At 37.8% G+C, this 115,343-nt stretch carries 137 protein-coding genes, 1 tRNA gene and 1 other annotated feature (1 of these 139 running past the window's edge); of the genes, 15 read left to right on the top strand and 123 right to left on the bottom strand.

All coding sequences use genetic code 11. The annotated features are described in order from the left end of the window. Both OSO01_RS09825 and OSO01_RS09820 read left to right on the top strand, forming a co-directional pair. Positions 1–238: the 3' portion of a ribonuclease HI family protein gene (locus OSO01_RS09825; RefSeq protein WP_307725843.1), read on the top strand. 143 nt of this gene lie to the left of the window's left edge; only the last 238 of its 381 coding nucleotides appear in the window; the start codon falls outside the window, past its left edge; its stop codon occupies positions 236–238. 36 nt (positions 239–274) lie between these two features. Continuing rightward, positions 275–817 carry a shikimate kinase gene (locus tag OSO01_RS09820; RefSeq protein ID WP_147210262.1) on the top strand — a complete coding sequence of 181 codons (543 nt, stop codon included), beginning with the start codon at positions 275–277 and terminating at the stop codon, positions 815–817. Positions 818–893: 76 nt separating this feature from the next. Here the strand turns inward: OSO01_RS09820 and OSO01_RS09815 are convergent, their stop codons facing one another. From OSO01_RS09815 to clpP, 6 genes are all read right to left on the bottom strand, one after another. Then, positions 894–1,688 (bottom strand): HAD-IIA family hydrolase, encoded by a 795-nt coding sequence (locus tag OSO01_RS09815; protein ID WP_147210261.1) that lies wholly within the window; start codon positions 1,686–1,688, stop codon positions 894–896. Between the two features lie 329 nt (positions 1,689–2,017). Next, the gene (locus OSO01_RS09810; RefSeq protein ID WP_147210260.1) at positions 2,018–3,727 is read right to left on the bottom strand and encodes an ABC transporter permease; all 1,710 of its coding nucleotides are present in this window, start codon (positions 3,725–3,727) and stop codon (positions 2,018–2,020) included. Beyond that, positions 3,724–4,845, bottom strand: a complete 1,122-nt coding sequence (locus OSO01_RS09805; protein ID WP_147210259.1) for an ABC transporter ATP-binding protein — start codon at positions 4,843–4,845, stop codon at positions 3,724–3,726. The genes OSO01_RS09810 and OSO01_RS09805 overlap by 4 nt, the downstream gene beginning before the upstream one ends. A 12-nt stretch (positions 4,846–4,857) precedes the next feature. Next, positions 4,858–5,901, bottom strand: a complete 1,044-nt coding sequence (locus OSO01_RS09800; RefSeq protein WP_147210258.1) for an ABC transporter substrate-binding protein — start codon at positions 5,899–5,901, stop codon at positions 4,858–4,860. A 301-nt stretch (positions 5,902–6,202) separates the two neighbouring features. Further along, positions 6,203–6,769, bottom strand: coding sequence for a glycerol-3-phosphate responsive antiterminator (locus tag OSO01_RS09795; RefSeq protein ID WP_147210257.1), 567 nt, complete (start codon positions 6,767–6,769; stop codon positions 6,203–6,205). 604 nt (positions 6,770–7,373) lie between these two features. After that, entirely contained in the window at positions 7,374–7,958 is a 585-nt protein-coding gene (gene clpP, locus OSO01_RS09790) for an ATP-dependent Clp endopeptidase proteolytic subunit ClpP (protein ID WP_077601969.1), read from the bottom strand. Between the two features lie 237 nt (positions 7,959–8,195). Between clpP and OSO01_RS09785 the strand changes: the two genes are divergently transcribed. The 4 genes from OSO01_RS09785 to OSO01_RS09770 all read left to right on the top strand — a co-directional run bounded on the left by OSO01_RS09785 (position 8,196) and on the right by OSO01_RS09770 (position 9,484). Continuing rightward, positions 8,196–8,271: transfer RNA gene (locus tag OSO01_RS09785), tRNA-Arg, on the top strand. Between the two features lie 255 nt (positions 8,272–8,526). Then, positions 8,527–8,925 carry a hypothetical protein gene (locus tag OSO01_RS09780; RefSeq protein WP_147210256.1) on the top strand — a complete coding sequence of 133 codons (399 nt, stop codon included), beginning with the start codon at positions 8,527–8,529 and terminating at the stop codon, positions 8,923–8,925. 85 nt (positions 8,926–9,010) lie between these two features. Beyond that, positions 9,011–9,196 (top strand): helix-turn-helix domain-containing protein, encoded by a 186-nt coding sequence (locus tag OSO01_RS09775; protein WP_147210255.1) that lies wholly within the window; start codon positions 9,011–9,013, stop codon positions 9,194–9,196. Positions 9,197–9,274: 78 nt separating this feature from the next. After that, the gene (locus tag OSO01_RS09770) at positions 9,275–9,484 is read left to right on the top strand and encodes a hypothetical protein (RefSeq protein WP_147210254.1); all 210 of its coding nucleotides are present in this window, start codon (positions 9,275–9,277) and stop codon (positions 9,482–9,484) included. Between the two features lie 305 nt (positions 9,485–9,789). Here OSO01_RS09770 and OSO01_RS23925 read toward each other — a convergent pair whose 3' ends face one another. The 59 genes from OSO01_RS23925 to OSO01_RS09520 all read right to left on the bottom strand — a co-directional run bounded on the left by OSO01_RS23925 (position 9,790) and on the right by OSO01_RS09520 (position 45,050). Then, complete coding sequence (locus tag OSO01_RS23925; protein ID WP_147210253.1) at positions 9,790–10,854, bottom strand: N-acetylmuramoyl-L-alanine amidase; 1,065 nt, start codon at positions 10,852–10,854, stop codon at positions 9,790–9,792. 45 nt (positions 10,855–10,899) lie between these two features. Next, positions 10,900–11,142, bottom strand: a complete 243-nt coding sequence (locus OSO01_RS09760; RefSeq protein ID WP_186813622.1) for a phage holin — start codon at positions 11,140–11,142, stop codon at positions 10,900–10,902. Positions 11,143–11,156: 14 nt separating this feature from the next. Continuing rightward, the gene (locus OSO01_RS09755) at positions 11,157–11,444 is read right to left on the bottom strand and encodes a hemolysin XhlA family protein (protein WP_186813621.1); all 288 of its coding nucleotides are present in this window, start codon (positions 11,442–11,444) and stop codon (positions 11,157–11,159) included. Between the two features lie 39 nt (positions 11,445–11,483). Then, positions 11,484–11,612, bottom strand: a complete 129-nt coding sequence (locus OSO01_RS23920; RefSeq protein WP_281289839.1) for a hypothetical protein — start codon at positions 11,610–11,612, stop codon at positions 11,484–11,486. 43 nt (positions 11,613–11,655) lie between these two features. Continuing rightward, the gene (locus tag OSO01_RS09750) at positions 11,656–11,952 is read right to left on the bottom strand and encodes a hypothetical protein (RefSeq protein WP_147210250.1); all 297 of its coding nucleotides are present in this window, start codon (positions 11,950–11,952) and stop codon (positions 11,656–11,658) included. A gap of 93 nt (positions 11,953–12,045) precedes the next feature. Beyond that, positions 12,046–12,303, bottom strand: coding sequence for a hypothetical protein (locus OSO01_RS09745; RefSeq protein WP_147210249.1), 258 nt, complete (start codon positions 12,301–12,303; stop codon positions 12,046–12,048). A gap of 116 nt (positions 12,304–12,419) precedes the next feature. After that, complete coding sequence (locus OSO01_RS23345) at positions 12,420–12,596, bottom strand: hypothetical protein (RefSeq protein ID WP_186813620.1); 177 nt, start codon at positions 12,594–12,596, stop codon at positions 12,420–12,422. Between the two features lie 4 nt (positions 12,597–12,600). Next, positions 12,601–14,742: a phage tail protein gene (locus tag OSO01_RS09740; RefSeq protein WP_186813619.1), complete on the bottom strand. Its 2,142-nt coding sequence runs from the start codon at positions 14,740–14,742 to the stop codon at positions 12,601–12,603. Positions 14,743–14,986: 244 nt separating this feature from the next. After that, entirely contained in the window at positions 14,987–16,705 is a 1,719-nt protein-coding gene (locus OSO01_RS09735) for a phosphodiester glycosidase family protein (RefSeq protein WP_147210247.1), read from the bottom strand. A 9-nt stretch (positions 16,706–16,714) separates the two neighbouring features. Continuing rightward, a complete protein-coding gene (locus tag OSO01_RS09730; protein ID WP_186813618.1) occupies positions 16,715–17,557 on the bottom strand; it encodes a phage tail domain-containing protein in 843 nt (280 codons plus the stop codon). A 13-nt stretch (positions 17,558–17,570) separates the two neighbouring features. Continuing rightward, positions 17,571–22,085, bottom strand: a complete 4,515-nt coding sequence (locus OSO01_RS09725; protein WP_147210245.1) for a tape measure protein — start codon at positions 22,083–22,085, stop codon at positions 17,571–17,573. Then, positions 22,086–22,670, bottom strand: coding sequence for a Gp15 family bacteriophage protein (locus OSO01_RS09720; RefSeq protein ID WP_147210244.1), 585 nt, complete (start codon positions 22,668–22,670; stop codon positions 22,086–22,088). An 8-nt stretch (positions 22,671–22,678) separates the two neighbouring features. Then, positions 22,679–23,152 carry a hypothetical protein gene (locus OSO01_RS09715; protein ID WP_147210243.1) on the bottom strand — a complete coding sequence of 158 codons (474 nt, stop codon included), beginning with the start codon at positions 23,150–23,152 and terminating at the stop codon, positions 22,679–22,681. 105 nt (positions 23,153–23,257) lie between these two features. Then, a complete protein-coding gene (locus OSO01_RS09710) occupies positions 23,258–23,740 on the bottom strand; it encodes a phage tail tube protein (protein WP_147210242.1) in 483 nt (160 codons plus the stop codon). Further along, the gene (locus tag OSO01_RS09705; RefSeq protein WP_147210241.1) at positions 23,733–24,143 is read right to left on the bottom strand and encodes a phage tail terminator protein; all 411 of its coding nucleotides are present in this window, start codon (positions 24,141–24,143) and stop codon (positions 23,733–23,735) included. The genes OSO01_RS09710 and OSO01_RS09705 overlap by 8 nt, the downstream gene beginning before the upstream one ends. After that, on the bottom strand, positions 24,144–24,467 hold the full coding sequence (locus OSO01_RS09700) for a minor capsid protein (protein WP_147210240.1): 324 nt from the start codon (positions 24,465–24,467) through the stop codon (positions 24,144–24,146). Beyond that, positions 24,467–24,808, bottom strand: coding sequence for a putative minor capsid protein (locus tag OSO01_RS09695; protein WP_147210239.1), 342 nt, complete (start codon positions 24,806–24,808; stop codon positions 24,467–24,469). Before OSO01_RS09695 ends, OSO01_RS09700 begins: the two co-directional genes overlap by 1 nt. Continuing rightward, positions 24,802–25,200, bottom strand: a complete 399-nt coding sequence (locus OSO01_RS09690; RefSeq protein ID WP_147210238.1) for a head-tail connector protein — start codon at positions 25,198–25,200, stop codon at positions 24,802–24,804. Before OSO01_RS09690 ends, OSO01_RS09695 begins: the two co-directional genes overlap by 7 nt. Before the next feature lie 2 nt (positions 25,201–25,202). After that, positions 25,203–25,670: a phage tail protein gene (locus OSO01_RS23340; protein WP_246145110.1), complete on the bottom strand. Its 468-nt coding sequence runs from the start codon at positions 25,668–25,670 to the stop codon at positions 25,203–25,205. Positions 25,671–25,778: 108 nt separating this feature from the next. Then, complete coding sequence (locus OSO01_RS09680) at positions 25,779–26,678, bottom strand: phage capsid protein (protein WP_222595723.1); 900 nt, start codon at positions 26,676–26,678, stop codon at positions 25,779–25,781. 8 nt (positions 26,679–26,686) lie between these two features. Next, the gene (locus tag OSO01_RS09675; RefSeq protein WP_147210237.1) at positions 26,687–27,256 is read right to left on the bottom strand and encodes a phage scaffolding protein; all 570 of its coding nucleotides are present in this window, start codon (positions 27,254–27,256) and stop codon (positions 26,687–26,689) included. 135 nt (positions 27,257–27,391) lie between these two features. Beyond that, entirely contained in the window at positions 27,392–27,589 is a 198-nt protein-coding gene (locus tag OSO01_RS09670) for a hypothetical protein (protein ID WP_147210236.1), read from the bottom strand. Positions 27,590–27,662: 73 nt separating this feature from the next. After that, positions 27,663–27,863: a hypothetical protein gene (locus OSO01_RS09665; RefSeq protein WP_147210235.1), complete on the bottom strand. Its 201-nt coding sequence runs from the start codon at positions 27,861–27,863 to the stop codon at positions 27,663–27,665. A 13-nt stretch (positions 27,864–27,876) separates the two neighbouring features. Further along, the gene (locus tag OSO01_RS09660) at positions 27,877–29,058 is read right to left on the bottom strand and encodes a phage minor capsid protein (protein WP_147210234.1); all 1,182 of its coding nucleotides are present in this window, start codon (positions 29,056–29,058) and stop codon (positions 27,877–27,879) included. Then, complete coding sequence (locus OSO01_RS23335) at positions 29,052–29,219, bottom strand: hypothetical protein (protein ID WP_186813617.1); 168 nt, start codon at positions 29,217–29,219, stop codon at positions 29,052–29,054. The genes OSO01_RS09660 and OSO01_RS23335 overlap by 7 nt, the downstream gene beginning before the upstream one ends. Before the next feature lie 4 nt (positions 29,220–29,223). Then, positions 29,224–30,765, bottom strand: a complete 1,542-nt coding sequence (locus OSO01_RS09655; RefSeq protein WP_186813616.1) for a phage portal protein — start codon at positions 30,763–30,765, stop codon at positions 29,224–29,226. Positions 30,766–30,776: 11 nt separating this feature from the next. Next, on the bottom strand, positions 30,777–32,120 hold the full coding sequence (locus OSO01_RS09650) for a PBSX family phage terminase large subunit (protein WP_147210233.1): 1,344 nt from the start codon (positions 32,118–32,120) through the stop codon (positions 30,777–30,779). Continuing rightward, positions 32,113–32,616: a terminase small subunit gene (locus OSO01_RS09645; RefSeq protein ID WP_147210232.1), complete on the bottom strand. Its 504-nt coding sequence runs from the start codon at positions 32,614–32,616 to the stop codon at positions 32,113–32,115. Before OSO01_RS09645 ends, OSO01_RS09650 begins: the two co-directional genes overlap by 8 nt. A gap of 159 nt (positions 32,617–32,775) precedes the next feature. Then, positions 32,776–33,258: a sigma factor-like helix-turn-helix DNA-binding protein gene (locus OSO01_RS09640; protein WP_246145108.1), complete on the bottom strand. Its 483-nt coding sequence runs from the start codon at positions 33,256–33,258 to the stop codon at positions 32,776–32,778. 91 nt (positions 33,259–33,349) lie between these two features. Continuing rightward, the gene (locus tag OSO01_RS23330; protein ID WP_157037110.1) at positions 33,350–33,493 is read right to left on the bottom strand and encodes a hypothetical protein; all 144 of its coding nucleotides are present in this window, start codon (positions 33,491–33,493) and stop codon (positions 33,350–33,352) included. Between the two features lie 5 nt (positions 33,494–33,498). Next, positions 33,499–33,666 (bottom strand): DUF3954 domain-containing protein, encoded by a 168-nt coding sequence (locus OSO01_RS09635; protein WP_147210231.1) that lies wholly within the window; start codon positions 33,664–33,666, stop codon positions 33,499–33,501. A gap of 12 nt (positions 33,667–33,678) precedes the next feature. Continuing rightward, a complete protein-coding gene (locus OSO01_RS09630; protein ID WP_147210230.1) occupies positions 33,679–33,864 on the bottom strand; it encodes a hypothetical protein in 186 nt (61 codons plus the stop codon). Then, complete coding sequence (locus OSO01_RS09625; protein WP_147210229.1) at positions 33,861–34,301, bottom strand: DUF1064 domain-containing protein; 441 nt, start codon at positions 34,299–34,301, stop codon at positions 33,861–33,863. Before OSO01_RS09625 ends, OSO01_RS09630 begins: the two co-directional genes overlap by 4 nt. A gap of 135 nt (positions 34,302–34,436) precedes the next feature. Beyond that, positions 34,437–34,622 carry a Fur-regulated basic protein FbpA gene (locus tag OSO01_RS09620; protein ID WP_246145107.1) on the bottom strand — a complete coding sequence of 62 codons (186 nt, stop codon included), beginning with the start codon at positions 34,620–34,622 and terminating at the stop codon, positions 34,437–34,439. Continuing rightward, positions 34,622–35,131, bottom strand: coding sequence for a dUTP diphosphatase (locus OSO01_RS09615; protein WP_246145117.1), 510 nt, complete (start codon positions 35,129–35,131; stop codon positions 34,622–34,624). The genes OSO01_RS09620 and OSO01_RS09615 overlap by 1 nt, the downstream gene beginning before the upstream one ends. 326 nt (positions 35,132–35,457) lie before the next feature. Next, positions 35,458–35,760: a hypothetical protein gene (locus OSO01_RS09610; protein WP_147210228.1), complete on the bottom strand. Its 303-nt coding sequence runs from the start codon at positions 35,758–35,760 to the stop codon at positions 35,458–35,460. Positions 35,761–35,903: 143 nt separating this feature from the next. After that, positions 35,904–36,047, bottom strand: coding sequence for a hypothetical protein (locus OSO01_RS23325; RefSeq protein ID WP_186813615.1), 144 nt, complete (start codon positions 36,045–36,047; stop codon positions 35,904–35,906). Beyond that, positions 36,047–36,406, bottom strand: coding sequence for a hypothetical protein (locus OSO01_RS09605; RefSeq protein ID WP_147210227.1), 360 nt, complete (start codon positions 36,404–36,406; stop codon positions 36,047–36,049). Before OSO01_RS09605 ends, OSO01_RS23325 begins: the two co-directional genes overlap by 1 nt. Further along, positions 36,406–36,582, bottom strand: a complete 177-nt coding sequence (locus OSO01_RS23320; protein ID WP_186813614.1) for a hypothetical protein — start codon at positions 36,580–36,582, stop codon at positions 36,406–36,408. The genes OSO01_RS09605 and OSO01_RS23320 overlap by 1 nt, the downstream gene beginning before the upstream one ends. A 6-nt stretch (positions 36,583–36,588) precedes the next feature. Beyond that, positions 36,589–36,777, bottom strand: a complete 189-nt coding sequence (locus OSO01_RS09600) for a hypothetical protein (RefSeq protein WP_147210226.1) — start codon at positions 36,775–36,777, stop codon at positions 36,589–36,591. A gap of 53 nt (positions 36,778–36,830) precedes the next feature. Continuing rightward, on the bottom strand, positions 36,831–37,061 hold the full coding sequence (locus OSO01_RS09595) for a hypothetical protein (RefSeq protein WP_147210225.1): 231 nt from the start codon (positions 37,059–37,061) through the stop codon (positions 36,831–36,833). An 82-nt stretch (positions 37,062–37,143) separates the two neighbouring features. After that, positions 37,144–37,443: a hypothetical protein gene (locus OSO01_RS09590; RefSeq protein WP_147210224.1), complete on the bottom strand. Its 300-nt coding sequence runs from the start codon at positions 37,441–37,443 to the stop codon at positions 37,144–37,146. Between the two features lie 12 nt (positions 37,444–37,455). Further along, positions 37,456–37,728 (bottom strand): hypothetical protein, encoded by a 273-nt coding sequence (locus OSO01_RS09585; RefSeq protein WP_147210223.1) that lies wholly within the window; start codon positions 37,726–37,728, stop codon positions 37,456–37,458. Beyond that, on the bottom strand, positions 37,728–37,886 hold the full coding sequence (locus tag OSO01_RS23315) for a hypothetical protein (RefSeq protein ID WP_186813613.1): 159 nt from the start codon (positions 37,884–37,886) through the stop codon (positions 37,728–37,730). The genes OSO01_RS09585 and OSO01_RS23315 overlap by 1 nt, the downstream gene beginning before the upstream one ends. Continuing rightward, entirely contained in the window at positions 37,883–38,071 is a 189-nt protein-coding gene (locus tag OSO01_RS09580) for a hypothetical protein (RefSeq protein ID WP_147210222.1), read from the bottom strand. Before OSO01_RS09580 ends, OSO01_RS23315 begins: the two co-directional genes overlap by 4 nt. A gap of 11 nt (positions 38,072–38,082) precedes the next feature. Continuing rightward, positions 38,083–38,856: an ATP-binding protein gene (locus OSO01_RS09575; protein WP_147210221.1), complete on the bottom strand. Its 774-nt coding sequence runs from the start codon at positions 38,854–38,856 to the stop codon at positions 38,083–38,085. 9 nt (positions 38,857–38,865) lie between these two features. Beyond that, positions 38,866–39,720: a phage replication protein O gene (locus tag OSO01_RS09570; RefSeq protein ID WP_147210220.1), complete on the bottom strand. Its 855-nt coding sequence runs from the start codon at positions 39,718–39,720 to the stop codon at positions 38,866–38,868. Positions 39,721–39,746: 26 nt separating this feature from the next. Then, a complete protein-coding gene (locus OSO01_RS09565; protein ID WP_186813612.1) occupies positions 39,747–40,241 on the bottom strand; it encodes an HNH endonuclease in 495 nt (164 codons plus the stop codon). Positions 40,242–40,263: 22 nt separating this feature from the next. Then, complete coding sequence (locus OSO01_RS09560) at positions 40,264–40,872, bottom strand: hypothetical protein (RefSeq protein WP_147210218.1); 609 nt, start codon at positions 40,870–40,872, stop codon at positions 40,264–40,266. Between the two features lie 161 nt (positions 40,873–41,033). Next, complete coding sequence (locus OSO01_RS09555; protein WP_147210217.1) at positions 41,034–41,363, bottom strand: HNH endonuclease; 330 nt, start codon at positions 41,361–41,363, stop codon at positions 41,034–41,036. A 24-nt stretch (positions 41,364–41,387) separates the two neighbouring features. Beyond that, positions 41,388–42,026 (bottom strand): ERF family protein, encoded by a 639-nt coding sequence (locus OSO01_RS09550; protein ID WP_147210216.1) that lies wholly within the window; start codon positions 42,024–42,026, stop codon positions 41,388–41,390. Further along, positions 42,023–42,577, bottom strand: coding sequence for a host-nuclease inhibitor Gam family protein (locus tag OSO01_RS09545; RefSeq protein ID WP_147210215.1), 555 nt, complete (start codon positions 42,575–42,577; stop codon positions 42,023–42,025). Before OSO01_RS09545 ends, OSO01_RS09550 begins: the two co-directional genes overlap by 4 nt. Beyond that, positions 42,574–42,813 (bottom strand): hypothetical protein, encoded by a 240-nt coding sequence (locus tag OSO01_RS09540; RefSeq protein WP_147210214.1) that lies wholly within the window; start codon positions 42,811–42,813, stop codon positions 42,574–42,576. Before OSO01_RS09540 ends, OSO01_RS09545 begins: the two co-directional genes overlap by 4 nt. 84 nt (positions 42,814–42,897) lie before the next feature. After that, positions 42,898–43,038 carry a hypothetical protein gene (locus OSO01_RS23310; protein WP_186813611.1) on the bottom strand — a complete coding sequence of 47 codons (141 nt, stop codon included), beginning with the start codon at positions 43,036–43,038 and terminating at the stop codon, positions 42,898–42,900. Position 43,039: 1 nt separating this feature from the next. Further along, positions 43,040–43,210, bottom strand: coding sequence for a hypothetical protein (locus tag OSO01_RS23305; RefSeq protein ID WP_186813610.1), 171 nt, complete (start codon positions 43,208–43,210; stop codon positions 43,040–43,042). A gap of 98 nt (positions 43,211–43,308) precedes the next feature. Next, positions 43,309–43,563: a hypothetical protein gene (locus tag OSO01_RS09535; RefSeq protein ID WP_147210213.1), complete on the bottom strand. Its 255-nt coding sequence runs from the start codon at positions 43,561–43,563 to the stop codon at positions 43,309–43,311. Beyond that, complete coding sequence (locus OSO01_RS09530; RefSeq protein ID WP_147210212.1) at positions 43,560–43,832, bottom strand: helix-turn-helix domain-containing protein; 273 nt, start codon at positions 43,830–43,832, stop codon at positions 43,560–43,562. The genes OSO01_RS09535 and OSO01_RS09530 overlap by 4 nt, the downstream gene beginning before the upstream one ends. Before the next feature lie 112 nt (positions 43,833–43,944). Continuing rightward, positions 43,945–44,235 (bottom strand): helix-turn-helix domain-containing protein, encoded by a 291-nt coding sequence (locus tag OSO01_RS09525; protein ID WP_147210211.1) that lies wholly within the window; start codon positions 44,233–44,235, stop codon positions 43,945–43,947. Between the two features lie 14 nt (positions 44,236–44,249). Beyond that, positions 44,250–45,050: a phage regulatory protein/antirepressor Ant gene (locus OSO01_RS09520; RefSeq protein WP_147210210.1), complete on the bottom strand. Its 801-nt coding sequence runs from the start codon at positions 45,048–45,050 to the stop codon at positions 44,250–44,252. A 70-nt stretch (positions 45,051–45,120) separates the two neighbouring features. Between OSO01_RS09520 and OSO01_RS09515 the strand changes: the two genes are divergently transcribed. Next, the gene (locus OSO01_RS09515; protein ID WP_147210209.1) at positions 45,121–45,600 is read left to right on the top strand and encodes a hypothetical protein; all 480 of its coding nucleotides are present in this window, start codon (positions 45,121–45,123) and stop codon (positions 45,598–45,600) included. Positions 45,601–45,709: 109 nt separating this feature from the next. Here the strand turns inward: OSO01_RS09515 and OSO01_RS09510 are convergent, their stop codons facing one another. After that, positions 45,710–45,937: a helix-turn-helix transcriptional regulator gene (locus OSO01_RS09510; RefSeq protein WP_147210208.1), complete on the bottom strand. Its 228-nt coding sequence runs from the start codon at positions 45,935–45,937 to the stop codon at positions 45,710–45,712. Positions 45,938–46,095: 158 nt separating this feature from the next. On the opposite strand from OSO01_RS09510, the gene OSO01_RS09505 reads away from it, so the two are divergent. From OSO01_RS09505 to OSO01_RS09495, 3 genes are all read left to right on the top strand, one after another. Further along, positions 46,096–46,452, top strand: a complete 357-nt coding sequence (locus OSO01_RS09505) for a helix-turn-helix domain-containing protein (protein ID WP_147210207.1) — start codon at positions 46,096–46,098, stop codon at positions 46,450–46,452. A gap of 543 nt (positions 46,453–46,995) precedes the next feature. Continuing rightward, complete coding sequence (locus OSO01_RS09500; RefSeq protein WP_147210206.1) at positions 46,996–48,180, top strand: hypothetical protein; 1,185 nt, start codon at positions 46,996–46,998, stop codon at positions 48,178–48,180. A gap of 65 nt (positions 48,181–48,245) precedes the next feature. Further along, complete coding sequence (locus OSO01_RS09495) at positions 48,246–49,415, top strand: site-specific integrase (protein ID WP_147210205.1); 1,170 nt, start codon at positions 48,246–48,248, stop codon at positions 49,413–49,415. A gap of 253 nt (positions 49,416–49,668) precedes the next feature. Here the strand turns inward: OSO01_RS09495 and OSO01_RS09490 are convergent, their stop codons facing one another. The 16 genes from OSO01_RS09490 to hprK all read right to left on the bottom strand — a co-directional run bounded on the left by OSO01_RS09490 (position 49,669) and on the right by hprK (position 66,662). Continuing rightward, positions 49,669–49,926, bottom strand: a complete 258-nt coding sequence (locus OSO01_RS09490) for an HPr family phosphocarrier protein (protein WP_147210204.1) — start codon at positions 49,924–49,926, stop codon at positions 49,669–49,671. A gap of 126 nt (positions 49,927–50,052) precedes the next feature. Beyond that, positions 50,053–51,003 (bottom strand): DNA-binding protein WhiA, encoded by a 951-nt coding sequence (gene whiA / locus OSO01_RS09485; RefSeq protein ID WP_147210203.1) that lies wholly within the window; start codon positions 51,001–51,003, stop codon positions 50,053–50,055. A gap of 60 nt (positions 51,004–51,063) precedes the next feature. Further along, positions 51,064–52,014, bottom strand: coding sequence for a gluconeogenesis morphogenetic factor MgfK (mgfK, locus tag OSO01_RS09480; RefSeq protein WP_147210202.1), 951 nt, complete (start codon positions 52,012–52,014; stop codon positions 51,064–51,066). Next, a complete protein-coding gene (gene rapZ / locus OSO01_RS09475) occupies positions 52,011–52,898 on the bottom strand; it encodes an RNase adapter RapZ (protein ID WP_147210201.1) in 888 nt (295 codons plus the stop codon). Before rapZ ends, mgfK begins: the two co-directional genes overlap by 4 nt. Before the next feature lie 711 nt (positions 52,899–53,609). Further along, positions 53,610–54,542, bottom strand: coding sequence for a thioredoxin-disulfide reductase (gene trxB / locus OSO01_RS09470; protein WP_147210200.1), 933 nt, complete (start codon positions 54,540–54,542; stop codon positions 53,610–53,612). Positions 54,543–54,670: 128 nt separating this feature from the next. Beyond that, a complete protein-coding gene (locus OSO01_RS09465) occupies positions 54,671–55,678 on the bottom strand; it encodes a tetratricopeptide repeat protein (RefSeq protein WP_147210199.1) in 1,008 nt (335 codons plus the stop codon). Between the two features lie 307 nt (positions 55,679–55,985). Beyond that, positions 55,986–57,647 carry a glycerol-3-phosphate dehydrogenase/oxidase gene (locus OSO01_RS09460; RefSeq protein WP_147210198.1) on the bottom strand — a complete coding sequence of 554 codons (1,662 nt, stop codon included), beginning with the start codon at positions 57,645–57,647 and terminating at the stop codon, positions 55,986–55,988. A 352-nt stretch (positions 57,648–57,999) separates the two neighbouring features. Next, positions 58,000–58,608, bottom strand: coding sequence for a dihydroxyacetone kinase subunit DhaL (dhaL, locus tag OSO01_RS09455; protein ID WP_307725841.1), 609 nt, complete (start codon positions 58,606–58,608; stop codon positions 58,000–58,002). 194 nt (positions 58,609–58,802) lie between these two features. Continuing rightward, positions 58,803–59,801, bottom strand: a complete 999-nt coding sequence (gene dhaK / locus OSO01_RS09450; protein ID WP_147210197.1) for a dihydroxyacetone kinase subunit DhaK — start codon at positions 59,799–59,801, stop codon at positions 58,803–58,805. 149 nt (positions 59,802–59,950) lie between these two features. After that, on the bottom strand, positions 59,951–61,450 hold the full coding sequence (gene glpK / locus OSO01_RS09445; protein WP_147210196.1) for a glycerol kinase GlpK: 1,500 nt from the start codon (positions 61,448–61,450) through the stop codon (positions 59,951–59,953). A 488-nt stretch (positions 61,451–61,938) separates the two neighbouring features. Continuing rightward, the gene (locus OSO01_RS09440; RefSeq protein WP_147210195.1) at positions 61,939–62,487 is read right to left on the bottom strand and encodes a glycerol-3-phosphate responsive antiterminator; all 549 of its coding nucleotides are present in this window, start codon (positions 62,485–62,487) and stop codon (positions 61,939–61,941) included. Positions 62,488–62,502: 15 nt separating this feature from the next. Beyond that, a complete protein-coding gene (locus OSO01_RS09435; protein ID WP_147210194.1) occupies positions 62,503–63,024 on the bottom strand; it encodes an acyltransferase in 522 nt (173 codons plus the stop codon). A 2-nt stretch (positions 63,025–63,026) separates the two neighbouring features. Then, positions 63,027–63,662 carry a pyrophosphatase PpaX gene (gene ppaX / locus OSO01_RS09430; RefSeq protein WP_147210193.1) on the bottom strand — a complete coding sequence of 212 codons (636 nt, stop codon included), beginning with the start codon at positions 63,660–63,662 and terminating at the stop codon, positions 63,027–63,029. Then, the gene (locus OSO01_RS09425; protein ID WP_147210192.1) at positions 63,637–64,584 is read right to left on the bottom strand and encodes a nucleoside recognition domain-containing protein; all 948 of its coding nucleotides are present in this window, start codon (positions 64,582–64,584) and stop codon (positions 63,637–63,639) included. The genes ppaX and OSO01_RS09425 overlap by 26 nt, the downstream gene beginning before the upstream one ends. A 255-nt stretch (positions 64,585–64,839) precedes the next feature. Continuing rightward, positions 64,840–65,709: a prolipoprotein diacylglyceryl transferase gene (gene lgt / locus OSO01_RS09420; protein ID WP_147210191.1), complete on the bottom strand. Its 870-nt coding sequence runs from the start codon at positions 65,707–65,709 to the stop codon at positions 64,840–64,842. 14 nt (positions 65,710–65,723) lie between these two features. After that, the gene (hprK, locus tag OSO01_RS09415; RefSeq protein ID WP_077601956.1) at positions 65,724–66,662 is read right to left on the bottom strand and encodes an HPr(Ser) kinase/phosphatase; all 939 of its coding nucleotides are present in this window, start codon (positions 66,660–66,662) and stop codon (positions 65,724–65,726) included. 303 nt (positions 66,663–66,965) lie between these two features. After that, positions 66,966–67,218: a binding site (T-box leader), on the top strand. Positions 67,219–67,286: 68 nt separating this feature from the next. Here hprK and argS point away from each other — a divergent pair. Beyond that, positions 67,287–68,975 carry an arginine--tRNA ligase gene (gene argS, locus OSO01_RS09410; protein WP_147210190.1) on the top strand — a complete coding sequence of 563 codons (1,689 nt, stop codon included), beginning with the start codon at positions 67,287–67,289 and terminating at the stop codon, positions 68,973–68,975. 194 nt (positions 68,976–69,169) lie between these two features. Beyond that, entirely contained in the window at positions 69,170–69,943 is a 774-nt protein-coding gene (locus tag OSO01_RS09405) for a MerR family transcriptional regulator (protein ID WP_147210189.1), read from the top strand. An 83-nt stretch (positions 69,944–70,026) separates the two neighbouring features. Here OSO01_RS09405 and OSO01_RS09400 read toward each other — a convergent pair whose 3' ends face one another. The 36 genes from OSO01_RS09400 to OSO01_RS09230 all read right to left on the bottom strand — a co-directional run bounded on the left by OSO01_RS09400 (position 70,027) and on the right by OSO01_RS09230 (position 106,508). Next, positions 70,027–70,515 carry a MepB family protein gene (locus OSO01_RS09400; RefSeq protein WP_147210188.1) on the bottom strand — a complete coding sequence of 163 codons (489 nt, stop codon included), beginning with the start codon at positions 70,513–70,515 and terminating at the stop codon, positions 70,027–70,029. An 88-nt stretch (positions 70,516–70,603) separates the two neighbouring features. Further along, positions 70,604–71,119 carry a GyrI-like domain-containing protein gene (locus tag OSO01_RS09395; RefSeq protein WP_147210187.1) on the bottom strand — a complete coding sequence of 172 codons (516 nt, stop codon included), beginning with the start codon at positions 71,117–71,119 and terminating at the stop codon, positions 70,604–70,606. A gap of 81 nt (positions 71,120–71,200) precedes the next feature. After that, on the bottom strand, positions 71,201–72,136 hold the full coding sequence (locus tag OSO01_RS09390) for a helix-turn-helix transcriptional regulator (protein ID WP_147210186.1): 936 nt from the start codon (positions 72,134–72,136) through the stop codon (positions 71,201–71,203). An 87-nt stretch (positions 72,137–72,223) separates the two neighbouring features. After that, positions 72,224–72,577 (bottom strand): phage holin family protein, encoded by a 354-nt coding sequence (locus OSO01_RS09385; protein WP_077601948.1) that lies wholly within the window; start codon positions 72,575–72,577, stop codon positions 72,224–72,226. Beyond that, positions 72,577–72,768, bottom strand: coding sequence for a PspC domain-containing protein (locus OSO01_RS09380; RefSeq protein WP_147210185.1), 192 nt, complete (start codon positions 72,766–72,768; stop codon positions 72,577–72,579). Before OSO01_RS09380 ends, OSO01_RS09385 begins: the two co-directional genes overlap by 1 nt. A 136-nt stretch (positions 72,769–72,904) precedes the next feature. Beyond that, a complete protein-coding gene (bshB2, locus tag OSO01_RS09375; RefSeq protein WP_147210184.1) occupies positions 72,905–73,588 on the bottom strand; it encodes a bacillithiol biosynthesis deacetylase BshB2 in 684 nt (227 codons plus the stop codon). A gap of 52 nt (positions 73,589–73,640) precedes the next feature. Continuing rightward, the gene (locus OSO01_RS09370) at positions 73,641–73,991 is read right to left on the bottom strand and encodes a YojF family protein (RefSeq protein WP_147210183.1); all 351 of its coding nucleotides are present in this window, start codon (positions 73,989–73,991) and stop codon (positions 73,641–73,643) included. A 269-nt stretch (positions 73,992–74,260) separates the two neighbouring features. After that, complete coding sequence (uvrA, locus tag OSO01_RS09365; RefSeq protein WP_147210182.1) at positions 74,261–77,134, bottom strand: excinuclease ABC subunit UvrA; 2,874 nt, start codon at positions 77,132–77,134, stop codon at positions 74,261–74,263. Positions 77,135–77,141: 7 nt separating this feature from the next. Beyond that, positions 77,142–79,124 (bottom strand): excinuclease ABC subunit UvrB, encoded by a 1,983-nt coding sequence (gene uvrB / locus OSO01_RS09360; protein ID WP_147210181.1) that lies wholly within the window; start codon positions 79,122–79,124, stop codon positions 77,142–77,144. Between the two features lie 382 nt (positions 79,125–79,506). Beyond that, positions 79,507–80,706 carry a serine protease family protein gene (locus OSO01_RS09355; RefSeq protein WP_246145116.1) on the bottom strand — a complete coding sequence of 400 codons (1,200 nt, stop codon included), beginning with the start codon at positions 80,704–80,706 and terminating at the stop codon, positions 79,507–79,509. A 108-nt stretch (positions 80,707–80,814) separates the two neighbouring features. Further along, complete coding sequence (locus OSO01_RS09350; protein WP_147210179.1) at positions 80,815–82,287, bottom strand: S41 family peptidase; 1,473 nt, start codon at positions 82,285–82,287, stop codon at positions 80,815–80,817. A 518-nt stretch (positions 82,288–82,805) separates the two neighbouring features. Then, complete coding sequence (locus tag OSO01_RS09345) at positions 82,806–84,392, bottom strand: murein hydrolase activator EnvC family protein (protein WP_147210178.1); 1,587 nt, start codon at positions 84,390–84,392, stop codon at positions 82,806–82,808. A 250-nt stretch (positions 84,393–84,642) separates the two neighbouring features. Continuing rightward, complete coding sequence (gene ftsX, locus OSO01_RS09340; protein ID WP_147210177.1) at positions 84,643–85,536, bottom strand: permease-like cell division protein FtsX; 894 nt, start codon at positions 85,534–85,536, stop codon at positions 84,643–84,645. After that, a complete protein-coding gene (ftsE, locus tag OSO01_RS09335; RefSeq protein WP_147210176.1) occupies positions 85,526–86,212 on the bottom strand; it encodes a cell division ATP-binding protein FtsE in 687 nt (228 codons plus the stop codon). Before ftsE ends, ftsX begins: the two co-directional genes overlap by 11 nt. Positions 86,213–86,979: 767 nt before the next feature. After that, positions 86,980–87,291, bottom strand: coding sequence for a c-type cytochrome (locus OSO01_RS09330; RefSeq protein WP_147210175.1), 312 nt, complete (start codon positions 87,289–87,291; stop codon positions 86,980–86,982). A 98-nt stretch (positions 87,292–87,389) separates the two neighbouring features. Further along, positions 87,390–88,488, bottom strand: a protein-coding gene (prfB, locus tag OSO01_RS09325; protein WP_147210174.1) for a peptide chain release factor 2 whose coding sequence is annotated in 2 segments (ribosomal slippage) — positions 87,390–88,424 and positions 88,426–88,488 — 1,098 coding nt in all. Because the reading frame shifts where the segments join, the coding sequence is not laid out codon by codon here. A gap of 232 nt (positions 88,489–88,720) precedes the next feature. Next, the gene (gene secA / locus OSO01_RS09320; RefSeq protein WP_147210173.1) at positions 88,721–91,240 is read right to left on the bottom strand and encodes a preprotein translocase subunit SecA; all 2,520 of its coding nucleotides are present in this window, start codon (positions 91,238–91,240) and stop codon (positions 88,721–88,723) included. Positions 91,241–91,594: 354 nt separating this feature from the next. Next, positions 91,595–91,747 carry a hypothetical protein gene (locus OSO01_RS23300; RefSeq protein ID WP_156984888.1) on the bottom strand — a complete coding sequence of 51 codons (153 nt, stop codon included), beginning with the start codon at positions 91,745–91,747 and terminating at the stop codon, positions 91,595–91,597. A gap of 356 nt (positions 91,748–92,103) precedes the next feature. Then, on the bottom strand, positions 92,104–92,661 hold the full coding sequence (hpf, locus tag OSO01_RS09315) for a ribosome hibernation-promoting factor, HPF/YfiA family (protein ID WP_147210172.1): 558 nt from the start codon (positions 92,659–92,661) through the stop codon (positions 92,104–92,106). A gap of 278 nt (positions 92,662–92,939) precedes the next feature. Continuing rightward, positions 92,940–93,293 (bottom strand): flagellar protein FliT, encoded by a 354-nt coding sequence (gene fliT, locus OSO01_RS09310; protein ID WP_147210171.1) that lies wholly within the window; start codon positions 93,291–93,293, stop codon positions 92,940–92,942. Continuing rightward, a complete protein-coding gene (fliS, locus tag OSO01_RS09305; RefSeq protein WP_147210170.1) occupies positions 93,293–93,694 on the bottom strand; it encodes a flagellar export chaperone FliS in 402 nt (133 codons plus the stop codon). The genes fliT and fliS overlap by 1 nt, the downstream gene beginning before the upstream one ends. Before the next feature lie 20 nt (positions 93,695–93,714). Beyond that, positions 93,715–95,190 (bottom strand): flagellar filament capping protein FliD, encoded by a 1,476-nt coding sequence (fliD, locus tag OSO01_RS09300; protein WP_147210169.1) that lies wholly within the window; start codon positions 95,188–95,190, stop codon positions 93,715–93,717. Positions 95,191–95,202: 12 nt separating this feature from the next. Then, complete coding sequence (flaG, locus tag OSO01_RS09295) at positions 95,203–95,562, bottom strand: flagellar protein FlaG (RefSeq protein ID WP_147210168.1); 360 nt, start codon at positions 95,560–95,562, stop codon at positions 95,203–95,205. Positions 95,563–95,717: 155 nt separating this feature from the next. Further along, complete coding sequence (gene csrA, locus OSO01_RS09290) at positions 95,718–95,942, bottom strand: carbon storage regulator CsrA (RefSeq protein ID WP_147210167.1); 225 nt, start codon at positions 95,940–95,942, stop codon at positions 95,718–95,720. Continuing rightward, positions 95,942–96,388: a flagellar assembly protein FliW gene (gene fliW, locus OSO01_RS09285; protein WP_147210166.1), complete on the bottom strand. Its 447-nt coding sequence runs from the start codon at positions 96,386–96,388 to the stop codon at positions 95,942–95,944. Before fliW ends, csrA begins: the two co-directional genes overlap by 1 nt. A 12-nt stretch (positions 96,389–96,400) precedes the next feature. Beyond that, positions 96,401–96,964, bottom strand: coding sequence for a DUF6470 family protein (locus OSO01_RS09280; RefSeq protein ID WP_147210165.1), 564 nt, complete (start codon positions 96,962–96,964; stop codon positions 96,401–96,403). A 142-nt stretch (positions 96,965–97,106) separates the two neighbouring features. Then, positions 97,107–97,988 carry a flagellar hook-associated protein FlgL gene (gene flgL, locus OSO01_RS09275; protein WP_147210164.1) on the bottom strand — a complete coding sequence of 294 codons (882 nt, stop codon included), beginning with the start codon at positions 97,986–97,988 and terminating at the stop codon, positions 97,107–97,109. Positions 97,989–97,997: 9 nt separating this feature from the next. Next, positions 97,998–99,470 carry a flagellar hook-associated protein FlgK gene (gene flgK / locus OSO01_RS09270; protein WP_147210163.1) on the bottom strand — a complete coding sequence of 491 codons (1,473 nt, stop codon included), beginning with the start codon at positions 99,468–99,470 and terminating at the stop codon, positions 97,998–98,000. A 19-nt stretch (positions 99,471–99,489) separates the two neighbouring features. Beyond that, positions 99,490–99,972: a flagellar protein FlgN gene (locus OSO01_RS09265; RefSeq protein WP_186813609.1), complete on the bottom strand. Its 483-nt coding sequence runs from the start codon at positions 99,970–99,972 to the stop codon at positions 99,490–99,492. A gap of 27 nt (positions 99,973–99,999) precedes the next feature. Then, entirely contained in the window at positions 100,000–100,263 is a 264-nt protein-coding gene (gene flgM / locus OSO01_RS09260; protein ID WP_147210161.1) for a flagellar biosynthesis anti-sigma factor FlgM, read from the bottom strand. Positions 100,264–100,340: 77 nt separating this feature from the next. Continuing rightward, positions 100,341–100,763, bottom strand: coding sequence for a TIGR03826 family flagellar region protein (locus OSO01_RS09255; protein WP_147210160.1), 423 nt, complete (start codon positions 100,761–100,763; stop codon positions 100,341–100,343). 242 nt (positions 100,764–101,005) lie between these two features. Continuing rightward, the gene (locus OSO01_RS09250; RefSeq protein ID WP_147210159.1) at positions 101,006–101,683 is read right to left on the bottom strand and encodes a ComF family protein; all 678 of its coding nucleotides are present in this window, start codon (positions 101,681–101,683) and stop codon (positions 101,006–101,008) included. After that, complete coding sequence (locus tag OSO01_RS09245; protein ID WP_147210347.1) at positions 101,680–103,089, bottom strand: ATP-dependent helicase ComFA; 1,410 nt, start codon at positions 103,087–103,089, stop codon at positions 101,680–101,682. The genes OSO01_RS09250 and OSO01_RS09245 overlap by 4 nt, the downstream gene beginning before the upstream one ends. 107 nt (positions 103,090–103,196) lie before the next feature. Next, positions 103,197–104,039 carry a DegV family protein gene (locus tag OSO01_RS09240; protein ID WP_147210158.1) on the bottom strand — a complete coding sequence of 281 codons (843 nt, stop codon included), beginning with the start codon at positions 104,037–104,039 and terminating at the stop codon, positions 103,197–103,199. A 280-nt stretch (positions 104,040–104,319) separates the two neighbouring features. Next, the gene (locus tag OSO01_RS09235) at positions 104,320–105,015 is read right to left on the bottom strand and encodes a response regulator (RefSeq protein WP_077601921.1); all 696 of its coding nucleotides are present in this window, start codon (positions 105,013–105,015) and stop codon (positions 104,320–104,322) included. Between the two features lie 359 nt (positions 105,016–105,374). Then, the gene (locus OSO01_RS09230; protein WP_147210157.1) at positions 105,375–106,508 is read right to left on the bottom strand and encodes a sensor histidine kinase; all 1,134 of its coding nucleotides are present in this window, start codon (positions 106,506–106,508) and stop codon (positions 105,375–105,377) included. A 456-nt stretch (positions 106,509–106,964) separates the two neighbouring features. On the opposite strand from OSO01_RS09230, the gene OSO01_RS09225 reads away from it, so the two are divergent. Then, positions 106,965–107,615, top strand: a complete 651-nt coding sequence (locus OSO01_RS09225; protein WP_147210156.1) for a YigZ family protein — start codon at positions 106,965–106,967, stop codon at positions 107,613–107,615. Positions 107,616–107,734: 119 nt separating this feature from the next. Here OSO01_RS09225 and OSO01_RS23295 read toward each other — a convergent pair whose 3' ends face one another. Beyond that, on the bottom strand, positions 107,735–107,890 hold the full coding sequence (locus tag OSO01_RS23295) for a hypothetical protein (RefSeq protein ID WP_186813608.1): 156 nt from the start codon (positions 107,888–107,890) through the stop codon (positions 107,735–107,737). A 388-nt stretch (positions 107,891–108,278) separates the two neighbouring features. Here OSO01_RS23295 and OSO01_RS09220 point away from each other — a divergent pair, with 388 nt between their 5' ends. Next, a complete protein-coding gene (locus OSO01_RS09220; RefSeq protein WP_147210155.1) occupies positions 108,279–109,223 on the top strand; it encodes an LCP family glycopolymer transferase in 945 nt (314 codons plus the stop codon). Between the two features lie 314 nt (positions 109,224–109,537). Beyond that, positions 109,538–111,532 (top strand): penicillin-binding transpeptidase domain-containing protein, encoded by a 1,995-nt coding sequence (locus tag OSO01_RS09215; protein WP_147210154.1) that lies wholly within the window; start codon positions 109,538–109,540, stop codon positions 111,530–111,532. A gap of 116 nt (positions 111,533–111,648) precedes the next feature. On the opposite strand, the gene OSO01_RS09210 is transcribed toward OSO01_RS09215, so the two are convergent. The 4 genes from OSO01_RS09210 to OSO01_RS09195 form a co-directional block, all read right to left on the bottom strand. Continuing rightward, positions 111,649–112,101 (bottom strand): IDEAL domain-containing protein, encoded by a 453-nt coding sequence (locus OSO01_RS09210; protein WP_147210153.1) that lies wholly within the window; start codon positions 112,099–112,101, stop codon positions 111,649–111,651. Positions 112,102–112,206: 105 nt separating this feature from the next. Then, entirely contained in the window at positions 112,207–112,575 is a 369-nt protein-coding gene (locus OSO01_RS09205) for a DUF779 domain-containing protein (RefSeq protein ID WP_147210152.1), read from the bottom strand. Between the two features lie 127 nt (positions 112,576–112,702). Further along, positions 112,703–114,223 (bottom strand): aldehyde dehydrogenase, encoded by a 1,521-nt coding sequence (adh, locus tag OSO01_RS09200; protein ID WP_147210151.1) that lies wholly within the window; start codon positions 114,221–114,223, stop codon positions 112,703–112,705. 370 nt (positions 114,224–114,593) lie between these two features. Next, entirely contained in the window at positions 114,594–114,776 is a 183-nt protein-coding gene (locus tag OSO01_RS09195; RefSeq protein ID WP_077601913.1) for a cold-shock protein, read from the bottom strand. Positions 114,777–115,343: the final 567 nt, after the last annotated feature.

Raw genomic sequence — 115,343 nt, 5'->3', positions numbered from 1 at the left:
AGCATTAAAAATCTGCAAAGCAAATTTTCCTGGAGAAATCCTATCTTTCCGGACAGACTCTAAAGTAGCAGCAGAAGTAATTGATAAAGGCCGAACAAAGAACAAACAATTTCTTCCTTTACTTGAAGTTATCCAGTCTGAAGCAGCAGAATTTCCTTTTTTATTTATTAAATGGATACCTGAAAAAGAAAACAGCAAAGCAGATCAATTAGCAAGAGCAGCAATCTATCAGCAATAATGCTTATATATACACAGGGTACGGGAGGAAATAAAAATGAATAAAATACCGTTAAAAGAACAAAGTATTGTATTAATCGGTTTTATGGGGGTTGGAAAAACAACGATTGGTCAGGCGGTTGCTCAAAAGTTATATCGTGACTTTATCGATATTGATGAAGTAATTGAACGCAGATTCCAGATGCCTCCAAAAGATATTTTTGCTAAGTATGGGGAAGCTGTCTTTCGCCAGCATGAAAAAGAGATCATTTCTGAAATGTGCCATAAAAAATTAAAGGTAATTTCCTTAGGCGGCGGGGCATTTCTACAAAAAGAAATTCAGGATATCTGTCTTGCAACCACTACTATTTTCTTCCTCGACTTAACCTGGGACAAATGGAAGGACCGGATTGGGTTACTGATAGACAGCCGCCCTGTTTTGCAAGGAAAAAATATGGATGAAATTAAACAGCTTTTTGATGATCGGCAGCCAATTTATGAGCAGCATCATTCACGTGTATTAACAGATGACCAGGAAGTAGAAGAAGTAGCTGATTATATCGTAGATTCTTTAAAATTAGCCTGGGAGCTTTATGCTTGATTGGAAAATCAAGAAAAAGCATATCTATTTACAGGTAAGTAGTTAACCTTAGTAGATATGCTTTTTTTTGCTTTAATCAGACAACTGCATCTGTTTTCATGTTTAAGATATCCTTCACACTGTTTAATGTGTAATGAGGCTTATAAGGTGTCGTTTCCACCATGCATTTATCTGTTATACCTGTCAAAACCAAAATAGAATTCATACCATAATCATTTCCCATTTTCACATCTGTTTCCAATCTATCCCCTACCATAAAACATCTTTCTGACGGAAGTTTTAAAATATCTTCTACAATAAATTTAGCTGCTAATAAAGAAGGCTTGCCAAGTATAATTTCTATTTTTTCTCCGGTTGCTCCTTCCATTGCTCCAATCATTGCCCCGCAATCTGGTATCTGGCCTCCGCGCATTGGACAAGTGCGATCCGGATTAGTAGCTACCACGACTGCCCCATTCCTCCATGCCTGAAAAGCACGATTTAATTTATCATAACTGAATTTTCTATCCCAGCCCAGCACAACATATTTTACTTCTTCCGGTTTATCAGATACCTCAATACCCTGTTTTTTTATTTCATTAATTAGTGGCTGTTCTCCGATAACCATGACCTTTTCTGTTTGCTGTAATTGAGATTTTAAATATCTGGCTGTCAGTATATTAGAATTAATGACATTTTCATTTGTTACTTCAACTCCAAGTTTATTTAATTTGTTTACATAGGTCTCTGTTGTTTCAATCGACTTATTTGTCAGAAAAACAACTTCATCTCCTCTTTCACGTAAAGCCTTAATCGTCTCGCTTGCCCCTTCAATAATTTTCTCTTCTAAATAAATCGTACCGTCTAAATCAAAAATGTATCCCCGTTTCACCCTGTTGTCCTCCTTGTTGTTTTATAATTGCTTGGTGTATTTATTACCATCGCCAATCTGTAAAGTTTCAGGCAATAAGAACTTCAGGAACAAGCTCTTATTATCTTTTTATGAAGAGAGAGGGCTTTCACAACCTGTATATGTCTATTATTCTCTCTGACTCATAAACAACTATATAACTGAATATTCAGTAAAATAAAAATTGTATAATGCCTTTTCTTTATAAAAATTGACACTTGGCAAGCTATAAATAGCTTTTAAGAGTCTGCTATATTTTTTATCCGGGGTTTATTTCTAAAGATTAAAACCCCGGACAAAGCATTTAAAACTTAACTCTTTTTCTCACTTCTATTTGTAAGTTTTTCTGCAATCAGCTGGAATATAACTACTATGACAACAAGAACAATTGACATCGCTGCCGCGGAATAGTATTCTGCCCGCATTACATTTTGAAAGATTGCCAGACTCATTGGGGCCCAGCTTGCCGGCGCCATCAGAATTGATATACTTGTCTCTTTAATAACAGTTACAAAAACTAATATCGATCCTGCCGCGATACCAGGAAGCATCAATGGTCCAACAACTGTCAATAAAGCGGTGAAGGTAGAGGCACCTAGATTTATGGCTGCTTCCTCAATATCAGCTTTAATGGATTTCATCGTACTCATCGTAGACCGGACCATATATGGCAATCTTCGCATTGCATACGCGACAATTAAAATAAATGCTGTTCCTGTAAGCTGTAAAGGTGCTGTATTAAATGTCTGAATCAACGCAATACCAACAGCAATTCCTGGAACAATCAACGGTACTGTCGTTACAAAATCAAGCGCTGTTGATTTATGTCTTACAACAAAGTAAGCTACTGCCGCTGATACGACAACACTTATTACCAGAGCCCCCAGCGCCAGCACAATACTGTTTTGAATGTTCCCAAGGGAGGATGTGAAAATAGTCTGGTAATGAGATAACGTGTAACCGCTTGGCAGAAGATCCTTTCCCCAAGTAGTTGCAATCGACTGTAAAAATACAGTAAGTACGGATAATAGTGGAACGATAATAACGAAAGCTGAAAATACGAACAAAGGAACAGTCAGCATTTTATTATCGCTGAGTTTGACTTGTTTTGGTTTTCCAGATACAGAACCGTAATTCATATTTTTAGTGAAATAGTTTTGCAGCCAGTAAGCAAGTCCCGCAATAGCAATCATGACAACAGTCAAGATTGCGGCACCTCCCCAGTTAAAGAATCCGGAAATTTCTCTGTATGCTTCTACAACAATCAGGTTTAAATCACTTGGCGCCAGAATAATCGGTGTTCCAAAATCAGAAAAGCTGACCGCAAAGATAACCAGTGCTGTAGAAAGCATTCCTGGTATTACCAGAGGCATAGTTACCGTTGAAAAAGTAAGCCAGCTCTTTGCTCCCATATTTCTGGATGCTTCCTCAAGAGATATATCACTTACTTTAAATGCGGCAACCATTGGCCATAATGCATAAGGGAAAAAGAAAAATATTTGTACAATTGCTATACCTGTCATCGAATATGGATCAATAAAAAGCCCTTCTCCGCCCAAATACTGATAGATTTGTGTAACCCATCCGGATCTTCCGAACATAATGATAAAAGAATATCCAGAAATAAAAGTCGGTACAACTAATGGGATGGTGCATAATGCGCTGATTGTTTTCTTAAAAGGCATCTTCGTTCTTGCAATCCCATAAGCAATCGGAATACAAATTAACATAACCACGAGTGATACCGTTATTGCCAAATACAAACTATTCTTCAAGGAAGTAAAATAAGTTGTATTTTGAAAAATAGCAGTAAAGTTATCTAAAGTAGCATTTTTAAACTGATTGATGGTCGTTTGCAGCGTGTCCACGCTTATTAATGAACCAAATATATTGATAGGCTCATTCGTAAAACTCACCAGGAAGATAGATAGTAAAGGAATAATTAAGAATAATAGAAAGAAAGCATAGACAAGTATTTTTAATATCCCAAGACCGTTAAAATTATCTTTTAATTTCTTCATAACAGCAAAACCCTTTCAGGATCTACAATAACTTTGATTTCTGATCCTTTTGCAAAAATCTTATCTCCTGATTCAAATACAGTATCCACCAGCAGGTTATGCTCCCCAACTTTAATATCATACCTTACAGTCGACCCCAAATAGGTTGCTACTTCTACTGTACCTTCAAAATAATTGTCCCTCGTACTTTCGTTTTTATCCTTTACAATTAAATTCTCAGGTCTGATTACAAGCTGTACATCTTCAAGCTCTGTATCCATTGAAGACTGAATTTCATAATCACCGACTCTTACATAGGTCAGATTTTTTTCCTTTTTTATTACTTTTCCAGGAAGTATATTAGAAGTACCGACAAAATCTGCAATAAAAGGTGTTTTCGGATTACTATACAAATCTGTAGGTGTTCCAATTTGGAGAATTTCTCCGCCGCTCATTACAGCAACGCGATCCGCCATACTCATTGCTTCTTCCTGATCATGCGTTACAAAAATCGTTGTAATCTTCAATTCCTGTTGAATTCTTCTAATTGTATTTCTCATAGTATGTCTCAACTTTTGATCCAGGTTGGACAGAGGTTCATCCATCAATAGAACCTGAGGCTCCATCACAAGCGCCCTGGCTAATGCAACCCGCTGCTGCTGCCCGCCCGAGAGCTCACCTGTCAGCTTTTTAGCATGATCCTGCAGCTCAACATACTCTATAATACTATTTACTTTTTCCTCAATATCTTTTGGATATTTGACTATTTTACTATTGAGCATTCGGATATATACTCCGATTTTTTTAAACATATTACTATCTCTTAAACGCTTGATATTCAAGCTGTACGCAATATTATCAAAAACATTCATATGCGGAAACAGCGCATAACTTTGGAATACCATTCCGCAGTTTCTTTGATGGGGAGAAATTTTATTTACTATCTTTTCGCCAATTTTTATCTCTCCGCTTGTAGGTGTTTCAAATCCGGCAATACAACGCATGGTTGTTGTTTTCCCGCATCCAGAGGGGCCAAGAAGGGCAAAAAATTCGCCCTCTTGGATATCTAATTCAATATTCTTAAGCACGTCTGTTCCAGAAAAATTCTTTGTAAGCTGCTTTACAACAACAGAGCCCATAAAACCATCCCTTTACTGTATATTCGTATTCCATTCGCTTCTGATTCGGTCATAGTTCTCATTTACCCAATCAATGTCCAGGTCAATTGCATGCTCCTGCACAGTTTCTAAAGAAATCGGTGTTTGTGATTCAACATCCGGATTAATTGGTATATGATTCCATGAAGCTAAAATCTCCTGTGCTTCATCACTCAGCATAAAGTCCATAAATTGCTTGCCGCCATCCGGGTTAGGACCATCTTTAACCAATGTAACCGGGTTTACTAATACTGGCGTTTCTTCAGGGACAATAAAATCAACGTCTTCTCCGTTTTCTTTTAGCTCATATGCCATAAAATCAAAACCGATTGCTATTTCAGCTTCTCCCATAGCGACCCCTTTTGTCGGGCTGGAGCCTGAATCCGGAATAGAATTCGCGTAATCCGTCAGCTTTTGGAAATATTCCCAGCCTTCTTCTTCTCCATGCTGCATCATGTAGCTTAGTACCATCAATGTTGATGTACCAGAAGCGGCAGGGTTTGGAAATTGAATTTTGCCTTCCCATTTAGGATCTAATAAATCTTCCCATGTTTTTGGTGCTTCCTCTTCAGAAACCAATTCTGTATTGTAAGCAAAACCAAGTACAAAAATCTCTGTACCTACATAATAATCATCCTGGTGTTTCATTTTGATACCGTTTTCAGTAACTTCCCAATCCTCTGCTGCTTCCGGAATATATTGCGTAATAATATCCTTATCTACAGCTGTTTCAAAAGGCAGAATCCCTCCTCCGCCATACCAGACATCAGCCTGTGGATTACCTTGCTCGGCTATCATTTGATTCACAAGTACATTTGTTCCTGCATAATTAACGTTTACCGGGGTCCCATGTACTTCTTCAAATTTAGCAGCTAATTCATTCGTTAAATCAGGTGTTTCAGGGGAATAAAGTGTAATTGCTCCTCCGCTGCCGGAATCACCGTCTCCTCCAGTATCATCACCAGCACAAGCTGCAAGTAAACTAATTAAAACAATAAATAATCCCCCTATAACTAATTGCCCTTTTTTACCTCTCATACCTTTCTCCTCCTTTTTGTTTGAAATAACCCAAAAAAATAGGAGATGATAAGAAATTGGACACACCTCTCCTCCGAAAGGTAATTATCCAACTCTATCTTCTCCTATTTCTATATAGAGTTATTTAATTATTGACACAAGTATAGCAAACGCTTTCAATATTGTAAAGAAAAAATCACAATTTTGTGAACAAATATTTACAAAACTAGTCTAAGACCGCGAAAATCAGCAGTTTTATTCTCTTTTTCAACCAAAAGACTCTATGGTTTATCTATCTGCAGAGTCTTTTGGTTAGTTTATATCAAATATCAATATTCCACAATTTAGGATCACTTGAAGAAATAGCTAAAGCTCCTGCCTCTAATCCTTCCAGGATCTCCTTTTCTTTGCTGATCAATCCTCCAGCTATAATCGGGAGTTTCGTTGTCCTTGTTAATTCGTCTATGACGCTTGGCATAAGTCCAGGTAATATTTCAATAGCATCAGGCTGGTATTGATCTGCCATCTCAATTCCTTTTTTCATAGCATTTTTATCAATTAAAAAGATTCTTTGAACTGTCATTAACCCTTCTTCTTTTGCATATTTAATCAGGCTGTTTCTTGTAGTAATAATTCCTTTGGGCTGCCACACTTTTGCAATATACTTTAGTGCATTTTTTGAATTAGAAAGCCCCTCAATAAAATCTATATGTAAAAAAGTTTGCTTCCCAGCCTTTTTAAGTACATCTAGATAATCAGAAGTCGTAAGTAAATCTCCCGTTAATAAAAACACAACATTTGAATTTGAAGCAGCAGCCAATTCTAAATGTTCCGGTGATTTCACAGAAGCAATAACTTGTGACTCTACAATATTAACTATTTTTTCCATCAATATCCTCCTTGAAATATTTTCCAATAATAGAATCTTAATTAATCTATCTAAAAGATAGTTTTTAAAGCTCTTATGTCTTGACAGCTTTTGGGTAGTGAAAGTTTATATAACAGAGTGTGCAAAAGATAACATTTCATGGAGAAACAACTGTAAAGTGATACTTCAGCCTTGAGGAACGATTCTTTCCGCAGATAGAATTAGGTTATATCCTGCAAAAAGCTCGCTTGTAGGGGATTATAAAAAGGAAAACTTCTCATCCCGTCAAAGATGCCTAAGACTAGTGAAATGTGGGATAACATATACAAAATAACTTAACTTAAAATTTTTTATTATTTTCGAAATTCTACCTTGAGTTTATTTTACCATAAACTATACCCTGTAGGAATGACTAAACAGTTAATTTCACAGTATTTACGAGATATTTCGGATTTATGATAAACATAATTTTATCATTTCATAAAAAAATAATTTCCGGTAAAATGTTTTATAAATAAATCATATTTATAAGAACTATTTAAAACATTTCACATAGAAATAGAAAATAGCAAAAAAAAAAAGACCGGTGTAAAACTCCGGTCTTTTTTTACTTTTTACACTTCGATTATTGTTTGCGTTCAAAGATATCATCAATTAAGCCGTATTCTTTGGACTGTTCTGCAGTCATAAAGTTATCACGCTCTGTATCATGTTCAATAACTTCTAATGGCTGTCCGGTGTTTTCAGACATGATACGGTTCATGCGTTTTTTAATTTCAATAATTCTTCTTGCATGAATCTCAATATCTGTTGCCTGACCTTGCGTACCACCTAATGGCTGGTGAATCATGATCTCACTGTTCGGCAAAGCAAAACGTTTACCCTTTTCACCAGCGTTAAGCAGGAATGCTCCCATAGAAGCTGCCATACCAATGCAGATTGTAGATACATCTGATTTAATAAAATTCATTGTATCAAAAATTGCCATTCCGGCTGTAATAGATCCGCCAGGAGAATTAATGTATAAAGAGATATCTTTTCCTGGATCTTCTGCTTCTAAGAATAATAGCTGTGCTACAATAGAGTTGGCGACATTGTCATCAATACCGCTGCCAAGTAAAATAATCCGGTCTTTCAATAAACGGGAATAAATATCGTATGCGCGTTCACCACGGTTTGTTTGTTCAATAACTGTAGGTACTAAATTCATTATAAATCCTCCTTGAATAGCCAGTTAACATGGCTGATGATTTAATTACTATAGTTAATATGATAGCTCATTGGTCAATAAAGGTCAAACAAAAAGATTCTCCAAATTTCTACTTTAACCAGTTTTCCCGATTTTATGTTTGTTAAACCTAAGAAATTTTATCAAATAAAGAAAAAGGACTTGTCTCAGAAGGAATTCGTATGTATAATTAAGGTTGTGTTTTTAATAAAACAATACGCGCCCATAGCTCAGCTGGATAGAGCACTGGTTTCCGGTACCAGGTTTGCCGGGGGTTCGAATCCCTCTGGGCGCGCTAGATAACTTCAATAATGACAAGGGATAGAGTCGTTTTCTCCCCTTGTCTTTTTTATTGTAAAAATTCCATTTGCAAACGAATTGCAAACCTTCGTGTTTCGAAATAATTTTTTCTGCACTTTTTCTTCTATTGTATACACTTCTTCTTCCATTTATTACATCACAAATTATTTGACCTTACGAACATATATTCCTATAATAAAATACATACAATAATTACGAACGTATATTCTTATTTGAGAGGATGATTAAAATGGATGAATTCGCTATCACTCGATTTACACCTGAAATGTTTGGATATACAGACAGAGGTATTTTAAAGTGGCAAGGAATGATATTAGCTGACCAGAAGGATGCGCTGAAAAAGATCGATAATGAAATCTCTGTGATTGAAGGAAAGGAAGAAATGTCTGAGGTAGAAATATCTCAAGTGTTGCATAGAGCATATGTAACAAACTCACCTGTATCCATACAAGCTAATATAATTCGTAACGGCAGCTTTTACAGAGATGTGATATGCAAAGTAGCTGGGTATGGTGGCAATAAAATACATCTGCATTTAAAAGATGAGAGGACAACCAGCTGTAGCATAGAGGAAATTAGAAATGTGGAAATGATGGATCCGTTGGATTGGTATGATAAGAGGAAATGATATTCATTAGTTAACTTATTTATCGTTGACTACTAGACCGTTATCGGTTACCATTTATCTATAACGATACGGAAGGAGTAGCAACATGAAAAATCAAAATGTATTAGAACAAATAATGGGCGTAGAAACAGCAGGTGAATTGTGGGGATTTTCTCCCGATCACGTTAAAAAACTTTGTCGGGACGGTAAAGTTAAAGCTGTAAAGATTGGCAAGACGTGGATTTTAGATAAAAATCAAGAAAATCCTAAAAAAATAAAAAAAGGTGGTTGACTGAATAACCGATAACGGTTATAATATAATTAAGAGGTTAAGATACATCCTCAAAAAAACTAAAAGGAGATGTTACAAATGAGAGAATGGCAAAGAGAAGGTTACAAAGTGGTAGAGGTTGAACTTAACGGAGACTTACACGATTTTGAAGTAGTCCAAGGTGATGAAGTCGTAGCAACAATCACACCGGAAACACTGGAGGACATGGAGTTAATCATCAAAGATTTAGACAACGGAGACGACGTAAATGGCTGGGAAGATGGAATGGGGAACACAATTAGTATATAAAAAAAGACACCCATTATTGAGTGCCTTTTCACAAAAATATTTAAATCCACGCTCCCCTCACCGGGAGCGAAATACACTTTGATTATACCATAATGAACGTTAAATATACAATAGAGGTGAAAACAATGAGCCTAAAATCAAGTATATATAAATTTCTTCGCATCTGGAATGATGTGGATGCAGTTAGAAAAGGAAAAGTTGGAAAGCGAATTGGAAGAAGAATAACAGGTCGTGCCGCAGGAAAAACGATAAGGAAGATTTTTAAATAATATGTATAGCCCTTCACAAGAGTGAAGGGCTTATTTTTATAACCTTTTGTTGACTTCTTTTCTAACTTTTTCATACTCTGACTTGCTGATTCCAAGTGAATTTCTGCGGTTTTCATGGCCTGAACCATGCTTACCTGCAATTACTTCTGTAGCCATTTGGCTGATAGATTTTTTAGGATTCGATTTAGTGGATGTGCCGGACAGCTTGTTATAAACCTGCTTGCCAGCAAGACCATCTACATCCAAACCATAGTAAGACTGAAATCGCCGTACAGCATCCTCTGTATCATCCCCATAGTAACTATCGATTCCATTATTTTTAGCGCCTTTATTTGGATAAAATGGCGGGTTATTATTAGCAAGTTTTGTTTGCAACTGATTAACAGGGTTTCCGTACTCACCATTGCCAAGTGTTTGGCCAGTCCAGTTTCCGGTTAGCTTTTTCCATTTAGTTTTAGTAGGGCTAGACGGTTTTGTAATCTGTTTGGAACCTGTTTTACCAGGTGAGGGCTTAGACACCTTTGGAGCACTATTAGTATTCTTTACGTTAAGAAATTCCATAATTCCATCAGCAATGGCCTCACCCTGAGCTTTAAGCTTGGCGTTATCACGCATTGATTTAATATCAATCCTTGAATCCATAAATCCGCCTTCGGTAAGAACAGCAGGCATTTTAGTTTGACGAGTGATAGCAAGATTAGATTTTTTCATACCTCTATCCTTCAAACCCATTGCTTTAACATATTTCGGATGAATGCATCTCGCTAATATTTCAGACTGTGGTTGCGATCCGTTTTGAGTAAATGTTTCGATGCCTATTTCGTAATTGAGCCAATTTGTTCCAAGTGCGTTGTGATGGCATGATACATACACATCTGCGCCCCATGCGTTTGCTTTGTTTGTGCGGGCAGTTAACCCAACGTCAGTTTTACCAGATGCATCATCTGTACGTAAAACCTCTACGCCATTAGCTTTTAATTTTGCAATTGCAGCTCTTACTACCGCATCATTGAAATTCCATTCATATTCCCCGGCTGGAGAACGTTTACCTGGTGTTGAACCACTGCCTCCATGTCCCGCACACATAGCTACCTTCGCCATATATAAAACCTCCTTATAAATTAAAAAGAGCAGCCGCAGCTACTCTTATTTCCATCTTGCTTTATCATCTTTAGATGCTTTTAAAATACGATCGGCTTCCTGTGCTTCTTTGGTGACAGAATTGTTTTTCCACCATGTCCAAATTGCTACAACAGCCAAAATAACAGCAGATACACCCTCATAAATCTGTTCCTCACTAAATGGTAGTGGATTCCATCCGAATGTCACCAGCACCTGATTTAATAATAAAACTGCCAATACTGCTAATCTTGTAATTGCTTGTTGCATATAAATCATCCTCCTTAAAAAATATTAGCTACTGCCACACCAACAACACCTGCAACAATAGCTGTCACTAAAGCTGTGATAAATGCGCCAGTTATCTTACGACGTATCCAGTTCGTATCATCTTGGATAGCGCTCAACGTCTGCTGCATCGTTTCTATCTGTCCATCTTGACGTATATCATTTCGCTGCAGCTCCTCAACATCTTTTCGCATCAGATGGTAGTTGCTTTTTAGTTCGCTGACATCTTGCTGCATTCTCTCTTTCCAAGCATCCATATCTCCCATCTCCTCTTGTTTTGTCATACTCGACCCCCTATTGCTTTTAGACATAAAAAATAAGCCTTACTCGGCTTGTGGTTTGTAATCATATTTATAATCAGTCTTTACTCCGCATGGTTCATCTTCTTTAGTTAGAATTTGAACAACTGTCGTTTCCTTCGTCTCCGGGGTGTAACTAGAGTGTACAATCATAATTATTCCTCCTCTGTAATAGAAAAGCACCCGTTAGGATGCTTTAATAAGATAGCTTTTTAAATGCTATATTGTTTGGATTTAAATTTTCTGGACCAATACAATAGATTGCTTTTGATATAAGTCCATCTTCGCTCGTGGTAATGTCTTGTTTGAAAACTCTCACTTTATCATCATTTAAGAAAAATCTGTCACCAATACCGAAACCATTCCAGTCGGTACCAACCTCATTTCTCCATCCAACAACATCACCATCAAAGATGGTTTCATGATGATCTACTTCCTCATTGCTAAAATAAATAATTTTAACTACTCCATCGAGTTTAAATTTGTTTTTCATAATTTCCCCTCCCTTCATCTACTAAGTTTCGACAAAAAGAAGGAAAATCCTGCATAAAAAATAACGCTTATTCAGCGCTTGATTTTAGTGTAATTACCCTTCATATTTTATTTTTTTTAAAAGAGTAATGTTTTGTTTGTTCATTTCTTTATATTTTTCTTCATCTTCAAATGCGTATAACCCGTTATGGGTATATAAGACACCTTTTTTATCTCTTGTCAGCCCCTCATGCAATCCTTTTGAATATCCTTTTTTATTTCCTTTAGAGTAACCGTCTTTATAACCAGATTCATATCCTTCGTTTTTAGCGTTGCTTAACAATTGATTTAACTTTTTCTTAGAAATGAACATTTCACTCGCTCCTTTATCTACAATGATTAAAATAGCAAGTACTGTTATAATAACTGCATATATCCACCAATATTTAATGAAAAACTGCATCTGCGTGAGGTTTATGAGATCATCAATCATTTTTTATTGGCCACATGTTCTTTATCCATTTCTTCAATTTGTTGTCTCTTGGTTTCTTCGAGTTCTTGATGCAACTCATTTATTACTGCATCCCTATCGGCTATTTTCATCGTTGATTCTGCAATTTGATTTACCAAAGATTGTATAATGTAATCTTTATTAGGTTGATCCATAATATCATGCTCCTTTTTGATTTAATTTTGTGTCCAATTCCTGAACGGATTTAACTAAAATTGACACGACATCGTCTATAGCAATATTATTGCCGTTAATTTTATATAATGGTCTCCCATTATTAGTGTATCTTAAAAGATCGATACCTTTTATTAAGTCAATACCTTCATTATCCGAGGGATGTAATGACAAAAGAGATAAGGCTCCAGCTGAAAATACACTACTCCCATCAGGTAATAAATACCTTTGCGCTCGTATCGGTCTATAAGTAGTGGTTGTATTCAACGCTGTTATTTTTAATTCTCCACTGCTTGTTGGCCTAACATAAATATCGCTTCCGGTACCGTGGTTAGTATTTTTATCTAAATAAGTGGCATATAATCCTCTGCTCCTCAAATCTAACCATGTGTCAGTTGTCTGACCAGCAGTTATCCTTACTTCTCCGGCAGCTCTCGGGCTTAAGTACAGATGATCAACGTTTCCAACTCCCCAATTAACTTCGAGTTTATTTCCATAAAAATGTTTCGCTCTAACATCTGTATAATCGTAGCTGTCAATGGCACCGTCTCCACCCAAGGAATCGTAGGTCACACTTCTTGTTTCGGTATAACTACCTAAATATACGTTAGTATTGACAGTACCAAATGCTGCAGAAGATACAAAAGATAGGTCAGCTTGAAACCTTAAATCTCCACTTGTGTTGTATGCATATATTCCAGTCGGGCTTAAATTAACATAACTTCCAGTGGAAAGTTCTAAATGTACATTGCCACCTACAATTTCCAGCCAACTATTAGCATTTTCTGAATAGAATTTGCTTCCGTATATCTCTACAGCTTCAATAATGATACTTCTCAAAGTTCCTGTTGTTATATAATCAGCTACAATACCTAACTTGGCCGACATTGCAGTACCGTAAGTTTTGCCACCATCAATGCTAAAACCGATCGCATCACCGACATAACGTGTCATGTAGTTTGGATCGTCGCCATTCCATCCGATAACTCCATTAGGCATGTACTTAAACACACTATCGTTATTGCCGTTTATGATGGCTGAGATGTCTTGCACACGTCTATCGAGAGAAGACAAAGGAATTTGTTTTCTCCCAGATAGAATATCATTTATGTTTTTTGTGGCAGTTCTCATATTTGATTGATAACGTTTAGTCAAAGATTCCGTACCAAAGGTAAGTGAGATATCAACAACCTCACCTTTCCAATTTTTCGTAACAGATTGTTCCACAATCCTCACTTCATCATTTAATCCAATTCGTTCATCAATTATAAATACCCTATCTCCCAATTGTGTTTGGGCTATAGGATATCCTTGGTTTCTCAAGTCGTGTATATCCGCTGTTATAGTTATTTTAAGCGAGTTGTTTACAATATCTCGCAGTTTCCTATCCATTTCTGCGGCTATTTTCAGCCGACCATCCTTAAGGGGTGGCGCATGGCGTTTTCCTATTATTTTTGCTAAAGGAGATTTATATTCACCTTTTAGTTTAGCGGTTTCCCACCCTGCATCTTCTCCATCTTCATAGTCGCCATATCCACGAATATAAGTCCAATTTTCCTCGGCATCATTTTCCTGCACAATATTGGATGCATTAAAGCGATGACGATACATAACAGATAAATCTCTTCCGGTTTGTTTTTCTAAAAATACAGTGCTTCCAGATATGCGAAATTCTGCACCATATCGATCTAATGCCCGTTTAAAGGTTTCAAGTTTTGACTCTCCTTCACCAAAACCTTCCCATTCAACAGCTGGAAATGAGTCAACAAGCACAAATGTAAACTCGGTATCTTTGAAAATGTGGGTAAATGCTACATTCGCAGTCATATGCTCATCGTAGCGTTCGTAGATTCGATCGTTGTCAAAAACATCAAAAAACAGTGGAATCCCTTTGATATCCACTGTCATTTGATTACCTTCACCTTTTTTCTTGCAATATACTATTTTATATTCAATATCGTTGTTATCCACGACCGACCACATTTCGCTGATATCATCTATAAACAACCGATTTGTTTTTGTTGGCAATATTTTCATTGATATGGACTGATTTGCGTTTAGCTCACCTGTGATTGTATGAGTTGCTTGTATCATGTATTCATTATTAGATAAATCTACAACATACATCCGGTGAAGCACCCCCCTTCCTAAAAAGAGCATAAAAAAAAGAACGTTAAAAAAACGTCCTTATAATTCCCACATATCGTCTTCGTTGTATTTTAGTTCAATTTCTTTAATCTTAGGATGTTTTTCACTGGGTTTCTTGCCAAACAATCTTTTTAACCATTCCAACAAACAATCCCCATCCTTAGTAATATTTGCTAATTATATAGTAATACAAATGCAACAAAAATGCAATAATATATTCTTTTTAGAGTGTTGTAAAAGTTATGTCAATTTCGACACCTGTGTTGACTCCAGGATTTGTAAAAGCGTATTGAACTGCGACGTTACCGTTGGGATAAATAAAGACATTTTGTGCTTCTCTGCTTCCAGATATAACTGGCGTTGAAAACCCTAATTGCTGAGTAGGCCTATAACCAGCCGGAAGTTGAAACATAGGATTACTCGTTCCGGTCCCTGCGTTTGTTCCTGCTACCGCCCACCCTCGGATAGTAACTTTGTCTTGCACTTTTATATATGATACTTTTCTATCCTCACGTGATTGCCATCCGTTCAGCCATGTAGTGACATCTATCCATTCAGGATTATTAGGCACAACTCCAACATAATGAGATTGACCATTTACTACAGCCGTAATAACCCTGTCTGTCTGAAACGATAAAGGAGTCCTGGAATTACCAAAATACAACCTATCGTTAACCCAACCCAGCAGACGTTCCACATCTCCACCATCTGTTCTCCCGTATATTGCTTTATCTTTAGCTAAATACATAAAATCATTAAATGACATTCTACCCTCGAAAGTATCACCACTGTACTTATTAATAAAATGGTTATCTAATTTTTTTACAATTGCTGATATGTCGCCTAAATCTTTATTGCTTACTTCATTAGCTTTATCAATTGGCTTTTTAAAATAGATAAAATCATACACAGGGCGTTCCTTAGTTAAGCCATCATCTATTAGGTTGCCTAATAATATATTATTATGGATGGTTTGAGCACTTCCCCCTCCATCTAAACAATATGCATTTTGTACACCAAGGTTGCTTAAAATACGGATGCAGTCTTCATAAGTCATCCCGATTGAAGTATTTATCCTTCCTTCACACGTTAAAAACAATAAATCTTTGTTTGGCATTTGTGCAATTACTTGCCTTGGATTAGGTATTTTAGGGTTTCCAATTACTCCCCAAACTTCATCGCCTACCGGTTCGCCATCCGTTATCATTGGAAAGAAGGCCGTCCATGCGTTTATTACTCCATCGTTTAAAATATCTTCTGCAGAAACATCTGGAGGATACATTTTCATTTCATTATCTTCAGTAAACCCGAGTGTCCAATTAGTGCTATACGGAGTACTTTGTAAAATCACTCCTTCCTTTATATGGATCCCTGCAAGTTTGCTGCTTGTGAAAATACTTGCATTAGTAACTAGACTAGCGCCATGCCGACTTGCGAATTCTCTAGGGATTTCTGTCCCATTATCAAAATAATCATTCGCAAATCCTTTTTGGATTTTGATAACATTCCCACTTGCATCTGCATGAGGAACAGCAGTAAGTAAATACTTTGTATGAGAAATTTCATCGTATAAGGAGTTTACTTTTATTTCACTGTAGTAAAAAGTGTCTTTAATTCGTTTGCTTAAACGGCTATCCACTTCGTTTATTGCTGTTGGGTCTATTTCTTGTATCTCTACCCAACCAACACCATTAAATCTATACACTTTTCCGGTGTCTCTGACCATTCTTGCGACTCCTTCTTGTTCATTTAACGGTAAGTCGGCATAAGTCTCTACAGGTGATTCCCAGAGTATTTTAGCGCTATTAATTATATTGCCAACAACTTCATCTGTAATGATTTCAATAAAATTATCAACCTCGCCATACAATTCAGTAAAATTATGATTTATATCGTTTCTTGTTTTTCTAGTCCATTGGGGATTTATATCTTGTCTTGGCATATTATCACCTCACTTATAATAGAATGGGAAATCAAAATCTATTGTTGCGCTATCGCAATAATAAATCTGAAAGACGTTCCAACCAGGGTTTAACTCGATAAAATCTCTTCTGGTATCTCTTAAAAAAACAGTATCATTTCTCGTTACGTTTGCTCCGTCATACACAACAACGTCGTTGGATGATAAAGGCACTTCGACCCTTGATCTACTTCCATTTGTGTGGTTTGTAATTTGGAACATTTCAGAACTTCCAACAACATCCGAAATCGTAATTTTTAAATCTTGTTCAAACGGATTAATTGGCACATTGCCAGCATTAAAAATTCGAAAAGTTTTTCCTGTAACAGCTTTATGAGTGTAGATAAGCGATTCATCTACTGCTTCAAGTCCCATTCCGAATCCCCATAATTCTTTATATGCATCTATTCCATCACGATGAATGTCTTGAGTTGTACCGATGGATTCGGCTACTCCTTTTAATCCAATGAATCTAATTTCGAAATTACCAAATACATTGCGTTGAGGAATACTATACGTATCCTGCACCTTAACCAGCCATCGTTTACCCGGCTCTCTATGTTCGATCAAATAAAAAGACTTCTCTGCCCGAAAGATATGAAATATCTCATCTCTCAATAATGAGAAGTCTGGTATATCTACAGATGTAGCTCGAAAATAAACATTTATATCTCTTGGACCGATTGAAGTGCCGTAATCTACTACCCCTAATCCACCTTCTATTTCTCCGAATTGATTAATATAATTAGGGGCTGAAATGATAAAATCCCTTGTCCTTATTCCTGCGTTGTCTAAATCTATTGTTTCACCATTATGGCGCTGGATTATAGTCAATTTCATCCCCTCCTTAAAACTTGCTAAGTGACGCTAAAATCGCATTATTTTCATTGACTGCTTGAGTGATTTTTTCTGAGTCTAAATACGTGTTAGAATCCTTATTTAATAGACTTCTTAGAATATCGTTACTTTCTCTTAACAAGCCAGCTACACTACCATCCGGTTTATTTTCAGGTATGCGAATATTTCTGACTGCTTGAGATATCGAATCGGACCCGTTATAAGCCATTGCTGACGTGCCTAGAGCAACCTCTGGTGATACAGGCTTAATCATACCCGCTGCTAAATCATCCATCGCTCTGTATACTAATTTGGCATTATCCTCAATACCAACAGCGATACCAGCTGGCACCCAACGCCCTACATCATCCTCCATTACTCGTGATGGTGAATGTATTTTAAGCGCCCTTTGCATAGTACTTGCCACTCTTGTAGCAATACTCCGAGCTGTAGACATTACTCTTCCTGCTCCACCATTAAGACCAGCGTTCAGACCGCTCATAGCAAAGCTTCCGATTGATGCCATTCTGCCTTGAATACTACCGAATGGACGTATCATGTTGACCGCTAATCCAGTCATAATGGCTACACTATGGGAAGCTCCAGATGATAGCTTAGCCTGCATATTTCGCATATTACTGTTTGCGATGACTGATAGCCTTCCCATACGTCTATTCATGCCGCTAATACCAGTTTGAGTAGTGTTTTGCATATCGTTCATGCCTGTCCGGGTGTTACTAATCATTGATGAGGTCATTGCTAAAATAGAGTTAATTACCCCAGACTTCCCGTCAGAGATACCATTACCAAGACCTTGAGATACGAATTGCCCATAGCCAAAAAACACCCGTGACGGACTGTGAATCCCGAGTGCTCCAGTTGCTGCTGCAGTTGCATCAGAAGTTACGCTTCTTACAGACCTTGCTACAAAATCGGACATTGCTAGTATTCCGTTGCCGAGTCCGACTCCTACGTTGTTTCCGTAGCCTTCGTATTTCGATTGAGTCATTCCTCCGGCAACTTCGCTGTCCACATTGTCAGCTAAGTTCTTTGCTGCTCCAGTTGCGATACCTGAGCTATTGTCAATTCCGCCACCTATATTATCACCAGTACGGCTACCATAGTTGACGTAGATAGATGGTTCGAATCCACTTTCAAATTCTGATTTAACACCATCTGTTAGCTCGTTCGCTGCGGCAGTTGCGATTCCTTTGTTTGCAATTATTCCTTCTCCGGTTCTTGTTGGTGCACTTCCTCCAATAGTTTCAAAAGGAGTGGCATCAATTTCATTGGATATTTCTTTCCCAGGAGTTTTACCGATTTCACCAGATGACCATGCAACTGACTCTTTGCCATTGTTAATGCTGCCGGACAATCTCACAGATATTTCGTCACCGGATCCTTCTATGTCAGAATTCGCAATTTCATTAGTCATCGGGTCAACAGCATCTCTCCCTAAAGTTTGTGATGCTGCCTCCACATATGGCGAACCTGATTCCATTCCAGTTCTCATGTCGATAGGGATTTCTTCGCCTTTTTCAGAGAAATCATAATTTCCCATAGCTATATTTAAACCTGTCCACGCTTTATCAACCATATTACTTGTAGCAGTTTCAACTTCCGGAGTCCCATCTTCTACAGCTGCTTTCGCTTCTTCCGGTAACACCCCAAATAGCTCATAGAAATTGGCTGCTTCAATGGCTTCTTGGGTTGTCAAAGCCCCATCTTCAACCATACTGACAAGTATGTCTCCAACTTCTCCGAGACCTTCACCTAAACTATCTTTCATCGCTGTCGCTGCTTTATTTCCGCCTTCGTCCATTAATCCAGCGAATTTTTCTAACTGTTCCTCACTCATATTAGCAACGGTTTGGAGTTCTGCTGCGGAGTCAATGCCTAATGAGTCTAGCCACATCATGAATCCGTCATGACCATTTTTAGATGCATATTCCATCAGTTTGCCATGATTCTCTCCCCAATTTTCAACCATTTTTTGATTGTGCTGAAGGTTTTCGATCATTTCACTTGCAGATACTTCTGATTCGTCGTTAATCTTTTGGAAAGCGTCAGTTGCTGCATCTTTTAAATCCGTGTATTTGTCTTTCATTCTTTCGAAAGCGTCTTGTTGAGCTTCTGACAGAACGTCATAAGATAAAATCATTGCTGCGTTACCATCTTCTACAGCTTTCTTAACAGCATCTTGTGCAGCAGTCATTTTTTCTGTCGTATCTTGCTTTTCATCGCCCAACTCTTCTAACTTAGCTCTTAACAGCTCTTCTTGTTCAGTTAAATTTTCCGATTCTATCTTAGCTTCAGCAGTGGCGAATTTACCGCCTATCATTAATTCTTCTTTCTTTTTCAATACATCATTGAGTTGTTCTTCTACTTTTGATTGATCTTGTAAAATTTCTGTATACCGCTCTTGAGCTGCTTGTCCTGACTCTAGGTCACTCATTAAATCAATACGTGCTTTAATTTGATCAGAGGATTCACTAAGTCGGTCGGCCTCTTCGTTATACATAAGGTTTAGCCCTTCAACAGACCCGTTTAATTGATCGACAGCTGCCTTAAGTTCTTGTTTATCTTCTGCGGATTTTTTCTCTTTTTCGGATAAGTCGGTAACTGTTTGCAGTAACTCATTTTGAGCGTCTTTATTGGCGCTAATTTCGCTAACTTGATCTTTATATGCAGCGGTATTACTATCCACAGATTGGGTGAGTTCATCAGTCTCATTCTTCATCTGCTCTACTTCTTCTTTTAACCGTTCGCTTTCTTCTGATGAACTCTTGAACCATTTGACAATACCAATTGTGGCAGCAACCAATCCACCAATAGCAAGGCTCGCTATACCAACAGGGCCAGATAAAGCTGTCATAACTGTACTCAATCCTCTTGTAATTGCAGCCCAAGCGATTTTTGCAGCTTGTAATAATTTGATTTTTCCAGTTAAAAGACCGATTGCTAAGGTGCTTACTTTGACCATACCTAAGTTAGCTGCTTGAGCAACAGTGTTAGCTTTAGTTGCTGTCGTATCTGCGATTTTTGCTGCCATTTGCCCTTTTGTGGCTAGAGTCAATGCTTTTGTTGACAACAATGCAGCTGAAAGAGTTGCATTCGATGCATTTATTAAGCCTATGACTTTATTGAGAACCATCATTGCAGTAAATGCAGCCACTAGCCCCATAACAACAGGAGTGAAAGGTTTTACAACATCTATAACCGATTTCACTACTGTTGCAAAAAACTTAAACACTGGTGTTGAAGCTTCAACTGCGGTTTTCATCACGTTAAAGGCAGTATTCACAATTCCTTTTAAACCATCGATGTGTTCAGCTATTTCCTTGCCAGTTGCTGCTCTTGAAAGGTTGTTAAACGCCTCAATCATTTTAGCAACACCATTAGCGATGGCATTTCGTAAGTTACCAATAGACGTTGCCACCCCTAAACTGTTTTCCTTGGCCAATTTAGCCATAATCCCGGTACCAGTACCCACCTCGATAAGTTTATCGTTAAATTCATCCATGGTTATGGTTCCGTCTTGTAAGGCCTTATACAGGTCATCTTTTGCGGTCTTACCAGCAAACCCAAACCCTTCGGCGATTTTAACTAATCCAACATCCATTGTCTCAGATAGGGTGGTCCAGGTATTTAAATCAATGCTGCCTCTTTGCAATGCCTTGATATATTGCTCCGTACCTCGTTTTGCTTGATCTGCACTTGCACCAGACCCTAACAACGCATTATTTAATCCAATTGCCGAGTCAGCCGCCTTGTCCATATCTCCGAAGGATGTATACATGCGTTGCGCATTAGCTGCAATGTCATTTAGCTTGGTAGGTAATCCGTCGATTCCGTCGGATAATTTAGCCATCGCTGCCTCAGAGTCCTCAGCAGATACACCAAGAGCCTGCAAGACTTTAGGGAAGGCGTTGAGTGTGTCAAATCGGCCGACAGCTTGGTCAACTGAAGCCGTCATTAAATCAAATGCTTTTGCTGCGATTGCTACCAATCCGATTGATGCCGCAAACGACATAATAGATCCGGAAGCTTGGTTAGTTTTTCCATCTACATCAGCCATTGCATCGGATGCATTACGAACGGAATCACTGGCCTGCGCGCTGCTATCAGCCACACCATCCAGAGCACCGTCAACACCTTGTAGTCCTTTGCTTGCGCTATCACCGCTGGAGCCTAACCCCTCGATGGTATCACCAGCGCCTTTAACAGATGATGCCGCTTGAGCACTACTATCAGCCACTCCGTCAATAGCTCCCTCGGCGCCTTTTAAACCTTGTCCAGCCTTCGAACCACTCTCGCCAAGGCCTTCAATGGAGTCTCCTGCCCCTTTTACACTAGTACCAGCCTTGGCACTCTTATCGCTTAAACTATCAAGACTATCCTCGGCTGCCTTGATACCTTTTCCTGATTTATTACCGGATGCTTCCAGATTATCTAATTGCTTTGCTGCTACATCAACCTGTTTCCCATCGACTTCAATGGATATTTTTATACTTCCGTCTGCCAATTATTCCACCTCCTCCCTTTCTATGTCATGTATTGCATGCTTTCTTTGGAGTTCTCGCATTTCTTCCTTGTGCTTTGCTGTATCATGTTTAGACGGCTTCCATGCTCTAATTTGGATGATTCTCTGCATGATGGTATTGGATGGCAAACCGTTCAATAACGCTTTAAATTCATACCAATGCATAGACCCTTGTTGTTCATAAAGATTGATATTATAAGCCTGCAAAAAAGACGCATATATGTACTCTGCGTCTTGTTCTAAATCAATATGTCGTTTGTCGTCTTCTTCGTCTTTAGGAACCGGCATTGGATTGCCTTTCCTGTCATAGGTAATAGGTTCTTTTTCTTTGAATAAGATGAAATTTTCATAGATGTAATTCCACAGCTCTACAATTTCATCTATTGACTGGGGTATTTCTTGGTTCGGCAGCAAAAGTTTCAAACATCTTCTCGCTTTCCTTCGATTTGTTAACTCCTTATCTTCTAAGCGATCAAATACATCTAAAATATTGTCAAATGCCATGTTTAACTCGTATTCAGTGCCTTTATACGTAAAATAGGTGACTAGAGGGTCGTTTAACCGCATTTAATCACCTACTTCTTTTTAGCTATTTGTTTTGCTTTGTTCCTTATAAATTCTTCTGTTACAGCATCGTCTTCTTTATCTTGTTCTTCTGCTTGTTCCGCTATTTTTTCTATTATTGCTATACGTAGTGCTTTAAGTCCATTCTGCAAAGCAACATAATCTGGATACTTTTTGTATAATTTTGTAAAAGTGCCCTTCCCGAACATAAAATCATACTCGATAGCAGTCTGCTTTTTCTTGAATTCAACGATTTTTAGACCTTGTTCATGCATACCTGGCAAATCCTTAGCTGCTTCTAAATAATCATCAGGTATGTCTATATTTTTTATTTCTTCAATGTTCTTCTCTGCTTCTTTTTGAGCTTTATCAGCTACTTTAGAAAAATTTACAAGATTTTCATAAGATGAATCGAACCATAATTCAATCTCACCGATTTTTACTGGAAATCCAGTCCGCTGAATGTCTATCTGTACCTCTGACATATAATCACTCCTTATAATAAAAAAAGAGGAGCATTCGCCCCTCTTACTCTAATTCTACTGTCGCCCCGCTTGTCGTTGGGTTGACTGATACAACCTCGGGGCTAGTTACTCCCCCGGCTCACCGCCGTTACCGTTATCGTCATCTAGGATATTTTCTTCTGGAATACGATCATATCGAATAATGCAGTTGAATGCTTCATGTTCACCAGCAGCCCCTGAACCAGCTACAATCCCATACACAGTTGCTCTGCCTACATATTCCTTTGATCCATCAGCAGCGACAACCCGATGCCATACCTTCCTATCGTTCCCTGTTTTCAATCGCATGCTTTCTACAAGTTTCATTGCTGGATTAGAAGAATCATACGTACCTTCTACGCTATAACCCCATGCAACTGATGTCACTTCTGTTTCTGGAGTACCATCGCCACTGTAATATGCAATATCTTCTGTTTCTTCGTTTGTATCATCTGATATATCTGAAATATAATCAGCTAGTTCTAACCAATCATCTGATGTTGGTTGGTTTTGTCCTTGCTCATATTTTTGAATAAAGTGCCCTCTTAGGGCGTTCTTAAGTCTAGCCATTCTTTACACTCTCCTTATTAAATGTTGTAATTTTTGCTTGTATATCCAATAGAAAAACAAACCATCCTTGGCTATCAGCCTGATTAATAAATGGTTTGTTGGTAATAATTAATTCATCAAATTCAAAGCTTCCATCATTACTGTTGATACTTTCAATTTGTTCAAGTGCATTTTGCACAACCCATAAAGTGTTATGGATGTTGCCTGGTATCTTTGACTTCATCGCAAATTCGTAATTTAGTTGCTGGTCTTTGACGCCATTGTAATACTCGTTAACTACTCTCGACCCCGGTATAGGGTAAACAACAAATGATTCAGCCTCTCCCAAGTATCCTGGCTCGCATCTAATAGGGAGCCTGTCAATGCTATTCACTTCATCTACTAATCTTTCTAGAAAATCCATTTACCAATTAGCCCCCTTTATAAATGCGTTTATCCAGTCTTTCATATGGATGGCGCTTGCTTTATTATCCCATCTTGGCCCAGTACCAGGCGTTGTATAATTACGCATTGGCATATAAAATAATCTAGCTATATACGGCGTATTCCATGTTACTGATTCACCATTACTATCAACATGACCTGTACCTCTCGCAATGCCGTCTTTAAATGGTACAAATGGATTCATATCAGCCAAACCTTGATTAGCCAAAGCATACTGACCTTGATTAACACTTTGCTGGCTCATTTTGCGCTTTGCCCCATCTAAGTTGATATCAATACGCATTAAATCACTTCCAACTCATATGAGTAGATAACCTTGTCATACGCCTCGTAGATAGGGATGACTTTGGTGATAATATGATCTTGGTCATCAAAACGGATTTTAGACTGAGTCTTAAATGTTGGCAAAGGTGTAGTTATGCCTGCATAACAAAAAACAACCGCATTATATAGCAATTGTTTTCCATTGGATGATTGGCTATATTCGGCGCCTCGATCAATCCTGCAGTATACGATTGGTTCAGGGTCTTTATAAATAGGACCTGTACTCCAATCTTCGCTAACGAATTCTTGATAAACAAACGAGTCAATACAAAAATCTTTAGGCGGCTTAGGCATCACCATACCATCACCGCCCTGTTTAATAGCCCTGTACCTTCAAGATAAATGTATACATCCTCGGCTGTCAGAGGTTTTGTCTCGTTTTGACCAGTTGAGCTATAGCGACTCGGATTAGTCACACTTGTACGTCCAGCAGTAAATGATTGAGGGCTGTTGTTGATTTCCTCGTATGAAGTCGCTCCAAGCACATGAAAGTACTCTATTTGAGCCACAAGAGCCTCTTTAAACTTGTCTACACGCCATGTGTTATCTTTCTCAATATCTACATGAATATAAAAGTGATTGGTGATATTGTCCAATATCGCACTAGCTTTAGGTAACAGGGCTTTAAATGCCTCTTCCCCTATATCTTTGCTAGTCAACTTCTCGAATTCCTCAAATGTTAAATAAGCCATGCTTATTCACCTTCTTCTGGCGGTTCCTCTGGATCAGGTTCTGGCTCTGGTTCCGGCTCTGTCAGAGTCAATACGTGAGTGTCTGTATAATCGCCGTCATCTGTAGTCACAGTAGTTGTATATGTGCCTGATGGCGTGTTTTCAGTCCATGTGATGTTACCACTACCACTTACGGATAAACCGTCAGCATCTGGGCTAATCGCATATGATACTGATTTATTCGTTGCATTACTCGGTGATACGGTTGCGTTTAATTGACGATTCCCTGATGCCCCAGACTCTGCATTAGATGTCTTAGGTGATAGCGAAACGCCAGTCACATCAATAGGTAATGTCTTAAACGCCGGAATATCAACCCTATCGGACTCATTGTCATCTTCTGCTCTGACAACTTGATATTCTCCTGCAGCAACGTCTGTATTTGGGTTTAAGCCAGTGATGTTAAGAGGACTTTCGCCCTCTGTTACCACATCATCGCCCTTATAAATTTTAAAAGCCATGCAAATCCTCCTTTACTTAAGATAAGTTAATGACTGCCCCGTCAGTCGTTGGCGTGACATTGTCAATATTCGGGGTTGTTACTCCCCCGAATCACCTTCAACAACCTTGATAACAGCCTTTTTGTTAGCAGGTAGGATGAATTCGCCTGCTTTACCAGCACCTTGGAAAGCTACACCATCGAAGTCCTCTGATTCAATCGTACGAGACGTATTGATACCAGTGAACTGTTTACCAACCCCAGTAATAGATGTGTAAGCAAGCTCACCTTCTTGGAATTTAGTTTCCGGAACTTCTTTGATTTGGAATCCTTTGAATCGGATAATTCCGTTTTCATCGATGTTTGCACCTGAATGTTTAGCAGTAGTCGTGATAGGGTGGTCAACGATGGCATTGTATAGTTCTGGTATAACCCATGCCATTTTTGTTCCTACAGCTTCCATATTCACGTAAGCATTGGATAAATCATTGAAAAGTTTCAATACGGCATCATTCGTGATTTCAACTAACTCAATAGATCGGTCAGCAACCTCTGAAATGAATAATCCACCTTTATTATCAAACATTTGAACTTTTGCCTGTGCTTGTAATTCAGAACGGTCAGCGATTGTTGCAGCAAAATCATTATTTACAGTGTGACGGTCAATTCCTTCATGGAATACCCATTCCCAAGTATATGGCACATCAGTGTCTGTATAGATAATTTCCTGACGTTCGCCGAATCGTGTTGAATTACCAGTTCCAGTACCGAATCCTACGTTTGCACTCTTATTGTATTCCTCGCCGATTACAACCGGGATATCGCTTGTTTTGATAGAAAACGCTGTTTTGTTATGCGTTACTCCGTCTAATGCTTCAAGACCTCCGCCGAAAAACTCGGAAAAGTATGCTTGTTTTTGGTAGACAGCCTGTAATAGTTCTTTAAATTGTTTTTGATAGCTGCGTACAGCTTGGTTGTTATTTTCTCCTGCCATGTTCATTCTCCTTTTTAATTATATTTAGCCAACTTTGCCGCGAATGGGTCAGTCGGCTCATTGCTTCCACCGTTTGGATTGCCCGGATTGACAATGGTAGGCGGTGGTGTTCCTTGTTGCTCTTGCTCGAATAGGTATGGATCGCTTTCTTGCAGGCCTTTCAGTTGGTCATCAAGACCTTTCAAGGTATCGCCATCAAGTTTGATAGTTTCCATATCCAATAGAGCCTTTACAGCCTTGGTATTTTTAACCTTTGCACCATTCAAGCTATTTTCAAGCGTATGGTCAAAAGCTTGTTGTTGAAGTTTAGCCTCATATTCTTCTTTAGTTGTTTTATTGGCTTCCTTCAATTGGTCAATCTCAGCTGTTAAGTCATCATTACCTTTGGCTTTATCACCCAAGTCCTTCAATTGCTTGTCGCGGTCTTTTAATTGCTCCTGCAAGTCCTTCACTTCTTGATTTTTTCCATCAAATTTATCTTTAGGAAACCAATTCCCATCAGATACAACCGCAAGCTTATTGTCACCTGCTTTATCCATGACTTGTCGATATAGCTCTTCTCCTAATAACTCTTTCAAATCCATCTATTTCACTACTCCCTTTTTGATGTTTTTTAGCGTGTCACACCTCACGCTGAAAGGTATCGCTTAGTTTTACCCCAAGCCTTTAAAAAGGGCATAATAAATAAGCCTTTTATAACGTCGTACTTAGGACGTATCTTAATATTCACCATCGCTTAGAGTTATCACTTGTTTTACACTTGTGTTGACTTCAACTAATGTAAAATCCACTTTATTTAATCCTTTTTCCGATAATTGTTCACGCAACATCTCTCTTGCTTCTTTTTCGTTCTCCGCAATTATTACCGATGCGGTCGGGACTGGCCAGTATCCTTCATGATCATTGCAGGTAAACACTTTCATCTTTACCACCTCATATCACCCTCTCAAATATACAAAGGCTACTACCTGTAGCTAGGAGATAGATAGATCACTTCCTCTCATAATTGAAGTCAATTCCTTCTCGTTTAACATTTAATGGACTTTGAATTCCTATCGTTCTTTTCATCCATTGGTGAAATCTAGGCATTTTCTTCTCTATGAAATAACGTATGCAAAAATTGATTATAGGAACGGCAAACAATGCCGCAGGAATAGATGTTGCTAACATTGCATCTTTTATTGTATCCATCGAAAAAACACTCCTAACCAGCTTTATAATCAAAACCCTTAACCAACGTATCTAAAGGCGTATAAACCTTCTCACGCTTGTAATTACGGCTTAAATAGTTACTATTAACATCATTCGCTGATAGATGGTCACGCATAGCCTTTTGACGCTTCGATACCATCTTACGCCAATGCCCAGCCTTATCACTGCCAAGTTCCTCAGCAACCATAAGGTTTTTCTTATATTTTACAATTTCACGTTCTATGCGACGTTGAGTGTCTTTTGCCTTGGCAACTTGTTCATTAAGTTCCTGGTCATATTCGGGCTGATTATTGGTATTTACACCCGGAATGAACGGTACATGTAAATGATTGCAGTTAACACCTCGATGGCCTCCAGCTGTTCCGTAATCAGCGCCCCAATATGGGTCATATATTGACTTATATTCGCTATCTGGCGGTATTTGGTTAGGAAACCTCAAATCCACTACATTTCCTTGAATTACAGAGCATTTCTTTCTCGCTCCTGGATGGCTTGTCACAACCACAGTATGCACGTCATAATCAGCCATACGATCTTTTCTAAGTGTGTCATAGGTATTACCAAGAGTAGACTTTAAAACGGTTCGTGTATAGCCTTCAAGGCTCCATCTGTGACCTCCTCTGTCAACCATACCTGAACCTATGCCTTTTTGTGCTAATTCAGTGACAGCACGTTCCAATGAATCCTCAAAAGTATATAAGCCAGAGTTAAACATAGCAGATGTTTTATTAAGCGTATCGGTAAATGCTCGTTGTGCCGTACCAACACCATATGCAGTAGTGATAAGCGTTTGATTAACATAGTTGTCAATCTCACTCCACGACTGGTTGTAATAAGCTCTCATGGTGTCATCAAGGTTGTTTGGCATTGGTTTAGTTTCATAGGGCATTGCTTTGTCAATGTCTTGAACAATGTCTTTGCCAGCAGTTTCGAACATGCTGCGAATTTGAGTTTCAGCAACTCCTGTGACCCTTGCCAGCTGTTTAGTGACCTCATTGTTGAATAAACGTAATTCTTGAAGCTTTTGTGCTTGCCACATGGTTATGTCATCAGAACCGTTTTTAAGGCGTTTGATGATGATTCGTATGATTTCGCCCTCAAGGCTGTTATAGAGTTGAGACATGTTGGAACTCCACAAATCAAGTTGATATGGTGTGATTTTGGGCTTTACCATTCAATCACCGATTCCTCTGAAACCGAATATCTATATTCACCCTTTGCATTCAGTCTATCTTTTTCTTTAATGGCTGTTTGCTCATTCAGAAAAATACTATGCACTGTAGGAGTCCAAGAGGAAACTAACAAATCATGCTCAAATAAGATATACACCTTCATTCAATCACTCCTTATCACCGAATATTTCTCTTGATGCCCTATCAGATATATTGTGTGGTTCTAACTCAACCTGTTCATTCTGAATTTGTTTATACCATTTTTTCGCAACATCCTCCGGCAACTCGAATACTCGTTCAATAGCTTTTACGGAGGGTATAAAACCCAATGCCTTGGCTTTACCAATGTAATTAAGCTGTTGTGTCTTGTCTTGGAAGATACCATCATCAAAATCAACTCCTATGTTGTCGAATGTAGGTATTTCACCATCAAACAAGCCTGTTGCTTTTGCTAACTCCAATGTGGAGACAATCAAGCCTTTGATGAACTTCTCAATTTCATTCACATGACTGTTTCGAGTACGATATGTCAAACTATTCTCACTTACGATTTCCGTTGCTGTTTTGACCGACCGACCGTTAAAAGAAAATGTTCCAACGGATAATTGCAGTTGCATTTCAAGTGTTTCAAGAGATTTATTAATAGCTTCGGTGTATTGTTCTGTTCGAATATCATTCGTAACATCTTTAATAAAGTCGGTTTCACCGTCCATTTGTAAGGATTTATAAACATTGGTATTTGTATCAAATATTTGTACTGGGGGCTTGCCGTCCTCTGTTTCTCTCGTACTTAGCATATGATCACTAACAAACACAGTACGTTGCCCCATCTGCACCTCCCAGTTGAACTGATCCCATGTATCATTAATTTGCTTAAGCGTAGATTTGCAGTTGTCTGTAAGACCTAAACCTAATGGACTGTGAGGGTTAATATTGTTAAACCCTGCTGGCTTTAAATAATTAAAGAGAGGACGTGTCAGCCCTGCAATTCTCGTTTCTTCCTGCAAATCAGGATACAAATCAGTAAGAGGGATTCGTTTGCCAACTTCACCTTTGTTATTGGATTTATACAGTTCATTGGTAATGACATAAATATCCTTATCCCACTCATGAAACTCTAAAAGAGTGTAAAATACCTCTTTACCACCTACTATTTCAGTGGTTACTGATTTCATCACACCTTCTGCGATGCCGTTTGAACTGGTTCGTAATGGATAGAAGGCATTTGCCAAAGCCCAAGAATATTCAATTTCTCCTGCCTCAGCATTTGCATATGGCCTTACAGTCAATCCGCCAGTAGCAAACATAGGGTCAAGGTATCTCATAAAGTTCTTTTTGAAGTCGTTATGTTCAAAGGCGTGTTTTATAAAATCATCAGCTGATTTAAATGTATTGTCCTTTTTATCTTCTGATTCATCTGATATGGATATATCACATTGCTCATTGAATACGAGCCCGGATAGTAATTCAGACGTCAATTTGACCATATTCAATGTCATGTAATCACGTTTCTGTTTTTGTCCATATGAGTTATAATACTCGACTTTCGGATAACTGCCTTTATACTCTCTGAAATCACGTTCAATACGCTCTAATTCAGCCGGATCAATATTAATCTTTTCATGATCGTTTATTGTCTGTAATGTCTGTCCACTCAATGCATAACCTCCTCTCTTGAACAAGTTTTTAATACGGTCAATAACATTCAAGCTATCACCTCCTAAAGCTTCAAACGTAAGTCTCTGGCGTTGCTAACGCAGAAATACTGAAAATCATCACATGTATGGTCATCCTCTTTGACCACCTGCGGATTATCGCTGTTTTGAGTACCTTCAATCCACATGTACTTTTTGTGCTCTTCAATGAATATATCGTTGCTATCACAATGTTTTAATCCAGTAGGCAATGGATTTTCAAGATAATAAAAACGACCTTGTGCAAGAAGGTCGTGTACGTAATCCACCATATCTACTTTTTTAAGCTTATTAACAGGTTTCCAGTGTTGCCCATGGTCTTTATAGTATTGATTCCTTAAAGCCCCCTCAGCACTATCAATCGTACGTTTCTTAATCCTTGCACCTTTATATGGCGCTTGGGTTGCAGTGGCCTTAATAAAATCATATATATCCTTGGAAAGATCACTAGGAGCCTTTTTGTTGGCTTGACCAGCCGGACTATAGTAATAACCATTCAACCGAATCACTTTACCCTTAGCAGTCAATCCGTAACACCCACAGGATGTAGCAGAAACGCTGTGTCCTGTGTCCATTGAGTAAAATAGATATATAACTCTATCATCACTAGGAAGCACGCTCATAGGCTTAAATAGGTTCATATTATATACGTTTGTTCCAAGGCCAACTGGTTCACCAAGATATAGGTATCTGTAATAGTCAAAATCATTCTTTTTAATTCGTTCTATGTCCTGCAACATCTGAGCAGTTACAAAACCCAATTCATCATCCTTGTAACTCGAATCATGGACCAACCATCCATTCTCACCCTTCATGCTGTCGGACCATTCATTAATCCAAGCATAAGGATTACGTGGAGGGTTATATGACCAGAAAAAGTGAACCATGTTAGCATCATCATGCTTCTGCCTCATGAATGTTGTATTGGTTTGGTCGAATTCTTCATTACTCCCAAACTCTGCTGCCTCTTCATACCACACTGCTATCAAATCACCAATATCATTGGATTTTAGCTTTTGGAAGTCATCAGAACCATAGAAATAGAATGTTGAACCAGTAGCCTTATGAACTAGCTTAAATGGTGCTACGGTCGATTTGAATTCACCTAATATACCAAATTTCTCAAGCGCCCATTGAATCTTTAGGAACACTGAATCACGTATGGTGCTGGCTACTTTACGGATGACAACCACATTAGCCTTTTTACCAGCTGTAATATATAGCAGCATCATAAAGACAAGCTTCAGAGCAATGACAGATGACTTAAAGGAGTTACGACCACCACGTAATATGTTATACGGCTTGTCCGTTGTCCAAACAGGCTTAAAGTGAGGATTAACCTCTTTTTGAATATCGACAACTTTACTCATTTTTCTCTGTCCAACTATCGACTATTTGAATACTGATAGGTGTACCATCACCGTCATCTTTTTTCAATTTCTCTGTCTCAGCTTCAAGTTTATTTATTTGAGCCTGCAGCAATGCATCCTGCAGCTCGTCATGTTTATTCATCGGGTAACGTTTCAGCAATGAATCAACAGCCCTTTGCCTGTCTTTGATATCTGGTATTTTCCATACATGCTTTACGCCTGCATCGGTAGGGATATAGAGCTCTTCCTTCAATTCACCTCTCGCAATACTAGTAAGGAGTTCCAACGCTTCCTGCGCCTTCATTATGCGTGTGTCGGCTAGTTTCTCCAATTGTTCGTCTATATATTGCTTGATGTCTAGTTTCGTCAAGTTTTCACTAGCTACCCTATTAAGGTTTTTCCCTTTATACCCTGCTCTTTTTGCTGATTCAGTTGCATTTCCTGATTCGATGTAATAATCAGCAAACCTTTTTTGTTTTTCCGTCAATTTAGCCATTATCGCATCAACTCCGCCTCCCACTACATAATATTTATAGTGCTTAATCAATATCGACCTTACGGTCTTTATATATAATTACAAATCTTTATTAGTGCTCTATCTAAAAAACATCTTCTACCAATGCGGACTTCGTATGACAAATCGTATGACAAGCGCTTATGAAGCTACTGCCAGCACTTTTTCTTTCGCTCGTTTGATATACATTTGAACAGAGCTTTTTTTAATGCCTAACCTATCGGCGATTTTTTGCATAGATAGTTGTTCGGCTTCATACATGAGGTAACATTGCATTTCACGATCAGAGAAATTACGAAACAATTTTAACAATGACCGTCTTTGCTCTTGATCCATATACAACGCTTCTCGCTCCAATTGCTCAGTAATATCCGGAATGATTTCCATTTCATCGTACTGCATCGTCCGATAAGCATTTTTTCTATCAACTCCACGATATAAATCAGGCTGTCTCCCGGTCTCCATCCAGTCAATAGAATATGTCATACTGCCAATCATGCTGTTAATCTGCTTTTTGTCCTCTGATAATTCGGGTTCAAAATGTTTTAATTCTCTACGGCCGTCTTTGTATTCACCCAGTAATTCATCCGCCCAATTCTCAATCTGTTCGCTTGTCATCATCATTACCGACTCCCCTCAAATAAATAAAAAAGGACAGACTGGATTCCCTCAAATCCAAATCTGCCCTCAGTTTTTCTGATAGACTGCTTGTTATTCAATTAAAGATATCTATAACATTTTTGATTAAAGCTATTACTCCATAAATGCTTGCTGATAACCATCCAACAAGTGCCACGCCGTTTAATTTAAATTCATACATATCCTCATAAAATAGTTTCTTTAAACGTTTTATTTTCATTCCTCCTATTTCACCGTATAACGTATTTCCTCGTTACAAATCTTCCCGTCATTCCAGTTGATAATCTGTTTCCCGAACCCACTGTCCGGCTTAGGATATTCCTTTAATTTACCGCCTTTAACCACTAACACTTTGTCCTCAGATAAATTGATTTCTACTTTGCTTGTTTCCATATAATCCCTCACTTATTCAAAAACTTCTCCAATATACTGTATATTTTGTATATCTTCGGGGTAATTACTTGTACCACTGAACCACTGATCACATACCTTTGCTACTTGACTAATATCTTTTACAGATGTAATTACCTTAAATGTATCGTTGTTGTACGTCATTTTGTAAGTAACTTCCCATAAATACTTTTCAGTCACTTTGTCACCCACCCTTGCTTCGTCTTTTTAATCACTGTGAGTTCCTTACCTGTCTGAATCTCAAACAACTTCCTCCGTAGCGTGAAATCCTTTGAGACAGGCCCACCTTTGATATCAATTATTTTTTCTTGCCCGTCCACGTAGGTAACTTTAAAATCAGCAGTATAAACAGCACCTTGCTTTGTCTTATTTCCAGTACCCTTACATTGCCTGCATTTATTAAAGTTGAGCGTCTTTGGATTGAGTACCTGGCCTTTACCCTCGCAACGTCTGCAAAGCACCTCATACGGCTCGATAATGGTGTATTTAGGCTGCAATTCGATATCTTTAACCAGCTTGTCATTTTTGAGCATCAAATAGTATTCAAATTCAGCTTTGCTGTCGAATTCTATGCCTTGGAACATGACTTTCCTGGCATTGTATTTGTTTCTCCTCACTTAACCACCTTCTTTACATAAACAGCCTCATACCAGCTGTGAATATGCTGCATAGGCTTAACGCATATAAATCCTTCTTGTTCTTTATTTCGGCATATCTGTAGGAACTTAACTTTGTCCTCATGCTTCACTATGCTAATAGCTCGCATGTCTCGCCGCCTCGCATCTTGCCGTAATATGCTCCCATTCAAGGTCTGACAGAGTAAGACTATTTAATTGTCTTCCATCGCTAGTTTGATAGATTTCCATGCGGTGTAGCTCTTTGATAAGGTAGTGTTTTCTTTTCTGTACATCGGTTTCGCTCATGCTATACCTCCTCACTAATTAACTCCTGTCGAACCATATCCATTCACTCCACGATCTGATTCAGACAACTCGTCCACCTCTTCAAATTCCGTTGTGGCTACTGGAGCAAGTATTCCTTGTGCTATCCTATCTCCCTTTTGAATCTTGTAATGCATTCCTTTTATGCAGTTCCAAGCATGATTACTGACGTTATTTCCTGATATATCGTGATATACAGGATTTGCAAAACTGTGCATTTCTAAGTTTTCTCGAATTGTACTCGGAGTTATGTTATCCACTATCACCCCAACCTCACCACGATAATTCGAATCAATTGTGCCAAGTTGTACTCTCAATTTAGTTTTTAATGTAATGCCAGAACGTGGTCTGACCTGTATTTCAAAGCCTTCTGGAATATCAAAAGCTAATCCTGTTTTGATTAATTTAGTTTCTCCCGGTTCGATAATCACATCTTCCACAGCAACTAAATCAAATCCGGAATCACCTTGCTGTGCGTATTTAGGTATTACTGCATCTGGATGCATCTTTTTGACTTTCAATTTCCGGCCTGCCCCTTTATTTTTTACATATGCCAGCAACACACTCTCAATCTGTTCTAAAGATGGAGTTTCTTCAAATTCATCCATTTCCTCAACCTTCTTCTGCACTTGCTGCAGATATCCAAAAGATAGAGTCCATCCGTTGTTTTTATCTTTTTCGTTCGCATATATTAATGTCATCAATCTTCCTCCTTATCTAAAAATCACATAATCATAATCCCTTACTTTGCTGTGATACGTTTTAACAACCTGTATCCTATCCCCATCATGATTTATCTTGGTGGTTTCTTTGACATAGATTTTCTGCATGATTATCGCCTCTTTCTTGGAGTGATTTTCACACCGATATTCCTCAAATACTCACGAAACTCATAATAATCCATGCCTAATGCTTCACTGATTTGGTTTTTACGAACATTCGCTTCTAACAGCATTAGTATCTCTGACTGCCTCATATCTTGCCCTTTAGCTAATAGCCGATTGACTTTATCTTGGTTCATGCGTTTGTAATTCAACTTTGATTGCAACTCTTTCATTCGTTCCAGCTGTTTTCCTGATAAATTAGGTTCTTGCTGCAGCATTTCTATTTCTTGGTACATGTCCACTGCGTCCATCGTTATCACCACCATGATTGTTCTGGAGCCTGTACAACTTTTCTTTCTAATGCCTTATCAAAGCACTTCTCACATAAGCTACTGCGATTATTCCGTACTTCATTCACTTTGCAATCAATGCATTTTTCCATGTAGATTCCCTCCTAATTAATCGGCTGCGGCACCGAGTTATTCCCTGTAACAGCCTCATATTCCGCCACTACATCTTCATCCGTCATCATCGCTACCATGTGTACTGGATAATCCGCATTTAACAACCATTGCCTCAGTTCTTTGTAGATGTGCATTAGGATTCTCCTTTCAATTCCTTCCTTGCTCTTTCTCCTTTGTCAAAGTCCATTTCAGAAGGAAGATAATCGAAGAAATTCTCATTATCATAGGGACGTACGTAATTCTTTTCATCCGCATAAAACTCCAAAGCCTCTTTGTAGTGCTGGTTTTCCTTCACCAATTTTTCAACCCGACTTTGTGTTAATTCTTTTTGTTGGAAATGATTATCTGCTAAGAATTTATTTTTCTCTTCCAACTCCTCCACATAGTCCATCACTATATCAACGACATTTTCACCAAATCGATTTGTTCTTCCGTTTAAAAATTTATTCAATTTTACATAGTCTTCAATATTCTTCTTCAACCGTTCATCCATCACTGCACCTCCTCTAAATAAACTGTTTCACCGTCTTCCAAAGCACCTTCTTCAATCAATCTATTAATTAGTTCCTGTTTGGTAATTTCAGAACTAATACCTGCAAAATTACCGTTTTCCGTTTCTTCTAATACAGTCACAATTAATGATTTTTTGTCTCCTTCGATTGTTATCATCACGATTCACCTCATCAAATAATGCTTGTAATATTTAACGAATTTCACGACTGTTTGTAATTCCTTAAAGCTGAAACTACTTAAAGCTTCTTTTGCTCCGGATTCAGCAACGCCGTTATTTCTTAATTCCTCATAAAGAACAACTTCCTCATCTAAATAACAGGAATCGTCAAGCTCTTTTCTGAATTCCATCATGATTCACTCCTTTGAATAATCCCTCAAACATTTATGAAGTTAGATTATTTATTCTAATCAGTACTTTCTTTCATCTTTTGGTTGTTCTCGATCCAAACAGCATCCACAGCCTCATCCCTCTGTATCTGCATCTTGTAATACTCTAGCTGTAATTCAGCGTTTATCTGCTGCAATTCGGTGTTTTCTTCTCGTATAACCTTGTTCACATTCGCGAAATGAATTACCGCTGTAATTGCTGTAATCGTTAAAATTGCTAACCCAGTATTCCATATACTTTGTTTCACGCTATCCCTCCAATCAAAATAAGCCATTTCTGAGACGTTTTAACATCTTTGTATATATTTAGTCTCAACTCTATTAATCTTTTTAAATAAGGTATCTCTCGTTGCTAATTTCGCTATATCCATCCGGCAGAAAAGCTAAAGGTCTTGTAATCTTCTCTTGGTATGCTAATTCGATCAATGCAAGTAAGATTTCTTTTTTCGTCCGCCGTTCTAGTTCTGCAATTTCAGGGACTGTCATTCCGTAATTGTGTAAATCAGCAATTTCTCTTAGTTGACCTGGCAAAAAAGCCAATTCATCATTTTCAAAAATGAAGTCGTTATGCTCGGATAGCGGAATCAATGGAATCGCTTTGCCGGAAGTTTTGAACTTAACTACTCCCATTGGTTGCACCTCCTAAAATTCACTAGTTGCAAATATATCCGGTGAATCACAATATTTATTGATTAAGTTCTGAATTGTATCCCTTTCTGAAGTTTTCCCATCATGGTAATAGGTCATTGTTTCATCTGGATCCATTTCCCTTGCATAATCACTTGGGTTGCAAAATTCAAAAGCGATATCCAGTCCTGTTACACTTTCGAAAATCCCGATTGCTTGCTTTTTGCTTTCAGCAGCAACCCAAGTTTTCACGTCATCACCTTCACCAAACACATACATTTTCAGCATCACGCATACCTCCTAAGATATTCTTGCGTCTCCTGTACTCCTGGCACTGCCTTATCCCCAACTGCACTATGATTGTCACGCAGCCAGTCCGCCCATTTTGTTACCGTCTGCTCGTCCGTATCGTTTGGGTCAAATATCATTACTGATTTCATGTTCATAGTAATTCACCTATCATTGCTAATTTTCTTTTGATATCTTCATAGGGTTCTTTTACTCGGAAGTATTCTTCTGAACCAAAAGAGATAACAACTCCATTCTTTCCGTTTGTGATATCTGAAACTTGCGTAGTATTAACCAAAACCTTTGTGCCTGTTTCGCCGCCTAAAGTCAATTCAATAAACATGCTCATTCCTCCTAAAAGTCTTTTCTTCTGTAATCTCTGCCGTTCATTTTGATAACGTCCGTGTTTTCCATCATCCTCGAAAAGTTACGCTCGTTAATCTGTGCCCGCAGCTCCTTGCTACCTAAATTGGTTGTATATATCGTCGATTTACCAGAACGATCATCCAGTACCTCAAATAGCTTTGTATTCGCCCATTCGGTATGATGCTCTGCTCCGATATCATCTAGCACCAATAAATCCACTCGCTTAATCATCTGCAGCAATTCATCCTCAGTGACTCCGTTACCGCTGTAAGTCTCTTTTATTTTGGTTAGTAGTTTTGGTAATGACAGGAACAAACACTCTTTTCCTTGCTCCATGAGCTTTTTAGTAATAGCAACGGAGATATGACTCTTTCCTGTCCCGTAGCTACCAGTAAGCAATAGATTCTTTTTACCGTCGTAGTCAGCTATATAATCAATCACTTGTTGCTTAGCTTGTTTTAAGTCCTCATTGGTAGGCTCATAGTTCTCAATGGTTGCTGTCTGTAGGTTTTCGTTAATCAATGAGTAGTAATCAAAAAACTTTTTCATTTTATCCTTACGTAGTTGATTCCTTTGCTTTATTGCTTGTTTAGCAAGCTTGATATCTTCGCATTTGCATCCATAGTTAGCTATGATTTCCTCGCCAGCCCTTGGACCTTGAGGAATCTGTAACCTGGTTTGTTTAACATCCTCACCGCAGCCCTCACACTTAAATTCAGCAATAACCTCAGATATCGGTTTTTTGAGTTTAATAGATTCCATAGCGGCCTCCTAAAATCCGTAATTGTAACCATCGTCCTCGGCTTCTTTTTTGTTAAATTGAACAACATTCGACTTAGGTTTTTGATCTTCTTTCATTTCCAGCGACAACCTATTGAATTGTTTTCTTAATTTACCAGCAGAAAGGATATTCATATGCCAGAAATGATTCTGTTGACTCCATAGAATTAAATCCTGTATTTCCTTCCCGCTCTTTTTATCTATCTCCATCATTTTTCTGAAAGTATCAGCCCATGATTCCAAATTAGGTTTGTTTGCATTCGGATTGTTTTCTTTAATTTTCTTGAATAACAACTCAGCTAATTTCAAATGATGGGTTTCAAATTTTAATTTGGAACGTAACTCTTTATTCTTCTTTACATTCTTATCATTCTTTACATTCTTGTTATTATTGTTCCCTTCTCGTTCCCTTCGTAGTTCTTTCGTTGTTACCTTCGTATGACTTTCACTGTTACCTTCATAATTTTTTGGGTCTTGATAAACGTTGTAATTACAGACTTCAACGACCATTCCATGTGTTACCTTCGTAGTTACTATCATAGGACCTTCATTGTTACCTTCGTGGTTCCCTTCATAGGGATTTCGTAGCCAGTCTATAATTCCAAAAATCTGCTTTTTAGTAGGTTTCTCAATCCTAAAACCAACCTTGTAACTGCAAGCTTCTATGATTTCTGGGATACTTATAAAAACTTGTCCGCGTTTCAAATTCTTATATGCGCTGTGCTGTGTTTTGGAAAGGATGTAGATCCAAACTTTTAAATACAAAGGTGGCTTATCCCATATTTCACTTTCAATGACCTTCCTAGACAATAAGATGTAACCTCCCGGTATTTTCGGTTTGTTCATCTAATCACCCTCTCCTTGTTTTTTACTCATTTTTTCTTGCTGTGTACTTTCTTGTGGCAATCAGTGCATAAAGTAAGGCCGTTTGATACTGTGTACCTTAAATCCTCATATTCAGCGAATGGCTTTATATGATGAGCGTTCAAATCGCCGCCCACTTGGTGACAATGCTGGCAAGTGTATTCGTCTCTTTCGAAAACATTGACCCTCCATTGTCTATACTCTTTAGTTTTTCTTAAATCACTGTTAGTTAACTCCCAGGGTGGTTTCTTGCTTGTCCAGACAATAATTTCTCCATCTCTCACTGCTGCTTGAGCATTAGCTGCACCGAAACCTGAACAACTAAGAAATTCCTTGCCATCTATATTTCCGACTATAAAGCTGCAGTTCCAACAATAATCTTCTTCATCTATCCAAGTTCTTGGCCAGGCTTCTTCTATTTCCTCGCCGCATCTATCGCATTTGTATATCTTGTAATTCACGTATATATCTCCGTTAGGTATCTGGATTGTTTTGAGATGCAAGACAATCTCCCCTCCATTTAAATTACTTATCTAATCTATCTTCTGCTTTGACTATTAAACGTATTTCATCAGAGGAACAAAAAACTGTCGCATCATCGTTGATATGATAAATCATCCATGTTCCACTATTGGTTTTTCCGTTAATAATTCCATAATCTTGATAATCGACCTCTACTAAATCGTTCTGTTTGTATTCATCTTCTATTCTGCCAATTCCGTTCCAAAACCGACGTTTCTTTTCTTGCTGGATTTCTTCTGGTGTGGCGTGCCTGACGATACCGTAACCATTAAGATATTGAGGGAAGTTACGGCTCGTATTTACATCAACTCTTACAAATTCACTCTCTACTGAAGTAATTTTTGCAGTGTATTTGAAATTTCCATTTTCATAGAATACCGTAATCCAATCCCCAACCTTATATTGAGGGATAACCTCGTAGCCTGCATATAGAGCTTTTGCTGCTACCGCTATATCAATTTTGTTAAGTGAGAATAAATCGTTGTGAAAATTTACATAATCTCTTGATATATCTCTGATTAATCTATCTTTATCATCTTTGTAATCACCAGTTTTGTTTAATGCATATTCAATTGCATTAGCCTGCTCCTGCGTCAATTTAATCTTTTCCATCCAATCACTCCTATCTTGGTATCTCACATATAGCAAATCTGCCTTTTACTTCTAAAACGGTATATCCCGGGTAACGTTTCATGTATTGCTTAATTAGTTGTCTTTGTTGATTTTTGTCCTGCCCCTGCTCGAATATCCAAGCAGGCAGCAGGACGTTTGATTTATTGTGCATAATAAGTTTCCAACTCTAATTTCTTTTGCATCCGCCACTCTCTGCCTGCTCTGGTGTAGTCAGCGAAATTATGGCAAGTACCCGTGTTTACAGATGGTCCGCAAAGTAAAACTAGATTGGCAGGATCACTGCCGGAACCACCCTGCGAAGCTTGTACTAAATGACTGATTTCAAAGGCATATGCTCTCGTTCTGCCACATCGCTCACATTTGCCTTCGCTTCTTCTTAAAACCTCGTCACGTGCTTTATTTGTAATCCTTGTGACGTCCTTTTGCTTAGGTACTCTTCTTTTATGCTTAGGTTTCGGAACAGCCGGCATCTAATTCTCCTTTCAAAAGGGAGACTAAGCCCCTTTTTTGCTTTCTAATCTTCCGCAAATCTCGTCATACTCTTGTTTAGTTAATTGAGCAATATCCTGTTTTTGATATTTTTTTGCTATTACTTGTTTAACGTCATCAGCTGTTACTCCGGCTTGATTAGCAATCGCATATAGTCGTTTCACTTGTTTGTCCGATATAGCTTTATTAGATTGGGTTTTATTTCCTTGGTTTTGGTATTGATGTTGGTTATTACGATCGTTTTGTTGTTGATATTCGTCTGTATCAGCATCTTTCGTATCATCAATAAGATATAAACCATTAAGTGCATATTTCCTTGCGTATGAGGATGCTGTGCCTGTTATTTGCGAATGGTCCATCCCTTTTTTTGTTTCTGATTCTCTGGCATAGGCGGTAACTACATGATTGTCTTTTCCGTCCGTGATAGTTGCAGTAGCTTTAATATAGTGCCATTCACCAACTAGTAACGGCTCATCTGTCAATGTGAGCAATAACCCTTTTTCAGCATTAAATGGCTTTACAGCTTCCAGAATGTCCTCTGCTGACCTGTAATTGTAGTTCCCGAATTTATTGAATTGCCCTTTTGGAGCTTTTAACTCTTTTTGTACATGAATTAATTTTTGTACAAGACTTTCCTCGCTCATTTTTTATTCACCTCCACCTTAAATTCATCTTCAAGGTGTTCTACTGTTACGCCGTCTATCACTTCGCCGGTGTCTGGATCAATAAGCTTGTCCTCATTGATGACAAATTCTTTTTTTATATCTGATATACTTGGCTCTTCTTTTACTCTGATTAAGTCCGTACGTTCATTGTTTTTGAGGTATTCGACAATAGCCTTATCATCGTAATTAAGTTTTGGCTGCTTTTTCACAAACTTAATGCGGCCATTTGGTAGTTTTTGAGATTTAAACTTTGGATCTTCTTCTCGTTTTTTAATAGCGTAGTAAGCAAGCAATCCTTGGAAATAATCAATATCTCGTTGTGCTTTCTCTTTTTCAGATTGATACCAAGCTTCTATTTTTTCTTGTTCATCTGCTGCTAATGCACTAGCTTCTTCTTGCTTCTGCTGAGCTTGTTTGATTTTCCTTAACGCCCAGTTGGCTTTTTCATCTGTATCTACAACAAACGTTTCACGTTCTGTTTGTTCTTGTTCCTCTAAATACTGGTTTAAACTAGACTGTAGTTCGTTCATATGGCACTCTCCTTCACATAATGAGATTCAATAAAAGTGTCTACTTCTTGATGCATTCTGTTTAATTCATCTTCTGGTTTACCTAAACTCCATTTTTTTAAAGAACCATAAGTGATTATTTTTACATCACCATAATCATTGATTGAATAAATACAGATAGTTCCTTTAGAACCGTTACAATCAAAAGTTAAGCCGTTATAAAAACACTTGTGGAATAAGTCAGTTAGTTGTTTCATTGCTTTTCCCTCCTAAATGCCGTATAATAGGCACATAAATAGTTTTCTTAAGAACTTTTAAAGCGCCTTTGCCGAGGTGCTTTTTTATTTTGCATTTTTATATCTCTCTTCAATTTCCTTCATCCACTTAATCGGGTCCCAGTACTCGCCGGGCTTGTCCTTCAATTGCTTTTCTGGAATTGGATATCCAGTGCGTAGAGTTCTTTCGATAGCTGGATGGTCCATATTATTTCACCCCTAATTTTTTAATTATCAATGGCTCTGGATAAGTTACATGACCTTTTGTTGATTCCAAAGGTTGTGACGGATATTCCTCATTTAAAATTCTCAAACAGTAATCTCTAGTTCCTCTGATATATTCTTTATTTGTGTCTAATCCAATTACTTTAACCAACATCCAAAACACCTCCTATACGTTAACCATCATGTAATACAAAAACGTCATTGCTCCGATATAAGCTAATACATAAAACCATCTGACGAATTTTTCACTTCTCATATCCGGGACCTCTTAAATTCGGCATGAGAACGCTCAATTCTATAAATAATTTCTTTAAAAAATGGGGCATGTTTTTTGATTGCTTTTCTCTCCTGATCAAGTCTTCTTAGCGCATCAATTGATCTCTGAGCACCTTCTTCATGTCTTGCAAAAGCTTCCCAGTCTCCGTTTTTGATTGCTTTAACGCCCAGCTTGTGGCATTCAGTTAAACAATCGAGTTCATGTTTGAATTTTTCGTTAACGCCAATCATATAAATCCTCCTAATCTGATAAATCCTGTAATCATTTGTGTTAGTGGTGTTACTTGTGCAGCGATATCAAATGCTGCATACAATGCCATCCAAGCCTCTGGATTATCTGTTATCTTGCACCAGCGCAATACATCATGAAATTTGAGTGCGATTTTTCCAGATTCCATACGGGAGATAGTGCTTTTGGAAGCAAGCATGTGCTCCCCCATCTTCTCCTGTGAAAAACCGGCTCTTTCACGCATTGTTTTTAATGCTCCAGCTACGTCCAATGATGTCACCTCCTTTCGTGTTGCAGAATGTGCAACTTACGTTTCTGAAGGCGGTCTGACTTGGTAGTTTTATAGAGTTATAATGTAATTACCGACAACCCTCAGTTGGTTTCTAGTTTGCTTGTTTTGCATTAGCTTGTTGGTCTATCCATGTCATAAGACCGTTATAAGGGATACGAATCTTATATCCATCTTTAACGACAGGAAGGCCATTGTGTTCGGACTGTCTGCACAATTCATAAGTGGCAGTCCTTCCAATCCTTAAAATTTCTGCTGTTTCTTCAACGGTTAGAAATTTAGGTTGCGCTTTATAACCATGAGACTGGAGCATTTTTTCAATGTCTTGTAAATGCTTTTCGTTCTCTTCACGGATGATTTGACGAATGGATTCTTCCATGGACATTTAGATAACCTCCTTTATGACTTAACGCCATCTAATTTGTTTTTGCTATTCAATCTAATTTCCATTAATGGCAGAACACCTTGTTCTTTCAGAGATTCATAGATAAACAATCTGCCTTTTTGAGTCCATTTAGTATGCATTTTGACTGACCTTCTACCGTCAGTGTGAGTAATGTCAACGGTGTTTGATTTGGTGTAACCATTACCTTTGTGTTTTGAGTAAAGAAGCCACTGACCGCCCATTTTGTACTGAATACCTATTTGATTTAATAATTTGTTCATTTCTTGACCTGTCATCCCGTAATCTTCTGCTATTTGGGATACAGTAACGGAATCAGTTGATTTTAAAATTTCATCCAGATAAGTGATTTTGGGTTCATATTCTGAAACCCTTTGCTCTAACACGAGATTCTTTGTTTCGAGTTCTTTTTTCTCTTTTTGTTCTGTAATCCAAATTTCAGCTCGTTTAATCGGATCATCAATCATGTAAGATGGTTTATTCAATTCTTTCAACTGCTGCTCCATTTGGTTAAAAGCTTTCATATAATTCATTTTGAATTGCATTGCTTTTTTTCCGGTGAATCCCATAACCAGCAAAGTGAATCCGTCACGGTTCATAAGGTATTGTCGATATTGTTGTTTATTTTGTTCATGAGTATAGGTTGTCTGGAAAAATAGGTCTGCCCAATTTTCGGCAACCCCCTTTATTGCATCAATTGCTTCCAAAACGTGCCTGTGCTGTTTGTCAAAATCTCTTGCAATATTTCTTGAGCTTGTTACTACTTGGTCATTTGATTTAAAAACTAATTGATTCATTTTGGTTCCTCCTATATATTCCAATTTCATTACTAAGCTTGATATAATAATGAAAAAGGAGTGAATTTAATTGAAATCTTTCTTTATCGAACATTGGGTATTTCTTATAGCTACTATCGTTTCTATTTTCTCGATTTATTACTCTAATTATTTAGGTAGAAAAGCAAACTTCTCAGAGTACAAACTGAATTTAGAAAAAGATAGATACAATAATTTTTACCTGCCAATCATTAAACATTTGTATTCATTTGACTCAGAACATTTAAAGTTTAATGTCACAACACTAGGTAACCTAACTGGTGATCTAAATTATTTAGAAAAACATATACGAAGTAATTTTGAATATATATCTCCCGAAGTTGCTTTACTTTACACAAAATACCAGCCATTAGCAGGTCGATTATTCATTAACAATGAACTTGAACTAGTGGATGAAGTAGATGCTCTTTTTAAGAAAATAATTCGACAAGTGCTAATAGAAGCATCAGAACTATCAGAAACGCTAGAAGTACCGAACCTAGCACAACAACTTTTAAAAAACCTTTACTGAACAAACGCTTTTTCTCTAGGCGGTCACTAACGTATATCATTGTAAAACCGCCAATTAAACTAATGAGTGCAGTAATTAAATATTTAATCCCAATCAATCAATGCACCTCCTATACGATTTGTTTATTCTTCGATTCGTATATTTTATAGTTAAAAAAATTTTCTATTGGTTCTTGTAAAGTGATTGCTATCTTTTGTAATGTTTCTGCAGATAATTTCGTTCTTCCTTTTTCATAGGAATTATAAGTCTGAATTGTAACACCCAACTCTTTTGCTACGTGCGTTTGAGTAATACCTTTTGATTCTCTTATTGCTCTTACATTTTTATGAATTTGCATATTAACACCTCCCTAACTAAATATACGATTCGAAGAACTTGACTTTATTATACATATACGAATTGAAGAAATCAATAGTTTTTTTAAACTTTTTGAAGAAATTATTTATTCGAACTGAATAGTAAGCTAAAATTGCCGTATGGATGGAGGGTTTATAGATGATTGGAAAAAGGTTGCGTACTCTAAGACAAAGGGCGGGTTTGTCTCAATTGGAATTGGCAAAAAAATTAAACATGCCAAATCAAAATGTTTCTAATTACGAAAGAGAATTTAGACAACCAGATTATGAGACGTTATTAAAATTTGCTGATTTTTTCGAAGTTACCACTGATTATATATTAGGAAGAAGTAACGATCCTCTTTTCACTAAATTAGAAGATTCTAGAGGAGATACAAGATTAGAAAAAATTATAAAAATGATAGAAGATATTCCAGAGGAAAAACAAGAAATCCTATGGATTAAATTAGAAGCGTTTGTTGAAGGTATGTCTACTGCTGATAAGAAAGAGGATTAACAGCTTTTCAGCTGCTTTACCTCTTTCACAAAATTTTGTATTTCTTTTTCTGATGCATTTTTAAGGAATTCTATTAATAGATCAATTTTACACTCATCCACCTTCCCCAACCCCTTTTATTCAGAACAAAAAGACGAACTCCTGTTCTTGTTATATTAATTTTTATTGTATCACAATAGAAATAGTTTTTGGGGGCGTTTTTAAAATTCGTGTAAAGTTACGACAAAATTCGACAAAACAAGTCAACAAAGTATAGTACCATTAGGGCAAATACACACCTTTTTGATTGTTATTCTCTTTTTGCATCTAAAATAAGCATAAAATATGTAATACCCGTTTCTACTTTTATAATCTACTATTTTGTCAAATTCGCAATTCGTTCGTACTGTTCGAAAATAACAATTTGCAATTTCTATAAGTTTATCTAAGTTGTCCATACATATAATGGTATGTAGTAGCAAATATTTTTTGTACCGGTAATTTATGGTAGTGTACAGCAATGCTGTTTTATATAGATAAAAACATAATTGAGGGGTCGATTATTTGAAGAAATTTTTGATACTGTTTGTTGGTATGATGCTGTTTCTTGTTGCTTGTAATGATAGTTCTGCTTCTGAAGAGAAGAATAACAATCTACCTGAAGAAGAAAACAGTGATTCCGATTCAGAAGTAGTTAAATCTGAATCAAAAAGCGAGAAGTCAACTATTGATACAAATAAAAAGTTAGGTTTGAAAACAGAGGATATTTTTAAAACTGAATTATTTGAAGGAAAAGAGGCTACTTTGCAAAGCTTTGAATATGAAGATATGAAAATTGATATTATAGATAGTGATTATTCCACATTTAGAATGTTTATTTACTATCTTAATGATGCAGAATACGCTTCTGGTATAGTTTTACGAAACAACGGAAATAACAGAGATTTAGAGAAAGAAACCTTTGATTTTTTCTATAATAACCTACCTGAGAATATTACAGATAATTCAAGACAATTTAAAAGTGCGAAAAACGATTATTATCTCGTAGGGGTAATTTTTAATAATGAGGTAGATATTGATAATCCCCCAGTAGAGATATCACAAATAGTTCAATCAGACTTCTTTTTAGATGAAGAAAATGTTGATTTTTATAAACAAGCTTCTAAAAAGGCTGAGTATAAAGAAATATATGAAAGAGTAAATTCTTATATAGAAGAAAATGACGTTAATGACAATGACTCAGCTTACGAAATTAAAAATATTATTGATCCTGTTAAAGATTTAATGGATAAAGTTGAGGTTCATTATGATGATTTTGACGACGTATCCACTATATATTATCAGGGATTGAATGATGTAAGTAACGATAAACATATTGTTCCTTTCATCACTACTGAGGATAATACAATGACTTTTCTGGTTGGTTTTGAAAAAGAAGACTGGTTATTTGCAGACAATGTTGTTTTTAATATTGATGGCGAAAAAGAGTCGATAGGAACTTTTAATTTCGATACAGATATTCTTAATGGAAGTTTAATTAGAGAAGAAGATACTATAACGAATATCGATGAAGAATTAATAGAAAAGATAATTGATGCTGAAGAAGTAAAAATGCGGTTTGAAGGAGATAAAGGTGAAATTGATTATACCTTAACTGAAAATGATATCCAAGCTATCCAAACCATAAAATCTTTTAAAGGGATTAAAAATGATTTATCTAATTTATTGTTTAGATTCGAGAACAAATAAGGTGTACAAAGTACGCCTTCTCTTTCAACTAAAAATAGAACATACATTCCTTCAGGAGGGATAAAATGAGAGGTCATATCATTAAACGAGGCAATAAGTATTCTATCGTGGTTGATATAGGCAGAGATCATAACAATAAAAGAAAACAGAAATGGTTTTCTGGATATGAGCGAAAAAAAGATGCTGAGGATGATTTACCTAATGTTATTAGCAAACTAAAAAAAGGGTATACTGACCCGGCGAATATGACGATGGAAGAATATTTTAACCAGTGGTTAGATAGAAAAAAGAGCACTGTTGCTCCAGGAACTTATGAACATTATGAATCATATATGCGCAAGCATATTATTCCAGGATTAGGACGATGGAAAATAAGTAAATTGGAGAGTTACCACATTGAATCATTTATAGATGAAGTAAATGATAAAGAACTGTCTCAACGGAGTAAAAAACATATTTATCGGATATTATCCAGTGCTCTTTTAAAAGGGAAGAAATACGGAATAAAAGAGGGTATAATGGAAGATATAGAAGCTCCTAAAGTGGACAAGCAAGAAATAGAGTATTGGTCAGAAGATGAAGTGATAGACTTTATGAGCAACCTAAAAAGCAAGAATCATGCGATGCCAATATTATTATCGCTTGCCACCGGAATGCGTAGAGGTGAAGTTTTAGGATTAAAATGGAATAAAGTTGACTTTGCCAACAATACTATTTCCGTTACGCATCAATTAAAAAAAGATGATGAAGGGAAATGGGAATTATCATCTCAACTAAAAACTTCTACCAGCTATCGAACCATTGAAATTGATGATGATACTATAGAAATATTGAAAGAACATAAACGACAACAATTAAAGGATAGAATGATTTGTGGTGAGGATTACCAAAATCTTGATTTAGTGTGCGCTACGTCAACCGGAGGTTATATCCGGCCGACGTATTTGAGAACTGTATTTAAACGAACATTAGAAAAAAGCGATGTGAAAAAGATTAGTTTTCATGGTTTACGGCACACACACGCCACCTTACTTTTGAAGTCTGGCGTGCATCCTAAAGTTGTACAAGAACGTTTAGGGCATCGGTCCATCCAAACGACTTTAGATACTTATTCACATGTTATCCCCGGTATTCAAAAAATCGCTGCAACAAGTATACAAAAGTCGTTATATGGAAATGCTGATAAAGGGAAATCCGCAAACTCAATTGCAAACGCATCAGCTAACAAAAGGTGAACTTACTGAGATAAACTAACATGTTTATATGATGTGAAATACCGACTAACACATGTTGAATATAAGTGAAATTGATTTTGTTGGTTTCCGGTACCAGGTTTGCCGGGGGTTCGAATCCCTCTGGGCGCGCTACTAGAAAAATGAAATGCATGATAACTCCCTCTTAAGTTTGAGTAAAGATTACCCGCCCTTAAGAGGGAGTTTTTAAATAGGCATAGATTTGCTATTTATTATAAACTTAACATTAGCTCAATCATACTTTCTCGCGAACAAGGCTTGTTAAATATTCCATTGCCTCTTCTTCGTCTTCACCTTCGATAATAAGCTTAATTTCTTCCCCTTTTGTCAAAGCTAAGCTCATCAGTCCCATAATGCTTTTCGCATTCACTTTTTTATCATCATTCTCTAAAAATATGTGTGAATCAAATCGATTGGCCTCTTGTACAAAATAGGCAGCTGGTCTTGCCTGCAATCCTGAATCTAATTCAATCTTCACCGTTTTCTCAATCAACAAACCCACTCTCCTGTCTTAAGTAAACGCCTCCATTTTTTGCAATGCAGAGAAAGCTCTGCATTTATTTTTTGGCGATGTTCCATGATATTTATTGCATTATATCATATTCTCCGGATGCTAGCATTAATTACCAAGCTGCAGCTCTCCACGTTTAATTTTTTCTGCGAATTCATCAATCTTCTTCAATCGATGATTCACGCCTGATTTAGAAATTGTCCCGCTGGAAACGAGTTCTCCCAATTCCTTTAATGAAACTTCTTCATACTGAACCCGCAGCTTAGCCATCTCTTGCAATTTCTCAGGTAATTGTTCCAGTCCGACTGTTCGTTCAATCAATTTAATATTTTCAATTTGACGGAATGCTGCACCAATGGTCTTATTTAAGTTCGCAGTTTCACAATTTACTAACCTGTTCACAGAGTTCCGCATATCACGGACAATACGGACATCTTCAAATTTTAATAATGCCTGATGTGCTCCAATAATACTTAAAAAAGCAGTAATCCTTTCTGCTTCCTTCATATATACGATATGTCCATTTTTACGTTCCAGTGTTCTTGCGTGCAAATCGTATCCATTCAATAATGTTTTTAACGCTTCTGCATGTTCTTCATAATAATTGAAAATCTCTAAATGATAAGAAGATGTTTCCGGATTATTCATCGAACCGCCGGCCAGAAATGCTCCACGTAAATATGATTTGCGGCAGCACTCTTTATCTAAGTATTTCTCTGAAATAGTCCGGATAATTTGATATTGATTTTCGATTAAATCCAAATCCTTTAATAAAGACTGGACACCGTTTTTCATACGGACAATATAAACATTATTTTTTTTCAGCTTCATTTTTTTACGGACAAGCAGTTCTACCGGTAATGTATAATTTTGCTTAATTAATGTGTAAATACGCCTTGCAATTGCTGCATTCTCCGTCTGCACATCTAGTGCATAACCTTGCTTTGATATAGAAATAACGCCATTCATTCGAACTAATGCAGCTAACTCAGCAAACTGGCAGCAGGAATCCGATTGAATCGCGGTTAGTTCTTTCTTAATATCTGATGCGAAGGACATAGTATCACACTCCTTCCCTTTTCAAACGCATATAAAGCAAAACTTCATTCCATGATAAAATTATAAAAATTTATAAAGCATCTCAGCAATTTTATCATTATTATGGCGAAGTGTTCCATCTTTATGCTTTACAACAATATTTCCTGCAACTACCTGAACATTCATGGCTTTTAAGCGGTCAATATCCGCTTCTACCGGAAATGCTCTCTCTTCTTTATAAATTTCCTGTGTTTCTGCATCTATTGGCTGGTTATGAACAATAACATAATCAACACAAGCATCACCAACATGGTCGTGAATAGCCTGAACATGATCTGCCGCAGAATAACCTGTTGTTTCTCCATATTGCGTCATGATATTACAAACATAGACTTTCTTTGCTTTCGCGTTGTGTAATGCTTCCTTCACTTCTGGAACAATTAGATTCGGCATGATGGAAGTATACAGGCTCCCTGGAGATATAACAATCAGATCTGCTTTTTCAATGGATTCAACGGCATTAGGTAATGGATGCAGCGGCTGCGGCTCTAAAAAAATACGTTTAATCCGTTTTCCCGACAGAGGGATATTTGATTCACCATGAATAACTTCTCCGTCTTCCATAATTGCATGCAAAGACATATTATCATTTGAAATCGGATATATCTTTCCTTTTACATTTAGAACCCGGGAAATTTCTTTTATCCCCTGATTAAAATTACCGGTCATCGATGTCATGGCAGCTAATAATAAGTTCCCTAATGAATGGCCAGTCAATCCATTCCCTTGTTGAAACCGATGCTGAAAGAGCTCTAAAAGCATAGGTTCTGCATCAGATAAAGCAGCAATAACGTTTCGGATATCTCCCGGTGCAGGTATTTCCATTTCTGAACGGATTCTTCCTGTACTTCCTCCATCATCCGCTACAGTCACAACTGCGGTAAGCTCCACCGGTAAATCCTTCAATCCACGCAGTAAAACCGGCATTCCTGTTCCTCCGCCAATAGCCGTTATTTTGGGAACATTGCTCATGATGATTTAGCCTTTCTCTTCTCAATATCCCGATGACTGACATGTGTAATATAATCATCATTGAATTGTTTGGAGAAATACTCAGCTAAAGCTACGGAACGATGCTGTCCGCCAGTGCAGCCAATGGCAATGACTAATTGTGATTTGCCTTCTTTTTTATATTGCGGAAACATAAAACGGAATAAATCATTTAATTTATCTGTAAACAGCTGTGTATCTGTCCATTTAAATACATATGAAGAGACTTCCTGATTTAATCCTGTTAAAGGCTGAAGCGCAGACACATAATGTGGATTCGGCAAAAAGCGTACATCAAAAACTAAATCCGCATCAATTGGAATTCCATATTTAAATCCAAAAGATACGAAATGAACCGAAAACACTTCCTGCTTTTCTTCCTTATATAATTGAAGAATCTTTTCGCGTAAATCTCTTGGCTTAAGATTTGATGTATCGATAATTCTTTGAGAACGTCCGCGCAATTCATCAATAATGATTCTCTCCTGATGAATCCCGTTTAAAGGAAGCCCGCCAACAGCTAATGGATGAGAGCGTCTTGTCTCTTTATATCTCGTAACCAAAGTTTCATCAGCTGCATCTAAAAATAGAATATGGCTTTGAATCCACGGTGTATGGCTAATTGCATCCAGTGCCTTGTATAAGGAATCAAAAAATTCTCTCCCCCGTAAATCCATGACAAGGGCCACTTTCTGAATTGTATTAGAAGCATCCTTCATTAATTCTAAAAATTTTGGAAGAAGTGCAGGAGGTAAATTATCTACACAATAATACCCTAAGTCCTCAAAGCTTTGTACCGCAACTGTTTTTCCAGCTCCTGACATTCCAGTAATAATAACGAGCTTTGTTTCTTTTTCTTGATTCATTGAACTCTCCCCTTTCAAACCTCTTCCGACGCCACTTATATTTCTGGCGGGCAGTCGAATCCCCAACCCCGGTTTCCGGGCCCTAAGATCTTAACCGGCCAGTTCTTGCGCTATACTTATTGTATCTTACTTCATTATATTAGAAAACCTGACATTCGCCAAGAATTCGGTTAAGTTAGCGACGCCCTGTCTCAGGCACCGAACTGACATACGTCCTGTATGCCCCACAGGAAAAAAGTGCTCTTCTTTTTTCATCCAAGGGCATAAGTGCGGCTTTAGCTCTGTCTGCGCCTGTCGGCTTGCCAATCACTAAGTCTTCTTTATCGAGGAGATGAGCTCGGGGCCCACGGAAAGCGTAGTGTATTTCTGAGGTTGCGGTTACTCATCCCATGAAAGCCGTTGGAGCGGCTATTCTTCAACATTCTTATATACTTTCTTATTCTTAAAAAAAGCTGCCTTTATTTTAATCCAAAAAAATGGACAGGTGAGTCACCTGTCCCAAAACTAATCTATCTATTAAAAGGGGGTCAATTAGTTAACCCTATCTTAACCTTTCATTGTTTCATGCGTGTTACAACAAGGTTAAGAACCAGTTACCGGAGATTAATTTTTTTATACAAATTATACCTTAAGATTGATAACCCCTATAGATTCGACAATTTCCAATAACTTTAGAATTACTTATCACCTAAAATCCGACAATTATCTTGATTAATCTTCTAATGTCTCTACATATTTAATGGCTGTTTCAGCTGCGATACTTCCATCACCAGTAGCGGTAACAATTTGTCTAAGATCTTTTGCACGGATATCTCCAGCTGCAAAAATTCCTGGAATTTTTGTTTCCATGTTTTCAGATGTAGGAATATATCCTTCTTCATCTGTAATTCCTAACTCTGTAAATGGATCGTTTAAAGGCAGCATACCGATATAAACAAATACACCGTTTGTCTCAAAATCATACACTTCATTCGTTTTATTATTTTTTAATGTGATACTGCTGACTTTTCCCTCTGTACCATTAATTTTTTCAGGCACTGTATCCCAAATAAATTCAATTTTATTATTATCAAAAGCACGATCCTGAAGAATACGCTGTGCGCGCAATTCATCACGGCGGTGAACAATGGTTACTTTACTTGCAAATCTTGTTAAATATACGCCTTCTTCCACAGCAGAGTCCCCGCCGCCGACAACAACAAGTTCTTTTTCTTTAAAGAAAGCACCATCACAAACCGCACAATAAGATACACCGCGTCCTCCAAGCTCTTCTTCTCCCGGGATGCCAAGCTTTTTATATTGCGCTCCTGTTGCAATAATTAAAGCTTTGGTATGATACTCTTTCTTTCCTGCATGAATAGTTTTATAATTGCCATGATCTTCAATGGATTTAATATCACCGTATGCATATTCCGCACCAAATTTTTTAGCATGATCGAACATTTTATTCGATAAATCCGGCCCTAAAATATGATCAAATCCAGGATAGTTTTCCACATCTTCTGTATTTGCCATTTGACCGCCCGGAATTCCACGTTCCAGCATCAATGTATCTAAATTTGCCCGGGAAGCATACACTGCAGCAGTCATACCTGCTGGTCCAGCTCCGGCAATAATCACATCATATATTTTTTCTTCGGACATTCAATACCGCCCCTTTATCTTTATAATATTCTTATTCCAACGTATAGTGTAATGAAATTAAGATATAACGTCTATCTTTTTGCTCATATTAGTAATTCCTGTACAGCGACAGGATATCGAACCCTTTTTTAATCTTTAAAAGCCCAGGGCCCTTCCTCCTTTGACAGCTTAGGGTGCCGCCTCAAACCCTCTTCCCATAATCGCAATGCTTTACTGGGATATCCTGAATGATAAGCTGTAACACTATACCACTTATAATAAGATGCTCTTCTTTTAGCTTGCTCTCCAGAAACATTTTGATACCGTTCATATGCTAAAGAATAATTTTCTGTTTTTGCAAAGACTTCTGCAATCCGCAGCTTTTGCTCCTCATGAATTGGATAGATATTATCTATGATCTGGATATGCTCAAGGTAATCAGAATCTCCTGTCTCATAATAAAACAACGCTAAATTTAAATGACTTTGCAAATTATTCGGGTAATCCTCCAGCATATCCTCTTCAATATGCATAGCCTCTTCTTTTTTTCCAGTATAGAATAGTGCCTGCGCATAGTCATGAACAGCTAACTTCTGTTCTGGAAAATTTTCCATTATCTCTTCAATAAAAGGAATCGCTTTTTCCCAGTCATTATTTTCTATATGGTAAAAGGCTGTCTCCTGTAAAATAATCAGTTCGTCCTCATCCTCCAGAGAAAAGATTTCTTCCTCGTCTTCATCGCCAATTTCTATATAATCAAGAAGCTGGGCAGCATCATCACTAAAATCTCCCTCTGGCTTTTTATCTAAATACATTTGTGCATATTTTTTAGCATCTTGCAGCAATCCAAGATGCGCATAGTTATTTGCAGCTAAATAGTAGCAATCAACATATTCTCCAGTCTTCAAAACCTCTGTCAGCAGCTGATTTGCTTTATGATAAGCACCTGTTTCAGTATAAATGATGGATAACTGGCATTTATATAGAGGGAAATAGGGTTTGTCTTCTATTGCTTTCTGTATCCATTTAATCGCAATATCAAATTTCCTTTTTTTAAATGCCTCTACGCCCTTTGTATAGTAAAAGTCGCCTTCAGGGATGAATGGGGTTACGTTATTTGTTTTTCCTTTTGTTTTATTTCTTTTTCCTTTTAACATGGATCTCCCCCGTTCTTAAAGACAAGTCGAGAAAAGTATACCATAGAATATAGCAGATTCCCATATTTGTCATGTTAAATAGCGAAACTTTTACTTCCGTTTACCGCTCTTTTCAAAGGTCTGTATTTGATAGCCTGAGCAGCAGGCTCTGTGTTGTCCAAAGTTATTTTTAATGTTTAATATAACATGAACAATACTCATAATTTTAGCGGGCAGAACCGACTTATTTCATATTATATAATTCCGTCTAAAGCCGAAAAAATAAGACCCATGGCAGAGCATGCATCTTATTTTTATTATTACGTTCTTATTTATCTGGATGTGTTGTTTCGTACAATAATTGTTCCAATTCTTTTCTATATGCTGCTGCTTCCTCTTTTGTCCAGCCGAGTTCTTTTTCCATGAACGGAAGTACCGTATCCATATGTGTTTCTACCCATGGACGGTTAAAGAATAATGCACCTGAACGGCGGATAAAGAAGTCAACTGCTTTATAAGCCATTTCTTCATTGATTGCATATAGTACCTGAGCAAATACTGCCGGTTCAATATTTTCATTTTTAGCAGCTTCTTTATTTTCTGTATAAAGTGTGAAGACTTTTTCTACATTTGCACCATACCGCTGTGTCAGTTCTGCTGCTTCTTTCTCTGTTAAACCAAGGCTCACACCTTCTTTAACCTTTTCTGCTTTGAAGTTCTTGAAGCCTTTTGATCCGCCAACTTCTCCTCCGGAAATTGGCAAATGCTTTGTTTGGCTGTCTGTATATAAAATGCCTTCTTCTTCTTTTAATTGTTTCGCTACCATATTAACAACGTGTTCCCCCATTTTACGGTAGCCTGTTAATTTTCCTCCTGCCATGGAAAGTAACCCAGAATCAGATTGGAAAATTTCATCCTTACGGGAGATTTCGCTTGGGCTGCTTGCACCTTCTTCAGCAATTAAAGGACGTATTCCAGCCCAGCTGGATTCTACTTTGTCTGCATCAATTCCGACAGAAGGGAACATATAGTTAATCGCGTCTAAGATATAATCGCGGTCTGCCTCTGTCATTGTTGGATGAGCAATATTCCCTTTATAGTCAGTGTCTGTTGTACCTACATAAGTTTTACCATCACGAGGAATAGCAAAAACCATACGTCCGTCCGGTGTATCGAAGTACACTGCCTGTTTAAGTGGGAATACAGATTCGTCAAATACTAGATGGACACCTTTTGTTAAATGAAGTGTTTTTCCTTTTTTGGATCCATCTAATTCACGGACATCATCTACCCATGGACCACCGGCATTAATAATTTTTTTCGCATAGATTTTATGCTTTTCTTTGCTGATTTGATTTTCTGCCACAACGCCTACTACTTTTCCATCTTCATAGATGAATTCCACTGCTTTTGTATAGTTGACTGCTTTGACACCATTTTCAACAGCTTTTTTAAGCACTTCAATAGTTAATCGTGCATCATCTGTTTTATATTCTACATAATATCCGCCGCCGCGAAGCTCGTCTTTTTTTACAAGCGGTTCACGGTCTAATACCTCAGCTGGTTTTAACATTTCACGGCGTTCTGATTTTTTAACGCCTGCCAAAAAGTCATATACACGCAAACCGATATTAGATGTAAACGGTCCTAAATTACTTCCTTTATGAAATGGTAAAAGCATCCACTCTGGTGTGGTAACATGTGGACCATTTTCATAAACGACAGCACGTTCTTTCCCTACCTCTGCAACCATTTTTACTTCAAATTGCTGCAAGTAGCGCAGGCCGCCATGCACTAATTTTGTTGAACGGCTTGAGGTACCCGCTGCAAAATCCTGCATTTCAATAAGTCCTGTTCGCAGTCCTCTTGTAGCAGCATCTAATGAAATTCCGGAACCGGTAATACCTCCCCCAATAACTAATAAATCCAGTTGCTCTTTTTCCAGTGATTCTAATACTTCTTTACGTCTTTTTCCTGAAAATTCACTCATAAACTCCACCCCTAAAATTATCTATAGTTTCTTTTTCCCTATTTAAAGACGGCTATTCATCCAAAAGTATAAGAAAAACCAATTCATTCTTGTACAGCTTTTCTTTTTATTGCCAATCACAATCTGAATACTTCAGATAAATTAAAAAAGACCACAAGAATACTGATATAATAATACCAGCCTTCCCGCGGTCTCTCCATAGCTTCTCCGTCCGTTTTATTAACTTAAATTCATACTAACATATATTATACATACTGTATAGCCTTTTGCTTTTATCCGGACTTTTTCACTTTCAGGAATCTGATATGCTGGTATAAAAATAACTGGAAATATGGCTTAAAAGTTCTGTGCGTTATGCTAAAACTTCTGCCAGCGATTTGAATATATAGTAGCTGGAAGCAGATCCTGGATCAATATGACCGACAGACTTTTCCTTCAAATATGACGCTCTTCCTTTTGTTGCTTTCATCGGCTTTGTAGATTCCATAGCTTCTTCTACTGTCTTTTCTAAATCTGCTGCATCGATTTCACTCTGTTCATTCCACCAGGAAACAACTGGCACCCAAACATCTACCATCGTTTTTTCTCCAGTGGTTGATTTCCCCCGTTGCTGAATACCTTGTGCTGCGGCATCCAGTCCTGCTGCAATATCACCCTTGTCTACAGTATCCTTCCCTTTCACTGCCATCGACAATTTCAGAAAAGCAGTACCATATAATGGACCTGAAGCTCCTCCTACTTTCGACATTAATGTCATTGCAACATCCTTAAAAACCGTGGCAACATCATCATATGAGGATTGCTCAAGTTTTTTTACAACCTCCTGAAAGCCTCTTGACATATTAATACCATGATCACTGTCTCCAATTGCCTGATCAAGCTCTGTTAAATACGCTTTATTCTCCTGCATATATTCATTTGCTTTTACCATCCAGTCTTGAGCTGATTGTATTGTTAACACGTTAAAAACCTCCTCCTGACATTATGCTTTAAGTGCGCGTTCAAAAAGTCCGATAAATAGGACCAAGAAGTTCAAGGCGACGAGCTTTTTACGAACAGACTTCCACAGGATGCGGTGGCTTCTACGTTGCCCACACGACGTGGGCGTTTTTAGTAGAAGACCCTCTTTTCGCTGCGTCATCTTTATTGGACTTTTTAAATATCCTCTTTAAAAGCGATAGCTTCACTCGGCTCTGCTAACAGCTGCTTTAATTCTTCATCAACCTTTAATAGTGTGATAGAAAATCCCGCCATTTCAAGAGATGTCATATATTCGCCAACATATGTCTGATGAACAGAAATTTGTTTTTCCTTCAGCATGTCATTGACATGACCATTTACAATAAATAGCTCCATTTCTGGTGTAGAACCCATGCCATTAATCATAACAGCTACTTCGTCACCAGCTGCCAGACCAGCATCTTCAATAATATTGCTTGTTAGTTCATCCGCTATTTCTTTTGCAGAAGCAATCTTTTTCCGTTCCGTTCCTGCTTCTCCATGAATGCCAATCCCTATCTCCATTTCATCTTCATCTAAATGAAAGCTTGGCTTTCCAGCATCAGGAACTGTGCATGATGTTAGAGCCATTCCCATAGAACGCACCTGCTCGATTGTCTTTTCTGCAGCAGCTTTCACTTCGTCTAACGAAGCTCCCTGCTCCGCTTTTGCTCCAGCTGCTTTATGGACAAATACAGTGCCGGCAATCCCGCGGCGGCCAATGGTAAAATCACTGTCCTTCACAGCAATATCATCATTTACAATTACCTGCTCAACGCGAATTCCTTCTGCCTCAGCTAATTCGCCAGCCATTTCAAAGTTTAGAACGTCTCCTGTATAGTTTTTTACAATGAGCAGGACACCCTTACCTTGATCAACTGCTTTAATAGCTTCAAAAATCTGATCTGGTGTCGGAGAGGTAAATACTTCTCCAACAACAGCTGCATCTAACATCCCTTTGCCGACATAGCCTGCATGGGCTGGTTCATGTCCGCTTCCACCGCCGCTGACCAGGCCGACCTTCCCTTGAGACAGCTCCTTGCGACGAATAACGTTTGTGTTTTCTACCTGTACCCACTGTCCATCGTTTGCAAGAGTCATTCCTTTTACCATGTCTTGAATTACATTACTTGGATTATTGATTATTTTTTTCATTTCTACCCCTCCAGATTTTTAATGAAATGAATCAATCCCAGTATCTATGTTAAAAATTCAAATTGATTCCTAAATTATCTTCAGCCTCTTACCAATATACAGCTTTCCAAAACATCTTAATCTATATTACTTCTATAAATAACCAGGTACTATTCTGTTTTAAAGGCACGTGTTGCTTTGACAGCTTTTTCCCAGCCTTTGTATAGGCGGTCACTCTCTGTTTTATCCATTTTCGGTTCAAATGTTTTTTCATTTAACCACTGTGCTGCTACCTCTTCCTGATCCTTCCAGTACCCGACAGCTATCCCTGCTAAATAAGCTGATCCTAATGCTGTTATCTCCTGGATCTCCGGGCGTTCTACAGGCACTTCTAAAATATCACTCTGGAATTGCATTAATAAATCATTTTTTACTGCGCCCCCGTCAACACGGAGCGTTTTTAAATCAATACCTGCATCAACAGACATTGCCTGCATCACATCCTTTGTCTGATAAGCCAGAGATTCTAACGTAGCGCGAATAAAATGCTCTTTCTTCGTTCCTCTTGTCAAACCAAAGACCGCACCACGGGCGTCGCTATCCCAATAGGGAGTACCTAACCCGACAAAGGCAGGAACCATATATACACCTTCTGTTGTATCCACTTCAGATGCAAATACTTCGCTCTCCTGGCTGGATTCAATCATCTGTAATCCATCACGCAGCCATTGGACAGCAGAACCCGCAACAAATATACTTCCTTCCAGTGCATAATTTACTTTTCCATCCAGGCCCCACGCAATGGTTGTTAACAATCCTTGTTTAGATGCTACTGGCTCTTCTCCCGTGTTCATTAATAAGAAGCAGCCTGTCCCATATGTGTTTTTTGCCATTCCTTTTTCAAAGCATGCCTGACCAAATAAAGCAGCCTGCTGGTCTCCAGCAATTCCGGCAATCGGTATTTCTTCACCAAAGAAATGATACGATACTGTTTTTGTATAGATTTCAGATGATGGCCGTACCTCTGGAAGCATCGACTGTGGTACACCAAGAATTTCTAAAAGCTCCTCATCCCACTTTAGATCATAAATATTGAACATTAAGGTACGGGAAGCATTCGAATAGTCGGTTACATGAGTCGTCCCGCCTGAAAATTTATAGATTAACCATGTATCAATTGTTCCAAATAAAAGGTCTCCTGCTTCCGCCTTCTCCCTCGCGCCTTCTACATTCTCTAAAATCCATTTTACCTTTGTTCCTGAGAAGTATGGATCAATTAAAAGACCCGTTTTGCTGCGAATTGTTTCTTCATAGCCCTGTTGTTTTAAATTACGGCAAATATCTTCTGTTTGACGAGATTGCCAAACGATTGCTTTATAGATTGGTCTTCCCGTTTGCTTATCCCATACAACTGCTGTTTCACGCTGATTTGTAATCCCAATCCCCGCAACCTGATTTGCTTCTATATTTGTGTTATTTAATACTTCTGCAATGCAGCCAAGTACAGAGGTCCAAATTTCATTCGGGTCATGCTCTACCCAGCCCGGTTTAGGGAAATGCTGTTCAAATTCTTTTTGAGCTGTGGCAACAATCTCCCCTCCTTTATTAAATAAAATAGCCCGGGAGCTTGTTGTCCCCTGGTCAATTGACAATATATATTGTTCTTTCATACCCTATTCCTCCATTGTGCTTTTTTAAACATATAAGGATATTCCACAAGGCTTATCCTTTATTTCTACAACCAAATAATCATACCATGTCAGAATAAGTTTAGAAAAAGATAAAACCTGTGACTTTTACACCAAGGAGGAAAATGATAAGTAGAAAAAGCCCGCAAACAAATAGCACCATTCTTATCCTGGTACACATTTGCGCGGGCTCCTTCTCTCCATCACGATTAGTTTAAGTATAGAATAAAACAAATTGCAAGCGTTGTCAATTCATTGAATCAGCAGGATTTCTTGTTTTTGAATCAATAACAGTGGTGGAAAGAAAAGAAAATTCCGATCTGAAATTATATGAATAAGGCTGGACACAAAAATCGAACAAAGCCGATTAACACTTTTATATATAATCAAAGTTGTTCCATTTTTTCTTTATTCTAATTTCATACCTCAACATAGAAAAAACAGCACCGATACAGGTGCTGTTTTTTCTATTATGAAAGATTCCAAAGCTTGCGGCTTGATGTAGATACGGCTACCGCTCCAGCATTCAGTGCCTGAGTAACATGATTTTCCTCTTTAATTAACCCACCGGCAATAACAGGAATATCGGTTTCTCCGGTAATCTCTTCAATTACTTCCGGCACCAGACCCGGCAAAATTTCCACGTAATCCGGCTCAAATCGATGGATAAGCTTTATACTCTGCTCTAATGCAGCACTGTCTAATATAAAGACACGTTGAATGGCCAGCAATTTATGCTTTTTTGCAGCTGCAACCACATTTCCGCGTGTCGTTAATATACCATCAGGTTTTATTTCCCGATGCAGGAATTCCATCCCGTATTCATCTGCTTTCAGCCCCTGAATTAAGTCAAAATGGATAAATACCTTTTTATTTGCACGGTGACTGTAATCAATCATACTTTTCAGCTGGACTAATCTTGATTCTAAAATAATAATGTATTCATGATTACTTTCCAACACCTTCTCAAAATCCTTCATGCGCCTTACAGCAGGCAGTATACCAGCAGGTAATTGCATCAGAGCTCCCTCCTTTCAATCATTATCCGGCAGCTTACGCGATTCCATTTCTTCCTTCGTATAAATAATCCGCATCGGATTTCCCCCGGCAAAAGCTCCAGCGGGAACATCTTTATGTACCAGTGTCGCAGCAGAAATAATCGCTCCATCGCCGATATGCACTCCCGGTAATATCGTCGAGTTGGCGCCTATCATCACCTCATTACCGATATGCACCTCACCCAAACGATATTCTGTTATTAAATATTCATGCGCTAAAATCGTTGTATTATAACCAATAATACTGTTATTTCCAACTTTAATTTTTTCCGGGAACATGGAATCAGGCATTGCCATTAAAGCAAATGATGTACGGTCGCCTACCTTCATGCGCAAAAAATGCCGATACATCCAATTTTTCATTCTTAAAAAAGGAGTATAACGAGCAATCTGAATCACAATAAAATTTTTTACTATTTTAAAAAAAGACACCGTACTGTACATCTGCCATAAAGAATTTGCTTTATGATGGACTTTATACCTTTCAGTTCTCCGCATGACTATTCACCTGCCACTGTTAATAAATCCCTCATTGTATCCAAATAATATGTTGGATGATAGCTTTTTAAAAAGTCTTCTGTTTTCTCAGACCAGCTTACCGCCGCCGTTTGTGTACCAGCACGCTGTCCTGAAACAATATCATGAAAATTATCTCCTACCATTAAGGTTGTTTCAGGATCCGCATTCACCAGCTTCATTGCTTTTTCTACCGGTTCTGGATCAGGTTTTTTAAGTGTCACATCATCATAAGTAATAATAACAGAGAAGAAATCTGTCAGTCTGGTTAAATCCAATCCCATCATAACTGTTTTTTTAATTTTCGTACTTACAATTCCCAATGTAATACCTTTATCATACAGCTGCTTGATTGTTTCATAAACATATGGAAAAGCTTCTACATAACGGTCATGCTCTCTCATATTATACTCCCGGTATGCGGCTGTCATTCGTTCAGACAGCTCCGGGTTTATTTCATAAAAGGTTTCATTTAATGGCGGGCCATTAAGATGTTTTATTTCTTCCGGGGTAAACTGCATATTAAATTTTTCAAATGTATGTTCAAATGAAGCACGTATAAGCTCATTTGTATTTAATAACGTTCCGTCTAAATCAAACAGAATGGTACGAATGCTCATGTTGCACTTTCCTTTCTTCCTTCTTCCAAAAATAAGCAATAACCATCGTCAAAATAATCGCTACAGATAATCGGATAATTAATAATGGCCAAACTGGAATTCCAAGCGGAATAAAGACAAGCGTGTCCTCCACAACAGCATGGCAGGATACAAGAAATATTAATGCTAAATACATATCCTTCTTCGGCACATTATCTTCTTTTACAGCCTGCATCATGAGCCCGGCACCAAAGGCAAGTCCGATAGTAAGACCGGCAACCATTGTCATGGAAGCACGCTTATCTATTCCCAGCAGCTTCATAAATGGAGCTAATTTATTTGACATGGCAGTCATCCAGCCAAGCTCCCGCATAATTTGCATGATAATCATTAACGGGATAACGATACAGGCTAATTGAACAATAGCTATAGCAGCCGCTTGAGCACCATGAAGCCCAATTTCCCACCAATTATTCAGGACCACTTCATTGCTGGAAATAAAACCGTATTGAGCAAGCTCTGAGCCGCCAGACCAGAATAAATTAATCAAAAGTCCGGATATCACAGCAAGTCCAACCCGGATTCCAACGATAATCCACCACCTTACTCCTACACTTGTTGCCACAGCAGATTCAATAAATAGATTATGGGAAAAAGACAGCATAACTGCCATAATAAATACTTCCTTGACGGTAAAATCAAAAGAAATAATCGCTGCAATCCCTGCGTATAAATTTAATCCATTCCCTAAAACAAGCGGAACAGCAGCTTCCCCTGATAAACCAAATAACCCCATAAGTGGGGAGATGATATTCATAAACCAAGGGAAAACAGGTGTAAACTGCAATATCGTTATAATTAATGTAATCGGAAAAATAACTTTCCCAAGCTTTAATGTAGTCTTTAATCCCTGAATTAACCCCCTGTAAAGCGTTCCTTTCATTTTCTTACCTCATTTCAGCTTAACACGTTTGCTTCATCACGGCATGAGTGCCCGTAATTCATCCTGATTTATATGGTAAAATCAGTTTTTTCGTTGGATGAAAACGGGCTCTTCATCTCCTGATTGGTTCAGGCCAACACGATGTTGGTCACACAAGCGTTTCCCCAAATGTTTTTGATGGGGCGAGTAATCGCAGTGTTAGCTTGTATTCCTTATTCTTAGCGGGAAAAACCACCCGATAAATCAAGTTTCACTTTATTTCCTTTTCTTCTTTTTCTTTTTTCTTTTATTCGGATACTTTTTTGTCATTGGTGTGTCAAGATAACGCTCGTCTGTTGTCATGAGCCTGTATAGCATGAGAATAATTCCGGCTGTGATTGTTAAGATAGATACAACCTGTGCCGTCCTCAGATCACCAATAATATATAAACTGTCTGTCCGAAGCCCTTCTATGAAAAAACGGCCGATGGAATACGTGACAGCATACATTAAGAATACCATTCCGCGTTTTGGATTTATTCTACGGAAAAGTAACAGGCCAAAAAATATCAGGAAATTCCAGGCAGATTCATATAAAAATGTCGGATGATACATCACACCATCAATGACCATCTGGTTCATAATAAAGTCCGGCAAATACTGATGAAAGCTTTCATACGCAGCCTCAGAAATTGGACCGCCATGCGCTTCCTGATTCACGAAATTCCCCCAGCGCCCAATTGCCTGTCCCAATATTAAACTGGGTGCAACGACATCAGCCAGACGCCAAAATGATATTTTCTTTACTTTTGCAAAAACAATAGCTGTAATCACACCGCCAATTACAGCCCCATGAATAGCGATTCCGCCCTCCCAGGTGGCAAACATTTTCCATAAAGGACCATTGGCATATTGGTCAAATTCAAAGATTACGTAATAAATTCTTGCGGAGATAATCGCAATTGGTACAGCAAAAATAATGAAATCCATAATGGTCTCTTTGCCCAATCCAACTCTTTCCGCTTCTCTCGTAGCTAAATAAACTGCTAATACAGCTCCAACAGCAATAATGATTCCATACCAATAAATTGTTAATGGACCAATTTCTAAAAATACACGATCAATAGGAGCACTTGTCCCAATCATCTATATCCTACCTCCTATTGTGATTCTAAATCACCTTGTTCAATCATTTTTGTTAAACGATCTGAAAACTCTTCTGCCGTATTCACACCCATCCGTTTCAACCGGAAATTCATAGCAGCTACTTCAATAATAACAGCCAGGTTTCTTCCCGGTCTGACAGGTATTGTTGCTTTTGGCAGATGGACATCCATAATCTTCATCGTATCTTCATCTAATCCTAAACGGTCATACTGTTTTTTATTATCCCAATTTTCCAATTGAATAACCATCGAAATCCGTTTTTGGCTGCGGATCGAGCTTGCGCCAAATAATGTCATTACATTAATAATACCCAGGCCCCTTATTTCCAGTAAATGTTCAATAAGTGCAGGTGCATTGCCAATCAGACTCTCATAATCCTCTTGCCGGATTTCCACATTATCATCTGCTACAAGACGATGCCCTCTTTTAACTAATTCCAGTGCTGTTTCACTTTTACCAACACCACTTTGTCCGATAATTAAGACACCGACGCCGTAAATATCTATTAACACACCATGCACCGCCGTAAATGGTGCAAATTTAGATTCTAAGTAATTGGTTAAACGACTCAATACCCGCGTCGTTGTCCGCGGTGATTGTATGATTGGTACGCCAGAATGCTTCGATGCTTCAAAAAATTCTTCTGGTACATCCATGCCACGGGAAATGATAATTCCCGGAGTTACATCCGTACATAGATTTTCAGCACGCTGCTTTCTTTCTGCAGCATTCAGTCCCAAAAAGTAAGCTAATTCTGTCTTACCAATTAATTGTAGACGCTCCCTTGGATAATAGTCAAAAAAGCCCGTCATTTCCAATCCTGGGCGTGAAATATCACTTGTTATAATTTCACGGTGAACTCCTTCTTCTCCTGCTACTAACTGTAAATTAAACCGATCTAGTAAATCCTTTGTACAGACGGTTGATACCATTTTGAAGCTCCTCTCTTCAACAAAGCTAACTGATATACATTTTAGCATAATCCGTACAAAAAACGTAGAGGAGAAGTCTCTTACTTAATGTACTTCATTAAAAACTATGATTGACAAGGTTTATGCAATTTTGACATTCGAAAGTCCGCTCATTATAATATTACTTCTTTGCAGACTTTTTCAAACTCCATATAAACTGTTTTCAAGTAACCAACAATTGTTTGAGTTCTTCCGATACTTCTCCAAATATTTATGAATGAGTACTTGTTATTTTGGAAAATCTCTGTATAATATAGCATTAATATATTACCGTTGATGAAGAGAGTAGTTATATATCATGTACAGCAGCGAGTCAGGAGATGGTGGAAGCCTGACAGTACAGAATATAATGAAACGCACTTCAGAGGTGCTGTCTGAACAATCAGTAGGATATGCCGGGTTATTCCGTTAAAAATAATATAAGAAGGTTCTTATTTATTTCTGATTAAAGTCTAAAGCTTTATTAGTTATATATAGGAGCAATTAGGGTGGTACCGCGAATAAACTCGTCTCTATGTTACATCATGGAGACGGGTTTTTTTATGTTTTTAAATTTCACGTTTAATCGTATTGGAGGAGTAGATCATGAATTACCGTCAGCAATTTGCGGAAGAAATTTATACCCATTTACAAGGGTTATCGGAAGTGGATGAAATTCATTCATTGATAGAGGAACCAAAATATAATACTCATGGCGATTTAGCGTTCCCTTGCTTTACCTTAGCAAAAAAACTAAAAAAAGCTCCGCAGCAAATAGCCAAAGAGTTATCTACAAAAATAGATGCACCTTTTTTAGAAAAGACAGTGGCAGAAGGACCTTATTTAAATGGTTTTTTAAACAAACAAGTCGTCAGTAAACAAGTAATTCGGCGTATTAATACTGAGAAAGAAGACTACGGTTCGTCTTCAGCCGGTGCTGGAAAGATAGTTACTTTAGATTTCTCATCACCAAACATCGCCAAACCTTTCTCCATGGGCCATTTACGTTCTACTGTTATTGGCAATGCACTTGCTAATATCTCAGAAAAATATGGCTATAAAGCCATTCGAATAAATCATCTTGGTGACTGGGGAACACAATTTGGCAAGCTTATTACTGCTTATAAAAAATGGGGTTTAGAAGAAAAAGTACGAGAGAACCCAATTAAAGAGCTCTTTTATCTATATGTGATGTTTCACGAACAAGCGGAAAAACATCCCCACTTAGAGGATAAAGCCCGTTTTTGGTTTAAACAATTAGAATCTGGGAATGAAGAAGCAAATCAGCTGTGGAAATGGTTCAGAGAAGAATCACTGAAGGAATTTGCGAAAATTTATGAACTGCTGGATATTGCATTTGACTCCTATGATGGCGAAGCATTTTATAATGATAAAATGGACAAGGTTGTCCAAGAATTAAAAAACAAAGATCTCCTGTCTCTTTCAGATGGAGCTGAGGTAGTTGAATTAGCAGCTGAGAATATGCCGCCATGCTTAATCAAAAAGAAAGATGGCGCTACATTATATGCAACCCGGGATTTAGCAGCAGCTATTTACCGGAGCAGGGCCTATCATTTTGAAAAATCCTTCTATATCGTCGGACAGGAGCAGCGCCTTCATTTCGAACAGTTATTCCTTGTGCTCCAGAAAATGGGCTATGACTGGGCAGCTTCATTAAAGCATGTTCCATTCGGTTTTATTTTAAAAGATGGAAAGAAAATGTCGACCAGAAAAGGAAAAGTTGTGCTGCTGGAGGATGTTATCAAAGAAGCCATTGATCTGGCTTACAAAAATATTAAAACTAAAAATCCGGAACTGGAAAATAAAGAAGAAGTAGCAAAAATGGTCGGTGTCGGAGCAATTATTTTTCATGATTTAAAGAATGAACGCCAAAATAATATTGAATTCAATCTGGTTGAGATGCTGAAATTTGAAGGTTCTACAGGGCTTTATGTGCAATATACACACGCCCGTTCCTGCTCTATTCTTCGGAAAGCTTCTGCTGAAAATAACCTTTCTGTCAGCGGGCTCACCGATTCATACAGCTGGACCGTCATCAAAATACTAATGGATTTTCCAAATGTAATCGAAAAAAGCTTTCAGCAGGCTGAACCATCAGTTATCGCAAAATATGTTTTGAAATTAAGCCAGGATTTTAATAAATATTATGGTCAGGTCAAAATATTAGCTGATGATGCAGAGCAAAGCAGCAGACTGGCATTGGTGAAATCTGTTGCGATTGTATTGAAGGAAGGGTTGAAATTGCTTGGTATTAAAGCTCCTGAGAAGCTTTAAGTAAACAGACCGGCTATTTATTGCTGATTACATTTCTTATTTGCTTTGAAAGTGCTTTTTGCAGTGGAGAGAGAAATACAATTTTTATTCAGGAAAAATTAAAAACATAAAGATATTTCTATTTACCTGTAAAAAACCATTGCATTTCACGTAACGGAAAGCTTTATACTTAGATATAAAGGAGCTGATATGAAATGTATACCATCGGAGAATTTGGAGCAAAAACCGGATTTTCAACACGAACACTGCGTTTCTATGAAGAACTTGGGATTCTTTATCCAAGCAAAAGAAATGAAAACGGTCATCGTTTATACAGCTTGGAAGAACTCGCCACCTTACAACGTATCCAGTCATTAAAATTTATTGGATATTCACTTCAGGAAATCAAAGAAATGCTGGATAAAGAAGAAATCACTTTAGAAAATTTTGCAGACTCCCTCCCTGTTCAAAGAAAGGTGCTGGTGCATAAGCGCGAGGAATTAAACAGGGCCATCGCAGCTATTGATCATGTACAAGAGCTTTTAGATGATGACTTTTCATTAGATTGGACGGTGCTCGCCTCGCTGCTCCACGGGATGGAATTTGAAGAGGAGCAAAAGGCATGGATGAAGGAGCATTTTCCCGATGATTTTGCATCGCTTTTTACGGATATACCAAAGAAAGAGCGTGAAAAATTAGATAGAGCATGGCTTTCTATTCTGGCTGAAGTAAAAAGGCTGATGCGGGAAAACGTTCCTCCGCATGCGCAAGAAGCGCAACAGGTATTTTTAAATATTAATGATTTATTTATAAAAATCGTCCCTGAGGATGTTATTGTAGAAAATATCGATAAATGGGAAGAACAATTGGAATCTGCAGAAGCGGATGATTTTGTAGCTCCGACTTTCTGGTCAAAAGAGCAAGAAGCTTATATGGAGGAAATAGCTAAAGCGATGGAACAGCAGTATAAGGAGAATGGAGAAAAATAATGGAATGAAAAAAGTCCGAAGCCTCCCCTATAAAATAGGGAGCTTTTCCGGACTTCTTCATTCGATTTTCTTATGTGTACTTTTTAAGAGAAATATAATTCTGTAAGTCTTTTCATATCTATTTCATTTGAAACATCTATAAAATATGGTGCCTGCCATGCTTGTGTTTTTTTAGCTGAGTTATTTAATGACCTTTCCCATGAAGGGTATACTCTTATTGCCATTTTCCCTTTGTTATCATTAGTTCTCAATATTCCTTTCTCTAAAAGCAGAGATTTTGGAAAAATAAACTGACCTTTCACATCCTTATCTATGATTGAAAACACTATTTTATCCGGACTCTCACTATATGCAAAAGCCTGATTGCAATGATTTACATCTTTTTCCCAGAAAACAACAAAATACCCATCTTTCTTTGGTGTTCGTTTAGCTAAGCGGCTCCTATATTTATTTTCATTAATATTAAAAGTAGTTCCTTCATATTCCATATTTTGCGGCTCTTTTAATATATTTGTGAGCTCACCATTTATGTCAAATAGTAATTCTTTGATCAGGTTTATCGATTTTAGCATTTTCTCTTTCCTTTATAAGTCATCTAATATTAATCATGGTACCGGGTACATTGTATTACATCAAAGTGGAAGAGTAGAGAATTTCTGCTTATTCAATCGCAATATATATTTCTACCTGCCCATTTGCCGGATCAATATCCCCGGCATAGTACTCAAAATCACCAGTAAATGTGCGTATGTTTTCAGGCAGCTGCTGCCATTCCCAAATAGCAGCCCAAGCTTGCGGAACCTTTTCCGCTATTGGACCTTTTTCTGTTACAAATACAGCGTATGTCGCTTCCGGCAATGTATAAGTTTGAATCCCTTCTACGTTTTGAACCACAGAATCTTCCATTATTTGCACGCTTAACATAATTTCATAAGTCCCTTTTTCTTCTTGCTGATAATGAAAATAACAACCGTAATATCCCGCTTCACGAATGTTCACATCCAATTTTTCTCCAATATTATCTGTGAAAAAGCGTTCAAATAATGATCCTATCTTCCCGTTTCCAGATTGCTCTGCCTCATTAGTAGTTATCATACTGACTCCGGCTAATGTAAAAGCTGGCCGCTTCTCCATGCGTAACGGTTTAATATTTACAGCTGATTTATCCTGTTTCATAGCTTATCAAACTCCTTTTTCTTATGATAATAGTTAGTATAAAACAGGAAACCTGACAGCTGTCTGTCCAGTTTGTTCAACTTATTTATATATTTTTGTAATTTGCATTACACGCTCTGCGATAATCTCCCGCAAATGGACTGGCTCCAACACCTCCACCTGAGGACCGAAGCTGAGTATAAAGCTGTATAACCATTCATCCTCTGGGTAAGCTTTCTTCACCAGCCATGTCTCATCTTCCGTCGGAATAAGCTCCTCTGCATCAAACCAATCTTCCGCTAAATGATGAGCTTCTTTCTGGAAACGTAAAACTACCTCATTATTATCGGAGATAGAGGATTGTTTTCCTTTTATATCCTTTTGTTCTGGTAAAGGGCGGCGGGTAAAACTTAACTCAGCATCCACAGACAAATTTTTTATTCTTCGTAATTTAAATAAACGGAACTGCTCTCTTTCTATGCAGTATGCTTGTACATACCATTGTCTTCCTTTGAGAATTAATGTATGCGGCTCCGCCGTTCGCTGCGTAATCTTCCCCTGTGCATCTGAATATGTAAATGCAATGAATAGACAGTTATCTATTGCCTTTTCAATACGCTCCAGTTTTTCTTGGAGCCGTGCACTGTTATCCCAAGGTGAATAATCAATGAGAACACGGCTTGTTTTACTTTGAAAAGCCTTGGCATCAACAGGATGTACAACACTATTCATTTTTTCCATCAATTGCTGGTGCTGTGCTTTTTCATAAGAAGTAGATATACTGCGCAGTGCCGTGACAATTGCTGCTAATTCATCATTGGTGAGCAGATTACGATCCAGCCGGTAACCTTCCGCAAGTCCGATACCGCCGTAAACTCCCTGGTAAGTTATAATGGGTATGCCAGCTGCATTAATCGTATCAATATCCCTGTAAATCGTCCGCACAGATACTTCAAATCGTTCCGCTAAATCTTTTGCCTGCAGCATGCGGTAATTTATCAATAATATAATAATGGATAATAGTCTCTCTAATTTCATTACGTTCTCTCCTCTTTGACAACAGTGGGCTCGTCTATTAAATTTTGCTCATAAGAAAAAGATCAGGCGATAACCTGACCTTTCCTTTTACCTTATGTCACGGACAACACTGTTTAAAATCATTGAAATCAATGAAATCACAATCGACGCGATAAACGCCGTACCAAACCCGTCAATGACAAAGGAAGGTCCAATAAGCGCCTGCGTAATCATCAATATAATCGCATTGACAACAATTAAAAACAATCCAAATGTAATCACCGTAATCGGCAATGTCAAAATAACCAAAATCGGTTTCACAAACATATTCAGGATGGCTAAAATAACACTCGCTAACAGTGCCGTACCGAAACCGTCCAGCTGAAAAGAATCAAAGATCTGGGCAACTGCTATCAGCGCCACAGCATTTAATACTAATGAAATAATCCCCCGAAGCAACATTAATACACGTCTCCCTTAGGCATAATAAATGCGGCAATTACATAAACAATCGCTAATGTGGAAAAACTCGGGATAAGCAGAATTAAGAAAATGATCCGGAGCAGTGTCGCATCCACATTTAAATACTCACCTAATCCTCCAAGCACACCGGCAAGCATTTTATTTGTTTCCGAACGATATAATCTTTTCATGGAAGTACCTCCTCAGGTAACTGTTTTGTCATCTATTTAATAATGGATATGTGTCATTCTATCTTTTCATACGAAAATAGAAATGAAAAAGTTTCATTTCTATTTTCCCGCTTCCTATTCTTTTTAAACAAAACAATTATTTAGAGCTGTTCTTTTCAAAATCCCAAAGATAAAAACGTTCCATTGCCTGATTTTCAATCAGTTCGTTTTTCACTTCTTCATCTAACTCATCCAATTGCTTATACCACCCGAACATGCCAGCTACCTGAGAGTCATGTGATAATATTGTTTGCAGTTTTTTATCAAAAGTATCACGGACATCATTTATTACATCTGGGCTTCCTAAATCTTCTTCATGACCATTGGAAAAAGCTTGCGCCCATACTTTTGGTCTTTCTACAGGGTTCATATCTTCTACTGCCTGAATAGCGGCAGCTCCTAAGGCATTATGATCCGGATGCACTGCATAACCGGGGTAATGTGTGATCACAAGAGATGGTTTTATTTCTTCTAAATAACCTCTTATATGATCTGCCACTTCTTGTTTATCTTCAAATTCAATCGTTTTATCACGGTATCCGAGCATTTTCAATTCCATATCTAACGTTTCACATGCACGTTTTAACTCTTTTTTGCGAATTTCAGGCAACGACTCCCTATTAGCAAATGTCGGGTTCCCCATATTTCTCCCCATTTGCCCCAACGTTCCACATAAATATGTCACCGGCACACCTTCTTTGCGGAACTGTGCGACAGATCCAGACGCGCCAAAAGCTTCATCGTCCGGGTGCGGAAAAATAACTACAACATGTTTCTCCATTTTATTCACCTATCTTTCTAGAATCAAGCTATATCACTCATTTTTATTTTTATCATTTAAAAGGCGTTTCACTGACTTCTAAAGCTACCATTAATCGCCCTTCCCTATCATGACCAGCCAATAGTAATTGGTTTCCCTCATAAATGGTCCAATCGGTTAATCCTTCTGCGTAAATCCAGCCAAGCTCCATTTTTAAACCAACACGATAGGAATTTCCTTCTCCTATAATCTTTGCCTGCTTGTATGTTACTTTTGAATTACGTATATATGCACCAACCGTATATGCATTGGCGTCTAAATGATTTGCATATGCCCCATTCGTTGTTTCTAAATGGACATATACTTCCTTATTCAAATAACTGTCCAGTGCCTGCTGGACTTTCTCTAGTTCTATCGGTTTCATGTTTCAACCTCCAATTCTATTCTTTTACTCTATCGAAATGAAGACCAAGCGTCAATTAGATAGCTTACCCAAATAAAAACTTTCTTTTCAGGAACAGAAATATTGTTCTGAAAATACATTTACATTGCATTCGTCATCTATTTAACCTTTATTATAACAAAGTATTCTGATTGGATTAAAAATGTATGATGAAGTAGTCCATTATTACGCAATAAAATAAGATCCATCTGAAGAGCAAAATCATACTCTAAAGATGGACCAGTTTTTCTCTATTTACTGCTGACCTTCTCTTTCACCATTTCATTCATACGTGCTTTATCTCTTTCCAACACCGGTCCAAGGTACTTCCCTGTATAAGAAATATCTGCCTGCTCTGCGATTTTTTCCGGCGTTCCCTTAGCAATAATCTGGCCGCCGCGGTCTCCGCCTTCCGGACCTAAATCAATGATATGATCCGCACTTTTAATCACATCTAAATTGTGTTCGATAATTAAGACAGAATCCCCATTATCTACCAGCCTTTGCAAGACATCCAACAAACGGCGTATATCAGCAGAATGAAGTCCTGTTGTCGGCTCATCCAAAATGTAAAACGTCTTTCCGTTGGAGCGTTTATGCAATTCACTTGCTAATTTAACACGCTGAGCTTCTCCGCCGGATAAGGTTGTTGCCGGCTGACCCAGTTTAATATATCCTAATCCGACATCATAAATAGTCTGCAGCTTCCGTTTAATTTTTGGAATTGCGGCGAAGAACTCTAATGCTTCCTCAATACGCATATCCAATACCTCTGATATATTTTTGCCTTTGTACTTCACTTCCAGTGTTTCCCGGTTATAACGTGCTCCTTCACAAACCTCACAAGGGACATAGACATCTGGCAGGAAGTGCATTTCAATCTTGATAATTCCATCTCCGCGGCAGGCTTCACAGCGTCCGCCTTTGACATTAAAGCTGAAGCGGCCTTTTTTATAACCTCTTACCTTGGCTTCATTTGTTTGTGCAAACACATCACGAATATCGTCAAATACACCTGTATACGTAGCTGGATTGGAACGTGGTGTTCTTCCGATTGGAGACTGGTCAATATCAATAACTTTTTCGATATGCTCGATTCCTTTTATGCTCCGGTACTTCCCGGGCTTCACTTTTCCTTTATATAATTCTTTTGCTAAAGATTTGTAGATAATCTCATTAACCAGTGTACTTTTCCCGGAACCCGAAACACCCGTAACGACTGTCATCAACCCGATTGGAATTTCAGCCGATACATTTTTCAAATTATTCTCGGATGCACCGGTAACTTTTATTTTACGTTTATCAGCTTTCTTCCGTTTTGACGGCACAGGGATAAATTCTTTTCCGGATAAATAACGGCCAGTTAATGAATTCTCATCAGCCATGACGTTTTCTGGAGTACCGCTGGCAACAATTTCACCACCATGCTCGCCGGCCCCCGGCCCAATATCAATCAGCCAGTCTGCCGCAAGCATCGTATCCTCATCATGCTCGACAACAATCAGCGTATTGTCTAAATCACGCATCTGTTTAAGCGTTTCAATAAGACGGTCATTATCACGCTGGTGCAGTCCTATGGAAGGCTCATCAAGTACATAAAGAACACCTGTCAATGCAGAGCCGATCTGGGTAGCAAGGCGGATCCGCTGGGCCTCCCCGCCAGAAAGTGTTCCTGCTGCACGTGACAACGTTAAATAGTCTAAGCCGACATTATTTAAAAATGAAAGACGATTATCAATTTCTTTCAAAATTAAACGGGCAATCTGACGGTCTTTATCACTCAATTCAAGCTGTTTGAAAAAGTCCATAGATTCCAGGATAGAGAAATCTGTTATCTGACTGATATGCTTCCCGTCAATTAATACAGCAAGCGCTTCTTTATTCAGACGATGTCCCTTACATGTTGGACAATTTTTCTGTGCCATGTATTTCTCTAATGTTTCACGGATAAAATCAGAGGAAGTTTCTTTGTATCTGCGTTCAACATTCTTTAAAACACCTTCAAAAGCAACATCCTTGGTACGCCCGCTTCCAAAATCATTCTCATAATGAAAATGAATTTTTTCTTTTCCGCTTCCATATAAAATTTTATCCATTTGTTCCTCGGGAATATTCTTTACAGGAACATCCATCGGAATATTATAATGATCACAGACACTCTTTAAAAGCTGCGGATAATATTGGGAACTGATAGGCTCCCAAGGTGCAATAGCATGTTCATTTAGTGTTTTATCCCAATCCGGAATAACTAATTCAACATCCACCTCAAGTTTTGTTCCTAATCCATCACAGCTTGGGCATGCACCAAAAGGACTGTTAAAGGAGAATAAGCGCGGTTCTAATTTACCGATAGAAAAACCGCAGATTGGGCAGGCATGGTTTTCACTGAACATGAGCTCCTCATCGCCAATGACATCAACAATCGCATTACCTTCTCCTAATTTAAGCGCCGCTTCCAGGGAATCACTTAAGCGGGTTTCTATTCCCTCTTTAATAACAACCCGGTCAATAACAACTTCAATAGAGTGCTTTTTATTTTTCTCCAGGTTAATATCGTCCGTTACCTCCATCATGTCTCCATCAATCCGGACACGCACGTACCCTTGTTTTTTCAGGTCTTCTAATACTTTAACGTGTTCTCCTTTTCTTCCTGAAATCACCGGAGCTAAAATCTGCATTTTCGTTCTTTCCGGATATTCCAATACTCTATCAACCATCTGCTGCACTGTCTGTGAGCTGATTTCAATACCATGCTTCGGACAGGTCGGTTTCCCTACGCGTGCATAAAGTAAACGTAAATAATCATAAATCTCTGTAACCGTTCCAACAGTTGATCTTGGATTTTTACTGGTTGTTTTCTGATCAATAGAGATTGCTGGAGATAATCCTTCAATCACATCAACATCTGGTTTATCCATCTGTCCTAAAAACTGTCTTGCATATGCAGACAGAGATTCTACATATCGGCGCTGTCCCTCTGCATATATCGTATCAAAGGCGAGGGATGATTTCCCGGAACCAGAAAGCCCTGTAAGAACAACTAATTTATTTTTGGGGATATCGACATCTATATTTTTTAAGTTATGCGCTCTGGCACCTTGGATTTTTATAGACTTGCTTGGCATAAAAAATTCATCCTTCCGCTTTTAGCTCCAAGAGAACATCTCTTAATTCTGCTGCTTTCTCGAAGTCTAGATTTTTGGCTGCCTGTTTCATTTCTTTTTCCATATTTTCGATAACCTTCTGCTTTTCTTTCTTCGTCATCTTCTTCACTTGTTTTGTTTCAGAATCATATGCTTCCGGTGCTTCCGCAGCAACTGTTGCCTGAATAACATCACGGACTTCCTTACGAATAGTTTGTGGAGTGATACCATGCTTTTCATTATATTCCTGTTGTACAGTACGACGGCGATCTGTTTCATCAATCGCTTTTTGCATGGAATCCGTAATTTTATCAGCATACATAATAACTTTACCATTTTCATTTCTTGCGGCACGTCCCATAGTCTGGATTAAGGAACGCTCTGAACGGAGGAAGCCTTCTTTATCAGCATCCAGGATTGAAACCAGAGATACTTCTGGTATATCCAGTCCTTCCCGCAGGAGGTTAATCCCGACAAGGACATCATATTTTCCAACACGCAAATCACGAATAACTTCGATCCGCTCCAAAGTTTTAATTTCAGAATGCAGATAAGCAACCTTCATCCCTATTTCTTTTAAGTAATCTGTCAAGTCCTCTGACATCTTCTTCGTTAAGGTCGTGATTAATACACGTTCATTTTTCTTTGTCCGTTTGTTAATTTCACCAATTAAATCATCAATCTGTCCATCAATAGGCCGAACTTCCACCACTGGGTCCAATAAACCTGTCGGACGGATAATCTGTTCTGTCATTTCTGGTGAATGCTCTAATTCATATGGACCTGGCGTTGCGGAAACATAAACAAGCTGATTGGTTTTTTCTTCAAATTCTTCAAAGCGCAACGGACGATTATCCATTGCTGAAGGCAACCTGAATCCATGATCAACCAAAACCTGTTTCCGCGCCTGGTCTCCGTTATACATACCACGAATCTGCGGCAATGTCACATGGGATTCATCAATAATCACTAAAAAGTCCTCTGGAAAGAAATCCAGCAATGTATACGGTGTGGCTCCTGCCTCACGTAATGTTAAAGGACGTGAATAGTTTTCAATTCCGGAACAAAATCCCATTTCCCGCATCATTTCTAAATCGTAATTCGTGCGCTGTTCCAGACGTTGGGCTTCCAGCAGTTTTCCTGCATCATTTAATTCCTTCAGCCGTTCTTCTAATTCTTTCTCAATATTTTTAATGGCAATTTTCATTTTTTCTTCACGGGTAACAAAGTGGGATGCCGGGAAAATAGCGACATGCTCACGGTCACCGATAATCTCACCGGTTAATGCATCAACTTCCCGAATCCGATCAATCTCATCTCCAAAAAATTCCACCCGGATACAATGCTCCTCGTGAGAAGCAGGAATAATTTCTACCGAATCTCCACGCACACGAAATGTACCACGCTGAAAATTAATATCATTTCTTGCATATTGAATATCTACTAATTCGCGCAGGAGCTGATCTCTTTCTTTTTCCATGCCAAGCCTTAAAGAAAGTACCTGACTTTTATATTCTTCCGGGTTACCTAAGCCATAGATACACGATACACTTGCTACAATCAATACATCATTTCTTTCAAATAGTGCTGATGTAGCAGAGTGACGCAATTTATCAATTTCATCATTTATACTTGCGTCCTTTTCAATAAAAGTATCCGTAGAAGGCACATAAGCTTCCGGCTGATAATAATCATAATAGCTTACAAAATACTCTACAGCATTGTTTGGAAAAAACTCCTTAAACTCGCTGTAAAGCTGTCCTGCCAATGTCTTATTATGTGCAATAACAAGTGTCGGCCGGTTAATTTCTTTTACGACATTGGACATGGTAAATGTCTTTCCCGTCCCGGTGGCACCAAGTAAGGTCTGATGATGCTGCCCGGCAAGTATTTTTTCTACAATTTCTTTAATTGCCGCCGGCTGATCTCCCGCCGGCTCATAAGCAGAAACTAATTCAAAATGCTCCTTCATCCTATTTCCTCCGTTCCTTACAATAGCTATTATCTATTATATCCTTTTCTTAAAAAACGAACAAGTATTCGACTTGTTTTTTAAGAAATTATATATCTTTTTTAGTATTTATAAATTAATGCAGGTCATTAGTAATACTGGAATACCGCAGTATCGTTTCCAATGGTCTTAAATTAATCACTCCATCATAGTCCGAGCTTTTTATATAATAACGCTATTTGATTTATCATCTGTAGAATTTAATCAGGAATTAAAAAAATCGATTTAATAGCCTCTATTTTCATTATAGCCTTTCTGTCAATCTTTCAATCCTGATTTACATTTTATAATGAAATAAGAATGCCTGAACCCGGTTGTAATCACCGTTTCAAGCATTCTTATTTTAGGACGCATTATTATTTTTTTTATCTCTTCTTGCTTTATAAGGCTCTTCAGCAAATTGAAAGCCCAAGGAATGATGCTCTCCTTCATATAGGGAACATTGTACGAAACGAATCTCATTATCATGATTAAAGACTTCCAATTTAATATAAGCCCCGCTTCGCTGTAAAGCTTCATAAAAAGCCTGGCTTGTCTGTACATTTTTCCCGTGCACTCTATAGATAGATTCACCAGGTTCTATCTCCAGCCTGTCTGCCGGACTTCCCGGGAGAATCCCCACAACCCGCAAGCCTTTTGGATGCGGCTGATAATACGGCCGTCGTAAGCGGTCTCCTTCTCTATATCGATAGTTCAAATATTCTTTTCCTATGATTGCAAGGATAATTGCAGTCAGAGAAAGATATGGAATAAATATTCCTGCGACAGCAATAAGGAAAATGCCAATTGCCAAAAATGTATTCGCCTTTGCCAGCTTGTAAATAGCATCTTGGTGGAAATGGCCTTTTGCTTTATAGTTAAAGCCAATTAAAAAGGGAATGAGCACCAGACCTAAAGAAGATTCCCCTATTGATAAATACGGCCACCAAGGTGCAAAAGAAGTGATTAACCCTTCAGGCACAAGCATAAGCAGCGGTACTACCGTTAATCGTTTGATTTGCTGCTCTCCTACCCAGACACCCCGGTCACTCAGCTGAATTCTCGGAAATAAATCTTGTTTTTCAACACGTTTAATTAATAGAGACTCTACAAAAAGCAATAATCCGGCCAGGACTGCCAAAGCAGGAAGACTGCGTTCATAGAGCAGAGAGTAATCAAACCAATTTTGCATGTCGAGTACATAAGGTGCAAAAAATAAAATCAAAAATGTCAGTCCCAGCGTATAGCTTGGAGACAACAGCGTAAAACGGGTACTGATACTTATAACGATAAAACTGAGTGCTAATACGAAAAGTGTTTCATAGGAGAACACCATGCCGACTCCAATAATTACAGCAGATATAAGTATGCCGCTAATTAATGAAACAAGCCAAGTCCGATGCCATTCAATAAATTTCGGATATATTTTTATTCCGAAATCATACCGCTCCCGTTTAATCCGGAAATAACTTGCCATGGTTAATATAAATAAAAACCAGTATAACGCCGGATTCAGAAAGAACTTCCCTATACCTTTTGCCAGTTCAATAAGCCATTCTTCCACCAATATTCTTCACCTTCTTCGCGAATACATTTTATACGTTAAAATTTGTTCATCCATCATAGCATGATGGATGAACAAATATTTCTCTATCAAGAAGTCAAGTTTCATTTATTGATAAAGCTCTTCCAAAGATCGTTCCAGCTGCTCATCATCTTCTCCGGAACGGATTTTTTCAATAATTTGTGTTTCAATTAAGCCCCCGGTTTCTTCATCTACTTCTCCGGTTACCTCCAAATCATTATCTTCCTGGAAATCTTCTACAGCACTTTCTGTTTCTTCATTAAAGTAACCATCTGTTCTTCCTGTGTCATATCCTAAACCGGATAACATTACCTGCATATTAGCTACTGCTTCACTTGTATGGTCAAAGGTGAGCGGCTCATCATCCGTTACTTGAATTGGAATGGAATAGTAATAATCATCCTGTTTCTGTTCGACGGTCGGTTCCACACCATCACCGTCAATCCATACACCGTTCGGAGATAACCATTTATAGGTTGTCATTTTAATAGAACTGTCATCGCCTAGCGGAATAGCCTGCTGCACTGTACCTTTTCCAAAGCTGGTTTCTCCAACAATATCATATCCAAGCTCTTTCATTGCTACAGCGACAATTTCTGAAGCAGATGCACTTCCTTCATCAATTAACACGCTGATTGGATAATCCTTCTCCTCTTCTAAATCTGATGCAAACTCTTCTGTGTTTCCATCAGAATCCTCTATTTGCAAATATGGCATGTCTTTAGGGACAAACTGCTTTAGAATATCTTCTGCAACATCTAATAAACCTCCCGGATTTCCGCGGACATCAATGACAAGACCGTCAATACCCTGATCCTCTAAATCAGCCAGCTGCTCTGTAAACTCTTCATTGGTGTGCTCTGAGAAGTTGGTAATCTGAATAACACCAGTATCCTTGCCATTTTCACTGTTTATTTCACTATATACTGTTTCAACAGGAATCGTATCCCGTTGAATGGTTACTTCAAATGGATCTGAAACGCCTGAACGCTGTATCTCTAAAACAACATCCGTACCTTTTTCCCCGCGAATTTTAGCAACAGCCTCGTTCACATTTAATCCTTCAACGCTTTCTCCATCCACACTTAGGACCTGATCATTTGGACGCAACCCGGCTTTTTCTGCTGGAGAATCCTTCATTGGTGAAATAATCGTAATATAACCATCTACCTCACTGACTTCTGCCCCGATTCCTTCAAAGGATGATTCAATCTGTTCGTTAAATTGCTGCATCATTTCACTGTCTAAGTAGGAGGTGTGCGGATCTTCCAGTGTAGAAAGCATACCTTCTATAGCACCCTCTACCAGCTCGTTATCATCAACATCCTCAATGTAGTTTGATTTAATCAAATCAAAGGTTTGCGAAATTTTGTTTAAATCTGCCGGCAAATCAGCATCTGTACCTTCTCCTTCATTGTCGGATGTTTCTGTATCAGTTATCTCTAAAGGAGAGCTGTCACCCTGATTTTGGGCTAGCTTCACTCCGCCGTAACCGCCTAAAAGCCCAATAAGCAAGGCTCCTATTAATATCAGTATAATCTTAGATTGATTAAGCTTCATTTCTTTCTACACCTCTTTAAATGCTTCAAAAGCTTCCATTCACCTTTGAAGTTGAATAATTAATATATAGCAGGTATTATGAAAAAACGGCTGACCTTCACAATTCCATTATACCTGTTATCTTAAAAGAAATAATCCCTGATAGATAAAACAAAACTTCCTTCTATGGAAGTAGACCGAGATTACTAAACAAAACCATTTTTCAACCCAAAACAGGAGCTTTACAAACAGTTTCTATGATAAAATGGTATTTTTTATTTTCTAATAAGAAAAGCATATCATGTTATGAAGCGAATGACTATGATTTTAAACAAACATCCATAAGAAACACTTTATTTGAAATTCCTGTTCTTTTTGTCCGAATACCAAACCGCAATTCCAGACAGTAGTAGAAAGCCGCTGGTCCTTTATTTAATAACAAGAAATCCGAACTGATTCAAACTCCTATGAAAGGGGTTTGAATACTAGTTCGGATTTCCATTTGATAGATTTCTTTATTCTATTAACTACGCAATGAATTAATTTATATAACCTGATGGATCAACAGGATTCTTGTACCCTCCAGGGTGAATTTCAAAATGGAGATGGACACCGGTAGATCCTCCTGTATTCCCCATCACAGCAATCTGATCTCCCTGGCTTACTGTTTGTCCGTTAGATACAGTAAAGCTTGATAAATGAGCATACAAAGTAGTATAATCCTGACCATTTACATTATGAGTTACCATAACTGTATTCCCATAACCGCTCATTGTACCAGTGTAAGCAACAACACCATCTGCTGCAGCACGAATCACTTTATCTGCTTCTCCTCTTTGTCCAAAATCCATCCCATTATGAGGCCGGACATCTCCATGAATTGGATGTACCCGATTAGGATCAAATGGAGAGGTTTGTGGTCCAGAAGTAGGGCGGATAAACCCGGAACTGTTACTTGGAACTGATTCACTTGCTGTCTCTGTTTCTGTTTTCACTTCTGCTTCAGCTGTATAACCGCTGGCTACCTGTACATCGTTTTCACTTTCTTCTTCATCAGAGGATTCACTGCCTTCAGACTCACTTGAATTACTCTCTGTTTGCTCTTCGCTATCTTCTTGTTGTTCCGCTTCTTTTTGGCGTTCTTCCTCAGCTTTACGCTCTTCTTCCGCCTTGCGCTGCTCCTCAGCTTCTGCTTCTGCCCGGGCACGTTCCGCTTCTTCTGCTTCCTTCTGCTCTATTTCTGCTTTTTTACTCTGTGCAGAATCTAAAGCCGCTTGTTTTGCTTCTGCTTGAGCGTCAATCAGCTGCTGTTCTTCTTCAGCAGTTAATTTTACTTCTTCAATATCATTATATTCAATTTCTAAGTCAGCTAATAAAGTTTCTTTATCAGAAATTTGTTCATCTAATTGCTCTTCTAATGCAAGCAGCTCCTCATGCTGCCCCTCAAGTGCCGCCTTATTTTCTTCGACAGCTACTTTATTTTCCTCAACAGTTACCTTGCTTGCTTCCACTTCTTCTTTATTTTCTTCCAGTTGAGCCTTATCATTTGCCTGTTCTTCTAAAATAGATCTGTCCTGATCCATTATCGTATTGACTGCTGTACTCCGGGACACAAATTCACTAAAATTTTGTGCTCCAAATATCACTTCTAAGTATTGGATTTCCCCGCCATTCTGCTGAATGGTACGGAGGCGGTCTTTGATGAGCTGGTCTCTGGTTTCAATTCGCTCTTCTAAGTCTTTTATTTCATCCCCTAATTCTTCTATACGGTTGGACAGCTCTTCAATTTCGTTGTTGAGGCTCTCTATTTCCTGGTTCGTTTCCTCAATTTCACTCTCTTTTGCAGTAATGTCGGATTGCGTCTGATTTAATTCTTCATCTATTGATGAAATTTCACTCTCAACCTCATTCTGCTCTTGTTGATTAGATTCCAGCTTTTCTTCAGAATCCTCTTTCTTTTTCTTTGCCTCTTCTTTTTCTGTTTCCAGATTAGACTTTTCTTTTTCTAATTCACTAATTTCATCTTCCACATCTTTTACAGACTCTGCTGAAACAGAATGTAATGGTGTTGTCACTGCGAGCAAAGTAACTAGGCTTACTGATGCTAATGCTCTCAAGCTTCTCATATGTTGTTCCCCTCTCCATTTTGTTTCTGGCTTTAGAAAATGACTGCTTCAATAGCTTTACCGCCATTTTGTCCCTCTGATAATACTTATTTAAAATAAAATGAAGTTTCATTCAGTGAAAATTTTTATACTACTTACACTGAATGAAACTACAAATATTCATCTAACTCTTGAGTGTAAACGTCCATTTGACCTGAACCAAAAAATTTACAGATGATTTACGGTAATAAACTTTCTTTATCTATCATCCTTATACTTTCAGGAACTTACGTACGCTCATCACACTTCCCCAAACACCTATTACTGCACCGATTAGAAGAACCATTCCTGATAATTGCCAAGCGAATGGATCAAACGGCAATAGTTCTACAAATCGGAAATTAACTACATTCGCAAAATTATTATATATATAGTAGTAGCCTCCAAGTATAACCGCTACCGGAGCCAGAGAACCGAGAATTCCCAATAAAGCCCCTTCAACAAAGAATGGCCAGCGGATAAATGAATTTGTTGCTCCTACTAACTTTTGAATCCCAATTTCTGTACTTCTGGCTATAATAGTTATCTTAATTGTATTAGATATTAAGAATATTGCCGTAAATACTAGAGCTATAATTAATGCCAATCCAATTGCTCTCGCATAATTATTAAATTGGAAAAGCTGTTCGACAACTTCCTTTCCATATAATACACTCTCTACATTATTCAGCTCTTCTATTTGATCAGCAATAACCTCGGTTTCTTCCGGAATACTGGCTTCTACAATATAAACATGGTTTAACGGATTATCCTGTTCAAACATAGACCATGCTTGTCCTTCATCTCCCATACTCTCAACTAATTTACTCAGCTCGTTATCATTAGAAGAGAACTGCACCTCTGCTACACCATCTATTTGTTCAATTTCTTCACCAAGTTCGACAATTTGATCTTCATCTGCTGTCATATCAATCAAAGTACTGATTTGAACATCCTGCTCGATATTTTTAGCCATCTGGTCAAGGTTCAGAACCAGGGCTAAAAAGACTGCAACCAGAATTAAGGTTGTTGTTACAGCTGCGATCGAAGCAAATGTCATCCAGCCATTCCGGAATATATTCTTGGTACCTTCACGTATATGTCTTAACAATGTTCTAAATTTCATAGCCGTAGTCACCCCGCTGTTGATCTCGTACAATAACCCCATCTTCAATTGCAATGACACGACGTTTAATTGTATTAACAATATGTTTACTGTGGGTTGCCATGATTATGGTTGTACCTTTTGAGTTAATATCTTCCAGAACCTTCATGATTTCCCACGAAGTATCTGGGTCCAGGTTTCCTGTCGGTTCATCCGCTATAACAACCTTAGGATTATTTACAATTGCCCGTGCGATTGCTACACGCTGCTGTTCCCCACCTGATAATTCGCTTGGAATCATTTTTTCCTTTTCTTCTAATCCTACCAGCTTCAAAACTTCCTGTACTCTGCGTTTTATGGTTCTTGGCGGTGTTTCTATTACTTCTAAAGCAAACGCCACATTTTCATAGACTGTCAGTTTTTGCAGAAGCTTAAAGTCCTGAAAGACTACGCCTATATCCCGGCGTAAATAGGGGATATGTCTTTCCTTTAACTTGCTTAAATCCCGATCACTCACAATTATTTTTCCTTTTGTCGGCTTTGCTTCCCGGTAAATCAATCGAATAAATGATGATTTACCGGCTCCGCTTGGGCCAACAATATAAACAAATTCACCACGATCGATATGTACACTAATATCGTTCAGTGCTGTTACACCATTACTATATGTTTTGGATACATTCTCCATTGTTATCATTTCATGACCACCCAATTTAATTTATTATTTCAGTCCATGACATAACCTGATCTGACTTATGTCTTCTTTCTTAAAGCACAAAAAAAGGCATATTTCGCTGCATCTATTATAAAGTTCGATATATTTTTCATACTGCTATTAATCTCTGTCTTTTTCATATTAATTAAATTCATTTAAATAGAATTAAACGAACAAAAATAATTATAACATCTCTTGGTATTTTATGATGAAAAAATCGTATTACATTTTCATTTCAATTCGACAATCCTTGTAATAAACAGACAAAGAGAACTTGAGAAACCTGTCTAGGAAAGGGGCAGAGTTTATCTGTGCTAGAGTAAGCTTTTGTTATTACTAAGCCAGTTTAAACCGCAGCACTTTTATCAATTGAAATTAACCGAGGCATGCAAGAAACTCAGCTAAAATTTTTACTGTGTCGAAATACTGTTTCTGTAAAATTTCGGGAAACTTTAACATGTAAAAAAGGCAAGATATAGATTTTTTATTATAGATAAAATGAAAATTTAAGTAGATATGACTATTACAATTACTTAAGAAATAGGAGGAAAAAACGAAGTATATGTCATCAAATAGATAGCAGTTTTAATAGGATGACAATAAGAGGAAGAGACATCAAAAACAAGTTTATCCGGCTAATAACCAAAACAGCTGATGTTTTATAACACCCAGCTGTTCAAAATAAGGATTCAGCTAAAAATATAAAAATGCTGACAGACACTTGCAACAAGGCAAATGTCTGTCAAATATTATTGTTCGGATAACCACGAAGTTAACTCTTCCAGGTCTTCTCCTTCTACATGCTGCTGCGGCTGCATACCGCCGATACCTTCTTGAACTATATCTGCAATTTGTTCCTGGGAATATTTCGAGCCGACATCAACCAGTGATGGACCGGCATTCCCTGAAAGATCAGCTCCATGACAAGAAGCACAATTATTGCGATATACTTGTTCCCCAGCCTCTAAATCTTCATCAGCATTACGAATATCATCCGCGTTACCGCAGGCTCCAAGAACAATAAGCACACTTAAAAACAGTGCAGTTATTCCTTTTTTCATTTTCTCATCCCTCCCTGCTGGTTGTTACTTTTAGTATATCTTCTTTATGTCTTACTCTGAAGGGATCATTTTGTACAAAAAAGGACAATTTAGCTTTATTACATTTGCGCACGAAGATAGCCGTCAATAAACATATCTATTTCGCCGTCCATAACAGCCTGAGTATTCCCAGTTTCTACATCTGTCCTGTGATCTTTAACCATAGAATACGGATGAAAAACATAGGAACGAATTTGACTTCCCCAGCCAATCTCCATCTGCTCTCCACGAATTTCAGCTAATTCCTGCTTCTGCTTCTCGATTTCCAATTGATAAAGCTTTGATTTTAACATCTTCAGAGCCTGTTCCCGGTTTTTTATCTGGGAACGTTCATTTTGACATGTAACAATGATATTTGTTGCAAGATGGGTAATTCGTACAGCCGAATCTGTTGTATTGACATGCTGCCCGCCAGCACCGCTTGCACGATACGTATCCACTTTTATATCCTCTGATTTTATTTCGATATCAACATCATCACTCATCTCTGGAGTAACATCACAGGATACAAAAGATGTATGTCGTCTGCCCGACGAATCAAACGGAGAAATCCGAACAAGCCGGTGAACTCCTTTTTCTGCTTTTAAATATCCATATGCATTATGTCCTTTAATTAATAGCGTAACGCTCTTCACGCCTGCTTCTTCTCCAGGAAGATAGTCAATCGTTTCTACGGAAAAAGAATGACTCTCAGCCCAGCGTTGATACATACGCAACAGCATACTTGCCCAGTCCTGCGATTCTGTACCGCCCGCTCCAGGATGCAGTTCTAAAATTGCATTATTTGCATCATAAGGCTCACTTAATAAGAGCTGTAACTCAAATTTATTTACCTGGTCTTTAAATTCCTGAAGCTCTGACTGTAAGTCTTCAAATAATTCCTGGTCATTTTCCTCTTTAACCAGTTCATAAGAAACTTCCAGATTTTCTAATGTTTCATGGATCTCTTCAAAAGAATCAACATAGCTTTTTAAGCCGTTAGATTCTTGAATAACAGTCTGCGCCTGGTTCTGATCATCCCAGAATGACGGGTCAGACATAAGCGCTTCTAACTCAGCAATTCGTGCTTTCTTCTGTTCGAGGTCAAAGAGACCCCCTGAACTCTTCAACTCGTGAAGTTATTTTTTCCAGCTCTTGTTTAATTTCATTTAATTCCATAAACTGACTCCTCCTAGTAAAACCTAAAATTATAACTGTTAATCAAAACAACTGGATAAAGGGCCGCAATCCAGATTCCTTTTCCTTTTAATCACGGATAACCGTCCGAACTTCTCCTCTTAAAACAGAAAATGAAGTTTCGCTTTATGAAAAGTAATTGTCTTGAAGTTTTCCTTCATCCAGTTGTTGATTCTTCTAACATCATTTACAGCTTTTCATTGTCTATGCCAGATTATTGCTTGCCATGACAATTTTTATATTTTTTCCCACTGCCGCAAGGACAAGGATCATTTCGGCCAACTGTATTATTTTTTACAATAGGCTTTCTTGATTTCTTCTTCTGGCCTTCTCCACCGCCGGAAACAGCTTGTGTATTTTTTACTACTTCCTGACGCTGCAGATTTTCTTGAATTTGTGCCTTCATGACATATCTGGAGACTTCTTCTTCAATACTTGCAATCATTTCTTCAAACATAGTGAAGCCTTCCATTTGATATTCACGCAACGGATCGTTCTGTCCATACGCACGTAAATGAATACCCTGGCGCAGCTGATCCATTTGATCAATATGATCCATCCATTTCGTATCAACTGTACGCAGTAAGATAACTTTTTCAAATTCAGCAAACTGCTCAGGTGTAAGTTCTTCCTCTTTTGCATCATAGCGGCCGTTAACTTTCTCCATAATAATGCCTGTTAATTCTGCTGCTTCTTTATCCTTCAGCTCAGCTGCTGTAATATCGCCTTGTTCTAGCAAGTTACCTTCCACATACTCGACAATTGCATCCAGTTTCCAATTATCTTCATCATTGTCCTGTGTATGTGTACCGACAATTCTCTCTACCGTAGATTGAATCATATTTATAATGATTTCACGAAGGTTAGTATCAGAATCAATTACTTCAAAGCGCTGCTTATAAATAATCTCACGCTGCTCGCGGAGCACATCATCATAGGACAGGACAGTTTTACGTGCATCGTAGTTATTTCCTTCAACCCGCTTTTGGGCGGATTCTACAGCTCGGGATACCATTCTGCTTTCAATTGGCTGGTCATCATCCATACCAAGTCTTTCCATCATTGCTTTCAGATTATCTGACCCAAAGCGGCGCATCAGCTCATCCTCCATAGATAGGAAGAATTGTGATATACCCGGATCTCCCTGACGACCAGAACGACCGCGCAGCTGGTTATCAATACGGCGTGATTCATGCCGTTCCGTACCAATTACCGCAAGACCTCCAAGCTCTTTGACACCGTCACCCAGTTTAATATCTGTTCCGCGCCCGGCCATATTGGTCGCAATGGTTACAGCACCTTTTTGACCGGCATTTTCAATAATTTCAGCCTCACGGAAGTGATTTTTTGCATTTAATACTTCATGCTTTACTCCCGCGCGTTTCAGCATTTGCGAGATTAATTCCGAAGTTTCAACTGCTACTGTACCAACCAGTACTGGCTGGCCTTTTTCGTGCCGCTCTTTTATATTATTTACAACAGCTTTAAATTTACCTTCCATGGTTTTATAAATTTGATCTGCCCGATCGTCTCTTTCAACCGGCTGATTCGTTGGTATAGCAATAACATCCATATTATAGATGCTTCTGAATTCTTCTTCCTCCGTTTTCGCTGTACCAGTCATTCCGGCCAACTTTTTATACATCCGGAAATAATTTTGGAAGGTAATAGAAGCTAATGTCATGCTTTCATTTTGAATCTGTAAATTTTCCTTTGCTTCAATAGCCTGATGCAGACCATCACTATAACGGCGACCCTTCATTTTACGACCGGTAAACTGGTCAATAATGATGACTTCGCCTTCCTCCACCATATAATCCGTATCTTTATGCATAGCTACATGTGCTTTTAAAGCCTGATTAATATGATGCGTCAAGGAAACATGTGATAAATCAAATAAGTTTTCAATAGAAAAGAATTTTTCTGCTTTATCAATACCCTGCTCTGTCAGCTGCACTGCCTTTGTTTTCACATCATACGTATAATCTGATTCTATTTGCAGGGTACGCACAAATCGGTCTGCCTGCTGATAAAGAGATGCAGATTTTTTTGCTGACCCGGAAATAATCAATGGTGTACGGGCTTCATCAATTAAAATCGAGTCGACCTCATCAATAATCGCATAGTTTAATGAACGCTGCACCATTTGTTCTTTGTACAGCACCATATTATCTCTTAAATAATCAAAACCAAATTCATTATTTGTTCCGTAGGTTATATCAGCCTGATAAGCTGCACGCTTATCTTCCTTAGGGAGACCATTATGGTTTAAACCGACAGTTAATCCTAAAAAGCCAAACAATTCTCCATTCACCTTAGCATCACGATCAGCTAAATAATCGTTGACCGTAATAATATGCACGCCTTCACCAGAAAGTGCATTAAGATACGCTGGCATTGTTGAAGCCAACGTTTTCCCTTCCCCTGTTTTCATTTCAGCGATATTTCCGTTATGCAGAGCTACTGCACCAATTAATTGTGTACGGAATGGGCGCATTCCGAGCACTCGTTTTGAAGCTTCCCGGACAACAGCATATGCTTCTGCCAGAAGATTGTCCAAATCCTCTCCATCTGCAATCCGTTCTTTAAACTCATTTGTTTTCATTTGCAAATCATTATCTGAAAGCTTCTCCATTTCAGGCTCTAATGCTTCAATTTGATCCACCTGTTTTTCGATACGCTTCACTTGTTTTTGATTTCCGTCACCAAAAATCTTTGTTAAAATTCCTGCCATAATGAACGCTCCTCAGTTAATTGAAACTTTTTATTTCTTATAAACACTATTTAGTTTATCATCTGTAGTATAAATAAAATATATAACATACCATTGTGTAAAGTTAATGATATCAATAGCTAATTAATTTACCATTTCTTATAGGCAATGGTCAATATTAATATCATAACACTTCCTAAACCGTTATGACAACTTACATACCCCGTCTTATTCACCATAATTAAATTCTATCATGAAGGCAGGCTTCCAAATGATTTTCAGGCTTCAAGTATAAAAAAAGAACTGAAACGATTATTTCAGTTCTGAATGAGGCGATCTTGCGTGGAAGCCTTGCGTAGAGTAGTACGTAAATTACTACTTTTGTATTTTTTCTTTTTGTTCAGAGGATAGTTGTACTACATTTTTGTTGAGGTTAGCTACAATACGTAATAGCTGTTGAATAGTATGTTCCTGCTGCTTAACACGCTGTTCCAGTTCATTCAATAATCGCTGGTTGATATACTGCATTAAACTGCCTCCTTTTCTTTCTAATTTGTTTATATCATATCCTTTCTTTCCCTGCGAATCAGCAAAATGACGTTTTCAGACATACAAAATGACAATTTGCCCAGGGGTAATTGTCATTTTGACAGCAAATAATGACTATTTCTCGCAAAAATAGCTTTAAAAAGTTATTTTGATGTTTTTTTCGACAAATTTACGTGAATTGATATAGTTCTATATTATTTAACTGTTTTCTACAATTAGATTAGTAATTAAAAGCATGTAAAAACGACTTTTCACTTTTTAAAGCCAGTAAAAAGAGCAGTGCACCATTTATGAAAGGTGCACTGCTCTTTATCAATGTATATTTATATTTTTATTTAAACATGCGGTTCAATCAAACCGTATTTTCCATCACGGCGTTTATAAACAACGTTTGTTTCGCCGGATTGATCATTTGTAAATACGAAGAAAGCATGTCCAAGCATATCCATTTGTAAAATTGCTTCCTCAGAATCCATTGGTTTTAAATTAAAACGTTTTGTACGTACGATTTCAATATCATTTTCATTATTTTCTTCAGTAGCTAATCTGGCTTCTTTTTCCAATTCTGCAAAAGCATGCTTTGGTGAACCATTTTGTTTAAATTTACGATTAATTTTAGTTTTATATTTGCGAATTTGTCTCTCTAATTTATCTACCGCTAAGTCTACAGCAGCATATAAATCAATATGCTGTACCTCAGCACGCAGTAATAGATTTGTCATCGGAATGGTAACTTCAATTCGCTGTTCATCATTATAGACACTTAAATTTACATGCACATCGCTAATCGGAGCGGAATCAAAGTATCTTTCCAGTTTGCTGATCTTTTTCTCAACATACTCTCGAATAGCGCTTGTAACCTCAATATTTTCGCCTCTGATATTAAATTTCATGTAAGTGTCCTCCTTCTATACTTTTATAAATATATTATAGCACTATTTCACAAACTTCTCTTCTCTAAACCTCTATTTTTTAGTAAACGCTTTCTATCAAATTACTTTAAGCCCTTTATATACAAGCCTTGAAAAGCTCAAAGATTTTTTGACAAAATTTGAATCAGAATAAATAATGACTTTTATTTTTAGAAAAAGTATTGATTTCTAATGTACAAAAAAAGAGATAACCAGTTTAATAAATACTAATTACCTCTTTTTTAGAACAGTTTAATTTTCTATTTTTTTTGATCTAAGAACATCCCGTCCATGTTTTGTACATTTTTATATGGGTTAGAATAGCTCGTTGTTGATTTCTTTTGCTGCTGCACCTGTTTCATTTCATTCTTTAATGCCAAAAATAAATATTTCATTTTTTGCTCGATACCTTTATTCATTTGCACAACTGTCCGGCCGAGTTTTTCTTCATCCTCTGTATAAGGAGGCTCAATTGCTTCCAGCAGCTGCCCTCTCTCTTCTATTTTCTCCTGAAATATACCAATTACCTCTTCTCGATTATGGGAATCAATATCTTGTAATAATAACTGCTGCATGCTTTCTGTTATTTGGTAGATAGGCAGTATCCGGTTCATCAGACGGAAGCACCTTGTTTAAATTTCTGCTGACGATCTTTGAGAATAACCTGCTTCCAGACATCACGAAATTCTTCTGCGTAGCCGAGTGCCTCTTTTAATTTTTCTATATCATTCTTTATATTCGCTTCCGTTAAAAGGTTATGCATGTAGTCGTACAATGGCAATATTTGATGGGAAATATCCAGTTTCATATCCAGAGTCACCATCAGTTCATTAACAATTTTCTGCGCCTTTTGGATATTCGTATTCTTAGCAGCAAAATCTTTATTATCCACATCTTTCATTGCCTGTTTTATAAATTTAATACAGCCGTTATAGAGCATCAATGTCAGCTCTCCGCCAGATGCTGTATTTACAGAGTTATTTTGATAGGTTTGATACGCTTTATTACTACTCATACCGGGTCATCCCCTCTTTATTATTGTCCTTGTGCCGGGAAGAAGTTTGACATCAGCATATTGGATTGCTGGTTCATCATAGAAATTGCACGCTCCATCTCTGAGAATTGCTTCCAATAACGCGATTCTACTTGTTCTAAACGACGTTCAAAGTTCTCAATACGGCTATTAATATCCTCCATGCGCTTCCCTAATGCATAGCCATCAAGGGATACACTTGTTGCTTTACCAGCACGTTGATTAATTTGGCTGATAGTGCCTTCAACAGCATCCTCCAGACGATTGATTAATCCTCTGCCTTCCCCTTCTGCATTATTGGAGAAGAGTTTTTGAACGCTATCAGGATCATCAGCAAGTGCTTCTCGCAGCCGTTCTTCATCAATAACCAGTTTTCCTCCGTCTAAATAATCAGCAGAAGTACTAATTCCAATTTCCGTTAAAGAGGTAAATGCTCCATCATTTTTAACTGCACTGTACCAGCTTGAACGCATGCTGGTAAGTCCGCTGGATAAAGCCACTTCGCCTTTGAGCATACCACTTTTTGCTTTTTCTTCCCATAGCTCAATTTCACGCTCTGTCATGTCTGATTTCTGCTCATCTGTTAATGGCGGGAAATCACGGAAAACCTGTTCACGCTGCGACTCTGTTATTTTATCGACAATTTCATTATATGCTTCAATAAATTCTTTAATTTTATCAACGGTATGATCAATATCATTGGTAACATTTAAAGTTGCTTCGCCTTCTGTTTTATTTAAAAATTGGAAGGTTACACCATTTAGTTGGTAATGGTTATCCTGAGTTGAGACTTCATAGGCACCATTATATTTGAATTCGGCATTTTGAGCGCCGCTTTCTGCACTTTGCGTCAAGCCTAATTGCGTGAAAAAGCTTCCTTCTTCAAATTCAATTTCTTGTCCATCTTTATTGTACTGTCCTGTTCTTGTTGCTTCTAAAATAACTGTATTTGCATTTTCATCATAAGTAAGACGAACAGGACTATCTACATCACCATTAATTCTTTTGATAACATCAGAAAGTTTGTCTCCTGATTGAATTTCATAACTATGATCTATTTTTTCTCCATCTTTATTATATGTTGAAAATTCAATCGGCCCCATTGATGGATCAAGTGTATCTTCAGAATTAATATTCATTTTACTTGGGTCACCAACATTAATCGCGGAAGTAGCTAGTTGCTTGACCTCAATCCGATATGTCCCGCTATTTGCACCAGCATTCCCTGTTGCGCGTACAGCATTTTCCTGTGTCGAGGAAATAATTTTTGTATTAAATGTATTGCTTAATTTCATATTAAAAATCAAATTCCGGTCGAAATCGGCCAGCATTTTATTAACATCCCGGAAAGCATCGCGCTTCCATTCCAATTTTGTACGGTCCTGATGTAATTTATCGAGCGGTATCCTCTCTGCATTCATCAAATCTTTAATCATCGTTTCTGTATCGATTCCACTTGCTAATCCGCCAATTCGCATTTTTGCTCACCTCTATACCTTTTTATTAATTAACAGGCCCATAAAATCAGCCATTTCAGCATACATATCCAACATCTTTTTTGGAGGAATTTCACGTATGACTTCATCTTTATCTGCATCAACGACAGTAACATAATACTTTTCCAGTTTTTCATGCATGACAAACTTTACATTTCTTCTAACAGGCTCTAAAAATGAATTCATTTTATCAATTGCCTGCTCTACTTGCTCTTTACTCACTACTTTGTTCTCTTCTTTCAAAGCTGTTTCTTTGTCTTTTGAATCAGATTGTAAAGCAGCGGGTGATGTAACAGCTTTAATGGAATGAGGGATAAATGAAGTATCCTGAACTCCAGCTTTATTTACAACCATTTTATGTTACACTCCTTACTGTTTATCTTTTATATCGGCTTCTTTTATAAATTGTAAAGGGTTAAGGGCAATATTTTAAAGTGTTCTTGTCAACTTTATCTGTGCCATATATGGAAGAACACATGTTGCTCAACCAATAAAAAGAAAAATATAATTTACAGTTTTTCACCCTTTAAGAAATCAAAGAGATTTTGATCTATTTGTGCTGCCTGGTTATTTTGGTTTTTGATGTCTACGTAGATTTCCTGACGATATATATCTACTGATTTGGGAGCACGAATACCCAGCTTCACCTGATCGCCCTCAATAGCAATTACTTCTATCTCAATATCGTCTCCAATTTGAATGGCTTCATTTCTTTTTCTGGAAAGTACAAGCATTAGTTCTCCTCCTTTTCATGAAGAGGCTGACTGATTGGCGCCCTGGAAGAATAATCTTCCTTTTGAAGAACAACCTGTTTCGCAATATTTTCCTTCATATGAATTACAATTGGTGCTTTCATATTAATTGTACTTTTCTCAAAAGGTTTATTTACTGTAACAATTGTATAGATAGCAATGTCGTTGCGATCTTTTATATTTAAGAATTCCAAGATTGAAGCTTCCAGTTCAAAAGAATAGTCCTGATATAAATAATAAGGATCCGTAATGATAAAAGCTAAATTGGCATCATCTGCCGATTGTAAAATATGAAATATGGGATTATCCGGCAGTTCCAGCAGTACAAACTGCTTAGACTCCGAAAACCCGGGTATTCCTGATGGAAATTTAATTATTTTTGACTCGTCAACTTCAATTTCACCTAGATAAGCAGATGTCATCTTCATGGTGCACACTCCTTATATTTTCGTATTGACCACTTCTATTGTCAGCTCCTGTCGCTGGGCGAGTGAGGTTTCTATTCTTCCAGCTGTATACTGTATGATTGGTTTATTTATTTTCCCCTCAATAATTGGCTTATTTGTTCGAACTTGGATATCTAATTCAGCCGGTTGATAGGATGTTTTCACCGCAAAGGTAGACGGGATAAATGTAAGTCCCAACCTTTTTTGCTGAGTAAATCCATTTTCCAGCGCTTGTGTTTTGATTGGATCTGAATTGTTTTCAATTCTCATTAATGCATCGCCTTGACGTGCTCGTCTGGCAGTTCCCTGCAGTACCGCCTGTTGACCAGCCTGCGCATTTTTCGCAATACTCTTTTTGGGACTTAATAAATTCATGTCCTCCCACGCCTGGCTTTGATCGATATTTAACCTTCCCGGCTTTGTACGCATGGAGATTTCTGCTGCTGGTTGTCTGATGGTCAAATCACCCGAAGGCTGAGATATATGTACTTGTACCGGTTCTGTATGTATTTGAATTTTAGCCTGCTGTGAATGCATTCTAATTTGTGGAATTTCCATCTCTATTCCCTCTCCATCTCATTTTCTAAAAACACCCTGCTCCAGACTGAATAATGGGCAGGGTGTTTTATAATCAGTAAGAAAATATAACTTTCACGTGTACGAATACTTAAGCCAAAGATTTTCGGTTATACTTTTGCAATTAACGTAAAAAGTCAACTAAAGAAGGCTGGATGATTCGGGAACCTGCTGAAAGTGCTGCCCGATGTAAACTCTCTTGTGTAATCAGATTCGTAATTGCCTCTGCAAAGTCGACATCTTCATTATCAGATAAAGTCTTTGTCGTTACGATTTTTTGATCAGCTAAGCGGTTTTCCACCAGTTCCACTCTATTCATACGCGCACCAATTTCTGCGCGTGAATCCAGAATACCTCCAATGGAAGCATCTAATTCTCCAATACTGTCATCAATATTTTCCCCAGCTTCAAGACGTTCAATAAAGCTGTCCACGGTTGCAAATAAAGCTCCATCTTCACCAAATACAGTGGATCCATCTGTATTTGCTTTTACTGTAATACCGCTTGATACTTCAATAACAACATCATCATCTGCAAAATTAGTTGTCACATTGCCTTCTACATCTACTGTTACTGGCTGCGTATCTGAATTAGTACCGTTAAAAATATATCTTCCATTTACATTCGTATTAGCAATATCCACCAGATGCTCTTTTAACTGCTTTGCTTCTTCAACAATGCTCTGGTATTCGTCACTGCTGTTTGTCCCATTACTTGCCTTTACAGCCAGCTCCTTCAACCGCTGCATCGCTTGGTTTGTCTGGTCCATGGCAGCATCCGTGTTATCCAGCCAGCTGTTCACCTCTGAAGTATTTCGTTCAAATTGATTAATTCTTGCTAATTCTGAACGGTAAGATACACCCTTCATCGCGATCATCGGATCATCGGAAGGCTTTGATATTTTTTTTCCGGTGTATAACTGCTCCATATATTTATTCATTTGTGTATTACTATGTGTTAAGTTGCGTAGCATATTATTGGAAAGCATACTTTGAGTTACTCGCATTTTTTGAACCTACCTTCCTACTAATCCCATTCGATTAATAATTGTATCTATTAATTCATCCATTGCTGTCATTCCACGGGCAGCTGCATTATATGCATGCTGGAATTTAATCATGTTTGTCATTTCTTCATCTAAGGAAACAGCACTGATAGATTGACGCTGGTTACTTACCTGGTGCTGCAATGTGGCTGTGCTGTCTAGCATTGTGATGGCATGGCTTGTCTTTACACCAACATCACCAACAATTGATTCCAGATAGCCGTTTACAGAGACACCGCCCAGATCGTCATTTGGACTTGTAAAAACATTAGCAAGATCTAATGCCACGTCCCCTTTTCCTTTATTCCCATCTGAAGAAATTATAATATCTTGATGATCTTTAATAGCGACCGCTATTTTCCCGGCAGCTCCTGCTGGCTCATCTCCGAGATCTTCAAAGAACGGCACTGCTGTGTCACCATCCTTATGAAGTTCATTAAAACTATTAGCAATGGCAAATGCTAAGTTATCCAGCTTTTCAAGCATTTCCGGATAATCTCCTTTCACTTCCCCATCTTCTACATATCCAGAAGCATGTACATAGCTTTGAATGGTCCCTTTAGAAGATTTAATATCCGCATCGCCTACATTAATGCTTTCGATTACTTCCATTCCATTGATTTCTGTATAAACCGGCTTATCAATTTTATTTGTCGTTCCTTCTACACCATCTACCAATTTCACCGAATTACCGTCTCCAAGAACTACTTTTACTGTCGCTACGCCATCCCCTTGCTTACCATTCGGTATATGGCTGCCATCATATTCCACTTCAATATTCACAATTTCCGATAACTCGTCCAGAATATTGTCACGCTTATCATATAAATCATTCGCATTATAACCGTGGATTTCCAGCTTTTTAATCTGGCTATTGAGGGAGTCAAGTTGGTCAATCATAGCATTTGCTTTATCTATCGTATTCTCTGTCTCTTTTTGTAAATCTGTGCGAATCGTATTCATAGATTTTGACAGATGGTTAAAAGTATCCGCCAATGATTCACCTCTTTTCAACACAACTGCCCGTGCTCCATTATTTGTTGGGTTGGCAGCAGCTTCCTGCAAAGAGCTCCAAAAATCACTCATTGCTGCTTCAATCCCTGAATCACTTGGCTCATTTAATAGGTTTTCCATTCTTGAAAGTGCTGCTGTGCGTTCAGACCAGTACCCTACGGATGCATTTTCTGCCCGGAATTGCGTATCTAAAAATTGGTTACGGATACGCTGTACAGAACCGACTTCTACTCCAGTCCCCATTTGCCCCGGAAGATGCGGGCTGTTCATGCCCGGGGTCGGATAACCATTCATTGCCTGCATATTGACGCGCTGTCTGGAATATCCGGGTGTATTGGCATTGGAAATATTATGCCCTGTTGTATATAAAGCACTTTGCTGTGTACTCAGTGCCTGACGTGACATTTCTAATCCTCGAAACGTGCTCATCAAATCTTCTCTCCTTTTTTCATGCTTTCGAATCAAATAGCGAACGGCCGGACATCTTTTCTGAAGATGCTGTTCCATAATTCATCGAGCCGATAGTCGGGTTGACTAATTCCATCGAAAGCTGTACAAACTTCATTGATTCTTCCAGTAATGCTTTATTTAAATGTTCCTGTCTTTTTAACTCTGTAATGGTATCCGTTAATGCAACTGCTGCTGCTTCCGCCATTTTCTGCTCTTCGCCGGTTAACCTGTTCAGAATCTCTGTAATAGTCAGTGATTCCGCCGGATGATGCTGTTCTTCATTCCAGGCTTCTACAGCTTCCTGCCTTTTCTGTTCCTGCTTCTCCAGCTGACGAATAAGTTTTTGCTCTTCTAAAAGCAATGCTTGAAATTCATCAAGCTTATTATTCGTCAATGTTTCCGTTTTTCGTTTAGATAATTCCAGCAAATCCTTGTGCGTTGCTGTTAAATCATTCATTGCATGAATCAGCTGAATGCTCACAAATTTTCCTCCTTTGACCATTAAAGCTTACTTTTCGGTCCAAAAACCATGCATTTTTTGAGCAAGTTTCTCATAATCTATTTTGTACTGATTGCTGTCAATTTTCTGCTTTATTTCATTGACATACTCTGCACGCTTTTCATCTGGCTGCTCCTGCTTCTGCAATTTTTTTGCTTCCGATGATATTTCAATACTGTCTTTTTTATATGATTCTGACTCTGTTGTCTGTCTATTCTTAAGTGCTTGCTTATATGGATTAAAATTTGTTGGATTTGGTCCATTGATTTTCATTTTCTGCACCCCTTACCAGTAATGAGCAGTTTGTCTGGAAACTGCATTACTTTTCTTTTGTCCAATCAGCGCATATACTATTCGTTCTTCCATTCACCTTTTGTGTAATACGTTGTTTCTCTTTCAGCATCTAATGCTTTTTCCTCGGCAGACTTCACTGCCTCATGCCTCACAAGGTCTTTCTTCAATTCATTTTGACAGGAGTCACATAAAGTCCCCTCTTTAATTGGCCGCTGACATCTTTCACAAGGATAAGATAGATTCGGGAAATTTGAAGGCTGGAGCCTTTTTTCCCGGATAAACTTCTGAATGAGAGTTTCATCAACACCTGTTGCTTCTACAATCTGCCCAATTGTAGCAGTTCTGTTTTCCCGTTTTCTTAAAAAGTTATACACACGTCTGAAGTCTTCTTCTTCTTTTTTATAGCATTCATTACATATGTCTCTAAATTGCTTCACAAACACACGATTACATCGTTCGCAGTTTGCCAATTCTCCCATTCTTGTTTCTCCTCTCTGCTGTACTTTCCTGCCGGGAAGGAACTTTTCAATTTATTAACAACCCTTTATATATGATGATTTATTTTTCACGAAATACTTTTGCTTATTTATATCATCGTCAGCATTGCTGAAATTGTTAATAGGCAATGGGAAATTAATCGCTAATTATTTATCTTTATTATAACAAAATGCTTATCTATTTGGGGGATACTTCTGCTTTTTATCCTTTTGAACATCTCTTTTTAACTTCTCGCTATGGTTAATGAATACACTTCCGGACAACCATGGAACTTTAATTGCTGTGCTGCCTGCCGGACGGTTGTACCTGTTGTGTAAATATCATCAACAATCAAGGCAGCTTGTTTTAATGGTTCTGTTATGGAGAAAGGATTATCTCTCTTCAAACGGGCTTTCCGATTTTTCTTTGCCTGTTTTTCGCCACTCTTCCTGCGTAATACCTGCTTTATAGGAGCATCCAGCATCTCTGCCAGGGCCAGGGACTGGTTAAACCCTCTCTCTTGCATTCTGCTTTCACTTAACGGAATCGGAATAACCGTCAGGGAAGCAGCATTATTTGCAAACTGTTTTTCAAAAGCACTTTTCAGTTCATTTCGAAACATTTCTCTTAATAAATAATCCCCCCGGAATTTCCATTGTGTAATCATCTCACATATCGTCTCATTATAATGAAAAATAGAATAATTTCTTTCAATATTATCGCCCAGCTCTCTCCACTGCTGGCAATCTAAACAAATCGACGAGCTCCAGGCCCGGCTGCATACCTTACACCGTTTCCCAGAAATCATCTCCAATTTACCAGTACAGGATATGCATAATACATTATTCTTTTTCACTGTCAGCCAGGTAGACCATGTCAATGGCTGTTCAATTCGTTCATGACAATACACACAAAAATTCAAAGCTTTTTCCCCCTCTCATTCATATCTAAAATCATCTGTCTCGCCTTTTCGATTGCATCTGTTTTTCCGTCATGAAAGAAAATCACCTCTCCGCTCGGGTCATCTGCGCTTCTTCCTGCACGACCGGCAATCTGAACCAGTGCGGCTTCATTAAACACCTCATGGCCAGCGGCCAGTACAGCAACATCTACAGAAGGGAAGGTAACCCCTCTTTCCAATATAGTCGTCGTGATCAAAGCGTGTAATTCCCGATTTCGAAATTGTTTTATTTTCGCCTCTCTATCTTTATCGGCCGCATAAACAGCTTGTAATTCCTCAGAAGCCGAAATAGCGCCTGTTTGAAGTAATAATAATGTAATTACTTCTTTCAGTTCCTTTATCATAGAAATTTTCGGCCCAAAAATCAGTAATTGCCGTTGAGGATTCTGTCTATTCATAAGCCATTTTTGAAAAGCATTAGGAAGTTTTTTATTTGCAAGCTGGCTGGTAAGGTGAAAGGCTAATTTAAGTTTAGGAACAGGGAGAAGGTGTCCATGGTAACGCAAAGGCACAAAAACATGCGGAAGTTTTCCCAGCTTCATCTGCAGTCTGAAATTTTTACGAGGGGTAGCGGTGAGGTATAAAGTCGTAGATTGTTTCTTGGCTGCCTGCTTTGCAGCATACATTAAGCTTTTATCTAGATAAAATGGGAAAGCATCGACTTCATCAATAATCAATACATCAAATGCTTGATAGTAACGCATTAATTGATGCGTGGTTGCTAAAATCAGCTGGGACTTACCTGCCTTATGCTCACTTCCTCCATAAAGTGCTTCGATGGTCACATCTTGAAAAGCCTGTTCCAGCCGGGGAAATAATTCCCTGATAACATCTACACGGGGAGAGGCTAATGCGATTCGTTTCCCCTGCTTCAAAGCAGCGGTAATTGCCGGGAACAGCATTTCAGATTTTCCAGCTCCGCATACTGCCCAGCATAAGCAGGCTGGCAGTTTTTCAATAACAGCCTTTTCCAGCTGTGCTGCTGCATTGCTTTGGGCAGGTGTTAATTTTCCTTCCCATGTTAAAGGATTGGAATGCTTTGGCCAATGTACCTCTGCCCCATTCCATATATAGAGCGGCTTACATTCACTTATTCTTCCCATTTGAATACAGTTACGGCAATATAGATGCTTTTGCTGACAAATTCCACAGGGATATTCTGAAAAATAATATTTTGAGGTATTGCCGCACCGGATACATTTTACGGAGCCTTTTTGATTTTCTATTGCAGGGATTGGGATTAACTGTTTTGTAGAGAGGAGAACATGAAAACATTTCTCAGGAAGAGAGATTTCTTCTTCCAATAATCGTTTACCGGATAAAGATTCGGCGAGGAGCCTGGGGGAACACAAAATCAATTTATCCATATTCAATTTGATACCTCCATAAATGCGGATTATTTTATAACAATTGCTCAAGTTTAGGGGGGAAACTTCATTCAGTGAGCTTTTGCAATGCTGAATGAAGTTATATTTTATTTTTCATACCAGGCAACACCAATAGCACCTTGTCCCAGGTGGGTACCAATAACAGGGCCGAAATAACTGATGGACGTTTCTATTTCTGGATGCTTTTCTTTAAAATCTGTTTTTAATTTTTCTGCATAAGGAAGGTCATTCCCATGAATAAATACAACTCGGAGATTTTTGCCTGCAGCAACCTCTTCTTCTAATAATCCAAGAATACGGGAAATTGCTTTTTTCTTCGTGCGAATTTTTTCAAACGGGACAATCAGCTTATTTTCAAAATGAAGGATAGGTTTTATCTGTAAAAGACTGCCTAATATCGCTTGTGCATTTGATAATCTTCCACCTCTTTGAAGATTTGTTAAATCATCAACCATAAAATAGGCACGGACAGTTTTTTTCATTTCATCCATTCTTGCTAAAATAGCATTTACAGGTTTTCCATCCTGAGCCATCGCTGCTGCTTCCAATGCATAGAATCCCTGTACCATACAGCTGATTTCAGAATCATAGGCATAGACATCAATTCCTTCAACCATCTCTCCTGCGCTCACCATTGTCTGGTATGTTCCACTTATACCACTTGATAAATGAATAGAAATGACAGCGTCATAGTCTTCTGCTAATTCTTCGAGTTTTTTTGTAACCTCGCCCACAGACGGCTGTGAAGTACGTGGCAATTCTTTGTAATCTGCAAGCTTTTGATAAAATTCTTCTGTTGTAATATCTAATTCCTCACGATAGGAATCATCCTGAAAAGTTACGCTCAGCGGAACCATATGAATTCTATATTTTTCACGATCTTCCGGCGTAATATACGCTGTGCTATCTGACATGACAGCAATCTTCATAGACAATTACTCCTTTTCTTTTCTGTCATTACAGTAAAATGACAGCACAAAAATGATAGGCTGTTTCCACTTTTCATGCTGTGCCGTTTCTTTATACCTGTATGTGAAATCTATTTACTTGACATTATTCTACACGATAATCCCGTAAAAATCGAATGCTTTATCGGCCTCTTAAACGGTTATATAGCATCTGCTTATCTTTTCCAGCTAACAGCTTACACCTCTTAGATATAAAAAAGCGTCCTGACAATAAGAATCAGGACACCTTTCTTTTTTACGATTAAATAACTTCTACCCAGCCTTTTCGAATTGCGCAAACTACTGCTTGCGTTCGATCATTAACATTCATCTTTTGAAGAATATTACTTACATGGTTTTTAACTGTTTTTTCACTGATATAAAGAGATTCTGCCACTGCACGGTTACTCTTTCCTTCCGCTAACAGCTGAAGTACCTGACATTCTCTTCTTGTTAATAAATGTAGCGGTTTACGATGCTCCACATTCCTGTTTGCCAGACTGGAAGTGTTTTCTCTTGCTAATCGGCGATATTCTTTCACTAAATTATGTGTAATACGCGGATGCAAATAAGAACCTCCGCTGCTTACCACTTTAATTGCCTCTACAAGTGCCTCTGCATCCATCTCTTTTAATAAGTAACCTTGCGCCCCTGTTTTTAATGCATGTGTAACATAGTTTTCATCGTCATGGATAGATAAAATGATTATTTTTGTATTTGGAAATTGTCTTATTAAATCAGCAGTTGCCTGTACACCATTGATTTTAGGCATATTGATGTCCATCAGCACAACATCCGGATTATTATCTCTTACAAGATTAGCAGCCTCAGAGCCGTCATCGCCCTCTGCAACTACCTTAAAAGCCGATTCAAACTCTAAAATCCGTTTAACACCTTCCCGAAATAATTTATGATCGTCAATTAATACAATATTTACTTCTTTTTGTACATCATCCATATATAAATCTCCTTTTCTACTTAATGATACTAATTGAACGTTTTTTTAATCATTAATAGATAGATAGCATAGTTTTCTTTAAATTAAAGTAAGTCTATTGTAGTACATATCATTGCTATTGTCTCATTTCAGCTCAAATCTATTTATTTTTAAAGGCTTAGTTATTTTACAGATGAGAACATCGTTATGAAAATGCCAAGGCGCTTTCCGTTTTTAAAGTAGGAGTTTAAAAGAATGCAGGAAGGTAGAATTATGTTATAAAAAATTTTTGTGTTTTTGTAATTTTTTAAGTTCTCTACTATTTTTATACAAAAAGCGCCTTTTTTCTACAATATCTATTTTTAATTATATACTTAAGTTTAAGAATATGGAACATTTATTGTAACCGTTGTTCCCTTTCCCTTCCCTGTAATAATATCCAGTTTGCCGTCGAGCATCTCAACCCGTTCTCTCATCCCTATTAATCCGAAAGAATTCTCGCTCTTCTCCGCCGGGTTAAATCCTTTGCCGTTATCCGCTACAACCAGGATTAATCTATCTTTTAAAATTTCTAATTTGACCTTGATTTCTGTTGCTTCACTATGTTTAATAGCATTTTGCGCAGCTTCCTGCATCAGCCGGAATAAAGCAACTTCATATTTATTATTTAATCTTTTTTCTTCTCCAAACACAATAAAATCTATATGGATATCGTGGTATTCAGTCAGCCTGTCTACATATTTTCGAATTGTCGGAACTACTCCTAAATCATCCAGTGCCATCGGCCGTAAATCATATATAATTCTCCGGACCTCCTGCAAAGAAACGCGGACATTTTTTCGCAATGACTTAATCTCTTCGGATATTTCTTCAGGTGTTCCTTTTTTCACAATATAGTCAAGAATATCTGAACGTAATAACACATTAGCCAGCATTTGAGCTGGTCCGTCATGGATTTCCCTGGAGAGCTTTTTTCTTTCCTCTTCTTGTGCTTCAATAATTTTCAAGCCAAACTCTTGTTTTTCTCTGGCATCTTCAATCATTTCATTTACCTGCTTAAAATCATCCTGCAGAAAATTAAAAATTACAGCAATTTTTGCAACAAGCTCTTCACCACGTTCCAGTATATGTGTAAGACTTGTCAATCTGATTTCTATCTCATCACGCCGCTGCCGCAGCAGCTTTTCTTCTTCACGCATAATGATTAATTTTGTTTGAAAATCATGCGTTTTTTCATAAACCTTACGCACCTCATTCTCAGAGTATTTGTTAAAGTCCTTACTTACCAAGGCGAGCTGTTGACGATATTTTTTTACATCCTTCTCCAGGTTGTCTCCTTTTTCAATATACTTTTTTACTTTTTTTTTGGTTGACTCTAGTTCCTTAGAAAGATATTCATACTCTTTTCTTCCTTCTTCGGTAATTTCAAATACTTGATGTTTACTTTGGTCAACCATCTGTATCATATTGTCTACAATTTGATCTATTGCCTGGTTATTTAATCTTATTGTCATCAGAAACTCACCAACCTATGTTATAATTATTCGTAACTTTCCTTGATTTTATAAGGATATTTTCAAAAAATTAATTAAAAGCTCTTGTAATAATACAGTTTTTTTACTTATGCTCTTGTAAACTGAGAGAAAATGACATGGGTAATAAATACTGAAAATCTAGTGATAAAATATAATTATATGAGTTATTTTATAAGGTTCAACCTTAAAATCAATGGTTGATATTAATGAATAACTATGATAGTTGTACGAACCGGTAACGGAAAAAGAGAGCTTCTTTTTTCAGGCTGAGTTCAAGTCCATAGAAAGCGCAGTTTTTTTCTGTTATTTAATATTACTCCCCATTATAACTCGTTGCAGCGGCTACTAGAAATCATAATTATACTTAATTTATCCATTATAGATTTTGGTGAATTTTTTAATAGAACAGTTATTTTTATTGAGGTGAAAATTAGAATGCTATCAGCTTATTATACTGTAAAACACCAGGGTGCAGACGAAATAACAATTCAAAAATCACGTTTTATAGCAAATGTTAAACGTGTCGAATCAGAGGAAGAGGCTCAGGAATTTATCCAATCCATAAAAAAAGAACACCGGGATGCTACACATAATTGTTCTGCATATATTATAGGTGAAACAGATCATATACAAAAAGCAAATGACGACGGAGAACCAAGCGGAACTGCCGGTGTACCTATTTTAGAAGTATTGAAGAAAAAAGGTTTGAAAGATACTGCAGTTGTCGTGACAAGATACTTTGGAGGTATAAAGCTGGGAGCAGGCGGTCTTATCCGCGCATATGGATCAGCAACTACGCAAGGTATCAAAACAACTGGAATCGTCCGCCGCGAACTGATGCAGGGAGTTTCGGTTACTGTCGAATATCCCCTGCTGGGCAAGCTGGAAAATGAAGTCCGACAGCAATCAAAATATATTTTAGAAAATATTCATTACCTTGAAAATGTGGCATTTATTATTTATGTGAAAACAGAAGAAACAGATACTTTTAAAAAGTGGATAATCGAAATGACAAATGCACAGGTGACGATCGAATTACTGGATCAAAAATATGTTGAAATTGATGTTAATGATACTCCTTCTTAACCAAGAGCAAAATGCAGCTATTTATCAATAAATAATTATCCGGAAAGGACTGATTCTATTATTTCCCGGCATACAAAGAGGCTCTGTCAGATTACGGTAATCTGACAGAGCCTTTTAAATTAAAATGATTTAATAGATTTCTTTACGTTCGTGTTCAATGACAGTTCTTTAACTAGTAATTGAACTATTTCATCCATTGAATTTAATTTTTGATTTTCCGTATCGTGAATGACTCTTTTTAGAATCTTTTGATACTGTTCTTGCTCCCTGCCCATTCATCTACCGCCTTTGAATAATTTTTCTTGAAGCTGTCAACCTTTACCATAATATGTAAATGTCGAATACTGTGTTCTAAGATGAATTTTCTCATTAAACGTAATTCTATAAAAAAAAAACCATATTGTCTACTTTTTTTGATAATTTTTTTAATTTTAATAGATTGGCAGTTAATTTACTCTTAATTTCATGTTTTTTTAAACAATAAATGTAATATATTCTTTTAATTTCTTTTGTTTATTTCTTCATTATAGAGAAAAACTACCTACAAAATTTGTTTAAAACATAGACGATTAATCCAAATTTCGATATAATTTATTACAGATTTATTTTTCCTGACAATTAGTAAAAATTTTTTAAATCGAGGAAAGAATAGAGGAGAATATTTTGGTATCTAGAGTAGATAATAAAATTCGCAAAAAGAGAAAGAAATGGCCATTTATTGTTGGTGGAATAATCCTATTTTTTGTTTTAGTTATTGGCGGCGGGGCTTTCTTTGTTTGGAGCCAGGTTGGTAAAGTAGTAGAATCAATGCATAATCCATTAGAAAGAGATAATGACCCGGGACGGAAAGATGAAATAAACCGTCTGTATAACGATTCAGATGCTGTTAATATTCTGCTGCTCGGCGTGGATGAACGTGATGGTGATGCCGGCCGTTCTGACACTATGATTTTGCTTTCCTTAAATCCTAAAACAGATTCTATGGTTATGTTAAGTATTCCACGTGATACTTACGTAAATATTCCCGGCCGGGGAATGGATAAAATCAATCATGCATATGCTTTCGGCGGGACGCAGTTATCTGTAGAAACAGTGGAGCAGGCATTTGATTTGCCGGTTCACTCTTATATTCGTGTGAATATGGAAGGTTTTGAGCAAGGTATTGATGCTCTTGGCGGTGTCACTGTTCAAAACAGCACAGCATTTTCTCAGGATGGACATGAATTCAATGAAGGAAATGTTAACTTGAATGGGGAAGAAGCTCTTTCTTATATCCGTATGAGAAAACAAGATAGCCGCGGAGATATGGGAAGAAATGAACGTCAACGTGATGTAATTGTTGCTGCAATGGATGAAGCAGCCAGCTTTTCAAGTATTACCAAAGCCAGTAATATCCTTGATATTTTAGGAAATAATGTCCAAACTGATTTAGATATGAAGCGACTGCAGACATTATTCAAGGACTACAGTGGAACTAGAAAGAATGTAGAGACACTGGAAATATCCGGAGATGGTCAAACCATTAATGGCGTTTGGTACTATATTGTACCTGAGGAGGAAATCAACCATATAAATTCAACGATTACTGAGCATATGGAACAAAAATAAAGAAATAGTCATTGCTGAAGGACTGTGAACAGACTTCAGGTAAACAGACTACTGATTCCGATTGGAAAACAAAACGTCACCTGGTATATACAGCGTGACGTTTTTTCACACAATCTCTTTCTATTTTCTAATTGGATAAATAACACCTATAGAGGAAGTTTAAAAAGGGCGAGTAATCGCCTGCTGAAAACTGTTAGTATCTTTTAAACATATATTTATTAAATTTTTTATGACTTTCTATCTATCATTCTATTAATAATGCAGAACATGTTATACTTTTACGTAAAGAGATATTTTTTAATGGGGGTTAGAAAATGTGGAAAAAAAGTTTATGGATGATTCTTTTTATTGCCCTGTTAGCCGGGTGCTCTGAAGAACAAGCCGACCCAACGAATACACTAAAACAATATGCAGAATCAATAGAAGAAGGAGACTATGAATCTCTATATAATCTTTTTTCTGAAGAAGCGAAAGATACATATAGTGACGAAGATTCGTTTATTCGCCTGAAGAATTTATATGAAGATATTTCTGCTTCTGATATTGAATTTAATATGCAGGAATTAGAAGAAAGAGAGATTGCCAATGCGTATGATGATGGAATAGCAACTATCCCCTTCACTGTTAATATGAATACGGTAGCTGGTGAAATTTCATTTGATTATCAGGCTGAACTAACCTTAGTTGAAAAAGAAGATGAAGAAGACAGCTGGTTAATTAATTGGGATCCCGGCTTTATCTTTCCGGAACTTGCTGATGGCGGAAAAATTAATGTTTCTCCTGATGAACCAGTCAGAGGTGAGATTCTTGATAAAAACCAAATACCGCTTGCAATTAATGATACTGTCTATCAATTTGGAGTTATCCCAAGTGAATTAGGAGACAATGAAGCAAAGCGTGAAGAAATCGCCCGTTTACTTGGAATGTCTGTCGACTCTGTCAATTCAAGTATTGAAGCAGAATGGGTCGAGGACGATTTATTTGTACCACTGAAAAGTATACTTCCGGATAATTCAGATACTGTCCAGCAATTAAATGCAATCGAAGGGGTTTCTTATCAGGAAATTACTGGAAGAGTTTATCCAGAGGGGGAAATAGCTGCCCACCTGGTAGGGTATCTCCGTTCAGTCAATGCGGAAGATTTAGAAGAGCTCGATACAACAGAATACAGTTCTTCCGACAGAATTGGTGCACGCGGACTGGAAAGTTTATTTGAAGAAGAGCTTCGCGGTAAAAAAGGAGCAGCTATTCAAATTGTAAAAGAAGGCGAAGAAAATGTTACTCTAGCTGAAAAAGAAGCAGAAGACGGACAAAATATTACTGTAACAATTGATATTAATATTCAGGATAAAGTTTTCCAGGGATTTGATGAAGATCCCGGCAATGCTGCTGTTATTGATCCAAAAACTGGAGAAACACTGGCTTTAGTAAGCAGTCCATCATTTGATCCGAATGATATCCTTTATGGAACATCTTCAAACTATTGGAGCGATATGGAAGAGAATGAGCTGCAGCCAATGCAGAATCGATTTTCTTCTACCTTTGCTCCCGGCTCTGTTATTAAACCAATCACTGGTGCAATCGGATTAAAAAACGGTACAATTGTATACGATGAAGGCATTGAAATTGAAGGGCTGAAGTGGGAAGATTATAATGTAACACGCGTATCAACTTCTAATGGCCCTGTTGATCTGGATGATGCCTTGATACGTTCAGATAATATTTATTTTGCTATGAAAGCTGTAGAAATGGGCGGAGAAGCTTTTGTTGAAGGCCTGCATGAATTTGGAGTTGGAGAGGAATTTCCATACACCTATCCAGTTACAGATTCTACTATTTCCAATTCAGGAGACTTAGATGATACACACCTACTGGCACATACAAGCTATGGACAAGGTGAAATTGAAATGAGTGCTCTGCATCTTGCAACTGCCTATTCAACTTTTTTGAATAAAGGGGATATGATTCAACCAACTTTATTAACAGAAGAAGAAACTGGTCAGGTTTGGAAAGAAGGCTTGATTACAGAAGAACAAGCTGATGAGATTCAAGAATCTCTGAGCAAGGTTGTTACAGAAGGAACTGGTAAAGCAGCTAAAGAAGCTGATTTCCCTATCTCTGGTAAAACAGGAACAGCAGAATTAAAATTAACTGGTGAAGATAGCGGTGATGAGAATAGCTGGTTTGTCGGCTACCCGACAGATGATCAGGATTTAATGATTGCCATTATGGTAGAAGGAACCAAGAATCATGATCGCAGTTCAGGAGTTGAGAAAGCAACAAAGATTTTAATTGATATTAAAGATTAAAGCTATTGTTAAGAGGTTGAGCATTTATAAATGCTCAACCCTTTTTATTTCCGCAGAAAAAACCATACAGCAGAAAGAGTGTCTGCCACATGGCTGATGTTAAAATATCTGTGATTTTATTTATCATTTAGCGTATTTGTTAATTCTAAAAAAGCCTCTTTATCACCGTTGTCAATCGCTTTATCAATTAATCTTCTCACATTTTCATATTCCAGCTCTGATATCAGTTGGTCTAAAGCTCTCTGCTGATCTGAAACAGCCTCAGTGTCTTCTGGTAAATAATAAGATTCTGCAATTCGATGAAGCATCTCTAAAAAGCCTGGAATAGAAACCAATTGGGACATGGAAATAGTTAATACTTCCTTACCTTTTTGGAAAGCAAAGACATCATCGATATTTTCAATCTTCTTCGTTTTGCGGTTGATGCGTACTTCTGTCGATTTAACAGGGATAAATTGATATACTTTCTTATTCATAATAATTGAGAAGTACTGATACGCTAAAATAATCCGAATATACTTTTCTTCTGTCTTTACATAGTAAGGCTTTAACATTTTAACAGTAACCATCTTATCCCTCCCTGTTTAGAACATACATCTAAATTTTCTGTTAATTAATTTTATCGGATATAGTAAGAAAATTCAAGTAAAAATTTCAATTGTCAAAAAATTAATTTATATTACGCTGGAATCTAATTCCTCTCTTTCCTCATCCGAAAATACTCTGGATCTGGTTAAAAACCTTTTTCCTTCTGGACCCTCCAGTGAAAACATACCACCTCTTCCGTTAACAACATCAATAATAAGCTGTGTATGCTTCCAGTACTCAAATTGATCTTTGGAAATATAAAACGGAATATCTCCTGGCAGATTTCCCAGTAAGACATCAGAATCACCTGTTCTAAATTCTCCTAGCGGATAGCACATTGGCGAACTCCCGTCACAGCAGCCTCCTGATTGATGGAACATTAGCGGACCATGAATATCTTTCAGCTTCTCCATCAGCTCCTGCGCTTCCTGTGTCGCAATAACTCTGTCTACCATGGAAAATACCTCCTTATTAGAATAATTGCGGAAAGAGTAGTTACCTGATTATAATTTCATGGCAGGCATATGTATAATCATATGCCTGCCAATGCTGCAGCTCTGTTAATTTACTTATATCTTTCTCCTAGAATAAACCGGCCGGACCCTCACTGTAGCTGATCAGCAGGTTTTTTGTCTGCTGATAATGATCCAGCATCATTAAATGATTTTCTCTTCCGATTCCTGATTTCTTATAACCGCCAAACGCTGCGTGTGCAGGATATTGATGATAACAGTTTGTCCATACACGCCCAGCCTGAATACCACGGCCAAAACGATAGGCTGTATTCATATCACGAGTCCAAATGCCGGCACCCAATCCATAAAGTGTATCATTTGCGATTTCCAGCGCCTCTTCTTTGTCTTTAAAAGTAGTTACTGATAAGACCGGACCAAAAATTTCTTCCTGGAAAATCCGCATCTTATTATTACCTTTGAAAATTGTCGGTTGTACATAATATCCCGAAGCCAGCTCTCCATCAAGCTGATTTACATCTCCGCCGACAAGAACCTCTGCGCCTTCCTGCTTTCCAATATCCAAATAAGATTTAATTTTTTCATGCTGCTCTTCTGAGGCCTGTGCTCCCATCATTGTATCTGTATCAAGCGGATGACCAATTTTAATTTGTTTGACACGTTCAATCGCTTTTTCCATAAAGCGGTCATAAATAGATTCATGAACAAGTGCGCGGGATGGACACGTACACACCTCTCCCTGATTCAAGGCAAACATAACCATTCCTTCAATTGCTTTATCTACAAAGCTATCGTCCTTATCTAAAACATCTTCGAAGAAAATATTTGGGGACTTTCCGCCCAGTTCAAGTGTTACCGGAATAATATTTTCAGATGCATATTGCATAATAAGACGACCGGTTGTCGTCTCTCCAGTAAATGCAATTTTTGAAATACGGCTGTTTGCAGCAAGCGGTTTTCCAGCTTCTACACCAAAACCGTTTACAATATTCAGTACACCAGCCGGTAATAGGTCTTTAATTAAATCGAGAAGAACATGAATAGATGCAGGTGTCTGTTCAGCAGGCTTCAGCACAACACAATTCCCGGCAGCCAATGCCGGCGCCAGCTTCCAAGTTGCCATCAGTATCGGGAAATTCCAAGGAATAATTTGACCGACAACACCTAACGGCTCATGAAAATGATAAGCGACAGTATCATTGTCAATTTGACTCAAGGTTCCTTCCTGTGCCCGAATAGCCCCGGCAAAATAACGGAAATGGTCAATTGCCAATGGAATATCTGCTGCCAATGTTTCACGAACAGCTTTACCATTCTCCCAGCTTTCTGCTACAGCTAATTTTTCAAGATTCTCTTCCATCCGGTCAGCAATACGATTTAAAATAACTGCACGCTCTGCGACAGATGTTTTTCCCCACGCTTCTTTCGCTTCGTGAGCTGCATCAATAGCTGCATCGACATCTTCCTTAGTCGAACGGGCCAGCTCACAAAATACTTCACCTGTAATCGGAGTGGTATTTTCAAAGTAGTTTCCTTTTACCGGCGGTCTGTACTCTCCTCCGATATAATTATCATAACGTTTTTCATAGTTTACAATAGCACCTTCTGTATTCGGATTAGCATACCTCATTAAAAACTCCTCCTTAGTGTAAGCGATTACAATATAGTGTTAATCAAATATTAATTTGTGCTCTTAGTATAGCAAATATTATTCTACTTTTACAATAATTTCAACTATTTATTTTTTAATGTCTTTTCCTATCTGTAATCCTTATTAAACAGAAAAAAAGCCTCTGCAATCAATATGCAGAAGCTTCATTAAATAGCATGCAGTGTCCATAGTCCCCATCTTAACCATATTACATCAAACAGAAGTATTAAATATAGTCAAGGAAAAAACAGACACTTCTTTTACTGATTAACTAAACATGGCTCAGCGGGGAAAATCAAGCCCGTTGGCTATGTTTTGCTTCACCAGCAGCAAATAATAGAGATACTATTTACTTCAATTCAGGAATTACACGAACTTCCTTTGCCATTTCGGACTGACATAAAGGGCAGCTCGGTTCATCTTCGAAACTAAATGATTCTCTCATCCATCCTTGACAATCTTCTTTAGTACATGACCATACGCTCGTTTCAACCTCTGGCACCGGTTCTTTGGGTCCACGAGAAAAAGACATAATAGCATCTCCCTTCCTAATATATAGTATACGCTATTTCTTGAAAGAGTGAAACTTTTGAGCATAACAACTTTTCTTACTTTTTTCAAGTATAAATTCCCTAGTTTCGTTAAATTCATTCTTTTACTTCTCTTATAGCTTGTACTATTTTTCTATTCTCTATACTCCATAAGCGAACTGCCCCTTCTTTATTTTATGTGCAGATTGTATATTCATGATAAAGTATTTGGTTTTTATTAAATAAATTTATTCTTACTGTGAAGATTACTGTTTAAGAAAGACCAAGAAAATCACTTGGTCTTTAAAATACTGGTGTTCCAGCCAAGGAGATGTCCGCTGCGGGAAGTCGCTCCCATCTAAGAAGAAATATGTTTTATTTACTTTTTCACAAAGAAATAAAGCTAATTTTAGCGACGCTTTTTGATGGGACGAGTAATCGCAGTCCCAGTTCCAGAAGAAATACACGGAGACTCCTGTGGGCATGTGCAAAACGAAAGGAGGTTCGGTTAAGTTCGCGACGTCTTGTCTCAGGCACCGAACTGACATACATCCTGTATGCCTCCGCAG

Origin of the sequence: Oceanobacillus sojae (assembly GCF_007991515.1) — a bacterium.
Lineage (GTDB): Bacteria > Bacillota > Bacilli > Bacillales > Amphibacillaceae > Oceanobacillus > Oceanobacillus sojae.
This window is presented reverse-complemented; position numbering and strand designations above follow the sequence as displayed.

Coding starts and splice junctions, on each gene's coding strand:
- OSO01_RS09820 (WP_147210262.1), top strand. CDS start 275: ATGAATAAAATACCGTTAAAAGAACAAAGTATTGTATTAATCGGTTTT.
- OSO01_RS09810 (WP_147210260.1), bottom strand. CDS start 3,727: ATGAAGAAATTAAAAGATAATTTTAACGGTCTTGGGATATTAAAAATA.
- OSO01_RS09805 (WP_147210259.1), bottom strand. CDS start 4,845: ATGGGCTCTGTTGTTGTAAAGCAGCTTACAAAGAATTTTTCTGGAACA.
- OSO01_RS09800 (WP_147210258.1), bottom strand. CDS start 5,901: ATGAGAGGTAAAAAAGGGCAATTAGTTATAGGGGGATTATTTATTGTT.
- OSO01_RS09795 (WP_147210257.1), bottom strand. CDS start 6,769: ATGGAAAAAATAGTTAATATTGTAGAGTCACAAGTTATTGCTTCTGTG.
- clpP (WP_077601969.1), bottom strand. CDS start 7,958: ATGAATTTAGTACCTACAGTTATTGAACAAACAAACCGTGGTGAACGC.
- OSO01_RS09780 (WP_147210256.1), top strand. CDS start 8,527: ATGGATGAATTCGCTATCACTCGATTTACACCTGAAATGTTTGGATAT.
- OSO01_RS09775 (WP_147210255.1), top strand. CDS start 9,011: ATGAAAAATCAAAATGTATTAGAACAAATAATGGGCGTAGAAACAGCA.
- OSO01_RS09770 (WP_147210254.1), top strand. CDS start 9,275: ATGAGAGAATGGCAAAGAGAAGGTTACAAAGTGGTAGAGGTTGAACTT.
- OSO01_RS23925 (WP_147210253.1), bottom strand. CDS start 10,854: ATGGCGAAGGTAGCTATGTGTGCGGGACATGGAGGCAGTGGTTCAACA.
- OSO01_RS09760 (WP_186813622.1), bottom strand. CDS start 11,142: ATGCAACAAGCAATTACAAGATTAGCAGTATTGGCAGTTTTATTATTA.
- OSO01_RS09755 (WP_186813621.1), bottom strand. CDS start 11,444: ATGACAAAACAAGAGGAGATGGGAGATATGGATGCTTGGAAAGAGAGA.
- OSO01_RS23920 (WP_281289839.1), bottom strand. CDS start 11,612: ATGATTGTACACTCTAGTTACACCCCGGAGACGAAGGAAACGACAGTT.
- OSO01_RS09750 (WP_147210250.1), bottom strand. CDS start 11,952: ATGAAAAACAAATTTAAACTCGATGGAGTAGTTAAAATTATTTATTTT.
- OSO01_RS09745 (WP_147210249.1), bottom strand. CDS start 12,303: ATGTTCATTTCTAAGAAAAAGTTAAATCAATTGTTAAGCAACGCTAAA.
- OSO01_RS23345 (WP_186813620.1), bottom strand. CDS start 12,596: ATGGATCAACCTAATAAAGATTACATTATACAATCTTTGGTAAATCAA.
- OSO01_RS09740 (WP_186813619.1), bottom strand. CDS start 14,742: ATGTATGTTGTAGATTTATCTAATAATGAATACATGATACAAGCAACT.
- OSO01_RS09735 (WP_147210247.1), bottom strand. CDS start 16,705: ATGCCAAGACAAGATATAAATCCCCAATGGACTAGAAAAACAAGAAAC.
- OSO01_RS09720 (WP_147210244.1), bottom strand. CDS start 22,670: ATGCGGTTAAACGACCCTCTAGTCACCTATTTTACGTATAAAGGCACT.
- OSO01_RS09715 (WP_147210243.1), bottom strand. CDS start 23,152: ATGTCAGAGGTACAGATAGACATTCAGCGGACTGGATTTCCAGTAAAA.
- OSO01_RS09710 (WP_147210242.1), bottom strand. CDS start 23,740: ATGGCTAGACTTAAGAACGCCCTAAGAGGGCACTTTATTCAAAAATAT.
- OSO01_RS09705 (WP_147210241.1), bottom strand. CDS start 24,143: ATGGATTTTCTAGAAAGATTAGTAGATGAAGTGAATAGCATTGACAGG.
- OSO01_RS09700 (WP_147210240.1), bottom strand. CDS start 24,467: ATGCGTATTGATATCAACTTAGATGGGGCAAAGCGCAAAATGAGCCAG.
- OSO01_RS09695 (WP_147210239.1), bottom strand. CDS start 24,808: ATGGTGATGCCTAAGCCGCCTAAAGATTTTTGTATTGACTCGTTTGTT.
- OSO01_RS09690 (WP_147210238.1), bottom strand. CDS start 25,200: ATGGCTTATTTAACATTTGAGGAATTCGAGAAGTTGACTAGCAAAGAT.
- OSO01_RS09680 (WP_222595723.1), bottom strand. CDS start 26,678: ATGAACATGGCAGGAGAAAATAACAACCAAGCTGTACGCAGCTATCAA.
- OSO01_RS09675 (WP_147210237.1), bottom strand. CDS start 27,256: ATGGATTTGAAAGAGTTATTAGGAGAAGAGCTATATCGACAAGTCATG.
- OSO01_RS09665 (WP_147210235.1), bottom strand. CDS start 27,863: ATGGATACAATAAAAGATGCAATGTTAGCAACATCTATTCCTGCGGCA.
- OSO01_RS09660 (WP_147210234.1), bottom strand. CDS start 29,058: ATGGTAAAGCCCAAAATCACACCATATCAACTTGATTTGTGGAGTTCC.
- OSO01_RS23335 (WP_186813617.1), bottom strand. CDS start 29,219: ATGAAGGTGTATATCTTATTTGAGCATGATTTGTTAGTTTCCTCTTGG.
- OSO01_RS09650 (WP_147210233.1), bottom strand. CDS start 32,120: ATGAGTAAAGTTGTCGATATTCAAAAAGAGGTTAATCCTCACTTTAAG.
- OSO01_RS09645 (WP_147210232.1), bottom strand. CDS start 32,616: ATGGCTAAATTGACGGAAAAACAAAAAAGGTTTGCTGATTATTACATC.
- OSO01_RS09640 (WP_246145108.1), bottom strand. CDS start 33,258: ATGATGATGACAAGCGAACAGATTGAGAATTGGGCGGATGAATTACTG.
- OSO01_RS23330 (WP_157037110.1), bottom strand. CDS start 33,493: ATGAAAATAAAACGTTTAAAGAAACTATTTTATGAGGATATGTATGAA.
- OSO01_RS09635 (WP_147210231.1), bottom strand. CDS start 33,666: ATGGAAACAAGCAAAGTAGAAATCAATTTATCTGAGGACAAAGTGTTA.
- OSO01_RS09615 (WP_246145117.1), bottom strand. CDS start 35,131: ATGCATCCAGATGCAGTAATACCTAAATACGCACAGCAAGGTGATTCC.
- OSO01_RS09610 (WP_147210228.1), bottom strand. CDS start 35,760: ATGGACGCAGTGGACATGTACCAAGAAATAGAAATGCTGCAGCAAGAA.
- OSO01_RS23325 (WP_186813615.1), bottom strand. CDS start 36,047: ATGCACATCTACAAAGAACTGAGGCAATGGTTGTTAAATGCGGATTAT.
- OSO01_RS09605 (WP_147210227.1), bottom strand. CDS start 36,406: ATGGATGAACGGTTGAAGAAGAATATTGAAGACTATGTAAAATTGAAT.
- OSO01_RS23320 (WP_186813614.1), bottom strand. CDS start 36,582: ATGATAACAATCGAAGGAGACAAAAAATCATTAATTGTGACTGTATTA.
- OSO01_RS09600 (WP_147210226.1), bottom strand. CDS start 36,777: ATGATGGAATTCAGAAAAGAGCTTGACGATTCCTGTTATTTAGATGAG.
- OSO01_RS09590 (WP_147210224.1), bottom strand. CDS start 37,443: ATGGGAGTAGTTAAGTTCAAAACTTCCGGCAAAGCGATTCCATTGATT.
- OSO01_RS09585 (WP_147210223.1), bottom strand. CDS start 37,728: ATGCTGAAAATGTATGTGTTTGGTGAAGGTGATGACGTGAAAACTTGG.
- OSO01_RS23315 (WP_186813613.1), bottom strand. CDS start 37,886: ATGAACATGAAATCAGTAATGATATTTGACCCAAACGATACGGACGAG.
- OSO01_RS09580 (WP_147210222.1), bottom strand. CDS start 38,071: ATGTTTATTGAATTGACTTTAGGCGGCGAAACAGGCACAAAGGTTTTG.
- OSO01_RS09575 (WP_147210221.1), bottom strand. CDS start 38,856: ATGGAATCTATTAAACTCAAAAAACCGATATCTGAGGTTATTGCTGAA.
- OSO01_RS09570 (WP_147210220.1), bottom strand. CDS start 39,720: ATGAACAAACCGAAAATACCGGGAGGTTACATCTTATTGTCTAGGAAG.
- OSO01_RS09560 (WP_147210218.1), bottom strand. CDS start 40,872: ATGGAAAAGATTAAATTGACGCAGGAGCAGGCTAATGCAATTGAATAT.
- OSO01_RS09555 (WP_147210217.1), bottom strand. CDS start 41,363: ATGCCGGCTGTTCCGAAACCTAAGCATAAAAGAAGAGTACCTAAGCAA.
- OSO01_RS09550 (WP_147210216.1), bottom strand. CDS start 42,026: ATGAGCGAGGAAAGTCTTGTACAAAAATTAATTCATGTACAAAAAGAG.
- OSO01_RS09545 (WP_147210215.1), bottom strand. CDS start 42,577: ATGAACGAACTACAGTCTAGTTTAAACCAGTATTTAGAGGAACAAGAA.
- OSO01_RS09540 (WP_147210214.1), bottom strand. CDS start 42,813: ATGAAACAACTAACTGACTTATTCCACAAGTGTTTTTATAACGGCTTA.
- OSO01_RS23310 (WP_186813611.1), bottom strand. CDS start 43,038: ATGGACCATCCAGCTATCGAAAGAACTCTACGCACTGGATATCCAATT.
- OSO01_RS23305 (WP_186813610.1), bottom strand. CDS start 43,210: ATGTTGGTTAAAGTAATTGGATTAGACACAAATAAAGAATATATCAGA.
- OSO01_RS09535 (WP_147210213.1), bottom strand. CDS start 43,563: ATGATTGGCGTTAACGAAAAATTCAAACATGAACTCGATTGTTTAACT.
- OSO01_RS09525 (WP_147210211.1), bottom strand. CDS start 44,235: ATGTCCATGGAAGAATCCATTCGTCAAATCATCCGTGAAGAGAACGAA.
- OSO01_RS09520 (WP_147210210.1), bottom strand. CDS start 45,050: ATGAATCAATTAGTTTTTAAATCAAATGACCAAGTAGTAACAAGCTCA.
- OSO01_RS09510 (WP_147210208.1), bottom strand. CDS start 45,937: ATGCAAATTCATAAAAATGTAAGAGCAATAAGAGAATCAAAAGGTATT.
- OSO01_RS09505 (WP_147210207.1), top strand. CDS start 46,096: ATGATTGGAAAAAGGTTGCGTACTCTAAGACAAAGGGCGGGTTTGTCT.
- OSO01_RS09495 (WP_147210205.1), top strand. CDS start 48,246: ATGAGAGGTCATATCATTAAACGAGGCAATAAGTATTCTATCGTGGTT.
- whiA (WP_147210203.1), bottom strand. CDS start 51,003: ATGTCCTTCGCATCAGATATTAAGAAAGAACTAACCGCGATTCAATCG.
- mgfK (WP_147210202.1), bottom strand. CDS start 52,014: ATGAGCAATGTTCCCAAAATAACGGCTATTGGCGGAGGAACAGGAATG.
- rapZ (WP_147210201.1), bottom strand. CDS start 52,898: ATGAATCAAGAAAAAGAAACAAAGCTCGTTATTATTACTGGAATGTCA.
- trxB (WP_147210200.1), bottom strand. CDS start 54,542: ATGTCCGAAGAAAAAATATATGATGTGATTATTGCCGGAGCTGGACCA.
- OSO01_RS09465 (WP_147210199.1), bottom strand. CDS start 55,678: ATGTTAAAAGGAAAAAGAAATAAAACAAAAGGAAAAACAAATAACGTA.
- OSO01_RS09460 (WP_147210198.1), bottom strand. CDS start 57,647: ATGAGTGAATTTTCAGGAAAAAGACGTAAAGAAGTATTAGAATCACTG.
- dhaK (WP_147210197.1), bottom strand. CDS start 59,801: ATGAAAAAAATAATCAATAATCCAAGTAATGTAATTCAAGACATGGTA.
- glpK (WP_147210196.1), bottom strand. CDS start 61,450: ATGAAAGAACAATATATATTGTCAATTGACCAGGGGACAACAAGCTCC.
- OSO01_RS09440 (WP_147210195.1), bottom strand. CDS start 62,487: ATGCAATTACCTGCTGGTATACTGCCTGCTGTAAGGCGCATGAAGGAT.
- OSO01_RS09435 (WP_147210194.1), bottom strand. CDS start 63,024: ATGCGGAGAACTGAAAGGTATAAAGTCCATCATAAAGCAAATTCTTTA.
- ppaX (WP_147210193.1), bottom strand. CDS start 63,662: ATGAGCATTCGTACCATTCTGTTTGATTTAGACGGAACGTTATTAAAT.
- OSO01_RS09425 (WP_147210192.1), bottom strand. CDS start 64,584: ATGAAAGGAACGCTTTACAGGGGGTTAATTCAGGGATTAAAGACTACA.
- lgt (WP_147210191.1), bottom strand. CDS start 65,709: ATGATTGGGACAAGTGCTCCTATTGATCGTGTATTTTTAGAAATTGGT.
- hprK (WP_077601956.1), bottom strand. CDS start 66,662: ATGGTATCAACCGTCTGTACAAAGGATTTACTAGATCGGTTTAATTTA.
- argS (WP_147210190.1), top strand. CDS start 67,287: ATGAATTACCGTCAGCAATTTGCGGAAGAAATTTATACCCATTTACAA.
- OSO01_RS09405 (WP_147210189.1), top strand. CDS start 69,170: ATGTATACCATCGGAGAATTTGGAGCAAAAACCGGATTTTCAACACGA.
- OSO01_RS09400 (WP_147210188.1), bottom strand. CDS start 70,515: ATGCTAAAATCGATAAACCTGATCAAAGAATTACTATTTGACATAAAT.
- OSO01_RS09395 (WP_147210187.1), bottom strand. CDS start 71,119: ATGAAACAGGATAAATCAGCTGTAAATATTAAACCGTTACGCATGGAG.
- OSO01_RS09390 (WP_147210186.1), bottom strand. CDS start 72,136: ATGAAATTAGAGAGACTATTATCCATTATTATATTATTGATAAATTAC.
- OSO01_RS09385 (WP_077601948.1), bottom strand. CDS start 72,577: ATGTTGCTTCGGGGGATTATTTCATTAGTATTAAATGCTGTGGCGCTG.
- OSO01_RS09380 (WP_147210185.1), bottom strand. CDS start 72,768: ATGAAAAGATTATATCGTTCGGAAACAAATAAAATGCTTGCCGGTGTG.
- bshB2 (WP_147210184.1), bottom strand. CDS start 73,588: ATGGAGAAACATGTTGTAGTTATTTTTCCGCACCCGGACGATGAAGCT.
- OSO01_RS09370 (WP_147210183.1), bottom strand. CDS start 73,991: ATGAAACCGATAGAACTAGAGAAAGTCCAGCAGGCACTGGACAGTTAT.
- uvrA (WP_147210182.1), bottom strand. CDS start 77,134: ATGCCAAGCAAGTCTATAAAAATCCAAGGTGCCAGAGCGCATAACTTA.
- uvrB (WP_147210181.1), bottom strand. CDS start 79,124: ATGAAGGAGCATTTTGAATTAGTTTCTGCTTATGAGCCGGCGGGAGAT.
- OSO01_RS09350 (WP_147210179.1), bottom strand. CDS start 82,287: ATGAAGCTTAATCAATCTAAGATTATACTGATATTAATAGGAGCCTTG.
- OSO01_RS09345 (WP_147210178.1), bottom strand. CDS start 84,392: ATGAGAAGCTTGAGAGCATTAGCATCAGTAAGCCTAGTTACTTTGCTC.
- ftsX (WP_147210177.1), bottom strand. CDS start 85,536: ATGAAATTTAGAACATTGTTAAGACATATACGTGAAGGTACCAAGAAT.
- ftsE (WP_147210176.1), bottom strand. CDS start 86,212: ATGATAACAATGGAGAATGTATCCAAAACATATAGTAATGGTGTAACA.
- OSO01_RS09330 (WP_147210175.1), bottom strand. CDS start 87,291: ATGAAAAAAGGAATAACTGCACTGTTTTTAAGTGTGCTTATTGTTCTT.
- secA (WP_147210173.1), bottom strand. CDS start 91,240: ATGGCAGGAATTTTAACAAAGATTTTTGGTGACGGAAATCAAAAACAA.
- OSO01_RS23300 (WP_156984888.1), bottom strand. CDS start 91,747: ATGCAGTATATCAACCAGCGATTATTGAATGAACTGGAACAGCGTGTT.
- hpf (WP_147210172.1), bottom strand. CDS start 92,661: ATGAAATTTAATATCAGAGGCGAAAATATTGAGGTTACAAGCGCTATT.
- fliT (WP_147210171.1), bottom strand. CDS start 93,293: ATGAACCGGATACTGCCTATCTACCAAATAACAGAAAGCATGCAGCAG.
- fliS (WP_147210170.1), bottom strand. CDS start 93,694: ATGAGTAGTAATAAAGCGTATCAAACCTATCAAAATAACTCTGTAAAT.
- fliD (WP_147210169.1), bottom strand. CDS start 95,190: ATGCGAATTGGCGGATTAGCAAGTGGAATCGATACAGAAACGATGATT.
- flaG (WP_147210168.1), bottom strand. CDS start 95,562: ATGGTTGTAAATAAAGCTGGAGTTCAGGATACTTCATTTATCCCTCAT.
- csrA (WP_147210167.1), bottom strand. CDS start 95,942: ATGCTTGTACTTTCCAGAAAAAGAAATGAAGCCATTCAAATTGGAGAC.
- fliW (WP_147210166.1), bottom strand. CDS start 96,388: ATGAAGATGACATCTGCTTATCTAGGTGAAATTGAAGTTGACGAGTCA.
- OSO01_RS09280 (WP_147210165.1), bottom strand. CDS start 96,964: ATGGAAATTCCACAAATTAGAATGCATTCACAGCAGGCTAAAATTCAA.
- flgL (WP_147210164.1), bottom strand. CDS start 97,988: ATGCGAGTAACTCAAAGTATGCTTTCCAATAATATGCTACGCAACTTA.
- flgK (WP_147210163.1), bottom strand. CDS start 99,470: ATGAGCACGTTTCGAGGATTAGAAATGTCACGTCAGGCACTGAGTACA.
- flgM (WP_147210161.1), bottom strand. CDS start 100,263: ATGAAAATCAATGGACCAAATCCAACAAATTTTAATCCATATAAGCAA.
- OSO01_RS09255 (WP_147210160.1), bottom strand. CDS start 100,763: ATGGGAGAATTGGCAAACTGCGAACGATGTAATCGTGTGTTTGTGAAG.
- OSO01_RS09245 (WP_147210347.1), bottom strand. CDS start 103,089: ATGGATAAATTGATTTTGTGTTCCCCCAGGCTCCTCGCCGAATCTTTA.
- OSO01_RS09240 (WP_147210158.1), bottom strand. CDS start 104,039: ATGAAGATTGCTGTCATGTCAGATAGCACAGCGTATATTACGCCGGAA.
- OSO01_RS09235 (WP_077601921.1), bottom strand. CDS start 105,015: ATGGATGATGTACAAAAAGAAGTAAATATTGTATTAATTGACGATCAT.
- OSO01_RS09230 (WP_147210157.1), bottom strand. CDS start 106,508: ATGACAATAAGATTAAATAACCAGGCAATAGATCAAATTGTAGACAAT.
- OSO01_RS09225 (WP_147210156.1), top strand. CDS start 106,965: ATGCTATCAGCTTATTATACTGTAAAACACCAGGGTGCAGACGAAATA.
- OSO01_RS23295 (WP_186813608.1), bottom strand. CDS start 107,890: ATGGGCAGGGAGCAAGAACAGTATCAAAAGATTCTAAAAAGAGTCATT.
- OSO01_RS09215 (WP_147210154.1), top strand. CDS start 109,538: ATGTGGAAAAAAAGTTTATGGATGATTCTTTTTATTGCCCTGTTAGCC.
- OSO01_RS09210 (WP_147210153.1), bottom strand. CDS start 112,101: ATGGTTACTGTTAAAATGTTAAAGCCTTACTATGTAAAGACAGAAGAA.
- OSO01_RS09205 (WP_147210152.1), bottom strand. CDS start 112,575: ATGGTAGACAGAGTTATTGCGACACAGGAAGCGCAGGAGCTGATGGAG.
- adh (WP_147210151.1), bottom strand. CDS start 114,223: ATGAGGTATGCTAATCCGAATACAGAAGGTGCTATTGTAAACTATGAA.
- OSO01_RS09195 (WP_077601913.1), bottom strand. CDS start 114,776: ATGTCTTTTTCTCGTGGACCCAAAGAACCGGTGCCAGAGGTTGAAACG.